The following is a 114,644-nucleotide window of genomic DNA, read 5'->3' on the forward strand; positions in this document are numbered from 1 at the left end:
TCTTCGTCTTATCCATCGGCAACGGTTGCATGGCGGGGGTAAAAGCGAGAGAATGAAACTGTCTTCAGGAAGACACTTCGCCTCTCCCCCGGACTTTCGCGAAGCAGCCTCTGAAGCACATTCCGAATGGTGGGGCCGGGTCCGGCGGAACACCACCTCATGCAAAACACAAGGGAGAGCATTTATGCAAATTCCCGTCCAAGTTTCGTTCCATGGCGTTGACCATTCGGACGCCGTCGTTCAGCGCGTGCATGAAAAGATTGCTAAACTGGAACAGTTTTGCGCTGACATCATCAGCTGCCGCGTTGCTGTCGAAAAGCAGCACAAAAACAATGCGGTCAATACCCTGAAAGGCGAGCCGTTCCACGTCACGATTGACGTGTCGGTGCCCGGCGATACCCTGATCGTCAAGCGTGACCCGAAGAACGGGGAACACCATGATGACATCGGCGTTGCCCTGCGTGATGCCTTTGATGCCATGGAGCGTCAGGTCAAGACTTACGTCGAGCGTCACCGCTAAGGGGTCTCTCCCGGCCACCCGGGCCTAAGCCCCGGCGTTGCCCGAATCCCTGATGGAGCTTATTCCGATCCGGCCGGAAACACCGGCCACCCGGACCGATCCTCCCACAAGCCCCGCCCCCACCGGCGGGGCTTGTTGCATTTCCGCCCACAGCACCCCCTTGACGGATTTCCCTGACACCCTATTGTTAAGGACGCTAACCATTAATCGGATCCCCTGTGCCAACACCCGCCCTCGCTGACGCTCTGGAAACCCTGCACCGGCTGCTGAACCGCCAATGGCAGGATGCACCCGCCGGAGCGCTGTCCTATAGCGAATTTGAGTATCTCCGTGCCCTGCACCGCATGGCAGGCTGCGGTGTACAGGTGTTTGAAGAAGGGCCGGACGCCCCCGATCACGGGCTGCACCTGCAGGATCTGGCAGCGGCCCTGTCCGTCAGCAAAGCATCGGTCAGTATTGCCATCGCCCGTCTGGAAGAGCGGGGGCTGGTGCGCCGCACGCCCTGCTTCCGCGATGCCCGCGCCCAGCATCTGTTCCTGACCCCCGCCGGACAAACCGCGATGCTCGAGGCTGCCCGGCGATATGACAGCCTCGCGCGGACCCTGTCAGCACAGGCCCCTGATCTTGACGGCTCGGCCCTGCTGAAAGCGGTCGAAACCCTCCTCACCCATCGCTAATCCCTCCAAACCCTACGACACCCACCGCTCCTTCATTTAATTAGTTAGTCTAACTTTATAAACTGGAGACACCCCATGGATATCACCCTGCCCCTGACCGGCCTTGCCCTCTATATCCTCATCTGGGAAAAGCTTCCCGAATGGGGAACATGGTTTACCCGGGGCCTGACGGCGCTCCCTGCCCCCCTTCAGACCCTGTATCAGCAATGGACCTGCCCCTATTGCTCCGGATTCTGGATTGGGCTGGCCTTGCACGGAATCACAGGGCTGTGGACCCTGCCCAGACTGGCCGACTCCCCCCTGACCGCATTCGGCCCCGCCGGGCTGGCCGCAGCCTGGTTTCTGGATGCCCTGACCACGGGCCTGCTGATGGCCTGCGGGAAAGTCACCCTGACCGCACTGCAGGGCCCGGCCATGACTGCCATGGTCCGCCGCCCCGCTCTGATGGCTGAAATTGCCGCCCAGCGCGCAGCCAAAGCCCCCTGACAGAGCCATCCCGTAAAAGACTGACGGCCCGGAGAAACTCCGGGCCGTTCAGCCGTAAAGACAGACCTGTCAGCAGAGATCAGTGGATCGTTTCGCCATGCTCGGCCAGATCCAGACCTTCTGTTTCCTGCTCGGGAGAAACCCGGATCCCCATGATCATGTCGAGGACCTTCAGGATGATGAAGGTGGCAACCGCACACCACACCACGGTGGCGACCACACCATAGACCTGAGTGACAACCTGCCCGGCATTACCTTCCAGCAGACCGGTCTTGCCACCGATGGCTTCGGCAGCGAACACACCGGTCAGCACCGCACCGACCAGACCGCCGATGCCATGAACACCGAAGGCATCAAGGGAGTCATCGTAGCCCAGCTTGTGCTTCAGCCACACCGCACCCCAGAAGCAGGCCACGCCAGCCAGCAGACCGATGATCAGGGCTCCGGTCGGGGTCACGAACCCGGCAGCCGGAGTAATGGCGACCAGACCGCCGACAGCGCCGGAGATGATCCCAAGCACGCTCGGCTTACCACGGAAGATCCATTCAACCAGCGTCCACGACACCGCAGCGGCCGAGGCGGCGATATGGGTCACCAGCAGGGCCATCGCAGCCAGACCACCAGCGGTCAGGGCAGACCCGGCATTGAACCCGAACCAGCCAACCCACAGCAGGGCAGCACCGACGACCGACAGGGTCAGGTTGTGCGGGGCCATGTTTTCAGTGCCGTAGCCCTTACGCTTGCCAAGAACAATGGCGGCAACCAGACCGGCGACACCGGCGTTGATATGCACCACGGTCCCCCCGGCGAAGTCGAGCACGCCTTCATTCATCAGGAAGCCGCCGCCCCACACCCAGTGCGCCACCGGGATGTAAACGACCAGAACCCAGACCAGAGAGAAGATCAGCATCGCCGAAAACTTCATGCGGTCCGCAAAGGCCCCGGTGATCAGCGCCGGAGTGATCACGGCGAAGGTCATCTGGAAAGACAGGAACAACACTTCCGGGATGGTGCCGGACAGGGCGTTGATGCCAATGCCGGACAGGAAGGCCTTGGAGAAGTCACCGATAAAAGCGTTGCCGGTCCCGAAGGTCAGTGAATACCCGACGATCATCCACAGCACCGACACAAAGCAGCAGATGGCAAAGCTCTGCGCCATGATCGCCAGCACGTTCTTTTTACGGACCATACCGCCGTAGAACAGGGCCAGACCGGGAATGGTCATCATCAGCACAAACGCGGTGGCGACAATCATCCACGCGGTGTCGCCGGAATTGAGGGTCGGGGCCGCAGCATCTTCGGCGAAGGCAGGCACCGCCGCCAGCAGGCCAGCCGCCGCACCACCGGCAACGGTGGACAGACGCGGCAGAGAAGACATCAGGCGCTTGGAAATGGACATCATTGTAACAGTCTCCTTCCGTCCGCGATTACAGGGCGTCGCCATCGGTTTCGCCGGTCCGGATGCGCACCGCCTTGGTGACATCGAACACGAAGACCTTGCCATCACCGATCTTCTCGGTGCGGGCAGCGGTGCAGATGGTTTCCACCACCTGATCGGCCAGATCGCTTTTCACTGCGACCTCAATCTTCACCTTCGGCAGGAAGCTGACCTGATATTCAGCGCCGCGGTAAATTTCGGTCTGTCCCTTCTGGCGGCCAAATCCCTTGACCTCCGAGACGGTCAGGCCCTGCACGCCAATGGCGGCGAGCGCTTCGCGCACGTCCTCCAGCTTGAAGGGCTTGATGATAGCCATGACAAGTTTCATGCGATCACCTCTGTGTTCCGCTGTCCGGTTCGCCGGGCTCACCCCGGAAGATCTCCGGCGTGACAGCCTCATTTTTAAGCGAACTCATTTCTGTTCCCGGAAACATCCTTTTCAAGAGGCGTGCCAGTTTACCTATTCCATTGTTTTATAAAAATAAAAACTCGAACAAACGCCCCTGAAAGCCATCTGCCTAAAAAATATGCATAAAAAACAGGCGCTCTCTCTGCCCGAATCTTTTGCACTGCACAGTGCTTTCTCCTGTGACTGCCGCCGTCAACGGAAGAATCAAGCAGGCATGAAAAAAGGGCCCGTTCCCGGACCCCTCTTTTCAACCACAGGCGTTCAAAATGGCCTCAGCGGAAAACCACCGTCTTAGTGCCATTCAGGATCAGACGGCCTTCGATATGCCAGCGCACAGCACGCGACAGCACCACGGTCTCGATATCCCGACCCGTACGGACCAGTTTATCGACCGTAAAGGTATGATCGACCCGCTCCACGCCCTGCTCAATGATCGGGCCTTCGTCAAGATCCCGGGTCACATAGTGGGCGGTCGCCCCGATAATCTTAACCCCCCGGGCATGCGCCTGCTGATAGGGCTTGGCCCCCTTGAAGCTGGGCAGGAAGGAATGGTGAATGTTGATCGCCCGGCCGGACAGCGCCTCGCACATGTCCGTGGACAGAATTTGCATGTAACGGGCCAGCACCAGCAGATCAGCCCCACTGTCACGGAACAGGGACAGGATCTGCCCTTCCTGCTCGGCCTTGGTGGCTTTGGTCACCGGCAGATAATGGAACGGAATACCGTGCCATTCGACCAGATCCCGGAAATCCTCATGGTTGGAGATCACCGCCGGAATATCGATCGGCAGCTGACCGCTGCGCCAGCTGTGCAGCAGATCATTCAGGCAGTGCCCGAACTTCGAGACCGCGATCATCACCTTCGGGCGGACACTCATGTCCTTCATCACCCAGTCCATGCCAAAGCGGTCGCCGATCAGGGCAAACCCGGCCTTCAGCTTCTCAATCTGCGGAAACCGCGCCCCGCCGGAACGGAACGTGGTCCGCATGAAGAACAGGCCGGTGTCGGCATCACTGAAATGTGAGCTTTCGGTGATGAAGGCTTCGTTCTCGGCCAGAAAACCGGACACCGCAGCCACGATACCCATGGCATCAGGGCATTTGATGGTCAGAAGATATTGGGGGGTTTCAGCCGGAAGAGCAGACATTGCTTTAAGTCCATCACGCAGGAACTAGGGACAGTCAGCCATCCGCCCCGGCAGGATTCACCGGAATCGCAAAGGACAGCCGTTTCAAATCAAGGTGTTGACGGGATCCGCGCAGGCACGGCCCCGACAACCGCCGCATCGTAGCCCCTTCCCCGGCAACGTCAAGAGACGGCACACGGAAAGCGCATACCCTCATGCCGGAAAGCAAAGGCTGATCTGTTTCTGTCAGGGAAGGTGGAACCAGCACCGGATCTGGAAATTGGTGGGGGTGGAGGGACTCGAACCCACACTCCTTGCGGAACACGATTTTGAGTCGCGCGCGTCTACCAATTCCGCCACACCCCCATACGTCAGATCCGGTGCTGGCAGGGCGATAGTCATAATGACATTCGCCGCCGCAGCCAAGCGGAATTTACACCATCGGGCGGCAAGTGGGAGCAGACAGGCGTTTCAGCATATTTTCCGATGGAGGTCAGGTCTCCTCTTGCAAAGCAGGGGCTTTTTCCCAACTGTCAGGGCACAGAACATCATCCCTCTCTGCCCTATCCCGGATCAGGATTCCCCCGGACCATGCTGTCTGCCTTTCTTGCGCCCCGCCGCCCTTTTTTCCTGCTGGTCTCCCTGATCTGCCTGTCGGCTCTGTCCGCCGCCCTGATCGGCCAGTACGGCTTTGACCTGCACCCGTGCATCCTCTGCCTGTATGAACGGATCCCCTATGTCACCGCCGGACTGACCGGACTGGCCATGGCCCTGCTGCCGACCTCCCCCCGGCTGCGCCGGCTGGGCCTGCTGCTGATCGGGCTCAGCTTTGCCGCCAACACCGCACTGGGGTTCTATCACGTCGGGGTCGAACAGCACTGGTGGACCAACCCCGGCTGCACCGGCGGCCCGCTGAATGCCATGAGCCTTGCCGACCTGCAGTCGTCGATCCAGAAAGCGGTCCGCCCGGCCTGTGATGATGTACAATGGAGTCTGTTCGGCATTACGCTGGCAGGCTATAACCTGCTGCTGTCGCTGGCGATGACTGCCCTGACGGTTCTCGCCGGGCGGAAAGCCGCCTGACCTTACGCTGACTGCATTTTCCCTGTCCGTGCTTTCGCAGGAGTCCGCCATGACCACCCTGTCCGCATCCTCCCCCCTGCCCATGACACCGGCGGAGCCCACCGCCCGGCCAAAGATGACCGCAGAAAACCGGATCCCCGGTGACATGACCCGTGACCAGCTGCTGGACCGGATCATGCGCGTCAATCACGCCGGGGAATATGGTGCCGTACGGATCTATCAGGGTCAGATGGCCGTGATCGGCAAGGGACAGCATGGCGATACCCTGAAGCACATGCTGGAACAGGAAGTGGTTCATAAGGAATACTTCCAGAAAGCGATCGGCGAACGGCAGGGCCGCCCGACAGTCCTTCAGCCGGTGTGGCACGTCGCAGGCTGGATGCTGGGTGCCGGAACCGCCCTGCTGGGGGAACGCGCCGCCATGGCCTGCACCGTGGCTGTCGAAGAGGCCATCGACGACCATTACCGCGAACAGGCGGAACTGCTGGGCGACGATGAAGCCGAACTGCGCGATACCATCGAACGCTTCCGGGCAGAAGAGCTGGAACACCGCGATATCGGTTATGAAAACGGGGCAGAACAGGCCCCGGCCTACCCGCTGCTGCATGCGGCCGTCAAATCCGGCACCCGGCTTGCCATCTGGCTGTCTGAGCGGATCTGACCCCTGACGGCCCCCGTACCGGACCGCAGACCAATAACCGCCGGAGCCCAGCGCCCGGCGGTTTTTTTTCATTCAGGAAAACGCATCAGACAGACAGCCCCACCAGCTCAGACACTTAAGAGTCTGCGTATATGCAGGTTTGCCACAATGTTTTCTGCCCGGCCATGTGACCGGCGGGACATTTGCTGACGAACCGTTTTCGCGGGATGCTGATCCTGTCAGCGCACCGATGATCCCCGCCCCCCCGGGATGAGAGCATCGGCAGACGGGCACTGACCCCTCCGGCTCAGTCTCTCCCTGAGGAGACCTCGGGCAGCCTAGAGGGACGTCACGCGTACAGATTTCCCCCACCGGGAGTGGCCTGGCCCGTAAGGGTCGCCACGGTACGGCAAATCCATCCCCCCCTGCGCATCTGCCGTGCCGATCCTCCCGAAACTGCCCCCGGCCTGTCCGGGGGTTCTTTTTTTGCCTGCCACTCCTTTACCGGTCACTCCGTCCGGCGCGGCAGACGCAGATGCAGGGTCGTCCCTTCCCCCCGTACGGACACCACCTCCAGATCCCCCCCCAGCAGACGGGCCAGACGGCGCACCCCGGCCAGCGGCAGGACCGATGCCTTCAGGGATCCCGCCGTCCCGAACGGGTCTTCAATCACCGCCTGCTCCTCATCGGTCAGGCCGATACCGGTGTCGGCAACAGTCAGCAGGACAACGCCCGGCCCTTCCTCAGGGTCGGTCTGGGCTGCCAGCGTCACCTGTCCCTCAGCCGGGGTAAAGTACAGGGCTGTCAGCATCATCGTCTGCACCGCCCGCTCAACGGCCTCAGACGCGGCGGCAGCCCGGCCGATCTGCGGATCGCAGTCAAAGTGCAGGGTCACCCCCTTCTGACGGAACGGCTCCCGGCATTCCGACAGCACCCGGGCCAGCAGCGGCTGGATCTCCGCCTCGTCAGCAGGCAGGGCCGCCACATCCTGCTCCAGCGTCAGCAGGTCTGCCGCCGCCCCGGTCATCTGCCCGGCCAGCCGCGCCGCATCGGCAATGCCCGCCACATAATCGGACTGACGGCTGTTCAGGATGCCATAGTATCCCGCCGACAGGATTTCTGAGAACCCAAGGATGGTTGTCAGCGGGGCCCGCAGCTCTTCAGCCAGCCCGGTCAGGAAGGCCGACAGCCCCAGCACGGTCGGTTCCGCTGCCGGAAGCCGCGACATCGCCTGAAGCTGGATCACCAGCACCGCCCCGTCGGGCAGCGGCACCCCGGTGACATCCAGCCAACGCCCGGCACCACCGCTCAGGCGGCCCTGACGCAGGGTCCGCCCGGACGGGGGGGCCGTCACCAGTGCCCGCACATCCTGCCAGGCAGCGGCCTCGCGGTATTCTTCCGGCAGAGCCGCCGTCAGATCTGCCAGCAGCGGCGCGGTTTCCGCCAGATCCGGCGACACGGCCCACAGGGCCCGGAACGCCGGGTTGGACAGGCGCAGCCGCCCGTTGGCCCCGAACACCGCCACCGCTTCCTGCAGATGGTCGATGGTCTCACGCTGAACCGCCACCAGCTCCTTCAGGCTGGCTTCCAGCGCCAGACGGTCGGTAACATCCTCATAGGTTGCCAGCAGCCCCCCCAGCGGATGCGGGGCCACCACCCGGCGCAGGGTCTTGCCATCCGGGCGGTGCATCAGATCCTCAAACGGTTCCAGCAGAGACTTAAAGCGCGACAGCTCCTGTTCCTTAAACGCCGGGAAGTCCGCGACTTCCGGCAGTTTGCGGCGCTGACGCAGGGCGTCGAGAACATCGGAATAGGTCGGTTCTTCCGTATCGAGCCAGCTGTCATCCACCCCCCACAGGCGGGCAAAGGCAGTGTTATGGAACCGCAGCCGGGTATCCGGCCCGAAAATCACGATGGCGGTGCCCAGACGTTCCAGCACCGCCGCATGGCTGGCGGCTTCCTGTTCGAGCGTCAGGCGCAGGGTCTCCGCCCGCGTCTGATCCAGCGCCAGCCCGACAGTCACCGTCCCGGCATCGCCGCTGGCGCAGGGAATTTCCCGGACATCCATCAGACGCCGCGCCCCGTTGAGCACGACATGGAACGGAGCGGCCCGGGCCTCGCCCGCCGCCCGGGCGGCAGAGGCCAGCGCGCGCAGTTCCCGCGCTTCTGATCCGGTGACCAGCTCCCGTTCCGTCTGCTGAAGACTCTCTGCCCCGCTGACCTCCACCGCCTGCAAAAAGGCCCGGTTGCCCGAAACCACCCGCAGATCGGCATCGCGCCGCCATACAGGCAGCGGCAGCGCATTCAAGACATCCTGCACCTGCTGGGCCTGCTGCCGCCAATGACTGGCATCGTCCTCCGCCAGACGGGCCGCCGTTTCCTCCTCCGTCACATCGCGGACCCACAGCACATCGCCACGGACTGCCCCTTCCCCGTCATACAGCCGCAGACCGCGCACCTGCACCCACCGGCGCAGATCCCCCGCATCCTGCTGGCGGGTCAGCAGGGTCAGACGGAACCCCTCTCCTTCCCGCCGCAACACCAGCAGGGCAGCCCGCAGGCGGGCAGCCTCTTCGCCGTCAAGGGCATCCAGACAATCCTGTATGGTTGAGGTCTGACCGGCATAGAGAGACAGAATCACCGCCAGCCGCCGGGAACATTCGCCACCGGCAAGCAAAAGGGCATCTTCCTCACCGTCCGCTGTGGCTGTCACCGGGTCCGGGCGCGGCCACAGGAACCATCCATCCGTCGCACTGTCGAGGGCACGGTCCGCCAGAACAGCCCGGTCATGCAGGCGGGCGGCGGTTTCGTCAGAGCGACGGCGGCGGAACCACTGCCACCACAGCACCAGCAGCAGCGGCGGCAGCAGAACGGTCAGACCGGTCACAGCCGTCACCATGCCTTCGCCGCTGACCGCAGGCATCACCGCCGCCAGAAGCCGCATCCATATCCCCCCCGGGAGACCGTCCTGAAAGTCCAGACTGCTGTCCATCCGAAAATCCGATGCTCCTGCAACCGCCTGCTGCCGGTTAAAACCACAGGCAGAAAACCACAAGCGGCGAATCGGGTACAGCAGCTTTCCCGCCCCCCGCCTGCTTATCCACCGGCGATCTCATCCTCCAGCGCCTCGGGACTTTCCGCATCAATCACCCGCCGGGCCGTATCGTGACCAAACCCCTGGCGGGCCAGAGCCGCCATATCCCGCTCCCGCCGTTCGGCGCGGGCTCCGGCATCCCGCCAAGGACCAAGACGACGGCGGCGGGCATAGGCCGCCGCCGCCTGCAGGTCGCGCAGACGCGGATCATCGACCCCGGTTTCCTCTGCCACCCGCTCCAGCGCCTGATCGATCACCTCGGTGGCAATGCCTTTGCGGCCCAGCGCCATACGGATTCCCCGCTGTGACGTCCCCCGCCCGGTCAGGCTGCGCACCCGCCCCTCGGCAAAGGTCTGGTCATTCAGCAGCCCCAGCCGCTCCAGATCGTTCAGCAGGGCCTCAATCCAGCCTTCAACCTCTGCCGGGTCCCCGCCATGATGGTCGAGAGAACGGCGGGCCTTGCGCCGCAACACCTGCCCCACCGAGGACCGGCTGGCGGAAAACCGCTGCAGATAATACAGCGCCGCATTGCGCAGCGAGGCCGGGGAGACCTTGCGTGGCACTTTAGCCTCCCGCCTGCGGGCGGGGACATCCGGCTTGCCCCCATCGTCATTTCTCTGCACTGTCTCTGCCACCTGCTGTTCTGCCGCCCCGGAGAGATGATCCGGCTCTGCGGTCCCTTTTCCTCTGGCGATCCGGGCGGCCCCCGCCCTATATGCTGCCCCTGACCCCGGATCCGAAATCGAGAGCTGCGACCATGTCCGCCAACACCGTGCCGCCGGAAACCCGGCTGACCGCCCTTGCCACCGAGCCCCTGTGCCAGCCCCGCCGTCTGGGCGCGGTCAACTGGCTGGGCCTGTGGGAACTGTATCTGAAGGAAGTGCGACGCTTCATCAAGGTCTGGCTGCAGACCATTGCCGCACCGGTGGTCACCTCGCTGCTGTTTCTGGCAATCTTTGCGCTGGCGCTGGGCGGAGACGTCCGGATGGCCGGACCGGTCAGCTTTCTGGAATTCCTGGCCCCCGGCCTGATCATGATGACCATGGTCCAGAATGCCTTCGCCAACACCTCGTCCTCGGTGATCATCGCCAAGGTGCAGGGCAATATCGTTGACCTGCTGATGCCGCCACTGTCGCCGCTGGAAATCACCCTGGGCCTGTCCCTGGGCGGGGTCACCCGCGGACTGGTGGTCGGGCTGGTGGTCGGCGTATGCATGCTGCCGTTTGTCACCCTGCACATCCACCACTTCGGGTACATCCTGTTCCACGCCGTCGGGGCCAGCCTGATCCTCAGCCTGCTCGGCACGCTGGGCGGGGTCTGGTCAGAAAAATTTGACCACATGGCAGCGATCACCAACTTCATCATCACCCCGCTGTCGTTCCTGTCCGGGACGTTCTATTCCATCGACCGGCTACCGGAATCCTTCCGTTTTCTGGCCCATATCAACCCGTTCTTCTACATGATCGACGGCTTCCGCTATGGGTTCATCGGCCACGAGTCGGCCCTGCCGCTGACCGGGCTGGCCGTGGTCGCCGCCACCAATGCCGTGCTGCTGGCCGGCTGCTATCTGCTGGTGCGGTCCGGCTATAAGCTGAAGGCCTGAGTCCCATCGCGGGACTTGGTTAACGGCATCGCCCGAACTATGATGGTCTCAACCCTCCGGCGGGGCAGAACTCTCTGTCCCGTCCTGTTTTTCTTCAGGAGACCGCTTCCTTGACCCTTAAGCAGGACGCCCTGTCTGCCACCGCCTCCTCCCTGCGTGCGGTGATGAGCTATGTCTCGGCCAGCGACGAGCTGACCGCCCCCAACAGCGTCATCAATCAGGCCCGTGCCGATGAGCCGGTGTTCGTTCTGCGCGCCCGTGACATGGTGGCGACCGCCACCATTGAATGGTGGCTGTGGTGCGCCCGCAACCGGGGTGTCCCGGCTGAAAAGCTGGAACGGGCAGAACGCCAGCGCCGCGCCGCTGATCTGTGGATCGACAAGCGCCTGCCCACCGTCACCGGCACCGATGGCCGCACCGTGGTACGCACCGCGCGGCTGGAGCGGGACGACAAGGACTCAGTCCTCAATTCCTGCCATCCGGATGAGCCGGTGTTCGTCATCGTTGCCTCTGACGCCGTCTCGACCGAAGTGGTGGAGTTCTGGGCCTTCATGGCGGAACGTCACGGCGCCCCGGCCCGCAAGGTTGAAGGGGCGATGGAAGTCGCCAAGGCGATGGCCCGCTGGCAGGAAAAGCGCATTGTCGGCACCGGCGCCCGCCGCACCGCAGAAGCGCAGCCAGCCCGGCCCGATGTGCCGCGCCCGCGCCATAAGACCGTGATGCATCTGGTCTGCGTTGACTGCGGTCACGATGAACGTCTGGGCGAGCCGCCGTTTGACGAAGAACTGCTGGCCACCGTGCGGGAAACCTGCGAGGGCCCCTGTCCGTCCTGCGGGGCGGAGCCGAAGACCGATGCGGTCAGCGGACAGATCCGCCGAGTGCTGACCACGACGATGACCACCGAGTAAGGCTGCCTTTCCCGCCCCGGCCCTGATCAGGCCGGGGCGGCTTTCCGGGCGGGAGGCCCTGCGTGCATATGCGGTCCCTTTATGCGTCCCTTTCCGCCCTGCTGCTGGCGGTTGGCCTGCTGACCCTGGGGCAGAACCTGCTCGGCACCCTACTGGCGGTGCGGATGTCGGTGGAAGGCTTTTCCGTCCTCGTCTCCGGTCTGGTCATGGCCGGGTACTTCACCGGCCTGCTGGCCGGGTCCCTGACCGTGCACGGCATCATCCGCGCGGTCGGACACATCCGGGTGCTGACCGCCCTGATCTCCGGTTTTTCCGCCGCCACACTGGTGCATGCCCTGACCATTGACCCGTGGAGCTGGACCGCCCTGCGCTTTGCCGAAGGCTATTGCATGGCGGGGATCTACATCTGCATCGAAAGCTGGCTGAACGCCCGGTCCACCAATACCACCCGGGGCATGGTGTTTGGCCTGTACATGGTCACCACCTATCTGTTCGGCGGGCTGGCGCAGTTTCTGCTGGTGACCGCCGATGTGTCGGGGTTCGAGCTGTTCTCGGTGGCCTCGCTGCTGCTGTCGGTGGCGCTGCTGCCGGTGGCCCTGACCCGGGCCCCGGCCCCGCCGATTCCCGGGCGGTCCTCCATCGGGTTGCGCCGCCTGTGGCAGATCTCCCCCCTGGGAACCATCGGCTGCACCGTCTCCGGTATTCTGCTGGGGGCATACTACGGGATGGCCCCCCGCTATGGCACCGCTGCGGGCATGGATGCCTGGGGCATTGCCACCTTCATGGGGGCCGGTATCTTCGGCGGGATGGCCCTGCAATCCCCGATCGGCTGGCTGTCTGACCGCTATGACCGCCGTCTGGTGCTGACCATCGTGGCCGGGGCGCTGGCCCTCAGCAGCCTTCTGGTCGCGGTTCTGACCAACCACAGCCTGACCGGCCAGCCGGTGACCGGCAGTGAAAGCCTGTCGCGGATTGATCTGCTGGCCGCAACGCTGGTGTTTGGCGGGCTGATGTTTGTGGTCTACCCGCTTGCGGTCTCCCACGTGAATGACCGCGCCGACCCCAGCGAATATGTCGGCGTCTCCGGCGGGATGATTCTGCTGTATTCCATCGGTGCGGTCTTCGGCCCGATTATCGCCTCCGCCAGCATGGAGGCCGTTGGCCCGGCCGGTCTGTTTCTGTCGATGGGGGCAGCGTCAGCCCTGCTGTGCGCCTATGCGGTGTGGCGGATGCGGATGACCGCCCGACCCGATGATGACAGCCGGGTCCGCTTCCGCCCTTCAGCCCGGGTGGCACAGGTGACGCCCGACCCACCGCCGCCGCCGACCGATGTGCGCTGACGGCCTTAATGCCATGCAGCTGGATCTTCTCAACCGCCCGGATGCCCGGACCGCCATTCTGATGCCCTCCGGCTTTGTGCTTGATCTGCTGAACCCTGATGCCACTGGCCTGCCGATAACTGATATTGCCCGATGTCTGGCATCCCAGCCCCGCTGGGGCGGTGCCGCCCGCCCGTGGTATTCGGTCGCCGAACACTGTGTGATGGCATCGCATCTGGTCCCGCCGGACCTGGCCTATGCCGCCCTGATGCATGACTGCGAAGAATTTCTGGGCGACTGGCCATCGCCGGTGAAGGTGGTTCTGGACCGGGACTACCTGAAGCAAAAACTGGGACCGGTGAAGGCTGCCCTAAGCCAATGGTTTGGATTTGAAGATAATCTCCCGGCGGTCAAGCATGCCGATCTGGTGTGCATGGCCACCGAACTGCGCGACCTGCTGCCCCCGGCATGGATGGACTGGGGGCACCTGCCGCCCCCGCACCCTGACCCAATCACCCCGGTCGGGCCTGACCGGGCCTATACCCTGTTCCTCGACCGCTACGAGCAGGTCCGACATCTGGCCCGGCCCTCGTCAAAGCGGGGCAAAAAGTAAGGCCCGCACCCTGAGGAGGCGGGCCCCTTACGCTCAGTCCTTCAGCCAGTCAACGCTGACAGTCTTCAGGTCGGCGCTGTGCGGGCCAATACCGATGATGAACTGTCCCGGCTCCCACGTCCGGTTCAGCGCCTGATCATGAAACTCCAGATCCGCCGTGGTCAGAGTAAAGCTGACAGTCTGCGTCTGACCCGGCTCCAGCCGGACCTTGCGGAAGCCCCGGAGTTGCCGCCCCGGACGGACGACGCTGGCCACCGGATCCGTCAGATACAGCTGCACGGTCTCTACCCCCGTCCGCGTCCCGGCATTGGTGACCTCAACCGTCACGGTCAGCGGCACATCACCCCGCAGCACCGGGGCATCCACCTGCGGCACCCCATAGGCGAACACCGTGGTGCTGAGACCGAACCCGAAGGGAAACAGCGGTTCTGATGGTCCGTCAAGGTAACAGCGGGTGCTGTACTTCCCCGGATCATTGGCCGGATTGCCGGGGCGGCCGGTGGTGGCCCGGTCATAGGGCAGCGGCACCTGCCCGACATGGCGCGGCCAGCTGGTGGTCAGACGCCCCGATGGCACCCGGTCGCCAAACAGCAGATCCGCCACCGCGTGCCCGGCCTCGCACCCGCCAAACCACGACACCAGAATGGCGGGCAGGGTTTCCGCCTCCCACGGTAACGTCAGCGGACGGCCATTCATCGTCACCAGCACCACCGGCGTCCCGGTCTGATGCAGGGCCTTCAGCAGATCACGTTGGTTCTCCGGTATCCCGATATCCATGCGGGACGCCGATTCGCCGGACATTTCCGCCGCCTCGCCAACCACCGCAATCACCACATCGGCCCGCCGGGCCACCTCCACGGCCTCAGCCTGCATCTCTTCCGGGGTACGCGGATCGAGATCGACCTTTGGACCGGCAAAGTTCAGCAGATCGAGCATCCGGCGATCTTCGGTGATATTCGCCCCCCGGGCATGCAGCACCGTCGCGCCATCACCAACCACAGCGCGGATCCCGGCCAGCACCGAGACCGCCGTCGCCGGATCCCCCTGAAACGCCCATGGTCCAAGGACATTTTTGGTGTCATCGGCCAACGGCCCGACCACCGCGATGGTTCCGGTTTTCGCCAGCGGCAGCAGATCACCGTCATTTTTCAGCAGAACGCAGGAGTCCGCCGCCACAGTCCGGGCGGCCTGCCGGTGCTGCGGGGCCAGAATGACCTGCGCGGCCCGCGCCGGATCAAACCGGGCAAACGGATCCGCAAACAGGCCCAGTTTTTCTTTCGCCTCCAGCACCGCCCGACAGGCAGAGTCAATCTGGGCCATCGTCACCCGCCCGGCAGCAAGAGCTGCCTCCAGACGGGTGATGAAGCCTTTGCCCATCATGTCCATCTGCACCCCAGCCCGCAGGGCCCGTTCCGACAGGGTCTGCAACGGGTCATCCGCCACAATCTGTCCGGCCTCATCGCCCAGACCGTGGGCAATCATCTCCGGGATACCATCAAAGTCCGAGACCTTCAGCACGCCCGGCAGGATCTTGCTCAGCAGGTCGGTATCCGCATGTGACGGCATGCCATTGACCGCCGAGAACGCCATCATCACCGACCCGGCCTCGGCGGCAACAGCCGCCTGAAACGGCGGCAGATAAACATCCCACAGCCGGGCCGGGCTCATGTCGGCATTGTTATAATCCCGTCCGCCTTCCGGTGCCCCGTAGCCGACGAAGTGTTTGACGCAGGCCATCACACTGTCCGGGCTGGACAGATCATCCCCCTGCAGCCCGTGGATCATTGCCCCGGCGATCTGTGCCCCCAGATAGGGGTCTTCCCCCGATCCCTCGGCGATCCGGCCCCAACGCGGATCGCGCCCGATATCCACCATCGGCGAAAACACCCAGTTGAGACCGCTGGCGCTGGCCTCCCGCGCTGCAGTGCGGGCCGTGACCTCAACATGGTCCAGATCCCACGTGCAGGACACCGCCAGCGGTATCGGAAACACCGTCTGATGACCATGAATCACGTCATAGGCCAGCAGCAGCGGAATCCCCAGCCGGGACTCCCGCACCGCAGCCTCCTGCACCGCCCGCAGGCCCTCCGGCCCGTTGACGCCGAAGGTGCAGGGGAACAGCCCCCCCAGCATTCCGCCAACCCGCCCGGCCCGGATTTCCGCCAGCTTGTCGTCTTCCACCGGAATATTGGTGGTGATCAGATTCAGCTGTCCCAGCTTTTCCGGCAGGGTCATCCGGGCCATCAGGTCATCAAGAAAGGCGACCCGGTCCGGCGGGAGAGCAGTCTGCGGGGTGGTGGTCATCGCGGTCTTCCAATCAGCACAACGGCGGGAACAGGATGCCTCCCATTACCCGCCGCCGGAAGAAAAGTGTCAATCCTTTCAGCAGAGTGACCTTAAAAATCACACACTGTAACACATGCGGAACGCCCCCCAGTGCCGCCCGCCCAGCGTCAGCGGCACCGCAACCTCCTTCAGCATCATAAAAGCCCCGCCGCCCATATCGCGGCGATAGGTCTTGAGGGTAAAGGGGGCCGTATTCCGGGCCGAATGCAAACCGACCGGATCATTGAAAATCCGGCGGTTGCGGCAGTGGGCCGCATTCCACACCGGATCAGGCCCCTGCGGATGCGAATATTTACGGTTATGGGTCGGCAGATAGCCATTCCGGTCCACCACAGCGCAGAACGCCATCCGCGGATCACTGTCGAGCAGCGTTTCCTGAATCGGCGGCAGCACCTCATCCATGAAGGCGGTGAACCGGGTCGTCACCTGCGGCGGATTGCTGCCGGGGATCGGCTGATACTGGTCATCAAACAGATCCTGCAGGCTGATCCGGCGACCGGCCAGCCCTTCTTCAATGGCGGTGGTGATGGCGGCAGCCGTCCGCTGCATGGTCTGCACCACCTGCGTTTCCGCCACATCAATGCCCCGGGCGACGATATCGGTGATCATCTGCTGCGCCAGATCCATCACCCCGGTGGTCTGCTCCGCCGCCTTGCTCAGGTGCGCGGCATCATTGCCAAGGCCATCCGCCAGCAGGGTCACCGCGTCAGAAACCGCCCGGCATTCCTCCAGATTGCGGGAACTGTCCCCGGCAATTGAGGTCACCGCCTGCTCAACCCCCGAGAACTCCTCGGTCAGACCGGCCAGCACCGCCGACAGCGATGAGGTCGCCTGATCGGCCTGCTCAGCGTTGCTCAGATTGGCGGCACTTTCCGTCATCAGGTCAGACACCAGCCCGGTCAGGGCGGTCACGGTGCTATTAATCTGGGCCGTGGCATCACTGGTTTGCTGCGCCAGCGCCTTTACCTCTCCGGCCACCACCGCAAACCCTTTTCCGGCCTCTCCGGCACGGGCCGCCTCAATGGTGGCATTCAGGGCCAGAAGGCGGGTCTGGCTGGCAATAGTGCCGATAGCGCGGGAAACCTCACTGATCTGACCCAGCGTCCGTTCCAGATGCAGCAGGCGGGTTTCCATCTCCTGTACCGACCGGCACAGGGTTCCGATCCGGCCCGACGCAGACGCCATCGCCTGCTGGGCAGCCTGCGTCTGCCGGGCTGCGGACCGGGCCCGGTCCGCACTGGACATCGCTGCGGTATGAATGGCGGCATTGCTGGCGGTCATGCCCTCCGCCGCCGCCTGAAGGCTGCGGCAGTCGCCGGAACGGGCACCGACATGGCCGGTGACCACCCCGACCTCGGCTGTGATCACGGCCAGCCGGTCCCACAGATCCCCGACCATCCGGCCAAGGTCACGGGCCAGAACCTGATCATCCGTCATCTGGCCTGACGGGGGCGCTGCGGGCATAGGGGCGGCAGTGTGATCCAGCATCGTTTACTCCCTGCATTGGCCCGTATTTCCGCCGGGCCAACCGAATCCGCCGGTCTGCCAGAGAAGCCCGGCAGACGAACTGGTTACAGTTGTAACCACGGTGTCGCGACACAGCCCACCCGTCAAGAGAGGGCTGTGCCGGCAGGTCTTAACACAGCGGGGTCACTGACCCAGCCGGGCTTCCAGCGCCGCGCAGTAGGTTTCCAGCACCTTGACCCGGGCATGCTTTTTGGAGTTGGCCTCGACCAGTGTCCATGGAGTCTTACGGGTCGAGGTGCGCTCGATCATATCGTTCACGGCCTGCTCGTAAGCATCCCATTTGTCGCGGTTGCGCCAGTCCTCTTCCGTCAGCTTCCAGGCTTTCCACGGGATCGACTGGCGCTCCTGAAAGCGGGCCATCTGCTCTTCCTTGGTGATGTGGAGCCAGAACTTGCACAGCACACGCCCGGAATCGACCAGCTGCTCCTCGAAGTCATTGATCTCCCCATAGGCGCGCATCCATTCCTCGGTGGAGGCATAGCCCTCGATCCGCTCCACCAGCACGCGGCCATACCACGACCGGTCATAGATGGTGGCCCGCCCGGCCCGGCTGATGTGCCGCCAGAACCGCCACAGATAATGCTGGGCCTTTTCTTCATCGGTCGGGGCGGCGATGGGGATCACCTTGTAGTCGCGGGCATCGAGCCCGGCGGTCAGACGACGGATCGCCCCACCCTTTCCGGCAGCATCCCACCCTTCAAACACCAGTGCGCTTGACACCCCACGCTCCCGGGCCAGACGGCTGAGGTGATGCAGGCGGGCCCGCGTCACCTTCAGGCGTTCCGCATACTCCTCGTCGCTGTAATCCAGCGTCATATCAAGCGCGTTCAGAATGGTCGGCTGCTGCGGCAGGGTCGCCATCACCAGTGACGAGCCATGCACCGCCCCGGCCCCGGCAACGCCCAGAGCCGTCTTTTCCCCGGCGTCAGCCTTATGGCTTTCCGCCTCATCCTTCAGCCGCCGCTGCTCTTCCCGGCGCATGGTCTCCGCCACCCGGCGCTTCAGGTCCATCGCCTCCAGATGGCGGGTGACGGCATCGCGCAGGGTGACCAATAGGGTCAGGGAGCGGTAGCGGTCATCCTGCCCTTCAATCACCGTCCACGGGGCATGACCGGCACTGGTGACCTGGATGGTCCGTTCCGCCGCCGTGGTGAACTGGTCATACATCTCCCAGTTCTTCCAGTCCTGCTTGGTGACCCGCCACGACTCGGTGGGGTCTTTCTCAAGCTTCTTCAGGCGCTTCTTCTGGGCATCGCGGCCCAGATGCATCCAGAACTTCAGGATGAGGGCACCATCATCGGCCAGCATCTTCTCAAAGCGGGTGATGTGCGACAGACGCTCATCCAGCTCCGCATCGGAAATGCGGCCATTGGCGTGATCCAGCACCGGGGCGGAATACCACGACCGCAGAAACAGCCCGATCCGCCCCCGCGCCGGGAGATCGCGCCAGTAGCGCCAGTAGTCCGGCCGCTCCCGCTCTTCATCCGACGACGGGCCATAGGCGTGGGTTTCCATCCACCGCGGGTCCATCCACTCATTCAGCAGGTTGATGCTTTCGCCCTTGCCCGCACCGTCAACCCCGGCAAAGACGAGGATCACCGGAAACTTCGCCGCCCGCAGCCGTTGCTGAAGCTGCGTCAGTTCCGTTCTCAGTTGCGGGGCAACCGCCTCAAACTCTTCCTTGCTGACCTTGCGCCCCAGCTCAGCGGTTCTGAACATCGTGACCCTCTCCCCGTCATGATATAAACGCCGGAAAGACTACTCTTTTGTTGCGGCTATCGGAAGAGCCGGAAACCCGTGGTGGCCCGCCACCGCACCCCGCCCCACCCGGAAGAGCAGGTTTTTAAGCACGATTTCTGGCCCGACCCTTGGAACTGTCTGGATTTATGCGGGCGTCCATGCCATAGATGCCGCAGCGCCCTGCGGGTTGCTGCCGGGGTTTCCTCCACCGGTTTCCCTGCCAGTTCCGACCCGTTCAGGATGGCGCGACGAGTTTCGCAGGCCGTCTTCAGACCTATCATCCCGGCGGCCTGTTTCTGCGGAGGAAAAAATGGCTGTTCGTGTTGCGATTAACGGTTTTGGCCGCATCGGTCGTCTGGTTCTGCGCGCCCTGGTCGAATCCGGCCGCACCGACGTGGAAGTGGTTGCCATCAACGACCTCGGCCCGGTCGAAACCAACGCCCACCTGCTGAAGTATGATTCCGTCCATGGCGTGCTGAAGAATGACGTGCAGGCCGTTGACGGCAACCTCGTCATCGACGGCAAGGTGATCAAGTGCCTCGCCCAGCGTGACCCGAAGGCCCTGCCGTGGGGCGACCTGAACGTTGATATCGTCGCCGAATGCACCGGCATCTTCACCGACCGCGACAAGGCCGTGGTGCATCTGGAAGCCGGCGCCAAGCGCGTGCTGGTCTCTGCCCCGTCCAAGGGTGCCGACATCACCGTGGTGTACGGCGTCAACCACGACAAGATCACCGCCGACCACAAGGTGATCTCCAACGCCTCCTGCACCACCAACTGCCTGGCGCCGGTCGCCCATGTGCTGAACACCGTGTTCGGCATCGAAAAGGGCTTCATGACCACCGTGCACGCCTACACCGGCGACCAGAACACTGTGGACACCCTGCATAAGGATCTGTACCGCGCCCGCGCTGCTGCCGTGTCGATGATCCCGACCACCACCGGGGCCGCCAAGGCCGTGGGTGAAGTGCTGCCGGAACTGAAGGGCAAGCTGGACGGCGTTTCCGTCCGTGTGCCGACCCCGAACGTCTCGCTGGTCGACCTGAAGGTTCTGCTGAAGAAGTCCACCACCGCCGAGGAAGTGAACGCCGCCATCGTCGCTGCCGCCAATGGCCCGCTGAAGGGCGTGCTGGGCTACACCGACAAGCCGCTGGTGTCGGTTGACTTCAACCACAACCCGGCTTCGTCCTCCTTCGCGCTGGACGGCACCAAGGTGATGGACGGCAACTTCGTCCGCGTGATGAGCTGGTACGACAACGAGTGGGGCTTCTCCAACCGTATGCTCGATACCGCTGCGCAGATCGCCAAGACCCTGTAATCAGGGAGTGCCGGAACGCCGCCCTTCCGACCGGACGGGCGGCGTTTTTTCTTGAGTCCGCAGCCCCGTTTCCACCCTGCGTGTAGGAAGCCAGCCATGCCCGCTTTCAAGACCATTTCCGATTTTGACGTCGCCGGTAAGCGCGTCCTCGTCCGTTCCGACCTGAATGTGCCGATGAGGGATGGCCGCGTCACCGATGCCACCCGCATCGAACGCTCCGCCGAAACCATCAAGGCGCTGGCCGCCAAGGGGGCCCGGGTTGTCGTGCTGTCCCACTTCGGCCGCCCGAAGGGGGAACGCGTGCCGGAGATGAGCCTGAAGCCGGTGGCCGAAGCCCTTGCCGCCACCCTCGGCCAGCCGGTGGCCTTTGCCGATGACTGCATCGGTGACACCGCCAAAGCCGTGGTGAACGCCCTCGCCCCCGGTCAGGTGGCAATGCTGGAAAACCTGCGCTACCACAAGCAGGAAGAAAAGAACGACGCTGATTTCGCCAAGGCGCTGGCCGCGCTGGGCGATATCTATGTCAACGATGCCTTTTCTGCTGCCCACCGCGCCCATGCCTCCACTGAAGGGCTGGCCCATCTGCTGCCGTCCGCTGCCGGGCTGCTGATGCAGGCGGAACTGGAAGCCCTGGGCAAGGCCCTGGAAAAGCCGGAACACCCGGTGGTCGCGATTGTCGGCGGCGCCAAGGTTTCCACCAAGCTGGATCTGCTGGGCAACCTTGTGAGCAAGGTTGATGTGCTGGTGATCGGCGGCGGCATGGCCAACACCTTCCTGTTCGCGCAGGGCATCGAAGTCGGCTCCTCGCTGTGCGAGAAGGATATGGCCGACACCGCCCGCGAGATTCTGGAAAAGGCCAAGGCTGCCAACTGCGAAATCATTCTGCCGTCCGACGTGGTGGTAGCCGGTGAATTCAAGGAACACGCGGCCAATGCCGTGGTGGCTGCCAACGCTGTTCCGGCGGACAAGATGATCCTCGACGCCGGTCCGGCCGCTGCCGAGGCGCTGGCCGCCAAGCTGGCATCCTGCAAGACGCTGGTCTGGAACGGCCCACTGGGTGCCTTCGAACTGAAGCCGTTTGACGCCGCCACCAACACCGTAGCGCAGGCCGCTGCCAAGCTGACCGCCGAAGGCAAGCTGCTGACCGTTGCCGGGGGCGGGGACACCGTCGGGGCGCTGGCTAATGCCGGGGTTGCTGACCAGTTCTCCTACATCTCCACCGCCGGGGGCGCGTTCCTTGAGTGGCTGGAAGGCAAGGAACTGCCGGGCGTCGTCGCGCTGGGCAAATAACAGCGTCTGCTCTTGACCGATACGGACCGCGCCACCCCTGTGGCGCGGTCTGTCTGTTTTCAGGACACCGGAACCGCCTGCCCCTGCGGGGTAAAGCCGCGCCAGCGGGTGCAGAACTCAAGAAGATCCATCTCCGGCATCGGCTTGCCGATCAAATACCCCTGCAGCCATGTGCAGCCCGACTCCGCAAGGACCGCCTGCTGGCCATCGGTCTCCACCCCCTCTCCCACGGTTTCCAGACCCAGATCCTCAGCGATGCGGATGATCGACCGCACCATGGCACAGTCTGTCGGCTCATCCGGCAATCCCCTGACAAAAGATTTGTCGAGCTTAAGAGTCGAGAACGGGAACTGCCGCAGATAGGTCAGAGACGAATAGCCGACGCCAAAGTCATCCAGACTGGTGTTAAAACCAATCTCCCGCAGCTGCCGGAGACGGCGGTTGGCTTCATCAAAAGCCCCCATCATCACGCTTTCGGTGATTTCCAGCTCCAGACGCCGGGGATCTACCTGTTCCTGCTCGACAATACGGGCCGCAGTCGCAACAAAGTCTGACTGCATCAACTGGACCACCGACACGTTGACGCTGAACACCATGTCAGGGATCCCCGCATCGGCACCACGTGCGGCATCAATGTCGCGGATCATCCGGCAGGTCTTCCGCAGCACCCATTCCCCGATCGGGATGATCTGACCGGTCTCTTCGCAGGCCGGAATAAACCGGTCCGGCGGAACCATTCCAAGCTCGGCATCCCGCCAGCGCAGCAGGGCCTCAGCCCCCCGGATCCGCCCGTCAGAGGCCCGGACCTGCGGCTGGTAATACACCGCAAAGGCCCCGTTGCTTTCCGCACTCCGCAACCGGTTATAAAGACGGACCCGGGCCGTGGTCTGTTCGCTCATGCTGGGGGCATACTTGACCATGCCACCTTTTCCGGCCGCCTTGGCCTGATACATGGCGATATCGGCATTCTGCAACAGATCTTCAAAGCTGCTGCCATCCTCAGGATAAACCACCAGCCCGGCGCTGCAGCCCATATAGAATGTCTGCCCATCAACATCAAACGGGGCCCGGAAGGCGTTGATCAGCCGGGTCCGCCGGACATCAAGGGCGGACATATCCTCCTGTGGCAGAACAATCACAAATTCATCACCGCCCAGCCGGGCAACCACCCGCCCCGTCCCAGCGGCCCGCTGTAGCCGGACCGCAGCCTGCACCAGAAGGCGATCGCCAATGGTGTGCCCCGCAGAGTCATTGATATATTTAAAGTTATCCATATCGATAAAAATCAGGCACAGCCGCTCCTCCGGGGCCTGACTGATACGATCCGTCACATGAAGACGCAGACTTTCCCGGTTGGCCAGCCCGGTCAGGGCATCATGGTAAGCCAGAAAGTCGATATGCTCCTGCCGCCGCTTCTCCTCGGTGATGTCGGTATAGGTCCCGACCAGAAGGTAGGGTACCCCCGCTTCATCACTCAGGCAGTTGGCGTTAGACTGTAACCAGATATAGTCACCGTCCGTCCGCCGGATCCGGTATTCGACGCGATACGATGACGCCCGCCCTGACAGATAATCATCCAGCAGACGGCGCACCCGGGCCTGATCCTGCGGATGGATCCGCGCAATCCAGTTGGGCAGGCTTTTGAGATATTCGGCATCCTCGCCCATCAGTTCCTGCACGCGCCCGGAGAAATGGCGCAGACCGGTCCGCAGATCCCATTCCCAGATCACATCCCGCGCCGCGCCGGATGCCAGACGATAGCGTTCTTCACTACGGGCCAGTTCGGTGCGGCTTTCTCGCAGGTCCTGTACTTTCCGTAACAGCGCCTGCTCAGCCACCCGGCGCTGCCGGATATTCAGCAGAAGAAAAACTGTCAGCATCAGCAGAGCAACAATGATCAGGACTGTACTGATCACCGCCACCGCATACTCTTCCAGCACCGATGCCGGACGGTTGATGACTTTCGTACCATCCGGCACGTCAGACAGCCGCAGACCATGACGCTCCGACGCAGTGAAATCCACGGTCAGTTCCGCAGTCTTCTGATTCCCGGCCGGAATCTGGCTGACAGGCACCCCTTGCAGAACATCCGTAATGATCCGGGCCTGCAGAGTTCCCGAGACGGTTCCTGACAGCAGGCTACCCCCGACAATGCCATGACCAAGCTGATAGCGGTAAAACCCATACACAGGAACCGGCGTCTCGGTGGTGAAGCGATGGACAAAACTGGACAGCGGCAGAATCATCCCCTGCCCGTCAGATGCATAGGACCCCAGAAGAACCACGGTTCCCGGTTGCAATGATCGCAGACGGGCCAGAACCTGACCAAAGGGCTGACCAGACAGACTCTCCATCGCGACAGGGGGATACAGATCTGCTGCAGCTTCGCGGAGTTCACGTTCAAAGGCAGCGCTGCTCTCAGTCTCATCCCTGACGAAAACCACCTTCTGATACGGCCCCAAAGACCGGGCCAGCATCAGGGTTCCCGCCGGATCCATACTCTGATTAATGCCGGTGACCAAGGGAGTCGTACCGATCAGACGCTGGGCATCTTCCTTCAAGACGCCGCCATAGATCACCGGGATTCCGGGAAACAACACCTCGCGGTGATCAAGGGCGAAGATCAGCGCTGCATCGTCAGTGACGGCAATCAGGTCCGGTTTTTCAGTCCGGTAACGGTCGCGGAGAGTTGCATAGGCATTGTCGTACGTCTGCGGCTCCGGATGGCGTTTCCAGTCGAGATAAAACACGTCCAGACTGGCTTCCGGGGCATACGTGCGGATTCCATCCTCTATCGCGTCAGACTGCTCATCGGTCCAGCGATAGCCTTTATGGTAAGAATTGATCAGCAGAATACGGGGAGGCCCTGCCAGAGCCAGCATCGGCATCAGCAGAATAAGAGCGACCAGACCACTCTTCAGGATGCTGCGAAAGGCCCGCATGGTTCCCCCCCAAGCCTTCTGACAGAAATCTGAGACTGTCAGGCAGGCAGGAGACCTCCGGGCCGGGGCCGAAAGGATCCGCCTGCCGTGCCACCCTTTCCGGGGTGGCTGCGCAGACTCAATATTTCATTTCTCTACTGTACTTTTGTTTGTGAAAACCGCCCAGACACCACCTTTGGAAATGGCTGTGTGGCCATAATCACCAGCTTTCTGATCCAGATGCGCAGAGAGACGCAGACAAAACAAAAGGGCCCCTCTTGTCAGAGGAGCCCTTTTGGCAGTCCGGTGCGGGACCGACGATCAGGCGATCGCCGCCAGCATCGCTTCCGCCACCTTCAGCTTGGAGGTGGCAGCGGCCTTCTCGCTGGCACTGTCGGCTTCCTGCAGCGCATCCTTGGCCGCCTGAATACGGGCGTCCACGGACTCGCGGGTCAGGGTCGACAGATCGTGGGCTTCTTCAGCCAGCACGGTGCAGCGGGTTTCAGTCACTTCGGCAAAACCGCCAGCAACAAAAATGCGCTTGGCGACCTGACCGTTCTTATAGACGTCGATGACGCCCGGACGAACGGTGGACAGCATCGGGGCGTGCTGCGGCAGCGCCCCGAAATTGCCTTCGGTGCCCGGCACGACGACCATGCTCACCGGCTCGGAGACGAGCAGCTTCGCCGGAGAGACGAGTTCGAAATCAAGGGTGTCAGCCATAGCCTTCAGGCTCCGCAACAAAGATTAAAAACCGGCGTTCACGGCATAAGGGATGGGGGCCGGACGGATCCGGCCCCGCACCAGATCCTTACGCGGCTTCAGCAGCCAGCTTCTTGCCCTTTTCGATGGCTTCTTCGATGGTGCCGACCATGTAGAAAGCCGCTTCCGGCAGGTGGTCGTAGTCGCCGTTAACAATACCCTTGAAGCCCTTAATGGTGTCTTCGAGGGAGACGAACACGCCCGGGGTGCCGGTGAACACTTCGGCGACGTGGAACGGCTGGGAGAGGAAACGCTGGATCTTACGGGCACGGGCCACGATCAGCTTATCTTCTTCAGACAGTTCGTCCATGCCGAGGATCGCGATGATGTCCTGCAGGGCCTTATAGGTCTGCAGCACTTCCTGCACGCGACGGGCAATGCCGTAGTGTTCTTCACCAACGATACGCGGATCGAGAGCGCGGGAGGTGGAGTCCAGCGGATCCACGGCCGGGAAGATCGCCTGTTCGGCAATCGCACGCGACAGCACGGTGGTGGCGTCAAGGTGGGCGAAGGAAGTGGCCGGAGCCGGGTCGGTCAAGTCATCGGCGGGCACGTAAATGGCCTGCACCGAGGTGATCGAACCCTTCTTGGTCGAGGTGATGCGTTCCTGCAGGGCACCCATGTCAGTCGACAGGGTCGGCTGATAGCCCACCGCCGACGTAATACGGCCCAGCAGCGCAGACACTTCGGAACCGGCCTGGGTGAAGCGGAAGATGTTGTCCACGAAGAACAGCACGTCCTGACCTTCTTCGTCGCGGAAGTATTCGGCCTGGGTCAGACCGGACAGGGCGACACGGGCACGGGCACCCGGCGGTTCGTTCATCTGGCCATAAACCAGCGCCACCTTGGAGTTCTTGCCTTCCAGGTCGATAATCCCGGATTCGATCATTTCGTGGTACAGATCGTTCCCTTCACGGGTACGTTCACCCACGCCGGCGAACACGGAGTAACCGCCGTGACCCTTGGCGACGTTGTTGATCAGTTCCATGATGGTCACGGTCTTGCCCACGCCGGCGCCGCCGAACAGGCCGATCTTACCACCCTTGGAATACGGGGCCAGCAGGTCAATGACCTTAATGCCGGTCACGAGGATCTCGGTCTCGGTGGACTGATCAACGAATTCCGGAGCCGAACGGTGGATCGGGGCAACGCGGGTGTTGCCGATCGGGCCACGCTCGTCCACCGGCTCGCCGATGACGTTCATGATACGGCCCAGCACTTCCGGGCCGACCGGCACGGAGATGGCCGAACCGGTGTCGCGCACTTCCTGACCGCGGACCAGACCTTCGGTCGAATCCATGGCGATCGCGCGGACGGTGTTTTCACCGAGGTGCTGAGCCACTTCAAGGACCAGGCGGTTGCCGTTGTTGTCAGTTTCCAGCGCCGAGAGAATGGCCGGAAGCTCGCCGTCGAACTTCACGTCCACGACGGCGCCCGTAACCTGAGTGATGCTACCGACGTTTTTGTTCGCCATGGAAGACGCTCCTAATAGCCCGGTCCGAGACCGGAAATCATCTGAGTCTATGACCGAGGCCCAAGGTAACGGCCGGTCGGTCCGGATCTTGAGGTGGCCTTACAGCGCTTCAGCGCCGGAGATGATTTCGATCAGTTCCTTCGTAATCATCGCCTGACGGGTGCGGTTGTAGACCAGGGTCAGCTTCTTGATCATGTCACCGGCGTTGCGGGTGGCATTGTCCATCGCGCTCATACGGGCACCCTGTTCGGACGCGTCGTTTTCGAGCATGGAGGAGTACACCTGCATCGCAACATTCTTCGGCAGCAGATCGGTCAGAATGCCTTCTTCGCTCGGCTCATATTCGTACAGCGCCTTCGGGGCGGCATTCGCCTCGGCAGTCACGGCAGGAACCGGGAACGGAACAATCTGCTGACGGGTGGTGATCTGAGCAATCGCCGACTGGAACTTGTTGTAGACCAGCGTGCAGACGTCAAAAGCACCGGCGTCAAAATCCGCCAGAATCTTCTGGGCGACCATGTCAGCGTTACCGAAATCCGCACCCTTGCGGGCCAGACCTTCGTAAGACTGCACGATCTTATCAGCGTGATCCCGCTTCAGCTGGTCACGGCCCTTGCGGCCGACACACAGCAGCTTCACGGTCTTGCCTTCGGCTTCCAGCTCGCGGATGAGCTGACGGGCGGAACGCACGACGTTGGTGTTGAAGCCACCGCACAGACCACGGTCAGCGGTCATGACGACGATCAGATGGACGTCAGACTTGCCGGTACCGGCCAGCAGCTTCGGCGCGCCGGCAGTGCCAACGACCGAGGAGGCCAGGTTGCCCAGCATCCGCTCCATACGCACGGCATAGGGACGGCCCGCTTCGGCCGCTTCCTGCGCCCGGCGCAGCTTGGATGCCGCCACCATTTTCATGGCGCTCGTGATCTTCCGGGTGTTTTTCACCGAGTTGATACGAACGCGGAGATCCTTGAGGCTAGCCATCGGCTGTCAGGCCTTCCTGTTTAGCCTGCCCAGTTTCCGGCGCGGGCCGGGCGGGGCGGGCTGGATCTGAAACAAACCGGACGACCGGCAAAGCGGCGCCCGGGGGACGAAGATCCACCCCGCAGCGGGCGCCGCGGGGTGGATCAGTTCGGTCTTACGCCGCGAACGACTTGGCGAAGCCTTCAAGGAACGCCAGAAGCTTGGCTTCGGTGTCCTTGGAGATCGCCTTTTCGGTGCGGATGGCGTTGACGATGTCAGCGCCCTTTTCCTTCACCTCGGCCAGCATTTCGCGCTCGTACCGGTTGACGGCATTCAGCGGCAGCTTGTCGAGGAAGCCACGGGTACCGGCGAAGATGGAGATGACCTGCTCTTCGACCGGCATCGGGCTGAACTGAGCCTGCTTCAGCAGCTCGGTCAGACGGGCACCACGGGCCAGCAGCTTCTGGGTCGCCGGATCGAGGTCAGACGCGAACTGAGCGAACGCAGCCATTTCACGATACTGGGCGAGGTCCATCTTAATGGTACCGGCAACCTGCTTCATCGCCTTGATCTGGGCAGCGGAGCCGACGCGCGACACCGACAGACCCACGTTCACGGCCGGGCGGATACCCTTGAAGAACAGGTCGGTTTCCAGGAAGATCTGACCGTCGGTGATGGAAATCACGTTGGTCGGAATGTAGGCGGACACGTCGTTCGCCTGGGTTTCGATCACCGGCAGAGCGGTCAGCGAGCCATTGCCCGACTTGTCACCCAGCTTCGCGGCGCGTTCCAGCAGACGGCTGTGCAGATAGAACACGTCACCCGGATAGGCTTCACGCCCCGGCGGACGACGGAGCAGCAGGGACATCTGGCGGTACGCGACGGCCTGCTTGGACAGATCGTCATAGAAGATCACGGCATGCATGCCGTTATCGCGGAAGTACTCGCCCATGGTGCAGCCGGTGTACGGTGCCAGGAACTGCATCGGGGCCGGATCGGACGCGGTGGCCGCGACGATGATGGTGTAGTCCAGAGCGCCACGGTCAGCCAGGGTCTTGACGACCTGAGCAACGGTGGAGCGCTTCTGACCGACGGCGACGTAAATGCAGAACAGCTTCTCGCTGTCATTCTTCGCGGCGTCGTTGATCTTCTTCTGGTTCAGAATGGTGTCGATGATGACGGCGGTCTTGCCGGTCTGACGGTCACCGATGACCAGTTCGCGCTGACCGCGGCCGATCGGAATCAGAGAGTCGATCGCCTTCAGGCCGGTCTGCATCGGCTCGTGCACCGACTTACGCGGAATGATGCCCGGGGCCTTGACGTCGGCCATGCGGCGTTCGACATCAACCAGATCACCCTTGCCGTCGATCACGTTGCCGAGACCGTCAACAACACGGCCCAGCAGGCCCTTGCCGACCGGAACGTCCACGATGGTGGCGGTGCGCTTGACGACATCGCCTTCCTTAATGGTGCGGTCATCACCGAAGATCACGACGCCGACGTTGTCGTTTTCCAGGTTCAGGGCCATGCCCTTAATGCCACCCGGGAACTCGACCATTTCGCCAGCCTGGACGCTGTCCAGACCATAAACGCGGGCGATACCGTCACCGACGGACAGAACAGTACCAACCTCGGCGGATTCGGCGTCCGTGCCGAAGTTCGCGATCTGATCCTTCAGGATAGCGGAGATTTCCGCGGCGCGGATTTCCATCACCCAACCCCTTTCATGGCGAGCTGTAGACGTTGCAGCTTCGTGCGAATTGAACTATCGACCATCCGGGACCCGACCTTAACGACCAGGCCACCCAGGAGGGACGGATCTACTTTGGCTTCGACGGCAACTTTCTTGCCGACGGCCTGATTGAGCGCGGCTGCAAGAGCAGCAGCCTGCGCTTCGGTCAGCGCCTGTGCCGAAACGACCTCAGCGGTCACCTCACCCCGGGCCTGAGCCAGACGGGCAAGGAACGCGCTCACGATGCCCTTGAGGGCAAACAGACGGCGGTTCACGGCGAGAAGACCGAGGAAATTACGGGTCAGCTCGTTCAGCCCGGCCTTATCGGCCAGAGCGAGCACCCCTTTCTTCAGGTCTTCACGGGACATGACGGGAGAGGCGATGAAGCGTCGGAAGTCGACACTTTCGCCCAACATGGTCTGAAGCGACCGCAGATCACCGGCTACCTGATCGAGCAGCTTACGGTCTTCGGCGAGCTCATAGAGCGCCGAAGCGTAACGGTCCGCGAGGCCCTTCGTTCCTGCAATTTCGGATGACACGTTCTGCTTGCCCCGGAAATCGAGAGGAAAAGGTGGTGTGGATTATTTAACGAACTGTTTTTCAATGTGTTTTTGACGCCGAACAGAGGACACCCCTGTCAGCGCGGTTGGTTGTTAACATAACCCGTCAGGCGTTGCAAGCGAATGACGCCCAAAACGGCGTCCCCTCCGGCGTTCCGGGCTAATTTCCCGCTTTTGTCACGGGTCTTGCCACATGGCTTGCCCTGCCCGTCCGGGCAGGGAGAAACCCGCCTGCCTCCCTGCCCGTCCATTCCGGTAAATTCAATCGGAAAAAGCACTACAAAAAGCTGTAAGGATCGACATCAACCTGAATTCGTACCGCAGAGGGGCAGGGCACCCCCCCAAGCCAGTGCCGCACCACGGCCTGCACCCGTCCCTGACGCGGTGCTTTCAGCAAAAGGCGCCAGCGGTGCCGCCCCCGCAGCAGGGCCAGCGGGGCCGGGGCGGGCCCAAGAACCTCGAGTCCCTCGCCCTGCGGTGCCTTCCGCGCCAGCGCTCGCGCCACCGATTCGACGGCGTCCGCCGACTCACCGGAAACAATCACCGCCACCAGCCGCCCGAACGGTGGCATCCGCAGGAGTCGCCGCCCCTCGGACTCTGCGTCCCGGAACGCCCGCATATCACCGGTCGCCATCGCCTGCAGCACCGGATGATCCGGCTGGAATGTCTGCACCATGACCCGCCCCGGCCGCTCGCCGCGCCCGGCCCGGCCTGCTACCTGCGACAAAACCTGAAAGGTCCGCTCCGCCGCCCGCAGATCACCGCCGGACAGCCCCAGATCCGCATCGACAATCCCCACCAGTGTCAGCATCGGAAAATGCAGCCCCTTGGCGAGGACCTGTGTCCCGATCAACAGATCAACCTCTTTCCGCTCAATCCGCTCCAGAAGACCGGCAATCCCCTGCGGACCGGCCAGCGTGTCAGAAGCGACAAGCTCCACCCGCGCCTGAGGAAACCGGCGGACGGCTTCTTCGGCCACCCGTTCTACCCCCGGGCCGCAGGCAACCAGCGCATCCTCCGCCCCGCAGGACGGGCAGACGGTCGGCAAGGGCTGCTGATGGCCGCAATGGTGACACTGTAATTTCCGCAAACGGCGGTGTTCGACCAGCCAGGCCGTACAATGCGGACACTGGACGCGGTGGCCGCAGGTCCGGCACAGGGTCAACGGAGCATAGCCACGGCGGTTCAGGAACAGCATCCCCTGCTCCCCCGCTTCCAGCGTCTGTTCCAGCGCGGTCACCAGCGGCGGTGACAGCCATGACTGGCCCCAGTCGCCTTTTTCCGGGGGGAACCGGCGGACATCGATCAGATCAATGGTCGGCAGGGTCGCCCCGGCGTGACGCACCGGCAGATCGACTTTGATGTAACGCCCGGCCTCAACATTGACCACCGTCTCAAGCGACGGGGTGGCAGACGCCAGAACCACCGGGATATCCCCCAGATGCGCCCGGACCACCGCCATGTCGCGGGCATGGTACATCACCCCTTCTTCCTGCTTGAAAGCCGCCTCGTGTTCTTCATCGACCACGATCAGCCCCAACGCCTTATAGGGCAGGAACAGGGCAGACCGCGCCCCCACCACCACCCGGGCCCGGCCATCGGCAATCGCCCGCCATGTCCGGCGGCGACGGGCCGGTGTCAGGTCGGAGTGCCAGACCGCAGGATCGGCCCCGAAACGACGACGGAAGCGGCCAAGCCATTGGGTCGTCAGGGTGATTTCCGGCACCAGAACCAGCACCTGCATCCCCTGCCGCAGCGCGGCGGCGATCGCCTCGAAATAAACCTCGGTCTTGCCCGATCCGGTCACCCCTTCCAGCAGGGTTGCCGAATAGCCCTGCCCAAGGGCCAGAACCAGCTCTTTCGCCGCATCAGCCTGAACCGGGCTGAGAGTGGGGCCGGGATGGTCCCCATCCGGCTCGGGCGGATCGGGATCAACCGTAAACGGAACCTCAGCCAGAACCCCGGCTTCGGCCAGCCCCTTAACCACCGATGGGCTGACCGCCGCCTCCCGCGCCAGATCAGCCGTGGTCATCGGCACACCGGCCCGCAGAGTCTGCAAGACCCGCTCACGCGCCGGTGTCGGGCGCACTCCCGGCACCTCGGCCCCGGACAGTCGCCACGCCACCTGTGAGGCCGGGGGATCCAGCGCCTCGGGCACCGGTATCACCATTTTCAACACTGCCCCCGGCGGCGACAGGGTGTAGGCGGCAACCCAATCGACAAAACGGCGGCTGACATCAGGCAAGGGGGCGGCATGATCCAGCACCGCCTGAATCGGGCGGATCTTCGCCGGGTCAAGCGACGATCGGCCAGCGCCCCAGACAATCCCGGTTTCCTGCCGTCGCCCCAAAGGCACCCGCACCGGCTGGCCGTCACAGACCGTACACCCGGCCGGCACCTTATAATCGTAAGCCCCGGCCAGCGGCAGCGGCAGCAATACAGCGACCTGCGCCCCCGCGGGGTGCGGCAGGGCAGCCATGTCTGCGGAAGGACTGGGCTTGACAGGGGGCATCGGCTACACTCGCGGCTCGGTTCTGGGTAGGAGATAGAGCTTTTTGCCGGGCAGGGAAACACCCCTGTCAGCAAAGGTCCCCCGCCCGCCGTACCTCTCTCTGGTTCTGAACTCTGGGTTTTGTGACGCATCATGAAGTTTTTCATCGACACCGCCGATCTCGACGATATCCGCGACCTGGCCGAAACCGGACTGGTTGACGGCGTCACCACCAATCCGACACTGGCGGCCAAAACCGGCCGGACCTTTGTTGAACTGATCCGCGACATCGCCGCTGCTGTGCCCGGCCCGGTCAGTGCCGAGGTCACCGCACTCGACTTCCCGACGATGATGAAGGAAGCAGAGGTGCTGCGGGCCATCGCCAGCAATGTCACCATTAAGGTGCCAATGACCCCCGATGGCCTGAAAGCCTGCCGGGCCATCACCCGCGATGGCGGCATGGTCAACGTCACGCTGGTGTTTTCAGCCGGGCAGGCCCTGCTGGCCGCCAAGGCCGGGGCAACCTTTGTCTCCCCCTTCGTCGGCCGTCTGGATGACCTGTCGCAGGACGGCATGGAGCTGATCGCCGATATCGTCCATATCTACGATCAGTATCCGGGTATTGAGACACAGGTGCTGGTGGCATCGGTCCGCCACCCGCTGCATGTGGTGCAGGCCGCCAAGCTGGGGGCCCATGTCGCCACCCTGCCGCCGAAAGTGCTGCGCCAGATGTATCAGCATCCGCTGACCGACAAGGGCCTTGACGGCTTCATGAAGGACTGGGCCGCCAGCGGCCAGACCATCCTTGTACCGGGGGCCTGAGCGGTGACGCTGCATACCCCGTCGATCCCGGCATCGGACCTGCCCAGCGAAGAGCAGGTCCTTGCCTTTCTGCAGGCGCACCCCGACTTTCTTCCCGCACAGGAAGGGGTGATTGCCCGCCTGCTTGCCGACCATATGCCGGACCGGGATCTTGGGACCGGTGTGGTTGATTTTCAGGGCCATGCCCTGCGCGCCCTGCGGACGGAAATCACCGAACTGCGGCAGGAAGCGCAGGAGCTGATTCGGACCGCCCGCGATAATATGAGCCTGCAGCACCGCGTTCATGGCGCGGCTCTGGCCCTGATGGCAGCCGAAACCGTTGAAGACGGGGCCAAAGCCCTGGGCGAGGACCTGCCCCTGCTGCTGGAAGTCGATCTGGTTCTGCTCTGTCTGGAACCGGGAGCCCCCGAGGGGCTGGCCCGCATCAGCCAGCACTTGCCGGAAGGCACGGTGGATACCCTGCTGGGCGGGTCCGACACCCGCCTGCGGGCCCATCTGCACGACGAAACCATGCTGTATGGCGAAGGGGCCGGGCTGATCGAGTCCGACGCGCTGGTCCGCCTGCCTGCCACCGACAGCCACCCGGTCGGACTGCTGGCCTTCGGCAGCCGCCGGGCCCGTACCTTTGAACCCGGTCAGGGGACGGAGCTGATGAGCTTCCTGTCCGCCGTGCTGCATCACAGCCTCCGCCACTGGAAGGAGTAACCCGGTGGCGGTTCCGATCCCCCTGCCTGTCGTGTTCCCCCCACTGGGACCGGATCTGACCGCAGCCGTCATCGACTGGCAGAACTGGCTGTCGGCGGAACGGCGGGCCAGCCCGCATACCGTCGCCGCCTATGGCCGGGATCTGGCGGCCTTCTTCACGTTTCTGACCCCTTATCGCGGCGGCATTCCGGCCCTGCCGGATCTCGCCGACCTGCAGCCTGCCGATTTCCGCGCCTGGCTGGCCCAGCGCACACAGGATGGTCTGTCGCGCCCGTCGATTGCCCGGGCCCTGTCAACCCTGCGCGGCTTTTTCAAATTTCTGGAACGCACCGGGCGGGTCGAGAATGCCGCCCTGAAAACCCTGCGCAGCCCGCGCCTGCCGAAACAGGTACCCCGCCCGCTGACAGAAAGCGATGCGGTGGCAACCCTGTCGACAGCAGCGGAACTGCAGGAAGAACCATGGCTGGCCGCCCGCGACGTCGCCTTGTTTTCGCTGCTGTACGGCTGCGGGCTGCGTCTGGGGGAAGCCTTGTCGCTGCGGGTTGCCGACCGGCCGCACGGCGACACGTTGCGGGTTATGGGCAAGGGCTCAAAGGAGCGGATCGTGCCGGTCCTGCCGCTGGTCCGCGATGCCATAACCGCCTATCTCGCCCAGCGCCCGGATGGCAGCCCGGATGACAGCGCCCTGTTCATCGGGGCCCGTGGCGGCGACCTGAACCCCGGGGTGGTACAGCGGCAGATGCGGCGGCTGCGGGCCCTGCTGGGGCTGGGAGAACGGGCAACCCCCCATGCCCTGCGCCACAGCTTCGCCACCCATCTGCTGTCCAACGGCGGTGACCTGCGCACCATTCAGGAACTTCTGGGCCATACCACGCTGGCGACCACCCAGCGCTATACGCAGGTGGACACCGGGCAGCTGACCCGGGTCTATCAGTCAGCCCACCCCCGGGCCGGAAAGCCACAGGGGGGCTGACCGCCTGCCTCAGCGCAGGCAGACGCGGTTTCGTCCCGACTCTTTGGCGTCATACATCGCATCATCCGCCCGGCGCAGCGTGTTGCCGATCGCATCCTCTGCCGGGTCCAGCTCTGACACCCCAAGGCTGACGGTCACCGCTACGGCGATACCATCAGCGATCATCGGCTGGGCCGCAATCGCCTGCCGCAGCCGTTCTGCCACCTGACCGGCCAGATCCCGGGGGGTTTCAGGCAGCAGAATGGCAAATTCCTCTCCGCCATAACGGCCAAGAATATCACTGTCCCGCAGCACCTGACGGCTGCGGGACACCACCGTCCGCAGCACATCATCCCCGGCCAGATGGCCATACGTGTCATTCAGCGACTTAAAATGGTCGAGGTCGAACATCACCACCGACAGCGGGCGCTGATACCGGCGGGCCCGCTCAACTTCCCGGGTTGCCCCTTCCATAAAGCTGCGGCGGTTGAGTGTCCCGGTCAGGGGATCGGTATAGGCCAGCTCCTCAAGGCGGCGGTTGGCCTCCTCCAGTTCCCGGGTCCGGGCGGCCACACGCTGCTCCAGCCGCTCATTGGCGGCCTGAAGATCCTCGTACAGACGGATGTTGGCAAAGCCGATCGCCATTTTAGAGGTAAACACCTCCAGCAGGCGGCGGTCATCTTCGGTCAGGGCCCGGTGGGAATGGATATAGGCTGCCAGCTCCGGGCCTTCCGGCACCGGAATATACAGCACCGTATATTCCGGGGAGTATTGGCTCGCCCGCTTTTCAAAAACGGTATCAATCACCGCGCTGATGGCCGGATCAACCCCGCTGGTCGTCAGAGTCCGCGTTACCGCCTCGGCATATCGCCCAACCCCGGCCAACACACAGACCTCGGTCTCCCGCCCCGTGGCGAGGCAGCCGGGAACAGTCCTCTGCACACAGAGGATCCCGTTCGGCCCGGCATGCACAAAGGCCGCCAGCTGCAGCAGAACCCCACGGGAGAACTGACGCAGAGAATGGAGGCGGAACAGGGAGTCGGTACAGTCAATGATCTGCTGCAACCCCAGCCGGTTACTCTCCAGCGCCCGGATATCCTCAAACCCGCGCAGGGCCGCCACCACGGTGGTGAACAGCTTCTGGGCGGTCAGCTCCGTCTTGGATTTATAATCATTGATGTCATAGCTGACGATCACATCCTCTTCCGGGGCCTGACCGGGCTGGCCGGTCCGCAGGATGATCCGGACCGCCCGGTTTTGCATGTCTTCGCGGATCGCGCGCACCAGCCGCAGACCGGCATCATCGGTTTCCATCACCACATCAAGCAGAATAACGGCGATCTCGGGCTCCGCCTCGAGCAAGGCGCGGCCCTCAGCCGCCGAAAACGCCGACCGGAATGCGACCCCGCGCCCTTTGAAGACCAACTTCCCCAAGGTCAGCCGGGTAACGCTATGCACCTCGGGATCATCATCGACAATCAGGATCAGCCACGGGCCAACCGCAGGTACCGCAGACGCCGGGCGGTTCTCGGCCTCTGCCCCGTCAAACAAAAAGCCGTCGGATTTCATCCGGGCGTCCCCTTCCCCACCTCTGCCGTCCGTCGCGGCACCCGGATCAGAAAGCACACCCCATTCCCGGGGCTGCTTTGCAGATCCACTGTGCCACCCAAAGTCCGGACGACAATATTATACACAATATTCAGACCAAGACCGCTGCCACCAGCCCCGCGCCGGGTGGTGAAGAACGGATCAAACACCCGGGGCAGAACCTCAGGCCGGATCCCGATCCCATTATCCTTATACAACATTTCGATACTGTCGGCAGGGCTGTCTGCCCTGTCGGCAGCCCCCCCTACAGCCTTCACGGCAATAGTGATATCACCGTCTTCCCGACCGGCGAAACCATGTATCAGAGAGTTGATCAGCAGATTGGTCAGAACCTGCGACAGGGCCCCGGGATAACTGTCCATCTCCAGATCCGGCGGGCAGTCCACCAACACCCGGTGACGGGTTTTCTTGAACTTCGGCCGCAGGCTGAGCAGCACCTCGTCAATGTATTCCGCCAGCCGGAAGACCCGGCGATGACCACTGGTCTGGTCCACCGCCACCTGCTTGAAACTGTGGATCAGATCCGCCGCCCGCTGGTTGCTGGACACCAGCAGCGCCGTTGCCTCCTTCGCCGTATCCAGAAAGGCCTGCAGATCCGTCATTGTCAGGCTGCGCTCATCAAGGCGGTGCTGCAGGGCCGCAACCTCTTTCTCCAGATGGCTGGCCCCGGTCAGGCTGACCCCGACCGGGGTGTTCACCTCATGGGCAATCCCGGCCACCAGACTGCCGAGAGACGCCAGTTTCTCCGACCGGATCAGACTGGTCTGGGCCTCCTGCAAGGTCAGCAGCGCCTGCTCTGCCCGATCCCGCTCGGCCTGCAGCGACAGCTCCATCGTCCGTCGCTCAGAGATATCTACCGCCGTCCCGATCACCGCCGCCACCGTTCCATCCGGGGCCCGCAACGGAACCTTGGTGATCATCATGTGATGTTCATCCCCCATCACATCATGAGAGGTAAATTCATACTGGACCGGTGCCCCGGTGCGGATGACATCCTGATCGGTCTGCAGGGCCTTCAGCCCGTCCTCGCCCGGCTGAAGGTCCAGCACATGACGCCCGACCACATCCTCCACCGGGCTGCCGTCACGGAATGCACGGTTGCAGCGCAGATACGTGCCGTTGGTATCGCGGATGAACATCTGTACCGGCATGGTATCCAGCACGGTCTGCCCCAGATGATGCTCCCGCTCCAGCGCCTGACGGCTGCGGTCCAGCTCAGCACTGCCTTTCAGGCGCAAAATCTGTGCCCGCAGGGTCCAGGCCACGGCCAGAATGATCAAAAGGGCCGACAACGCCGTAAACCCGACCGCATAGGTCAGGCCGCGGTACCAGCTTTCCAGCACCACCGCCACTGGCAGAGAGGCACTGACCACCAGCGGAAACCGCTCCACCTTACGGTAAGTAATGACCCGTTCCCCCGCCGATAACGGTTCCAGCGGATCCCGGAAGGCCCCCTCCGTCCGCTCAGTCTTGCGGGTATCAGGATACAGCGGATTGGGCATCGTCCGCCGGGTCAGGTCAAGCCCGCCGGGCAAGCGGGCCAGAATCACGCCCTGCGGATCAGTAACTGTCAGAATTTCGCTGTCATCCTGCTGCAGCAGGGCCAGACGACGGCGTACCAGCTGCAGATCAATGGAGACCATCAGCACACCGAGGAACTGCCCGTCAGGATCGGACAGCCGCAGACTCATCGGAAAAAACCATTCCCCCAGATAGGCACGGGATACCATCCCTGCCCCTAGATAGAGACCGTGATCCGGCTGGTTGCGGTGAACCAGAAAATACTCCCGGTCAGCAACCGGCGGCGGTTCGCCCGGCCCGGTCCACAGGCCGACCGTCCCGTCGGGACGGATCAACAGGAAATCCATCATCATGGAGTCCGCCGCCTTGAACCGGCTGAGCAGTGCAGCGATCTGCACCTCTGTCAGCGGCGTGCTGGACTCGCTGGTGCCCGGATCAGCAACCGTCAGCCGCAGGCCCTGTAACAGGACCTCGACATGGGTCAGCAAGGTGGTCAGGCTGACAGCATAAGACCGCGCGGCCCCCTGCGTCCGTTCCCGGGCAGCCGCCAGACCCCGGCTGTGCTCCTGCGCCAGAATGATCCCCATCACCAGCGCGGTCAGCATAAAGGCCAGAACACCGATACCGACGGTCCGTCGGACCGCAATGCGGATCTGCTGCCGTAACGCCGGGTCTGAGGATACAGCCTCCGGCGCTGCGGGCGGCATCGCTGATGGAAGCAAACCGGAGCCGGACAGGAAGGCGACTTCAGGCCTTGCAACCTGTGACGCCTCCCCGGAACCGGGAAGACCACCCTGAGGGTTGATGTCTGCCATCACTGAGCCCCCTTGACGGCCCGGCCATCCCCGCAGGGGCAAGGACAGCCATACGGAAAGCCGGGGGCATCACCCCCCCCCGCTGCCTCAGACGTTATAATAAGCGCGGTACCAGCGGACGAACTCGACCACCCCGACCTCAACCGGAACCGAAGGCACATACCCGATATCGGTCTGCAGGGCCGTGGTATCGGCATAGGTCGCCGCCACATCCCCGGCCTGCATCGGCATCATGTTCAGTTCTGCGGTCAGGCCGAGCTCCTGCTCCGCCACCCGGATGAAGTCCATCAAATCAACAGGGGCACCACGGCCGATGTTATAGATGCGGTACGGGGCAATTGCACTGCGGTCCGGATCCGGGTGCGACTCCATCGCCGACCAGTTGGGATCGGCCTGCGCCGGCTTATCCAGCACCCCAACAATACCGCCGACGATGTCCTTCACATACGTGAAGTCGCGCTTCATGTTGCCGTGATTGTAAACGTCAATCGGCTTACCGGCCAGCATCGCCTTGACGAACTTGAACAACGCCATGTCCGGGCGGCCCCACGGACCATAGACCGTAAAGAAGCGCAGACCGGTGGTCGGCAGGGAGAACAGATGGCTGTAGGAATGGGCCATCAGCTCGTTGGCGCGCTTGGTGGCGGCATACAGGCTCATCGGATGGCCGACGCCGTTCCGTTCACTGAACGGCATATTGGCATTCGCCCCGTAGACCGAGCTGGTCGAGGCATACACCAGATGGTCAACGCCGGTATGGCGGCAGTTTTCCAGAATATGCAAATACCCGATCAGGTTGCTGCCGCCATAGACCATCGGGTTTTCGACGCTGTAGCGCACCCCGGCCTGAGCCGCCAGATTGATCACCCGCTGCGGCTGATGGCGGCGGAAGACACCGGAAACAGCCTCGCCATCTTCCAGACTGATCCGCTCAAACCGGAAGGCCGGGAACTGGCGCAAAATCTCCAGCCGGGCTTCTTTCAGGCTCGGGTCGTAGTAATCGTTGACATTATCAAGCCCGATCACTTCATCGCCGCGTTCCAGCAGCGCCAGAGACGTATGGAATCCAATGAAGCCGGCTGCCCCGGTGACAAGAACGCGCATGATCCGTCCGAACCGTTAAGACTAGAGAAGAAAAAGAAAGCACCACATCCGCAGAAAGGCCGCCCCCTGTCAGGCGCAGCGCTTTTCCACCTGCTCACACAGATAATGATACAGGGCGATATGCACTTCCTGAATACGCGGGGTGTCCTTGCTGGGCACCGCCAGCAGGGCATCAGACAGGGCCGCCATCTTACCGCCCCCGGCGCCGGTCAGCGCCACCACCGACAGGCCTAGGGCCCGGGCCTTTTCCGCCGCCGCCACGACATTGGGGGAATTGCCGCTGGTGGTGATGGCGATCAGTACGCCGCCCGGCCGCCCGAAGGCCTCCACCTCACGGGCGTAGGCCGACAGGTAGTCATAATCATTGCTCCACGCCGTCAGGGCCGCCGCATTGGTGCCCAGCGCGATCACCGGCAGGCCCGGCCGTTCCAGCCGGAACCGGGCGACCAGCTCCCCGGCGATATGCTGGGCATCAGCCATTGATCCGCCATTGCCACAGACCAGCACCGGCAGCCTGTTGCGCAGCGCCGTGACCAGCAGGTCAAGCGCCTGATTCATTGCCCCGTCCAGGGCGGCCTCCGCCGACCGGCGGTGCAGGTCGGACGCCTCGAGAAGATACTGGGACAGAGAGAGCTGCAGGGTCATCGGGACAGGTCCACACTGCGGAAAAACTGACGGGAAACTGAGGGCATCTGATGCCCGCACCGGCTGCCCGGTGCTAAAATCGGGGCCACCCTAGCGCATTTTCCGCATGGGAGGAAACAGCTTGATCACGGAATGAGGTCTACAGGAAAGACCCGCCCGTGTTGCCGCAGCCTTCCGGCTCTGTTAGATCCTTTCCTGCCGTCTCATCCGCATGATCCCGAGGGAGTCTCTCTGCTGATGCCAGCATCCGCTGCCTCTGCCGCCCTGTGGCTGCTGTCTGCCTTTATCCTGTCCCTGGCCCTGACCCGTCTGGTGCTCGGCTGGCTGCGGGACAGGGCCATGATGGATATCCCCAATGAACGGTCAAGTCACAGTGTGCCAACACCGCGCGGGGGCGGTCTGGCCGTAACCGCCGTTCTACTGATCGGCTGGGCAATCGCCGGCCTGACCGCAACGGTGCCGGTGGCCTTCTGGGCAGTGCTGGCCGGGGCTTTTAGCCTCTCTGTGGTCTCATGGCTTGATGACCGGCTGAACCTGTCCCGCCGTCTGCGGTTCGGGCTGCACTTTGCCACCGCCCTGCTCGGTACCCTGCTTCTGCCGGAAACGGTACAGGTGTTTCAGGGATGGCTGCCGCTGTGGGCCGACCGGGCGCTGACCGTGCTGGGCTGGGTCTGGTTTATCAACCTCTATAACTTCATGGACGGCATTGACGGTATCACCGGCATCGAAACCGCCAGCATCGGGTCGGGGCTGGTGCTGATCGGCGCTCTGATCCCGGCGGCCAGCCTGCCCTATACCCCGCTGGGCCTGACCGCTGCCGGGGCCGCTCTCGGCTTTCTGGTGTTCAACTGGCATCCGGCAAAACTGTTCCTTGGGGATGTCGGATCGGTCCCGCTGGGATATCTGCTGGGCTTTGCGCTGATCCTGCTCGCTGCCGATGGCGCACTGGCCGCCGCCCTGCTGCTGCCGGCCTATTATCTGCTGGATGCCACCGTGACCCTGCTGAAGCGCCTGTTTCAGGGCAAAGCTATCGGGCAGGCGCACCGGGAACACTTTTATCAGCAGGCCGTCCATACCGGCGGCATGCGGCACAGCCGGGTTTCCATACTGGTTCTGGCCGCCAACCTTTCCCTGACCGGTGCGGCGGTTCTGTCCGTGACCGGCCGGGGCCTTCCCGCTCTGGCGCTGGCCACGGTGTCCCTGACCGTTATAGTGGTTCTCTTCCGCCGTCGCCCGCGCTAAAACAGCGTCTTTGATTTCCCGCTACCCGGAGCCTGTGCCCGTATGCTGTCGCGTCGTACGATCGCTGTTGCGCATGATATCATCATGGCGGCAGCCAGTTTTCTGCTGGCGCTCGCACTCCGCCTGGGGGGCAGCCTTCTGGATTTCATTCCGCTGAATGACCTGCTGATCGGTCTGCTCCTGTTTACGGTCACCGCTGCCGTCATGTTCCGGGTCGGCGGAATGTATAAAGGCATCTGGCGCTACGCCTCGGTGCGGGATCTGGTGGCAATCACCCGGGCCGTCAGCCTGACGGTGCTGATCTTCACCCTGCTGATGTTCATGCTGACCCGACTGGAAACGCTGCCAAGGTCCCTGCCGCTGATTAACTGGCTGGTTCTTTCCGCTCTGCTGGGGGGGCCCCGCTTTGCTTACCGGATGTGGAAAGATGGCGGACGGCGGGGAAGCAACCCGACAGACACCCCGCGCATCCCGGTGCTGCTGGCCGGAACCAATGATGCGGCGGATCTGTTCATCCGCGCCATGGAGCGCGGGGATGGTGACTACAGCGTCGTCGGCCTGCTAACCGAGCGGGCCGACCGGATCGGAATGCACATCCACGGTATCCCGGTGCTTGGCAGCTTCACCGCGCTGGCCGAGGTGCAGGCCCGCCTGAAGCAGGACGGCAAAGCCCCCCACAAACTGATTCTCTGCCGCGACGATGTCGAGGCCAGTTCGGTCCGCCGCCTGTTCGATCAGGCCCAGACCCTTGGCCTGCCGATGGCCCGTCTGCCGAGGATGAGCGACCTGCGGGAAGGCCTGACCGACCGCCTGACCCTGCGCCCGATCGCGATCGAAGATCTTCTGGGCCGCCCGCAGGTGACCCTGAACCGTGACGCCGTACGGAACCTGATCAGCGGGAAACGGGTGCTGATCACCGGTGCCGGTGGCTCAATCGGCAGCGAAATCGTCCGGCAGGTGGCAGATCTGTCCCCCGCCCGGCTGGTGCTGGCCGACAGTTCAGAATTCGCGCTCTACACCATTGATCTGGAACTGTCTGAACGCTGGCCGCAGGTCCGGCGGGATGCGCGGATCGTCGACGTGCGGGATGCCGGACGCCTTGAAGCGGTGTTCGCCGACCTGAAGCCGGAACTGGTACTGCATGCCGCCGCGCTGAAGCATGTGCCGCTGGTCGAGGCCAATCCGCTGGAAGGGATCCGTACCAACAGCCTTGGCACCGCGCAGGTGGCAGACGCCTGCCGCCGCCACGATGTCGGCCTGATGGTGATGATTTCCACCGACAAAGCGGTCAATCCCACCAATGTCATGGGCACCACCAAGCGGCTGGCGGAACTGTATTGCCAGTCCCGCGATCTGGAAGGGCGGGCCAGCGGATCAACCCGCTTTGTCACCGTGCGCTTCGGCAACGTGCTTGGGTCCACCGGGTCAGTGGTGCCACTGTTCCGCCGTCAGCTGGAACGCGGCGGCCCGCTGACCGTTACGCACCCAGACATGACCCGGTATTTCATGACCATCCGGGAAGCCGTCGAACTGGTGCTGGAAGCAGCCGCCATCGGCAGCCGGGATGACAGTTTCGGCGGTAAAATCGTCGTTCTGGACATGGGCGAGCCGGTAAAAATCGTTGATCTGGCACGGCAGATGATCCGGCTGGCCGGGTTGCGACCGGACGAAGATGTGAAAATCACCTTCACCGGCCCCCGCCCCGGCGAAAAACTGTTCGAGGAAATCTTCCACGGCGCGGAACCCCCGGTTCCGACCGACCATGCCGGGCTGCTGATTGCCACCCCCCGGCGGCCTGATCCCGACGTTCTGGCAGAACAGTTCGCCCGCCTGAAAGCCGCCTGCGACACCGGGGACACGACCCTGATGCACGATGTGTTCCGGATCCTGGTGCCGGAATATGTGGAAACCCCGCATGCCTGACCGCAGCGGGGCCCCCTGACGGGTCTGTCCGGCTGTTTGCTTACCCCAGCTGTTTGTTTACCAGAGAGTCGCCCGCGCCCGCTCCGGCCAGGTGCGGTCATAGGCCTCGCCGTCGATCTCCGGCTGCGCAGCCATCCGGCTGGCCGTCGCCAGAATCTGCCCCGGAGTCGGCAGGGTTTCTGCGGGAACCCGGCTTCCCTCTTCCCACAGGGCCGCCCGCACCACCGCCCGGGCACACTGGAAGAACACCGTTTCAATGCGGATCACCAGCACTGACCGGGGGGCCTTGCCCTCCACGGCAAAGCGCGACAGCAGGGCCGGGTCAATGCTCACCGCCCCCTGCCCGTTGACCCGCAGGGTTGTGCCACTGCCCGGTATCAGGAACAGCAGACCAACCGCCGGGTTGTGGATGACATTGCGCAGCGAGTCGATGCGGTTATTTCCCCGGCGGTCCGGCAACAGCAGGGTCCGGTCATCCTCGATAAACACCACCTGCCCGGCATCCCCACGGGGGGAGCAGTCCAGACCGCCCGGACCGCTGGTGGCCAAGGCAACAAACGGCGATGCTTCGATCAGACGCCGGTATTCCGGTATCAGGCGGTCCATTTCCTTCACGGTCGACGCCTGCGCCGGTATTCCGTAAAGATCCTGAAGAGCGGCCTCAGAGGTGACGAGGCTCTCCGGAGCAAACAACGGGTCTGTCATCATAGGTTCCTTCAGGGCGGGTTTGACCGACACGGTCAGGAGGACAGGACCGGCACTGGTCCCGAAGCTTTTTTTCAATACCTGTCCCTATCACATCCACGCTTCCGCCGCGCCTGTCCGGCAGGACAATGGACCCATGCATAAAAATTATCTCTCTCCGGGACGGTTCAGGGGTTGACCGGCGGATCCCGGCGGGACTACAGTCCTGTCCATGAACACGCGCATCACTCTCTTTTTGGCCTCCACGCTGGCCCTATCGCTACGGACCTAACGGTCCGGCGACCTGACCCCTGAGGCAGGATCGCCGGGACGACCGCTCTGCTGCACGCGCAGCACCGGATCTCCCCGCTTCCTTCTCCCTCTCCGGGTCTTTATGTGATGATCGCCTTTGGCACCTTTCCCATCTGCATGCTTACCCCTGTTGCCCGCTTCTGGCGTCCGGCACAGGTGTTCGTCTGGCGTCAGTCGCGACTACCGCCGTGTCTGCCTGTTTTGCCTGCCGACACTGCCATCTGATTTTCCGCGCCTCTGCGCCGACTGAACTGGACACCCGATCATGACCACCGCCACCGCCGCTATCGCCCATCCCGTAGACTGCACCGTAAAGTACCGCCCGTTCCCGCCGGTCGGCCTGACCGACCGCACCTGGCCGAATGCAACCATCACCACGGCCCCGATGTGGTGCAGCGTTGACCTGCGCGACGGCAATCAGGCTCTGGTGGAGCCGATGGGCTGGGAGCGGAAGCTCCGTCTGTGGGACATGCTGATCGCGATGGGCTTCAAGGAAATCGAGGTCGGCTTTCCTGCCGCATCGCAGACCGACTTTGACTTTGTCCGCATGCTGATCGAAGAGAACCGCATCCCCGATGGCGTCGCCATTCAGGTGCTGACCCAGTCACGTGACGCGCTGATTGCCCGCACCTTTGAAGCCGTGCGCGGTGCCAAGCATGCCATCGTCCACCTCTACAACTCGACCTCCACCCTTCAGCGCAAGGTGGTGTTCGGGCTGGAGAAAGACGGGATTATCGATATCGCCGTCAAAGGGGCCCGACTGATCCGGTCGCTGGCCGACAGCATGCCGGAAACCAAGATCACCTGTCAGTACAGCCCGGAAAGCTTTACCGGGACCGAGCTGGACTTTGCCGTGCAGATCACCGAAGCGGTGATGGACGTATGGCAGCCGACCACCGACCACAAGATGATCGTCAACCTGCCCGCCACTGTCGAAATGGCCGGGCCGCATATCTACGCCGATCAGATTGAATGGTTTGCCCGCAACGTGAAAAACCGGGACACCCTGATCCTGTCGGTACACCCGCATAACGACCGCGGCACCGCTGTTGCAGCGGCGGAACTGGGGGTGATGGCCGGGGCGGACCGTGTCGAAGGCACACTGTTCGGCAACGGCGAGCGCACCGGCAACGTCGATGTGGTGACACTGGCCCTCAACCTGTTCACGCAGGGGGTCGACCCGCAGCTCAACTGCTCCAACATTGCTGAAATCGTCGAAACTGCCGAGTATTGCACCCGCCTGCCGGTGCATCCGCGCCACCCCTACGCCGGGGAACTGGTCTATACCGCCTTCTCCGGCTCGCATCAGGATGCAATTTCCAAAGGCCTGAACGCCCTGCGGAAATCCAACGAGCCGGTGTGGGAGGTCCCGTACCTGCCGATTGATCCGGCGGACGTCGGCCGGGGTTACGAGGCGGTGATCCGCATCAACAGTCAGTCCGGCAAGGGGGGCGTCGCTTATATCCTCGAGCGCGACCACGGCCTGCAGACCCCGCGCCGTCTGCGGATTGAATTCTCGGAAACCGTACAGGCGATCACCGACACCGAAGAGCGGGAACTCAGCCCCGACGAAATCTGGAACACGTTCGAGACAGACTATCTGTCGCGCGATACCGCCGACAATCCGTGGTCAATCAGCGAATACACCACCATTCCGCTCGGTCGCGAAGCGGACAGCCCGCGCTCTCTGAAGGCGATCGTTCATCACAACGGCACCGCAACCGCCATTGAAGGCACCGGCAACGGCCCGATCGACGCCTTCGTCAACGCCCTGAATGCCGCATTCCCGCTGGATATTCAGGTCCTTGACTACCATGAGCATTCTGTCGGATCCGGGGCTGACGCACAGGCGATCTGCTATCTGGAAACCACGGTCGGCGGGAAAGGCCCGCTGTTCGGGGTCGGCCGTCACACCAATATCGTGATGGCCTCGCTGGAAGCGGTGATCAGTGCCGTCAACCGCTCCGGCCGCGCCCGCTATCAGGGGTAAACCCGTCAGCATCCGTTCCAGCCCCCCGCCGGTTTCTGACCGGCGGGGGGTTTTCACATCAGGCCAGAGCCTGCCCGGCAAAGGTGGCCCCCGGGTCGAAAGGGGCGACGTTGGCCAGAAACTGATCGACGCTGGCCGTCCAGTCGTTCTGCTCGGCAAAGGCACGGCAGCGGTCGCGGGGAATGCCCAGCGCCGCCAGAGCGGCCTGACGCAGATCGGTATCGAGAACCCCGACCGGCTGCTGAGGGTCCTGCTGCCCCAGCACATCTTTCGGGCCGGCGACAGGATAAGCGGCCACCGGCACCCCGCAGGCCAGCGCCTCCAGCGTCACCAGCCCAAAGGTGTCGGTCAGACTGGGGAAGACGAACACATCGGCGGCGGCAAAATGGCGAGCAAGCTCCACCCCGGTTTTTGCCCCGGTATACACCGCCTGCGGAAACCGCCGCTTCAGGGTCGCCAGATGCGGCCCATCCCCGACAATCACCTTACTGCCCGGCAGATCCAGCGCCAGAAAAGCCTCCAGATTCTTTTCCACCGCCACCCGCCCGACATTCAGGAAAATCGGACGCGGCAGATCCGGAAACAGACCGGTATCCCCCGGCGTGAACAGCGCGGTGTCCACCCCCCGGGTCCAGCGGCGGATGGCGTGAAATCCCCATGCCGTCAATTCATCCTCAATCCCCTGCGTCGCCACCATGACCGCCTGTGACGGGGCATGGAACCGACGCAGCAGCGCATAACTCCAGCGGGCAGGAAGCCCGAACCGGGCCTGCACATAATCCGGGAATTTGGTATGAAACGCCGTGGTGAAGGGAATATTCCGGGCCAGACATTCCGCCCGAGCGGCCACCCCCAGCGGCCCTTCGGTGGCAAGATGCACCACGCAGGGGCGGAAGGCCTCCAGCATCCGGCGGATCTGACGGCGGGGAAAAACCGCAAGACGGATTTCGGAATACGAAGGACAGGGAATGGTGCGGAACAGATCCGGGGTGATATACAGCACCTCGTGCCCCCGCTGCTCCAGATGGGTTTTCAATGTCGCCAGCGTGCGCACCACACCGTTGATCTGGGGAAACCACGCATCCGTCACCAACAGTATCCGCATTACCGGTCTCCGGAAGTATGAGGGGGGAACCGTCAGGCCGGAACCGGGGGAATGACCGTGTCATCCTCTTCCGGCGCGGCAGTCCGGCTGTTGGCGGCGGTCCATGCCTCCAGCGGCGAATAGGCGCGCTCCCGCGTCCAGTCGATAATTTCCAGACGGCCGTCCGCATGCTCCACCAGTGCGGTACAGCTTTCGACCCAGTCACCGTCGTTGCAGTACAGGATGCCGTCGACCTCCCGCAGTTCTGCGTGATGGATGTGGCCGCAGACCACACCGTCGAATTTCCGGCGGCGGGCTTCATCCACCATGGCCGTCTCGTAATTGGTGATGAACGACACCGCGTTCTTGACCCGGTTTTTCAAAAACCCGGACAGCGACCAGTACGGCAGGTTTAATTTCCGCCGTACCACGTTGAACCAGTGGTTCAGGGTCAGCGCCAGCGTATAGGCATGGTCGCCCAGCAGGGCCAGCCATTTGGCGTACAGCACCACCCCATCAAAGGCATCCCCGTGCGTCACCAGCAGGCGACGGCCATCCGCAGTGACATGCTCAGCCTCGGCCGTCAGCTCGATACTGCCGAAATCGTTGCCAAGGTAAGAGCGGGCAAATTCATCGTGATTGCCCGGCACGTAAACCACCCGGCAGCCTTTGCGGGCCTTGCGCAGCAGCTTCTGCACCACGTCATTATGGGCCTGCGGCCAGTACCAGCCCTTCCGCAGCCGCCAGCCATCAATAATATCGCCGACCAGATACAGGGTGTCAGACTCGGTATGGCGCAGAAAATCGAGGAGGAAATCCGCTTTGCATCCCCGGGTGCCCAGATGGACGTCGGACACAAAAATTGTGCGGTAGCGGCGTGGGGCGGGATCCGCCACCGGGGCGGAAGCAGGGGGGGACTGGGGCACGGTCATGCGGACCTCGGGCTCCGTCGCAGTGTCTGTCCGCCTGCATTCCTAGTGCAGAGCCTTGGCTTTCACTAGCGCTTTTCCTGACATTCTTTAAATATTCACCAACCCGACACTGTAATGTCATGCCATTCCGCCACACTCTCGCCGGAAAAAAACCCTCTATTTTATTTAAATGAGACGCAGGATATTGCCCATGACGCGCCCAAAACGCCTGACGGTCATTTTCAACCCGACCGCCGGGGGCAATAAACGCCGACGGTTACAGGCCGTTCTGGCGCACCTGCGCCGCCATGGGTGCGATCTTGACCTGCGGGAGACCACGCGGTCCGGCGATGCAGAGCGGTTCGCCGCCGCCCTGACACCGGGAGAGACCGACCTGATTGTTGCCGCCGGGGGAGATGGCACCATCAACGAAGTGGTCAACGGCCTGCTGGCCCTGCCTGCCGGGATGGCACCGCCGTTAGGCATCATTCCGCTTGGGACCGCCAATGTGCTGGCACTGGAAATGAAACAGGGCCTGTCCGCCGCCGCCATCGCCCGGACCCTGACCGGGGGCACCCCGCGCCCGCTGTGTGTGGTTGCCACCGACCAGCCTTCACCGGTGGACCCCGCCCGCCGCCGCCATTTTCTGCTGATGGCCGGGGCCGGATTTGATGCCCATGTGGTCGCCAACGTCCGGTTGGGCCTGAAACGCCATACCGGCAAGATGGCCTATGTGGTGGAAACCCTGTGGCAGGCCCTGCGCTATGATTTCCCGACCATCCGGCTGGAAGTGGACGGGCACGCCTACGACGCCGCCACCGCCGTCGCCTGTAACGGGCGGCTGTACGGAGGGCCCTTTGTGGTCGTTCCTGACGGGGATCTGGCGAAACCGACCCTGCGCATTGCCGTCCTGACCCGTAAGGGGTACCGCAATGTCTTCCGCTACGCGCTGGCCCTCGCCCTCGGCCGCCTGCCAGCTCTGAAGGATGTCGAGGTGCTGGAAACCACCCGGGTACGCCTGCTGGCACCGGAAGGGGCACCGCTGCAGGCCGACGGCGACAGTTTCGGCAGCCTGCCGCTGGAGCTGTGGCTTGCCGACCGGCGGATTGAGGTCACCTTCCCGCCACAAGAACCCGCCTGATCCGCAAGAACCGTCTTTTATGCGGCGGCGTTCACTGCTACACGTAGCGCCGTCCCCGGAATTATGACGAGTTCGCGATCTGCCATGACCGCTGCCGCCCCCGCTCCGACCACGGCCCCGCTGCCGCCCCTGACCATTGCCCTTGCCGGCCCGCGCGGTTTCTGCGCCGGGGTTGACCGGGCCATTCAGATTGTCGAACGGGCCCTGCAGAAGTTCGGTGCCCCGGTCTATGTCCGTCATGAGATCGTCCACAACAAGTTTGTGGTCGACAGCCTGCGCGCCAAAGGCGCCGTCTTCGTCGATGATCTGGCCCAGTGCCCTGCAGACCGCCCGGTGATCTTTTCGGCCCATGGGGTGCCGAAAAGCGTTCCCGCCGCCGCCGAAGCCCGGCAGATGACCTGGGTGGATGCCACCTGCCCGCTGGTCAGCAAAGTGCATATGGAAGCCGAGCGTCACGCCGACGACCACCGCCAGCTGATTCTGATCGGCCATGCCGGACACCCCGAGGTGATCGGCACCATGGGGCAGGTCCCCGACGGGGCGATGCTGCTGGTGGAAACCGTGGCCGATGCCGAGACCGTGCAGCCGCACGACCCCGCTGCACTGGCCTATGTCACCCAGACGACCCTGTCCGTCGACGAAACCGCCGATATCGTTGCCGTACTGCGCCGCCGCTTCCCGCAGATTCAGGGGCCGCGCAAGGAAGACATCTGTTACGCCACCACCAACCGGCAGGCCGCCGTCAAGGCAATGGTTGAAGGCTGTGATGCGGTGCTGGTGATCGGTGCCCCCAACTCCTCCAATTCCAAACGGCTGGTGGAAGTCGCCCGCAATGCCGGGTGCTCCCGTTCTCTGCTGGTGCAGCGGGCCGCCGATATCGACTGGTCCCAGATGGACGGTGTGCGCCGTCTGGGCCTGACCGCCGGGGCCTCCGCCCCCGAAGTGCTGGTGGAAGAAGTGATTGATGCCTGCCGGGAACGCTTTGCGGTGACGCTGGAGCATGTCTCCGTCACCGAAGAGAACGTCGTGTTCAAACTGCCCGCCATTCTGGCGGATGCCCCGGCGGCGGAGTAAACAAGCATGGCCGTCTATACCGAAGTCAGCGACGACGATCTCGATGCCTTTATCGCCCAGTACGACATCGGCACGCTGGAAAGCTGCAAGGGAATTGCCGAAGGGGTGGAAAACAGCAACTTTCTGCTGACCACGGACCGCGGCCCCTACATCCTGACCCTCTATGAAAAGCGGGTGAACCCGGATGACCTGCCGTTTTTTCTCGGCCTGACCGAACACCTGTCGGCCAACGGCTTCCCCTGCCCGCTGCCGGTCAAGGCCCGCGACGGCGTCGCCCTGCGGGAACTCTGCGGTCGCCCGGCGGCGATCATCAGCTTTCTGAAAGGGATGTGGCCGCGCAAAATCTCGCTGTCGCACTGTGCCCAGCTTGGCACTGCGCTGGCGAAGATGCATCAGGCGGGGGACGGGTTCAGCCTGACCCGGGCCAATGCCCTGTCGGTCTCCGGCTGGCGCCCGCTGTTCGACCTCGCCCGCGACCGCGCCGACGAGGTGCTGCCGGGTCTGGCCGATGAAATCGCCGCCGAACTGGATTATCTGGAAGCCCACTGGCCGACCGATCTGCCGCGCGGGGTCATTCATGCCGACGTGTTCCCCGACAACGTGTTCTTCCTTCACGACACCCTGTCGGGCGTGATCGACTTCTACTTCGCCTGTAACGACCTGCTGGCCTACGATCTGGCGATCTGCCTGAACGCGTGGTGCTTTGAAGGCGACAAAACCTTCAACGCCACCAAGGCCCGGCTGATGATCAGCGGCTACCTCAAGCAGCGCCCGATGAGCGAGGCCGAGCTGAACGCCCTGCCGCTGCTGTGCCGGGGGTCGGCGATGCGCTTTCTTCTGACCCGCCTGTATGACTGGCTGAACACCCCGCCGACGGCGATGGTCACCCGCAAGGATCCGCTGGAATACCTGCACAAGCTGCGCTTCCACCGGGCCACGCCCGGCCCCGGGGCCTATGGTCTGGGCTGAGCGGCATGACTGACACCGCGCCCGCCACAGATACCGTCGAGATTTACGCTGACGGGGCCTGCTCCGGCAACCCCGGCCCCGGCGGCTGGGGGGCGGTGCTGCGCTGGCGCGGCCATGAAAAAGAGCTGAACGGCGGCGAACCGGACACCACCAACAACCGTATGGAACTGATGGCGGTGATCGAGTCGCTGAAGGTGCTGAAACGCCCGATGACCATCGACGTCTATACCGACAGCACCTATGTGCAGAAGGGTATGACGGAGTGGATCTGGGGCTGGCGCCGGAACAACTGGCGCACCGCCGATAAAAAGCCGGTGAAAAACGCCGACCTGTGGCAGATGCTGGATGCTGAGGCCCGCCGCCATACGGTGCGCTGGCATTGGGTCAAAGGCCACGCCGGGCACCCGGAGAATGAACGGGCCGATGCGCTGGCCCGTGCCGGGGTACCGGGCCGGTCCTGAACCACCCCGGAGGCACCCCTTCTGTCGTTTTTCTTTCTGTGGAGTTTCCGGCCCGATGCGGGTGGACGCCTTTGATTTTGACCTGCCGAAAGAGCTGATCGCCGACCGCCCGGTGACACCGCGGGATGCTGCCCGTCTGCTGGATGTGACGGCTGACGGCTGCCTTGACCGGGGCGTGCGCGACCTGCCTGCCCTGCTGCAGCCGGGCGACGTGATGGTGTTCAACGACACCCGCGTCATTCCCGCCCGGCTGTTCGGACAGCGGGGTCCGCGCCAGCCCGGTGGCCTGCCGGCACAGGTGGAAGTGACCCTGCATCAGGCCCTGGGGCTGGACTGCTGGGCCGCGTTCGCCAAGGGGGCCAAGCGTCTGTCAGAAGGCGACGTGGTGACCTTTGCCGCTGACTTTGCCGCCACCATCACCGAAAAGCATGATGGCGGGGAAGTGATCCTGCGGTTCAACCGGGCCGGGCCGGAGCTGATGCAGGCGCTGGAAACCCACGGCCACCTGCCGCTGCCGCCCTATATGGGCCGCGAGGATGACGCCCGCGACCGGCAGGATTACCAGACGGTCTATGCCCGCCACGACGGGGCGGTGGCCGCCCCCACCGCCGGGCTGCACTTTACCCCGGCCCTGCTGGACGCGCTGGACGCCCGCGGCGTGAAACGGGTGCATGTGACGCTGCATGTCGGGGCCGGGACCTTCCTGCCGGTCAAGGTCGATGACACCCGCGACCACCGGATGCACAGCGAAAACGGTCTGATCTCGGCGGAAACCGCTGACACGATCAACGCAGCCCGGGCAGCGGGGGGGCGGCTGGTCTGCGTCGGCACCACCTCGATGCGGCTGATTGAAAGCGCGGCGCGGGACGATGGCACCATTCCGGCCTGGAGTGGCTCGACCGACATTTTCATCACCCCCGGCTACCGCTTCAAAGCGGTTGATCTGCTGATGACCAATTTCCATCTGCCCCGCTCCACCCTGTTCATGCTGGTCTCAGCCTTTGCCGGAATGGAGCGGATGCGGGCCGCCTACGACCACGCCATCCAGACCGGCTACCGTTTCTATTCCTATGGTGACAGCTCGCTGCTGCGCCGCGAGGAGATCCTGTGATGACCGCTTTTTCCTTCGAGGTTCTCGCCACCGACGGCGCAGCCCGGCTGGGCAAGATCCAGACCGCCCATGGCGAGATCGACACCCCGGTGTTCATGCCGGTGGGCACCGTCGGCACCGTCAAAGGCATGATGCCGGAAAATGTCGCCGCCACCGGGGCCCAGATCATCCTCGGCAATACCTATCACCTGATGCTGCGCCCCGGTGCCGACCGGGTACAGCGGCTGGGTGGCCTGCACACCATGATGAACTGGCCCGGCCCGATCCTGACCGACTCCGGCGGATTTCAGGTGATGAGTCTGGCCAAACTGCGCAAGATGACTGAAGAAGGCGTGACCTTCCGCAGCCACATCGACGGCAGCCGCCACACCCTGACCCCGGAAAATTCCACGGATATCCAGTACAAGCTGGACGCCACCATCACCATGGCGTTTGACGAATGCACCCCCTATCCGGTGGAAAAAAAGGGGGCCGCCGAATCGATGCGCCTGTCGATGCGGTGGGCCAAACGGTCACGGGATGCCTTTGTGCCACGGGATGGCTACGGCCAGTTTGGCATTGTGCAGGGCAGCGTCTTCCCCGATCTGCGGGAAGAGAGCATCAGCAAGCTGCGGGAGCTGGACTTTGAAGGCTATGCCGTCGGCGGTCTGGCAGTCGGTGAAGGACAGGAGATGATGTTCCGTGTCCTCGACAGCACCATGCCGAAGATGCCGACCGCCAAACCGCGTTACCTGATGGGCGTCGGCAAGCCGTCGGATATCGTCGGCGCGGTGGTCCGCGGCATTGACATGTTCGACTGCGTGATGCCGACCCGGTCAGGGCGGACCGCACAGGCGTTCACCCGGCGCGGTACCGTCAACCTGCGCAATGCCCGGCATCTGGACGACACCCGCCCGCTGGACGAAAGCTGTTCCTGCCCGGCCTGCCGCAACTATTCCCGTGCCTATCTGCACCATCTGATCCGGGCGGAAGAGATGCTCGGCCCCATGCTGCTGACCTGGCACAACATCCAGCATTATCAGGACCTGATGCGCGACCTGCGGGCCGCCATCAAGGCCGGAACCCTGACGCAGTTTGTGCAGGCGTTCGAGGCGCAGCAGGCCCTTGGCGATATCGACCCGCTTTAACACCAGAGAGTTCCTGTCATGACCAACAGCGACGCCTCCGGGCTGACCCAGCTCGGCACCAAGACCGATCTGCCGAACGACCCCAACGATGCCGTGCTGGAACGGGTCCCCAACCCGCACCCCGGCACCCTGTATGTCACCCGCTTTGTCGCCCCGGAATTCACCAGCCTGTGCCCGGTGACCGGCCAGCCGGATTTCGCCCATCTGGTGATCGACTATGTGCCCGGTGAGTGGCTGGTGGAATCGAAAAGCCTGAAGCTGTTCCTCGGCTCTTTCCGTAACCACGGCGCTTTTCATGAAGACTGCACCGTCTATATCGGCAAGCGTCTGGCGGAAGAGCTGAAGCCGGTGTGGCTGCGCATCGGTGGCTACTGGTATCCGCGCGGCGGCATCCCGATTGACGTATTCTATGCCACCGGCCCGGCACCGGATGGCCTGTGGCTGCCCGATCAGGGCGTTCCGCCGTACCGTGGCCGTGGCTGATCTGCCGCGCCATGCGTAAAAAACCGCCGCCGGTGCCCGATACCCCGGAAGGTCAGCGCGCCCTGATCCGGGCCGAGGCGCTGGCGGCGGGCTTTGACACTGTTGCCTTTGCCCGCGCCACCATCAGCGATGCTGACCGCGCCAATCTGGCCGCCTATGTCGCCGACGGGCGCCACGGCACCATGGCGTGGATGGAAGAGACGCTGGAACGCCGCTCCTCCCCCACCGCGATGTGGCCGGAGGCGGTCACCGCCATCACACTGGGCGTCAATTACCGCACCCTGACTGCGCCGCTGACGCTTCTGGAGCAGCCTGACCGCGGTTATATCAGTGTCTACGCCCGGCACCGCGACTATCACGACCTGATCAAAAAACGCCTGAAACAGGTGGCTGGCTGGCTGCATCAGACCTTCGGCGCCGATGTGAAGGTCTTCGTCGACACCGCCCCACTGCTGGAAAAATCTCTGGCGGTGGAAAGTGGCCTCGGCTGGCGCGGCAAACACACCAACATCGTCACCCGGGACTTTGGCAGCTGGCTGTTTCTGGGCGAGATCCTGACCACCCTGCCGCTGCCTGCCGACAGCCCGCAGGACGATCACTGCGGATCCTGCACCCGCTGTCTGGATATCTGCCCGACCGGGGCCTTTGACGGCCCCCGCCGCATTGATGCCCGCAAATGCATCTCTTACTTAACCATCGAGCATAAAGAGCCGATTCCCCGCGCGCTGCGTCCCCTGATGGGCAACCGCATTTATGGCTGCGATGACTGTACCGCCATCTGCCCGTGGAACCGCTTTGCCCCGCCGACGCCCCACAGCGACTTTCTGCCCCGGATTGAGCTGACCGCACCGCGACTGGCCGATCTGGCCCAGCTTGACGATGACGGCTTCCGCAGCCTGTTCACCGCCAGCCCGGTCAAACGGATCGGCCGGGACCGTTTTTTACGCAATGTTCTGATTGCCCTTGGGAACTGCGGCGATCCGGCACAGGCCGCCGCTGCCCGCCCCCTGCTGTCGGACCCGTCGCCACTGGTACGGGGGGCTGCGGTCTGGGCGCTGTCGCGGTTGCTCTCCGGGGCTGATTTCGCCATGCTGCGGAACCACTACGCCCCTGCCGAAACCGACCCGGAGGTTCAGGACGAATGGCGCTGCGCCGCTTCCTGCTGATCGCCCTGCTGGGCAGCCTGCTGCCTCAGCCCGGCGTTGCTGCCCCAGACTGCGCGACCTGCCCGGACATGATGCAGATCCCCGGCGGCACCCTGACCCGGGCCGATGGCAGCGAGACGGAGATCGCCCCCTTTCTGATGGGAGCCACCGAGGTCACCTTCGACCAGTTCCAGCAGTGCGTTGATGCCGGGGCCTGCCGGGCTGATGTCGGAGACCGCGACTGGGGGCGCGGCACCCGGCCGGTCATCAACGTCACCCATGCCGATGCGGAAACCTATGTTCGGTGGCTGCGGGACACCACCGGCCTGCCATACCGGCTGCCAACCGAAGACGAATGGGAATGGGCCGCCCGGGGTGGCACCAGAACCCGCTTCTGGTGGGGGGAGGAGGCGGGACAGATGCATGCCAACTGCCGGTACTGCGGGCCGGATGATGGCGGCAGACGCTCTATGCCCGTTGCCTCATTTCCGCCCAACGCCTACGGCTTGTATGACACCGCAGGCAATGTAATGGAGTGGGTGGAAGACTGCTGGGCTGACCGCCGCGACACGCCCCCGCCAAAGCGGGACTGCGCCTTCCGTGTTGCCAAAGGCGGGGCCTGGTATTACGTGCCGGAGCAGGCCCGCCCGGATAACCGGGTACGTCAGCGGGCCGACCTGTGGAGCTATACGGTCGGCTTCCGGATTGCCCGCTGACACAGCATCGCGGCCCCATCAGGCCGCTGACGGTAAGGCCAGAATGAAGAGGCTGCCGCCGCCGTCCGCAGGAACGTAGTCCAACGTTCCGCCCATCAGCTCAGTCAGACGCCGGGACAGAGCCAACCCCAGCCCGGAGCCTTCAATCGAACTGGCTTCACGCCCGAGGCGGTTAAAGGCCTCAAACAGACGGTCACGCTGCATCGGGGGAATACCGACACCGCTGTCTTCAATCTCAATCCGGATCATGTCTCCGTCGGGGGCAATCCGCAGCATCACGACCCCGCCTTCACGGTTATACTTCACCGCATTGCCCAGCAGATTGAACAGAATCTGCCGCAGACGGCGCGGATCAGCCAAAACCCGACCAGGATAAAAGCCATCGCCGTCAGGAAGCTGAATCGCGGCCCGCTGCGCCTGTGGCTGTAAAGCGGTCAGGCAGTCAGGCAGCACATCCTGCAGCAACACCGGCTGACAGTTCACCGGCATATCCCCCTGCAGACAACTGGAATAATCCAGAATATCCGTCACCAGTGCGTGCAGGTGCCGCCCGCTCTGGCGCACGGACTCAAGAGCGCGGGATTGCCGGTCGGTCAACGGGTCGGGCCAGATATCGACCACCAGATCAACAAAACCGATCACTGCATTCAACGGCGTCCGCAGTTCGTGACTGACACTGGACAGGAAACGGTCCTTCGCGGCCGCAGCCCGCAGACTGGCATCATGAGCCGCCTGCAGGGCTTCGGCATTGCGCTGACGCTCGGCGATTTCCTGCTGAAGACGCGACTGCTCCGCCGTCAGGTCAGCCAGCAGCGCAGCGTTGCGCAGCTGAAGCGTCAGCCTCTGTTTCATCAGGGTATTGAAACGGAAGGTGTAATACAGCAGGAACAGACAGAAAGGCACGGTGAACACCAGCACCGGCGCCAGATAATGCCGCAGAAACGGCTGATCCAGCCCGGCCAGCATCACCCCCAACAGAGAAATCATCTGTATCGCCGCCACCTGACGGCTGGCATGGGCAGAAAATGCGGCCCCCGCCGCTGTACCAATGATCACCGCCAGTACAATCAGCACGTCTTCCGGCAGAGCGTCCACCGGCAGAGCAAACAGCAGCCCCCCCCCACAGCCCACCGGACAACAGGGCGGCAGCGGTCTGCACCCATTCCCATCCGGCCGGACTCAGTCGCTGGCTCTGGGTACGATACGCCAGAAACAGGCCAAGCCGCGCCACCAGCACCAACGCCAGAACCACCCCCCATTGCGGCAGCAGAGACGGCGCACTGTCGCGCAGCAGAAAGCCGAGCAGCAGCCCCAGATTGGCCAGTGCAATCAGAATCCCGACCCCATTGGAGTCCATCAGGACCCGGATCCGCTCCTGCTCTACATGATGGGATATCATTTCTGTCCGACAACCCCCGTAGCCGTCTGCTTCCCCCGAAGCAGGCGGTATTAATGCCCCGCCGGGCAGTGCTAACGGGAAAGAGCGGCGCGGGCAACCCTCTATTGGGCCCCGGCTTCAGACAGGGTCGGCTCAGGTCACTCCACGGCCTGTCGCAGGGCCGAGGCTGCGGCCCAGGGGCACAGGGCCAGTGCCGACAGCAGCATTGCCGACAGAACCAGCAGCTGGGCCCGGACTTCAAAGCCCATCACCGCCGCGTCAACCGCCGACACCCCGAACACCAGCACCGGGATATACAGCGGCAGCACCAGCAGAGACAGAAGAACACCGCCCCGCCGCGCCCCCAGCACCAGCGCCGCCCCTACGGCCCCGATCAGCGACAGGGTCGGCGTCCCCAGCAGCATTGCCACGATCAGGATCAGAAAACCGTCCTGATTAAGATGCAGCAGCACGGCCAGCACCGGGGCCGCCAGCAGCAGCGGCAGACCGGTGGTCAGCCAGTGCGCCGCCACCTTGCCCATCACCAGCAGCGACAGCGGCACCGGCGACAGCGTGATCAGATCCAGAGAGCCGTCCTCATAATCCGCCTGAAACAGCCGGTCGAGGGACAGCATGGACGCCAGCAGCGCGGTCACCCACAGCACGCCGGCGGCAATCCGCTCCAGCACCCCGGTTTCCGGCCCGACCCCGAAGGGAAACAGCACAACGGTGAGCACAAAGAACATCACCACCATCAGGCTGTCAGAACCCTGACGCAGGGCCAGCCGCAGATCCCGGCGGATAATCGCAAGAAAGGCGGCCATGATCAGTCCTCCGCCCCGTCAGTCTCGTCATCCCAGTCATAACGGTTCCGGGGGGCGAAACGGTCCATATGGAACTCCTGCGCCCCCGGCAGGGCGACATCAATATGTGTCGACAGCACCACCATGCCCCCGGCGGCCCGGTGCGCGGCAATCGCCTGCTCCAGCACCGCGACCGAGGCCCGGTCCAGCGCCGTTGTCGGCTCGTCCAGCAGCCACAGCGGGGCCGGGGCGGCAAACAGGCGGGACAGATTGGTGCGGCGCTTCTGCCCGGCAGACAGCATCTTGCCCGGCACATCCAGCAGGCGGGCCATCTCAAAGCGGGCCACCGCCGCCTCGACCTGCGCATCAGCCTGCGCCGCGCTGCGCTCCGGCTGCCATTGCCGGACCCAGAAAGCGATATTCTCCCGCACGGTCAGCACCGGCTTGATCGCATCCTGATGGCCGATGTACCGGGCCCGGGCGCCATGCCCTTCGCGGTCAGAGAAAATACTCTCGTCATCCCACAGTACGTCGCCGCGCGCCGGATGCAGCAGCCCGGCCATCAGCCGCAGCAGACTGGATTTGCCGGATCCGTTCGGCCCCAGCAGCAGCAGGGCCTGACCGGGGGCCAGCGAAAAAGACAGGTCGGTGAACACCACCCGGTCGCCACGGATACAGGTCAGGCCACGCCCTTCAAACAGCGGGGCAGCGGCGGCAGGCGGTACGGCGGGGGGGATCAATGTGTCAGTCATGGCGCAAGACAATAGAATCTGTCTGCCCGCAGGGGAAGCCGGAACTGGCTGAAACCGGCGGCAGATCAGAGCTATTCCAGACAAACGCGCCTGAGGCGGCGACTGCGGGGAGGGGGGAGATCGGCGGCAGCCGGTGCCTTTTACGGGTTCGAGGGGGACAGGGTAGGAAGGACGAACCCAAGGACACCGGCGCCGTGTGTGGATGATGATTGCGGCAGCAACAGGGAAGGGATCTGCCGTAATCGCGGCCCCTCAGAGCGGTTGAGGGTGTCGGCTTCAGGGGGATTAAAGCCGGACTGTGCCGTCCACGTTGAAGAAGATGGCGGACAACTGTGGCGAAAATAGGGTGAGGCCGGGGTATCTTTGTGATCGCGGCGTTTTGTCTGCCTGCCCCCTGCCCACCTGCTGCGCGCTGCTGAAAAGAAAACGGGCGGGGAATACACCCCGCCCGCCTGCTGTTTCTGTCGCCGCAGCGCTTACTTCGGCTCACCCATACGCAGGGCTTCGATGAAGGCGTTCTGCGGGATTTCGACCTTGCCGAACTGCCGCATCCGCTTTTTGCCTTCCTTCTGCTTTTCGAGCAGCTTTTTCTTACGGCTGATATCACCGCCATAACACTTGGCGGTCACATCCTTACGCATGGCGCTGATGGTTTCGCGGGCAATCACCCGACCGCCGATCGCCGCCTGAATCGGGATCTTGAACAGGTGCTTCGGAATCAGGTCCTTCAGACGTTCGCAGATCTGACGGCCCCGGTATTCGGCCTGACTGCGGTGCGCCATGAAGGCCAGCGCATCCACCGGCTCGGCATTAACCAGAATGCCGACTTTCACCAGTTCGCCTTCCAGATACTCGTCCACTTCGTAATCGAAGCTGGCATAACCCTTGGAGATCGACTTCAGACGGTCATAGAAATCGAACACGATTTCGTTCAGCGGTAGACGATACACCGCCATCGCGCGGTTGCCGACATAAGTCAGATCGACCTGTACCCCACGACGTTCGCTGCACAGGGTCAGGACCGAGCCGAGATATTCATCGGGGACCATGATGGTCGCCTTCACCCACGGCTCCTCAATCCGGTCGATCTTGACCGGATCAGGGAAGTCTGCCGGGTTGTGCAGCTCTTTCACCTCGCCATCGGTCATGTGCATCCGGTACACCACCGACGGCGCGGTGGTGATCAGATCCAGATCGAATTCACGGTCCAGACGTTCCTGAATGATTTCCATATGCAGCAGGCCGAGGAAGCCGCAGCGGAAGCCGAACCCCAGCGCGGCGGAATTTTCCGGCTGGAAGTCGAAGCTGGAGTCATTCAGCCGCAGCTTGGCAAGGCTGTCGCGCAGGTGTTCATACTGCGAGGAGTCAACCGGGAACAGGCCGCACCACACCACCGGGATCGACGGCTTGAAGCCCGGCAGCGGCGCGGCGGCAGGCTTCTGGTCATCGGTGATGGTATCCCCGACCTGGGTATCGGCGACGGTTTTGATCCCGGCCATGATGAAACCGACCTGACCGGCGGTCAGTTCCGGCAGATCGGTCAGCTTGGGGCTGAATACGCCGACGCGGTCGATGGTATGGGTGGCCCCGGTCTGCATCATGCGGACCTTCATGCCCTTCTTCAGGCGGCCTTCCGTGACACGGACCAGAATGATGACGCCGAGGTAGGAGTCATACCAGCTGTCGACCAGCAGAGCCTGCAGCGGCTTGGTGACATCACCCTGCGGCGGCGGCAGGCGGGTGACCACCGCTTCCAGCACCGCGCCGATATTCAGGCCGGTCTTGGCAGAAATCTCGACCGCCTCGGAGGCATCGATGCCGATCACGTCCTCAATCTGCTGGCGCACCCGCTCCGGCTCAGCGGCGGGCAGGTCAATCTTGTTCAGAACCGGGACGATCTCGTGATTGGCGTCAATGGCCTGATAAACGTTGGCCAGCGTCTGCGCCTCCACCCCCTGCGAGGCATCGACGACCAGCAGCGAGCCTTCACAGGCTGCCAGCGACCGGCTGACCTCATAGGCGAAGTCGACGTGGCCCGGGGTGTCCATCAGGTTCAGCTGATAGGTCAGCCCATCGGCTGCCTTATACAGCAGGCGGACGGTCTGCGCCTTGATGGTGATGCCGCGTTCGCGCTCGATATCCATCGAATCGAGCACCTGCTCCTTCATTTCGCGGTCGGTCAGGGCCCCGCAATGCTGGATCAGGCGGTCAGCCAGCGTGGACTTACCGTGGTCGATGTGGGCAATGATGGAGAAGTTGCGAATAAGGCTGAGATCGGTCATGGCCGTGTTCAATAGACTCTGGGATTGGGGACCATAGGGCCAAAGCGCCCTGCGGGCAACGGCTGTATGCAGGGGGCAGCGCCCTGACCGGCTGTTTTCACGTTCCCCTTGCGGCAACTTCGCGGTGGCGCCCCGGTTTGCGCTGCCGTAAGGTGGCCCCTTCTCTCCCCCCGGCCCGCCGGACCACCCCCTTTTCCCGCCGGTCCGCAGTGCCCCAGATCTCGAAGACGGATGTCAGGAATGCTGGTCGAAATCACCGCCGAAGGCTTCGGTGTCGATCTTGATATCGCTTACGCGACCACCAACAACTTCACCGGGGCCCCGGTCTACCGCCGCCATGCAGCTTTCCTGCTGCCGGAAGCGGCTGATAATCTGCGCAAAGCCTGCGGCATGGCCCGGGCCCTGGGCCTGCACTTTAAGATCTTTGACGCCTACCGCCCGTCAGAAGCCCAGTGGCTGCTTTGGGATCATACCCCCGACCCGGAATTCCTCGCGGATCCTCACCGTGGTTCGCCGCATTCGATGGGGGCAGCGGTGGATCTGACGCTGGTTGACAGCGCCACCGGTCAGGAGCTGGACATGGGCACCGCCTTTGATGCCTTCACCCCGCTGTCACACCACGCCGTCACCGAGGGTATTTCTGCCGACGCCCAGCGGAACCGCCTGCTGCTGCTGGGCATCATGACCGCCGCCGGATTTGATTTTTATTCCTCAGAATGGTGGCACTATCAGCTGTTCAATGCCCGCGCCCGCTATCCGGTGCTGACCGATGCGGCCTCCGGGGCACGGATGATGGAGCCCTGATGCGCATTCTGGCCTTCGATACCGCCGGAAACGGCTGTTCCGCCTGCGTCTGGCAGGACGGAACCATCCTCGCGCAGGCCCGGCTGGGGATGGAGCGCGGACAGGCTGAGGCACTGGTGCCGCTGCTCTCCGGCCTTCTGGAACAGGCCGGGCTGGACTGGCCCCAGCTTGACCGTCTGGCTGTCACCGTCGGCCCCGGCTCGTTCACCGGAGTCCGGGTCGGGCTGGCCACCGCCCGGGCACTGGCGCTGGCAACCGGCCTGCCGGTGACCGGCGTGACCACGCTGGACCTGTTCGCCACAGCCGCGCAGACCATGATGACAGACCCGCAGGGTGTGCTGCTGGCCCTGATTGATGCCCGGCGGGATGATCTGTACTGTCAGGCCTTCGATGCCGCCACCCTTGCGCCGCTGACCGGGCCCGACAGCCTGCGCCCGGACGACATCGCCCCGCTGCTGGCCCGCCTTGGGCAGCCTGCCGTTGCCTGCGGCGACGCCCGCCCGCTGGTGGAAACCCTGCTGACAGACGGCACACTGGGTCTGTGGCTGGGAGAAACACTGGCTGACCCGGTGATTCTGGCAGACATTGCCAGCCAACGCCCTGTTGAGAGCACGGTCCCGGCACCGCTGTATATCCGGCCGCCCGATGCAGCCCTGCCAGTCAATGGCGGGCAACTCCGCCCGTGACCGCCCCGATGCCCGCACCGGTGCCCGACCTGATTGCCGCGACCCCGCTGCATGCCGACGTGCTGGCCGCCGTGCATGAAACCGCATTTGCCTACCCGTGGTCTGCGGATGACTTTGCTACCCTTCTGGCTGACCCGTCTGTCTTCGGGCTTATCGCCGCCGACGGCGGCAGCCCGTGCGGGATGGTGCTGTTCCGCACCGTTCTTGATGAGGCAGAGGTCCTGACCATCGGCATTCCGCCGGAGCGGCGTCGGCAGGGGCTGGCCGCCCGCCTGATGGCCGACGCCATGACCGTTGCGGCCACCCGGGGAGCAGAGAAGGTTTTTCTGGAAGTTGCCGACAGTAATGCGGCAGCACAGGCACTGTATCTGCGCCTTGGCTTTGCTGTCGCCGGACGGCGTAAGCAGTACTACCGCACCCCGGACGGACCCCCGGAGGATGCAGTGGTCATGGTCAGGCCTTTGCCCTGACCGGCCCCGCACCGGAAGGGCATCAGCCGCCCTTGCGGATCAGCATCCGCATCACCCCGTCTCCGGCAGCCGGTGTCAGCGAAAGAACCGTGTGCCCTTCCTCCCGCACCGATGCGGGAACATTGCGCAGGGGCTCCGCCCCCCGCAGGTCTACAGCCAGTGTTTGTCCGGAGGACATTTTTTCCAGCATCAACTTTGTCTTAACAAAGGTAAAGGGGCAGATCTCTGCGGTGATATCGAGAAAATAATCCGGTGAAATTTCCACAGAAATCGTCCTAATCTATTTTACCGTTGCTAAGCATGGTGTGGCATCATATATAGCGTGCAAACGTGCATCAATATCCGTAAACGCTTCCATACCCAAAATAAGGACCGCCTGAATGAGCGACCAGTACATCGACAAGGATCTTCTTGCGCTGACCGCCGATATCGTTGCCGCTCATGTCAGCAACAACAGCGTTGCGATGTCTGATCTGCCGCAGCTGATTTCTGATGTGCACCGCGCCCTCACCAATCTGGGCTCCGCCCCGGTGCAGGTCGAGCGGCCGCAGCCTGCCGTTCCGGTGAAGAAGTCGGTGACCCCCGAATACATCATCTGCCTTGAAGACGGTAAGAAGCTGAAGATGCTGAAGCGGCACCTGAAGACCGCTTACAACATGACCCCGGAAGAATACCGTGAACGTTGGGGCCTGCCGGCCGATTACCCGATGGTCGCCCCCAACTATGCCATCCACCGTTCGGATCTGGCCAAGAAGATCGGCCTTGGCACCAAGGCCCGCCGCCGGACCCGCTGATCCGGTCACCGGCCTGCTGTTAACCCCCGCCGACCACCCGGTCCGGCGGGGGTTTCTTTATGGTGTGGCAAATATCTGTTCGAGAACCGCACGAAGACTGTCTGCCGTCACCGGACCGGTCAGGCGGTAAACACCGGCATCCCTGCGGTCGATCTCACCCGCATCGGGCAGTAAGATCAGCGGCACCCGGGCCGTTTCACTGCCTGCGCGCAGCACGGCGATTGCCCCCGGCCCTGCCTCAGACAGATCCCCGGCAGTCCCGCCCCCCAGAATGATCACGTCCGGCAGCTCCGCATGGGCTGCAAACAGTCCCTCGGTCATGGATGGAATACTGGCCAGACTGACACCGGGCAAACCTGCCGTCGCTGTCTGCAGGGCGGAAACGACCTCCAGCCGGGGATCAATCACCAGCAGGCGCCGGTGCGCCGGGGCCTGCTGGTGATCCGCACTGTCACCGACGGTCAACGCTGCCGGTGCTGTCAGCGATGATACCGGGGCCAGCGGCAGATCAACCCAGAAGGTCGCCCCCTGCCCTTCCGCGCTTTCAAAACCGATCCGTCCGCCCATCATCTGCACAAGATCACGGGTCACTTTCAGCCCGATCCCGGTCCCCTCAATCCCGGAGGCTTCAGCCCCAAGCCGGTTGAAAGGCTGGAACAAGGCCCCCTGACGGTCCAGCGGAATCCCACGACCGGTATCGGAGACCCGGATCCGGACCCAGTCATCCTGTTCCGCCGTATTCAGGCCAGAGGACTGATACTGCCCGGCACTGATCAGAACCTGCCCCTCCGGGACATTGTATTTGATGGCATTGCTGAGCAGATTTAACAGCACCTGCTTCAGCCGGACATAATCAGCCTGAACTTTCGGGGCGCGGATCAGCGACGGGGCCACATCAAGGCGAATCCCCTGCGGCATCGCCAGCGGTTGGGCAATCGCCAGACAGTCCTGTACCAGAGAGGCAACCGTCAGCGCCTCCGGGGTCAGGCTCAGGGTGCCGGACTCAATACGGGCCAGATCCAGCACCTCGTTGATCAGGGTCAGCAGGTGATTGCCGCTCCGGCGGATGTGGTCAACATGCTCCATCTGTTTCGGGGTCAGCGGATCCCGGCGACTGACCGCCAACAGCTGCGCAAAGCCCAGAACGGCATTCAGCGGGGTCCGCAGCTCATGACTCATCGCCGACAGAAATTCAGATTTGGCACGGCTGGCTGCCTCTGCCTCGTCCTTGGCCGATTGCAAGGCGGCCTGCAGGGCCACGGTATCGGTGATATCGGTATGCAGGCCGATCCGCCCGCCGTCAGGGGTCCGGTATTCCACCACCCGCACCCATTTTCCGGTCGCCGTATACATCTCAAAGGGGGCACCGTCGGCCCGGCGGTGGCACTCCAGCCGGTCGCGCACCAGCATCGACAGGCTGCGCCCGGGCGGTGCCCGGTACAGCCCACGTTCGAGACTGATCCGGACAATATCCTCAAACCGGATCCCATAGGTCAGGACATCGGCTGTATCCGGGTACATCTGCCGATAACGGACGTTACACAAAATCAGCCGGTCCTGCCCGTCAAACAGGGTAAACCCTTCGGAAATACCGCTGAGGGCCGCCATCAGCTTGGCTTCCGTCGCCTCCAGACGTTCCCGGGTCCGCTCCTGCATGCTGATATCGGTAGCAGTACCACGATACCCCAGAAACTGACCACTGCCGCTGAACACAGGCTTACCGCTCAGGCTGATCACCCGCCCGCCGCCTTCAGGATCGGTAAAGCGGAACAGAAGATCCCGGAATGAGTCATGCCCTGACAGCAGGGTATCAAACTCATTACAGGCATCATTGGCGGAATACGGCTGCAAAGCCCGCAGCGAGCCGACCTGCATCAGAGCATCACGCAGCCATGTCTGCGGCCCGATCACCTGTGTCAGGGTAAACGTGTCGTCCACCTCCCACAGCCAGTCGGAAGACGACTCCGCATAATCGCGGAACCGCTGGCGGCTGAGATCCAGCTCTTCCCGCGCCCGGACCGACGCGGTGATATCGCGCAGCAGCAGCGTATGGCGGTACCCGGTGATGGCTGGCAGCTCGCCGCGCTTGACCAGCAAAACGGTCTCGGTGGTCCCCTGCGGCAGACGCACCACATGCCCGAACTCATCTTCAGCCACCGTGGAGTCCTGCAACACGGTCCGGGGCAGAAGATCCGGCAGTGCCCGCCCGATCAGGGTATCCGGCGGGCAGCCCAGCAGCAGACTGGCGCTGGCATTGGCATCCATGATCCGCAGATCGTCACCGAACGTCAGCAGCCCTTCCCCCACCGCATCCAGCAGGTCACGGATCTGTCCTGCCGCCTGTGCCCGCAGCGGATCAGGCCGGGCCTCCGGCTGCTGGTCCGGCCCGGTGGTGGCAGGTGCCCCGATGGCGCGGTAACTGGCATCCACCAGTCTGAGAAGGGTCTGGAGGTCAGGGGTGCCGTCCGGCGTCCCGGCGGACGCCTCAGCAATCTGACTGGCGAGCAATGGATGCATCCGCCATCCTGTTACAAATACTGCGTATGACCTGCCACCCCGCACCCCACAGTGACGGAAGGGAAAGGGCCGGACAGACTGGCTGAACTCAGCAGCCTGCATTCAGCCTGCCATGAGGCCACGGGCGGGGGAAGCGGAATATCCGGCCGCCCCCGCGCGGCATCACCCTGCCAGCAGGGCGCGGAAACCATCCGCATCCGGCAACCCGGACTGCGGACCCAATGCGGTGACGGTCGGGGCACTGTTCAGCATCAGGGCCGCCGCTTCCAGCACTTTGGCAGCATCGACCGCCTCGACCTGTGCCACCAGCTCTTCCGTCGACAGAATCCGCCCGTAGGACAGGATATGACGGGCCAGCTGCTCACAGCGGTTTGACGGGCTTTCCAGCCCCATCAGCAGACCGGCCTTGATCTGGGCCCGGGCCCGCGCCAGTTCCGCCGGGCTGATGCCATCCAGCACCCGCCGCAGTTCGGTACACAGAACCGGCACCAGTTCCGCCGCCTCATCCTCGCCGGTCCCGGCGTAAACACCAAACAGGCCGCCATCGGTGTACGAGCTGGTGTAGGTATAGACCGAATAGGCCAGACCCCGCTTTTCGCGGATTTCCTGAAACAGCCGTGACGACATGCCACCGCCCAGAAGGGTCGACAGCACGGCAGAGGCATAGAACAGCGGGTGTTCATACGACACGCCGTCAAAGCCGACCAGCAGGTGCAGCTGCTCAAGATCCTTCTCGACCCGCAAGTCACCACCGGTATAGCGGGCAACTTCCGGCTGGACCGGGGCGGTCTGCGGCAGGGCGGTAAACTGGTTTTCGACCAGACGCACAAAGGTGTCATGATCAATGTTCCCGGCAGCCGCTAGCACCATCGACCGGGTCGAATAGGTATCACGCATAAACCGGCTCAGGGTATCGCGGGTAATGCCGCGCACCCGCTCCGGGGTGCCCAGAACGGCACGGCCCATCGCCTGATCCGGATAGGCGGTGGCCTGAAAATGATCGTAGACGATGTCGTCCGGGGTATCTTCGGCCTGATTGATTTCCTGCACCACCACCGACTGTTCCCGCGCCAGCTCTTCGGCGTCAAACACCGAATGCTGGAGGATGTCGGCGATCAGGTCCACCGCCAGCGCCGAGTCCTCTTTCAGGACCTTTGCGTAATAGGCGGTGTTCTCCCGCGAGGTGTAGGCATTGAGATGGCCGCCGACATTCTCGATTTCCTCGGCGATGGCGGCGGCGCTGCGGCGCTGGGTCCCCTTGAAGGCCATGTGTTCGAGCAGGTGAGAGATCCCGTTGATCTCCACCGGCTCATGGCGGGTCCCCACATCCACCCAGGCCCCCAGCGACACGGTCTCAACCGTTGTCATACGGTCGGTCATGACCCGCAGGCCATTAGGAAGGGTGGTGACGGTAATGCTCATCGTGACTCCACTTGCTCGGCGACGAACCGTTCAATCGCCGCCACATCATTGGGGATGACCGTCATCCGTTCCGGACGGTCAAACAGATCGGACAGACGCGCCGGAAGCTGCGGATAGACACCGGAGGCCTCCTGCACCGCCTGCGGGAACTTGGCCGGGTGGGCCGTGGCCAGACAGACCACCGGGGTGCCGGGCTCGACGCCGGTCAGGCGACGTCCGGCCTCGACACCGATGGCGCTGTGCGGGTCCAGCAGCTCACCCGTGCCGGCATAAATCTCACGGATCACCGCCTGCGTCTCGGCATCCGACAGCCGCAGACCGGAGAACCGGGACCGGGCGGCAGACAGGGCGGTTTCTTCCAGAGCATAGCTGCCGGACTGACGGAACTGCAGCATCATCCGTTCCACCGCAGCCCCATCCCGGCCGCACAGGTCAAACAGCAGACGCTCGAAGTTCGACGAGACCTGAATATCCATCGACGGACTGATGGTCGGCACCACACCGGCCATGGTCATCGCCCCGGTTTCAAAGAACCGGGTCAGGATATCATTGCTGTTGGACCCGATCGCGAAACGCGCCACCGGCAGCCCCATCTTCTCAGCAACAAACCCGGCGAAGACATTGCCGAAGTTGCCGGTCGGCACCGAGAAGGCCACCGGACGCTCCGGCGCCCCCAGACGCAGACCGGCCCAGAAATAATAGACCACCTGCGCCATGATACGGGCCCAGTTGATCGAGTTGACCGCCGACAGATTGTGGCGGTCACGGAAGGCGGTGTGATTAAACATCGCCTTCACCGCATCCTGACAGTCGTCAAAGGTGCCATCCAGCGCCAGACACCGGACATTGGCCGACGGTACGGTGGTCATCTGCCGCCGCTGTACGTCGGACACCCGGCCATTGGGGAACAGGATGAAGATATCAATCGCCTCGCGGTCACGGCAGGCTTCAATTGCCGCCGAACCGGTATCGCCGGAGGTGGCACCGACAATCGTCACCTTCTCCCCGCGCTTTTTCAGCACATGGTCAAAGGCCTGCCCAAGAAACTGCAGGGCATAATCCTTGAACGCCAGCGTCGGGCCGGAAAACAGCTCCATCAGCCACAGATTGGTGTCCAGCTGCTTCAGCGGAGCAATGGCGGTATGACTGAACGGTGCATAGGCGCGGGCGACCAGACCGGCCAGCTCATCGCGGCTCAGGCAGTCAGACACAAAGGGGGCCATAACCTCCACCGCCAGATCGGTGTAAGACAGGCCACGCAGGCGTTTCATCTCGGTCACAGAGAAGGTCGGCCAGCTTTCCGGAACATACAGGCCGCCATCACGGGCCAGCCCGCTGAGCAGAACATCATCGAATCCCAGAACCGGGGCCTTTCCCCGTGTGCTGACGTACTTCACCGCACCACACTCCGTCGCCATCATCGAAAAGGCGCACAGACTATAGCCAGTCCGCCCCTTCGGCAACGCGGAAGCGCCGGAAAATCCGCCGGACCGCGTTTAACGAAAGAATAAAGGTCTGCGGGCTATGGTCCGCATCCCCCTATTTTGCCCCACGCCGCCCTTGCCCCGTGTGAAAACGGCCACCATTTACCCGGAGTCCGGGTGCTTTGGCCCAGGTGCTTTGTGACAGTCATCACAGAATACCCCCGGAAAGGCGCTATCCTGTTTTAAGGCATTCTGTCTGATCTGTGGGAGACCCCATCAGGCCGCATGAACGCCGGAGTCCCAGCCCATGAACGCCATCCCGATGCCCCAGACGCTGCCGACACCCCGCCCCCGGTCCCACCACCGGATGTCTGCCCATAAGGCAGCCGCAGCCGTGCGCGCGACTCTGCGCGGGGAGGCGGTGGTAACCCTGCAGAAGCTGGTACCGGCTCTGGGGGTTCTGCCACGGGATCAGGTTTATGAGCGGATTCTGGATAACCCCGAGCTGCTTGACGGCTGCTTTCAGGTTTTCCGGTCCAACCCGGAAGCGTTCAGCCCCCTGCTGGTCCGGTCGGATAAAAGCCCGATCATCACCGAAGCCGACCCCCTGCGCTGTGGCCGCAGCCTGTCGCAGGTGATTGCCATGGTGGTGCGCTCCTGCGCCCGCCGCTACTTCCGCCGGGCCCTGAAGGAACCGGCGGTGCGCCGCCCGCCGCCCGCAAAACCGACTCTGCTGGAGTGGCTGGGTCTGGTCAAACAGGCACCGAAGAAAAAGCCCCTGACCAAAGCCGACCGCCTGTACCGGGCCATCAGCGATCATCTGCTGTACGAATGGCAGGCCCGGCTGATCCCATATTACGCACCGCTGCCGGAACAACTGGTCCGGGCCCTCGGGCCGCGTATTCTGGCGATCCGGGAACCGGCGGAACTGATCGAGATTGCCCAGTCCGGCCGGATTCCGGCGACACTGGCCCCAGCGCCGGAGCCGACCCTGCCACAGCCGCTGGTCACCGGCACCGGATCAGCCACGCACGGCCCGGCGGGTGCCGCAGCATCCCCGCACGGCACCGCCGCCCGGGGCGCTGCCCGCCCGGTGGCGTCGCGGATGCTGGAAGAAGAACTCTGGGCTGCCTGCGAAAAAGGCAGTCTGGGCCGCCACATGAATCAGCCGGACAAAGCCCAGCTGCGGCGCATGGTCGCTGTCGCCGCCGGGGCCAACGTCTCGGTATTTTCCACCCTGCGGACCGACCTCAACCTGACTCCGCTGCAAACGGTCGCCCTGCTGTGCGCGGTTGTCTCGGCCATCACCCCCGGTAAATACCTGCGCCTGTTCGGTGTTCCGGGTGAGAAACTGGCGCTCGACATTCTGGTGATGGTGGTCCGGCGGGAGCAGTTCGGACTGATGAGCTCGCCGGAGGAAATCGGACGGCAGGCGCAGGAGGTCGGCGTTTCTGTCCTGCGTGCCCTGCGCAACAGCACGCTGGACCTGTAATCCCTTCCCCCAAGCAGACAAAAGCTGGGCAAACAAAAGCCGGGCAGAGAAAATCTGCCCGGCTCTGTTATCTCTCTACGGATGGACAATCAGATCAGAACATCGAGATAGGTGCCCCGTGGGGCGCTCCGGTCAAGCTGACGGCCATCAATCATCACAAACTGGCGGTCTCGGTGTTCCCGCGGACGGCGGACAGCGGCATCCTCGGACAAAGTGGCCGGAACAGCCGACCGCTGCCGTGCCCGCGGGTCACCCGCCCCGGTGCTGACCGGACGAAATCCGGCTGAGTCGAGTCTTTTGCCACCAATCCCGGAAGGTCCGCTCATCGTCCTGTTACGCCTGTCCCTGTCGCAGGCCCCGGGGAGGAGGCCTTAAACTGAAAGATCGACCTGGGTCGCTTTGCCGGGGCCGGGCGCTGCCTGCATCTGCTGCGTGCTGTCTGTCAGCATCTGCACCATCTGCTGCTGCGCCTGCGCCTGCTGCGCCACCATGCCAATTTCCGCTGCCTGCCGCGTCAGGGCCACCTGCGCTGCCGAAAGGGATGAAGCCAGTGCCACCGAATCCATCGGATCCTCCTGTTTTCTGAAGGCGCCCGGCGGATCTGTCGCAGATCACGGGCCGGAGCAGCCCTTCTGGGCCATATCCCGAAGATAAGCCGTCACAGCAGCAACCGCAACCGCAGCGGCAACATCCGGGCAGCCCCAAACCAGAAAACAGTAAAACCAGCGCCATCCCCCCTCAAGAGTCCCTGTCCGGGCCCCCTCACTGGGAAATGTTTGCCTAGTGTGCCAGCCGATGCTTTAAGATTTGCTAAGGCCGCAACTGTCTCTGCGGTTTTTCCGCCGTCTGTGCCCGCCCCAGAGTCGCCATGCCCATGCCTGCCCTGACCACCCGCCTGCTTCCGTCCGGCCATGCCATCGGTATCGGCGGCCTGACCCTTGTCGGGCTGGCACTGGCGTTTGCCGCTCACGGTCCGCTCGCCCTGCTTCCTGCCGGAGTCGGTCTTCTGCCCACGGCCCTCTATCTGCGGACACTGTGGCGCATGGCCCGCAACCGGCCCCTGACCCTGCGCGTTGACTGTGACAGCGACAGCCTGACCGTCAGCCTGTGGAGTGGATCCCGCCAACAGCGGAGCGTCCGTTATTCTCTGTCGACCCTGACAGACTGCGGCCTGACCCCGGTTGACAGCGGCTTTTCCAGCCTGTGGCACCCCTATGTCGGCACCGGGACGCCCCCGCAACGGCACCCGCTGCCAACAGGCTGCCTGCAGGATCTGCGCCGCCTGCCCGCCGATCAGTACACTGCCCTGCTGGGTGAGGTGATCACGCTGTTGGAGCAACATCGCCCGCAGGCCCTGCAACGCCTGCGGCAGTCCGGCGCAGCCTACGGATAAAGCAGCCCTTGTGGCCGACCATACAAAAACGCCCGGACCATAGAGTCCGGGCGCATCTGTCAACCGTCAGCGGCGAGGCCTGTGTCTCAGGCTGCCGTCCCATGGCAGTGCTTATATTTCTTACCGGACCCACAGGGGCACGACTCATTCCGCGACACCCGGCCCCAGGTCGACGGATCTGCCGGATCCCGGGCAGCGGCCCCGCCTACCGGAGCCCCGAAGGCCGACTGCGGTTCCGCATGCTGTTCCTGCATCGGGACACCGTCATGCGGGCGCAGGTCGTCTTCTGACGGTTCAGTCCGCAACTCAATCATCGCCAGCGTCTGCGTCACCTTTTCACGCAGATGGTCCAGCATCTTCTGGAACATCTCGAAGGCTTCGCTCTTATACTCGTTCAGCGGGTCACGCTGGGCATAGGCCCGCAGCGAAATCCCCTGACGCAGATGATCAAGCTGCAGCAGATGATCTTTCCAGGTCGCATCCAGAATCTGCAGCAGCAGGCTCTTTTCCACCATCCGCCAGATATCGGCCCCGTAGTTGGCAACCTTGGCTGCCATCTTCTGGTCGATCGCCGTCATCACGCGGTGTTCGATCTCTTCCTCGCCGATGCCTTCTTCCCGCGCCCATTCCTTGACCGGCAGATCAAGATTGAACAGACGCAGGCATTCTTCGTGCAGGGTGGCGATGTTCCACTGCTCCGGCATCGCCTTTTCAGGAATGCAACGGGTCACCAGATCCCGGACCACTTCCTCGCGCATTTCCTTAACGTCCTGCGCGACGTCCTCAACCCGCATCAGTTCGCGGCGCTGTTCATAAATGACCTTGCGCTGGTCATTCATCACGTCGTCAAACTTCAGCAGGTTCTTACGGATATCAAAGTTCCGTGCCTCAACCTTCTGCTGGGCCTTTTCCAGCGCTTTGTTGATCCACGGGTGGATGATGGCTTCGCCTTCCTTCAGGCCCAGCTTCTGGAGCATGCCATCCATCCGCTCCGACCCGAAGATGCGCATCAGGTCATCTTCCAGCGACAGGAAAAAGCGGGATGCCCCCGGGTCGCCCTGACGGCCGGAACGGCCACGCAGCTGGTTGTCGATACGGCGGCTTTCGTGACGCTCCGTACCGATCACGAACAGACCGCCTGCCGCCAGCGCCTGCTCTTTCTTGGCAGCGATATCGGCTTTGATCTCTTCGGTCCGGCGGGCGCGCTCTGCCTCGTCGGTAACGTCGTGCAGCTCAACCGCCACCCGCATTTCAAGGTTGCCGCCCAGCTGGATATCGGTGCCGCGGCCAGCCATGTTGGTGGCGATGGTCACCGCCCCCGGCACCCCGGCCTGCGAGACGATATAGGCTTCCTGCTCATGATAACGGGCGTTCAGAACACGGGGTTCGATCTTCTTATCCTTACGGAGCAGATCGGCCAGATATTCCGACTTTTCGATCGAGGTGGTGCCAACCAGACAGGGCTGACCGCGCTTGTAGCATTCCTCAACCAGATCAGCGATGGCGGCATACTTCTCGCGGGCGGTGCGGTAGACCTCATCGTCCTGATCATCACGGGCAAAGACCCGGTTGGTGGGCATCTCCACCACTTCAAGGCTGTAGATCTCGGCAAATTCACCGGCTTCGGTCATTGCCGTACCGGTCATGCCCGCCAGCTTCGGATACAGGCGGAAATAGTTCTGGAAGGTGATCGAGGCCAGCGTCTGGTTCTCGTTCTGGATCGCCACCCGCTCCTTGGCTTCCAGCGCCTGATGCAGGCCTTCGGAATAGCGGCGGCCTTCCATCATGCGGCCGGTGAACTCATCGATGATGATCACCTTGCCGTCCTTCACGATGTAATCGACATCGCGGGTGAACAGCACATGGGCCCGCAGCGCCTGCTGGGCATGGTGGACCAGCGAGACGTTGGCGATGTCATACAGGCCACCGTCCAGCAGAAGCCCCGCATCGCGGAACTGCTGCTCCATGAATTCCGTCCCGTCTTCGGTGAAGGTGACGGCCTTGGCCTTTTCATCCTTCTCGTAGTGGGCGGGCTCGACATTGCGGATCAGGATATCGACGGCAAGATACAGATCAGTGGAGGATTCAGACGGACCGGAAATGATCAGCGGGGTCCGGGCTTCATCGACCAGAATCGAGTCAACTTCGTCAACGATGGCGTAATTGAAAGGCCGCTGGACCATTTCTTCCAGACGGAACTTCATATTGTCGCGCAGATAATCGAAGCCGAGTTCGTTGTTGGTGCCGTAGGTGATGTCACAGGCATAGGCCTGCTGACGCTGCATATCGCTGAGGTCGTGGGTGATACAGCCGACGGTCAGGCCGAGGAAACGGTACAGACGCCCCATCCAGTCGCAGTCGCGGCTGGCGAGATAGTCATTGACCGTCACCACGTGCACACCCTTGCCGGTCAGGGCGTTGAGGTAGGTCGGCAGGGTCGCCACCAGGGTCTTACCTTCCCCGGTCTTCATTTCAGCAATCCGGCCCTGATGCAGCACGATGCCGCCCAGCATCTGGACATCAAAATGACGCATCCCCATGACCCGGCGGGAGGCCTCGCGCACGGTGGCGAAGGCTTCGACCAGCAGATCATCAAGGGTTTCACCCTTTTCCAACCGTTCGCGGAACAGCACCGTGCGGTGGCGCAGATCCTCATCCGACAGCGCCTGCAGGCTCGGCTCCAGCGCGTTGATGTCATCCACGATCTTGCGGATGGACTTGACGAAACGGTCGTTCGCGGTTCCAAAGAGCCGCCGGGCAATGGCGCCGAACATGCATACCTCTTGCTGTCGTCTTCCGGCGTGGCTCCGTTTCCGGGCTGTCGGGCAGGCTGGGCGGGCCGCCGGGACGTGTTCCCCAAAACCCCTTTTCAGGGACGTTCCCACACATAGAGCGCCAGCCGGAACGTGTCAATCGACGGTGGGGCAACAGAGACGGAAAAGCCCGATAAAACCGTCGCTGGCCAGTGGCGGGGCACAGCCACACCCATCCCGGTGACAACCGGTGCAGACGATCATTCACCAAAGGTTCATCGGCGGGGATGGATGCTGTGCCCCGCGAAGCACTTGCACCCGGCTGACAGCTGTGGTCAGGTAGCCGCCGGGCGACGCGCCCCCGGCCGGGATCGGTCCCGGCGGAGCCGCGCCGCCGTCATGTCACGACATCTCCCGGTGAGGCTTTATGTCCATGTCGTTTTCCGCCCTGCGCGGCGTTACCCTTGGGGCTGCCATTGCCCTGTCCGTCGGTTTCACTGCCCCGGCCTTTGCCGCCGGCGCTGCCGACGCCACGGTCGTCGCCACCGTTGACGGTGAAAAGATCACCCGCGCCGACCTTGAGGCGCTGAAGCTGCAGATGGCCGCCCAGTACCCGCAGCTGGGTCAGGTGCCGCTGGATGCCGTCTACAAGGGCCTGCTTGACCGCGCCATCGACCAGCGTCTGATGGAAAAAGAAGCCCGCAAGGCGAAGATGCAGAATGATGCCGACGTCAAGGCCCAGCTGAAGGACATGGAATCCGAGCTGATCCGCCGCGCCTGGCTTGGCAAGACCGTGGAAAAGCGCGTCACCGACGACAAGGTGAAGGCCGCCTATGATCAGCTGATCAAGACCACCCCGGATGAGGAAGAAGTCCGCGCCCGTCACATTCTGGTGGAGAGCGAAGACAAGGCGAAAGACCTGATCGGCAAGCTGAACGGCGGCGCCAAGTTTGAAGACCTCGCCAAGTCTGACAGCAAGGATCCGGGTGCGGCCAACGGCGGCGACCTCGGCTTCTTCCGCAAGGGCGACATGGTGCCGGAATTCTCCGAAGCCGCTTTCGGCATGAAGGCGGGCGAGCTGTCCAAGGCCCCGGTCAAGACCCAGTTCGGCTGGCACATCATCAAGGTGGAAGAGCGCCGCAAGGTGCAGCCGCCGAAGTTTGAGGAAATCGCCCCGCAGCTGCGTGGCGAAGTGGCTCAGGCCGAGGCCGCTGCGGTGATCAAGGATCTGCGCGTCAAATCGAAGGTGGAAACCTTCAATCTGGATGGCACCAAGGCCGCCCAGTAAGACCGTTACTCCGGCCCCTGCCACCGGGTGGGGGCCGGTTTTACTGCCCTGCCCTTAATATCCCCCTCTCTGTCCCGGTTTTCCTTTCTGGCTTCTTTCAAGGACCCGCCCGTCATGGCTGACAAGGTTTCCCCGCTGGCGCCTGCCGCGTTTCCGTCCCTGCCGGTGCTCGCCGGTGTGCGCTTTGCCGCCCACGCCTGCGGCATCCGTTACAAGGACCGCACCGACCTTCTGGTGCTGGAACTGCCCGCCGGAACCGCCGCCGCCGGGGTCCTGACCACCTCCAAGACCCGCTCCGCCCCGGTGGACTGGTGCGCCCATGCCCTGAAGAAAGGCCGTGGCCGCGTGGTGGTGGTCAATGCGGGTAACGCCAACGCCTTCACCGGCGAAAAGGGCGTGGCCTCGGTCCGCCGCACTGTAGAAGCCGCTGCTGCCGTGTTCGGCTGCAAGGAAACCGAGGTCTATGTGTCCTCGACCGGGACCATCGGCGAGTTCCTGCCCGACGAAAAAATCACCCGCGCCCTGCCGGACGTTGCCCGCCACCTGAAGGGGGAAGACTGGGAACGTGCCGCCCGCGCCATCATGACCACGGACACCTTCCCCAAGGCGGCCACCCGCACCGCCATGATCGGCAAGACCAAGGTCACCATCAACGGCATCGCCAAGGGCTCGGGCATGATCGCCCCGGACATGGCAACCATGCTGGCCTATGTGGTGACCGATGCCGCAATCCCGGCAGAGGTCCTGCAATCCCTGCTGAAGAAGGGGGCTGACCGCTCCTTCAACAGCATCACCGTTGACGGTGACACCTCCACCTCCGATACCCTGCTGCTGTTCGCCACCGGCACCGCCGGGAACAAGCAGCCGGAAAAGGCCGGTGATAAGCTGCTGAAAGATTTTAAGGAAAAGCTGTTCGACCTGCTGACCGACCTGTCGCATCAGGTGGTGAAAGACGGCGAAGGCGCCTCTAAGTTCGTTGAGATCCGGGTCACCGGTGCCGAATCGTCGAAAGCGGCCCGCATCATTGGCCTCGCCATCGCCAACAGCCCGCTGGTCAAGACCGCCATCTCCGGCGAGGACGCCAACTGGGGCCGCGTGGTGATGGCCGTCGGCAAGTCCGGCCAGAAAGCCAACCGCGACAAGCTGTGCATCCGCATCGGTGGCACCGAAGTTGCCCGGAACGGTCTGGCCGTGCCGGGGTATGACGAAACCCCGGTGGTCGCCCACATGAAGGGCCAGAACATCGTGATCGAAGCTGACGTCGGCATTGCTGACGGCAAGGCCGTGGTCTGGACCTGCGATCTGACCCACGACTACATCGATATCAACGGCTCCTACCGCAGCTGATCCGGCGGAAAACACCGTGATTGATCTGACGATGGATCTGGGGGAAGACGGCTGCTCAGCCGTCTTTCCGCTTCAGACAGCCCGCCTGCGGATTGCCCCGCCGACTCCGGCGGACCGCAGCGCCTTTGCCGCTACCGGGCTGGGAGACCTGATCCCCGGTTTTGCCGACGGTGAAGACGGCCAGAGCCTTCCGCTGTGCCTGCACCGGACCGGGGATGACCGACTCGCGGGCCTGATGTCGCTGTCCGCCGAGGACGGGGTCTACAGTCTCTCTGCCGTGATTGCCGAAGATCTGCGCGGACAGGGCTATGGAACCGAAGCCCTGCGGGCCATTCTGGAATACGCCCTGCTGACGCTGCATATCCCGGCTCTGACCGTGACGGCACCGGCCCGCGCCGAAACACTGCTGCAACGGCTGGGCTTTACCGGCGCAGTCACGCAGGCCACCATCACAGCCGACGCGGTCCGCCGTCTGACTGCCCGGAAAATGGTGCTGGTCAGCGCTGTCGTACTGGTTGACGCCGATAACCGGATTCTGCTGCAACAGCGCCCGCCCGGCAAACAGCTGGCGGGACTATGGGAATTCCCCGGCGGAAAGGTCGATCCCGGCGAAACCCCGGAGCAGGCGCTGGTGCGCGAGCTACAGGAAGAACTGGGCATCGACACCCGCAACAGCTGCCTTGCCCCGCTGACCTTCGCCAGTCACAGCTATGATGACTTTCATCTGCTGATGCCGGTCTATGTCTGCCGGAACTGGCAGGGACAGGTGCGGGGGCAGGAAGGACAGGCGCTGGCCTGGGTCCCGGTGCGGAAGCTGCGGGAGTATCCGATGCCCCCGGCGGATATCCCGCTGATCCCGATTCTCGAAATGTGGCTCTGATCCGTGCGGCGCGTCAGCGCCAGCGGACCAGAAGGGTGAAATCAAGACGGTGGCGGTCCTCGATCAGGGTGACGTCACCGCCGAGCTCATCCCGGCAAAAAGCCACGTACGGGGCCGGATCAGCATAATAAAGCGTTGGGCGACGGTCCCGACCCCGGGCATCGAGCATGTTAAAGGCCATACCCCGACGGCTGCGTGCCGCCATCGCGGTCAGCATCCCCCGGCACCAGCGCTCCCAGCGGTCCCCCGGCACATCCAGCCGCAGACCGAACAGACCGGACGCCAGATAATAATCGGCATCCTCCTGCGGTTCGGCAGTCAGCACGAACCGGGCCCGGCGATCCCGGCCATACCGCTGCTGGGCGGTGGCAATCATCCGCGGGCTGAGGTCATAGCCGGTATAGGTCCCCCGCCACAGGCAGGGCCGCCAGCGCAGCCAGCCGAACAGCGCGCCATAGCCACACCCCATATCGGCAATACTGACCGGACCGGCACCGGCCAGCGGCCCCAGACGGTCCCGCCCCAGCAGCCCCAGCAGACGCCCGAAGCGCAGCGTCTGGGCCCGGCGGCTGCGCCACAGCACCGCCGCCGGAGATGCCCCGGCCCGATCAAGGGTGAAATCATAGCTTCCCGCGATCCGGGTCAGCAGACTGCCATCAAGCCCGCCCTCTGTCTCCGGCAGGCGGGACGGATACAGGATATCGCCCAGTGTATCGGCAAAGGCTGGCGGCTCATTCTGCTCTGTCACACTCACCTCCATCCCTCCTGTTCCCCGCGTCGCAATACGGGCCCCCTGTCGCCGCCTCTTGACGCACCCGGCAGACAGACCGACATTACCACAGGCAATGCCATGTCAGGATTGCCCCGGCAAGCAAGAGTGCCGCCCCTACCCCGACGCCGGTGCCGGACATCCGGGCCGCTGCGGAGCGGGGATCGAGAAACAGAGATGACAACCGAGACGCTCAGGGAGGTTTCCGGTGACCCGACTTTCCGTTTTCAACAGCCCGCTGCTGCTGGGCTTTGACCATGTCGAGCGCGTGCTGGACCGCGTGTCCAAAAGCTCTGCGGAAGGCTATCCGCCCTATAATATCGAACAGATCGGCGAACATCGCCTGCGCATCACGCTGGCCGTCGCCGGGTTCTGCGATGAGGATCTGAGCGTCACCACCGAAGACAACCAGCTGGTCATCCGCGGGCGACAGCGCCCGGACGATCAGGAACGGGTCTACCTGCACCGGGGGATCGCGTCCCGCCAGTTCCAGCGCAGCTTCGTGCTGGCCGAAGGGATTGAGGTCTGCGGGGCCCATCTGGATAATGGCCTGCTGCATATTGATCTGGCCCGCCCGATCCCCGAGCCGGTTGTCCGGCAGATCAAGATCGAGCGCAGCGGCAGACCCGGACCGGCCGGTGCCGCCCCCACCCCGCCGGAACAATCCCCGATGATTGATCTGGCACCGCTGGGCCGTCCGACAGGGCGGTAATCACAGACGCCGCCAAACAGAAAAAGGGCTGCCCGGATCAGGCAGCCCTTTTCTCTATCGGTCACACCGCCATCTCAAAGATCAGGCGACGTCCCCGGCCACCGACTGCAGATAGTTCGGCAGCCCCATGCTGTCGATCAGGCTTTCCTGCGTCTCCAGCCAGTCGATCCACTCTTCGGTTTCTTCCAGGATTTCAGCCACTTCGTGACGGGTAACGAAATCCTGCTTTTCCTCAGCCAACGCAACGGCGGCAACCAGCGCATCGCGCTTGACCAGTGCCGACTTCAGCTCATGGGCAACGATTTCCGGCACCGTCTCGCCGATCATCAGCTTCCCGAGATCCTGCAGGTTCGGCAGACCTTCAAGAAACAGCACCCGCTCGATGATTTCATCGGCGTCTTTCATTTCCTGAATCGAGGCCTTGTAGATGGCCTTGCCCAGCTTCTCCAGTCCCCAGTTCCGCAGCATGCGGGCATGCAGGAACGTCTGGTTGATCAGTGTCAGCTGGATCTTCAGCACCCCGTTCAGGGATGCAACAATCGCCTTATCGCCCTTCATGACGGCTTCCCCTTCAGGATACGGAAACGGACTGGATGTAGTTCTGCAGGCCCATCTTTTCGATCAGGCCGAGCTGCTTTTCCAGCCAGTACGCATGATCGATTTCGGTATCGGTCAGCATCTTCACCAGAATGCGGCGGGTTTCATAATCCTGCATCCGTTCGCACAGGGCGATTGCCGCCTTCAGGGCCGCAGTCACCTCGTATTCCACATCCAGATCGTTCTTCAGCATTTCCGGCACGGTGGCACCGACACGCAGCGGGTCGCGGCGTGACAGGTCCGGGCGGCCCCCGAGAAACAGGATGCGCTTGATCAGGTCATCGGCGTGTTCCAGCTCGTCCTGATGCTCATGGCCGATCCGGTCAGACAGCTGCTTCATACCCCAGTCGTCATACATCCGGGAGTGAATGAAATACTGGTCGGCGGCGGTCAGCTCCCCGGCCAGAAGATCGTTCAGAACGGCAATGACCTCATCGTGACCCTTCATGGCCCTCTCCTCAAAATAGCGGACTTTTGCAGTCGGACATCTCCTATTCAGAAAACCATTTCGCCAATAAAAAATCAAGAAAAACAATACGTTAATAATGTATCTCAAAGTCAATTGAAAGTATCACCTTCATCTTTCTCACCTTTTTCAAGCTCCCCAAAACGCGGCCCCCCGCCGGACAGCACCGGGATACCGTAATCAGCGCCCCACGCACGGCCGCCCCGCAAAAGAATCGGGTTTACAGAACGGCAGGGCAGGAGTACCCGTTTGCAAGAATGCAATTCAGTCGCACTTCCTGCACGCGACCTCTGCCGTGCGCCGCGACATGCCGAAAGGTCCGTTCCATGCGTCTGCTGACCGCCACCGTTCTCGCCTCCACCCTGCTGACCGTCACCCCGGCCCTCGCTGACGAGCCGACTTACACCCTGACCATCAAAGACCATGTTTTTGAGCCGTCACGTCTGGAAGTGCCCGCCAACCAAAAGGTGACCCTGCTGGTCAAAAACCTCGACACCACCCCCGAGGAATTTGAAAGCAAGTCGCTGCGCCGGGAAAAAGTGATCATGGGCCGGAAGGAACTGGCAATCTCCGTCGGACCGCTGAAGCCGGGTGAATACTCCTTCATGGGGGAATACAACGCCGATACCGCCCAGGGCGTTCTGGTCGCGAAGTGAGGCTGTCATGCTGGCCGCAGGACTGATTGTTTTCCGCGAGATGCTGGAAGCCGCACTGGTGATCAGCATCGTTCTGGCCGCAACCCGGGGCGTCACCGGATCCCGCCTGTTCATCACCGGCGGGGCCATCACCGGGCTGGCCGGGGCCTTTCTGCTGGCCCTGTTCGCCGAGAGCCTGTCTGACGCCATGAACGGCATGGGGCAGGAGGTGTTCAACGCCGGCGTTCTGGCGGTGGCGGTGCTGATGCTGGGCTGGCACACCGTCTGGATGAGCCGTCATGGCCGTGAGATGGCCGCCGAAATGCGGGCTGTCGGGTCAGCGGTCTCCGCCGGATCGCGCCCCCTGTCAGTCCTTAGCGTGGTGGTCGGCGTTGCTGTCCTGCGCGAGGGGGCAGAGACTGTCCTGTTCCTGTACGGCATTCTTGCCTCTGACGGGGACAGCCTGCTGGCCACCGTTACCGGGGCCGGTCTGGGTCTGGTGGCCGGGGCCGCGGTCGGCGCCCTGCTCTATGCCGGTCTTCTGGCGATCCCGACCCGGCTGCTGTTTGGGGTCACCAGTTGGATGGTGATGCTGCTGGCGGCCGGAATGGCCGCGCAGTCTGTCACCTTCCTGTCGGCTGCCGGGGTGATTGACGTCAATATGGATCCGGTGTGGGACAGTTCTGCCGTGCTGTCAGAAGACAGCCTGCCCGGCAGACTGCTGCATACGCTGATCGGCTATATTGACCATCCGGCATGGCCGCAGATCATCGCCTATGCCCTGACTCTGGCCGTGATCGCCGGGGCCGCCCGGCTGGTCAGCCGGCAGCCCGCCCGCCCGGCGGCCTGAACGCAGGACCGATCATAGACTAAAGGGGGCGACAGCCCCCTTTTCTATATCTACGCCTTCCCCACCTGCCCGAAGGCAGATGCCGTCAGCGGCTGGGCCTGACCCGCACAAACACATCCACATCCGTGACCTGATACCCGGGCGGACTGGTGACGGTCGGCAGGGCAGCCCCACCGGGCAGAGCAATATCCTCCAGCGAGCCTGACACCTCGTTGAACACATGCAGGCGACGCGCCGGATCAAGGCTGAACCAGTGGCGGTCCTGATACACCAGACGCCGCAGCAATCCGGCTTCTGTCAGCTGATTCAGGGTATTGTAAACCGTGCCGACAGACAGACCGTGACCGGCGCCGGTCAGTTCACGGTGGAAGGCTTCAGGGGTGATGTGGCTGCCAGTGGTTTCCTGCAACGCCTTCAGGATTGTCAGGCGCTGCCGCGACGGCTTGATGCTGTGGCTGCGGAGGAAAACGGCTATCGGCTGCCCGGGGGGCAGGGCGGGAAGAGGCATATTCTGCAATCGCAAATAATTTGCATTAGTAAAATCATCATAGCGGTTCGCGTCGCCGGTGCAACCGGTTATGATGGCTGACCGGGTGTTTTCACACACCGCCACCGCCGGGGATCCAGCAATGACTCTGCCTGCCGCCATGCCTTTTGCCGTCACCCGCGACCCGGCACAGGCCGACAGCTTTGTCGCGCCGCCGGAGAAACTTCTGACCGGATCAGGAGAGCAGACGGTCTGGAATGCCTTCTCGGACCCCAGCGGACAGTTCCATGTCGGGCACTGGCAAGGGGCCTGCGGTCGCCTGAAGGTCCGGTATACCGAGCAGGAATTCTGCGTGCTGCTGTCCGGGAAGATCCGGCTGGAACAGGACGGGACAAGCGACAGCGTCACTTTCTCCGCCGGGGACGCCTTCGTGATTCCCGCCGGTTTCACCGGAGTCTGGGAGACTCTAGAACCCTGCCTGAAGCTGTACGCGATTTTTGAAGCGCAGACGGGCTGACACCGCCCGTTCTGTCCCCGGTCAGGGCCGGTTCAGGGCGGCCAGATACCCTTGCAGACGACGATCGGTGATCCCCTGCCGGTCAAGGCACGCCACTGTGTTGCGCAGGTACTCTGCCGAAGTGCCATTGCAACCGACCCCCTGCCGGAGAAGAACCAGCTTCTCCTCGCGGCTGAGGTGGCCAAGGTACTGGCCGTGGGTGGGGTCAACCACATAGCCATAGGCTTCAACCCGGCGGCCATCCTGCAGATGACAGGACAGAAAGCGGGGATGATACAGCCGGGTGATCAGTTCCCGCTCATCCAGCGCCGCCGCCACCGCCTGCCGCTCTGCTGCGGCAACCCGCAGAGCCATCCCCTGACAGGATCCCCCCTGCCGCAGCCCCAGAACGATCCCCAGACACTCCGGCGTGCCACGATACCGGACCGATGCCACACACAGATCCCGGTGGTAGCCATGAACCCGTGCCGGAACAGTTTCCTGCGGGTCAAAGCCCGGGTTCCACATCAGGGAGCCATAGGCGAACACCCACAGATCCCCGGTCCCGAACCGGGCCCGCCGTTCTGCCTCGCTCTGTGGCTCCGGAGCGGTGGAAAGTACGGGTGTCAGCGGCGGCATGGTCATCTTCCGGGCAGCGTCAGGGGGCAGGACAGCAGCAGAGACAGCCCGCCTGACTTGAGAAGGGCGGACAGAATGCACAAGATGGGATAAGACACCATGCCTGCCGTTCACAGCAAGAGGACTTCTGATGGCCCGGTCACGCCAGACACCGCCACGGGGCTCCGCCCCCCGCCCTTCAGGATCCGCCGGGACCCGCCCGGAGTCCGGCCTGCGGGCTGAAACCGGCGACCGCGCCTCCCCTCCGCCGACGGAAGGCCGGGGCTTCAACGCATTCCGGATGATCATTCTGCCTTCGGTCGGTCTGGTGGTGCTGCTGCTGTTCACGCAGGGCTGGTTCATGCTGGCCGACAGCGTGACGGAAGGCTGGGGCCGCTGGGCGGCAGCGCAGAAGAAGAACGGCTGGACCATCACCACCGGGGCTCCGCAGCGGCGGGGCTACCCGGCAAAAGTCGAGATCGGCCTGCCGATGCTGCGGATCACCGGCGCTACCGGGGGGCTGGAGGCCGAATCCGCCTCGCTGACGTTCAATGGCTGGGCCCCCGGCACACCGATCTTCCGCATCAGCGGGCCGGTGACCCTGACGCTGGCCGACGGGCAGAAACTGACCGGCACGGTTGACGAAGCCAAAGGCATCCTGAAGCAGGCCTCCGGAGGCACATCTCTGGCCGTAACCCTCTCCGGCTTCCGGGGACGGCAGGTCACCACCGGGGTGCCGGTCACACTGGACAGCCTGACCCTGAGTGTTGATCCGCTGGCACCGGGTGCCGGGGCCTCTGACCGCACCCCGGTTTACCGGCTGGCGGCAACGCTGAAAAACCTGATCCTGCCCCAGACGGTTACCGGCCAGTTCGGCACCAACATGCCTGAAGCGGTGCTTCAGGCAGAAATCCGGGGTCCCTTCGTCCTGCCGGGCAGCGGGTCTGCCAAGGCCCCCGGGACTCTGACGCAGGCCCTGCAAACCTGGCGCGACGGCGGCGGCACGCTGGAACTGCAACGCCTGTATCTGGACTGGGCCCCGCTGAAAATCGGTATCGCCGGCACCATGGCGCTGGATGAAGGGCTACAGCCGGAAGGGGCCTTCAGCACCAGCATCAACGGCCTGATGCCGATGCTCGACCGCCTTGAGCGGCAGGGCATCATCCGGGGGCGTGATGCCTCGGTCGGCCGGGTTCTGCTGGGGGCGATGGGGCAACGGGCCACCGATGGCACCGTAACCCACACCCTGCCACTGAGCATTCAGAACCAGAAGCTGACTGTCGGCCCGGTGCCGTTGATGGCAATGCCGCCGATCCGCTGGGGCGACGATATGCAAACCCCCGGCACCCCCACCCCCGCCGTCACACCGCAGGGCGTGACGGACTGACCGCCGGTCTTGCCGGAGGAAATCTGAGCGGAGGGGGTCAGACCGTGGTTGTGGCCTCTTCGCTGTCAGCAGTGGCCTCAGAAGACGCATCTTCAGCGGGGACAGACAGTGTCGCCCGCTCCGGCTCCCCCAGTGCCAGGGCGTCACAGGTCTGGTAATAATCCTCCCACCGGTCAGCAAACTCCTCTGCCGCCTGTAACAGCACAGCGGCAAGGGGCTTATCGCCCCGCTGTGCCAGCCCCTGAAGGCGACCCAGAAGGTCGGCAGGCAACAGCAGGGATAAAGGAGTACCACTCATGACGTTTCTCGCTGGCTGCGACGGCCCGCCTCCCTGCCCGGTGACATGCCGCCTTTGTTTTACCATGAACCCGTGGTACCCCTGCCCTTCCGCGATACCCCAGTCAGACCATGCCCAATAACACCGACCTCCCCCGACAGGAACCCTCCTTTGGCACCAGACGCCGCCCGGAAACCCGGAGCGGCCTGACCGCCGGTGAGCCCATCAATCCCCGCGCCGGAGCCGCTGCGGCACCGGATCAGCACCCATCCCGGCCGAGGGATGGCGTGACCGGGCCCCGACTGCGGGAGGACCCGGTATTCACCCCCCAGAAAACCAGAACCGGCCCGCAAGGGCAAGGGGATGCCGGGGCCAGACGGACCCAACCGCTTGAAAACAGACGGGAACCCCGCCGCTCTTCTGATCTCGCCATCCTGAAGGGCACCCTGACCCGGCTGGTCCGCCACCTGTGGCAGGACCGCAGCAAATCCCGTACCGCAGCCCCCCGCGCTGCCAAGGCCAACGGCACACCACCACCCCAGAAACCCCCGGTGGCACGCAAGCCTTCCGGCGGTGGCGGGCGCGGCGGTAAAGGCGGCTGGGGGCGTCGGCTGCTGCGCTGGGGCCTGACCGCGATGGTCTGGGGCATCATTGCCGTCACCGTTGTGGTGGCATGGTTTGCTGCCGATCTGCCCCGCATTGATCTGGCAGCGGCCATGACCCGCCGCCCCTCCGTCACCTTCGAGGCGGCGGATGGGTCCATTATCGCCACCTATGGCGAGAACTACGGTGACGTTCTGGATGTCAGCGACCTGCCCCCCTACCTGCCGGGGGCGGTGATGGCGATTGAAGACCGCAAATTCTACTACCACTTCGGGATTGACCCGATCGGTCTGGCCCGGGCGATGATCGTCAACGCCCGCGCCGGACGGACGGTGCAGGGTGGATCGACCATCACCCAGCAGACCGCCAAAAACCTGTTTCTGTCACCGGACCGGACCGCGAAGCGAAAAATTCAGGAGGTCCTGCTGGCCTTCTGGCTGGAATGGACCTTCACCAAGGATCAAATTCTCAGCCTGTACCTCAACCGGGTCTATCTGGGGGCCGGGACCTATGGCGTTGATGCCGCCGCCCACCGTTACTTCGGGGTTTCCGCCCGCGATGTGACGCCTTATCAGGCAGCAGTGCTGGCCGGGTTGCTGAAGGCCCCGTCAACCTATAATCCGGAAGCCAATCCGCAGGCCTCGTTCAACCGGGCCAAAGTGGTGCTGGGGGCAATGGCCGAAACCGGCACCATCACTGCGGAACAGGCCAGACAGGCCTCGGTGATGCCGCCCCCGCGCCCGGCAACCCCCGGCGGACGGACCGGGCGGTACTTTGCCGACTGGGTCGGTGACCGGCTGGATGATTTCCTCGGGCAGGTTAACGCCGACCTGATCGTCCGCACCACGCTGGACCCCAAAATTCAGGCCGCCGCCGAAAAAACCCTGCGGGAAACCCTTGCCGCCAAGGGCCCGGCGATGGCGGCATCACAGGGGGCGGTGGTGGTCATGCGCCCGGATGGGGCAGTGCTGGCGATGGTCGGCGGGGTTGACTATGCCACCAGCCAGTATAACCGGGCCACGCAGGCCCAGCGCCAGCCCGGCTCGGCCTTCAAGCCGGTCGTCTATCTGACCGCCACCGAAAAGGGGTATCGCCCGGACGATATGGTGCTGGATGCCCCGATCACCTTCAAAAACTGGTCGCCGGAAAACTTTGACCGCAAATATCTGGGCGAGATCCCGCTGCGGACCGCCGTCGCCCGGTCAATCAACACCGTGGCAGTGCGGGTGTCAGAGGATGTGGGCCGAACCAATGTCATCAACACCGCCCGGCAACTGGGCCTGACCGTCTCTTCCGACGCCCAGCCCTCTCTGGCGCTGGGAACCGAGGAAACCACCCTGCTGAGCCTGACCAACGCCTATGCTGCGCTGGCCAACACCGGGCGCTTTACACCGGCATGGGGCATCAGTGACGTGATGACCCGGTCCGGCGAAGTGCTGTACCTGCACGAGAATGACGTGGTGCGTACCGTCGCCAGCCCGGATGCGGTCGGGGCCCTGAATGACATGCTGACCGGCGTTCTGACCGAAGGCACCGGCAAAGGGGCCGCCTTCGGTCGCCCGGCGGCTGGCAAAAGCGGTACCACCCAGAATTACCGCGATGCCTGGTTTATGGGATATACCCCCGACATCGTCACCGGGGTATGGATCGGCAACGATAACAACAGCCCGATGAAACGGGTCACCGGCGGCACTCTGCCCGCGATGGTCTGGAAAGGGGTGATGCAGGCCGCCCATAGCGGCATCCCGGTCCATGATCTGCCCCGGGACACCCGTACCGGAGTCGGCGGTTTCTTTGACCGTCTGTTCGGTGGCGGACAGAGCCACAGCCCTGCGGCCCCCGGCGGGAATCCGTCATGGCCGCCGGTCTCCGAGACCCCAAGCGGACCTTACGATTCCTCGAAGGAAGCAGAGCGGATCATGAACATGTCAGGCGACAAGTAATTTTTTTGCGGAAAAGGCGGTACCGAAAAGGCCCGCCTTTTCTTTTTTCGGTTAGACCCGCCGTTTGCAGCCTTGGTATAAGGCAGGCAGCGGGCCAGTCTGCCGTGGTGCCAAGATTGCTCAGGCCGTTTCCGGTGCCGCTGGCTGCGGGTAAGCGACGATGATGCCCCCCCCCTTTTTTTTTAAAAACCGCTCGACAAGACCAACCGCCAACAACAGACAGGAACGAGGCCGGACATGGGTGCGATTGCGAAAATTCTGCTTCTGGGGTCCGGGGAACTCGGCCGGGAATTTGTGATTTCCGCCAAGCGTCTGGGGGCGGAGGTGATTGCCTGCGACTCTTATGCCAATGCACCGGCCATGCAGGTGGCCGATGGCTTCGAGGTGTTTTCGATGCTCGACGGCGAGGCCCTCGGCGCAGCCATCGAAAAGCACAGACCGGACCTGATCGTCCCGGAAGTGGAAGCCATCCGCACCGAAGTGCTGAAGGATTATGAAGACCGCGGCTACACCGTGGTCCCGTCGGCACGCGCCACCATCATGACCATGAACCGCGACCGCATCCGCGAAGTGGCGGCGCAGGACCTTGGTCTGCGCACATCGACCTATCTCTATGCAGAAACCCGGGAGGAAATGCGGGCCGCGGTCGAGAAGGTCGGCCTGCCCTGCGTGGTCAAGCCGGTAATGTCATCTTCTGGCAAGGGGCAAAGCACCGTGCGCGCCGCCGATGCGGTCGATGCGGCGTGGGACTATGCCGTTGCCGGTATGCGCGGTGACCGTCAGCGGGTGATTGTCGAGGCCTTCATCCCCTTCGATTACGAAATCACTCTGCTGACCATCCGCACCCGTGACGGGGTCATCTTCTGTCCGCCGATCGGCCACCGGCAGGAGCGCGGCGACTATCAGGAAAGCTGGCAGCCCGCCGCCATGTCTGACAGCGCCATCGCCGCCGCGCAGGAAATGGCGAAAGCCGTGGTCGATAACCTTGGCGGCTACGGCCTGTTCGGGGTCGAGTTCTTTGTGGTCGGTGACACCGTGATCTTTTCCGAACTGTCGCCCCGCCCGCATGATACCGGGATGGTGACGCTGATTTCGCAGAACCTGACCGAATTTGACCTGCATGCCCGCGCCGTTCTCGGGCTGCCGATTCCCGGCATTACCCTGCACGGCCCCAGCGCCTCCGCAGTGGTGCTGGCCGACCGCGACTCGGCGGACTTTACCATCTCCGGCCTTGCCGACGCTCTGCGCCCGGATGCACCGGGCGTCGATCTGGATGTCCGGATCTTCAACAAGCCGACAACCCGCCCTTATCGTCGGATGGGGGTGGCGCTGGCCTTGGTGCGTGATGGCGATGTTGATGCCGCCCGCAAGGCAGCCCGTGACGCTGCCGCAAAAATCACCCTGACCTACGCGTAACCCTGACACAAGGATACCGGGCGATGACCGTGACGCTTTATGGCATCAAAAACTGCGACACCATGAAGAAAGCCTTCAGCTGGCTGGATAGTCACGGCATCGCCTACACCTTCCATGATTACCGCAAGGCCGGGATCCAGCAGGCCGATCTGCAACGCTGGTGTGCGGTCTGGGGATGGGAAAAGGTGATCAACCGCAGCGGCACCACGTTCCGTAAGCTGCCCGAGGAGGTCAAGGCCAGCCTGACCGCCGACAGCGCGATGGCCCTGATGCTGGAACAGCCGTCCATGATTCGCCGCCCGGTTCTGGAAACACCGGAACCGGCGGAGTTGGGCTTCAAGGCAGAGCGCTACGCCGAAATTTTTGGGATCTGATTCCTCCTGCCTGTCCCCGGCATCGTCTGCACCCTTGGGAAAGCGCCATGATCGACCTGACACCGCTGTATTTTATCCTCGCCATCCCGGCGCTGTTTGTTCCGGTGCTGATCGCGACCCTGTTCGCTGAGATGAATACCAAGCGGACCCCGATTGGTCGCTGGCTTTACGCCACACTGGTCGGAGTACTGCTGGTGATACAGCTGTTGCTGGGGCCGATCCCGGGCATTATCGGCAACCTGATTGCCGCAGGACTCTGCACTGCGGTCATCGCCTATATCAGCGTTGGCCGTCTGGCCAGCATGGGTATCCACAAGACCGTACTTGCCGTCTGCACCGGGATTCCGCTGATCGGCATTGGCTTCATGATCTATCTGGCCTGTGCCGCACCACAAAAGACAGAAACCGCCTGAAGCGTTTTCAGGCGGCTGAGGGGTGCCGTAAAAGATTCTCGATGAAATGTGGTGTTCCCGGCGGGATTCGAACCCACGGCCCCCGGATTAGGAATCCGGTGCTCTATCCTGCTGAGCTACGGGAACACTGCCGCCCTTATAACGGGGGTTCCGGCAGCTTTCCAGTCCTGAAATTATCCGATGTCAGCCCGCCTTACGGTGCCCGGCGGCAAAGTCTTGCAGGGCCTGCATCAAAGATACCCGGATTCCGGGCTCCAAGGCCGAATGCCCGGCATCCGGGACCATGACCAACTGGCTTTCAGGCCATGCTGTATGCAGATCCAGTGCGGTTTCCGGCGGGCAGATAACATCATACCGCCCCTGCACGATGGTGCAGGGCAGGTGCCGGATCCGCCCGATATCCCGCAGCAGCTGGCCTTCTTCAAGAAACCCGGCGTGAGCCATGTAATGCGCTTCCAGCCGGGCAATCGCCAGACCTTCGATCAGCCCGTCCGGGCCGGGCAGGCCGGTGAGTGGTGAGACCGACGGAAGCAGACGGGCACAGGAATCCTCAAACCCCGCCCAGCGCCGGGCCGCGGGCCCATGCACCGCCGGATCAGGATCCGTCAGCTGCCGGTAATAGGCCTGCAAAGGTGCCTGCTGCTCTGCAGGAGACAAGGCCCCAAAGAATTCCGCCGCCGCTTCGGGGAAGAAACGCCCCATGCCGTGGATGAACCAGTCCACTTCCCGCTGCCGGAACAGAAAAATCCCGCGCAGGATAAAACCAAGACTCCGCTGTGGATGGGCCTGCCCATAAGCGAGCGCCAGCGTACTGCCCCACGACCCGCCAAACAGCAGCCACTGATCAATCTGCAGAGACTGACGCAGCACTTCCATATCCGCCACCAGATGGGCAGTGGTATTCGCATGCCACGCCGCATAGGGACGGGACCGCCCTGCGCCGCGCTGATCAAACAGCACCACGCGATAAACCGCCGGATCAAAGAAGCTACGGTGAATCGGGGCGCATCCGGCACCCGGCCCGCCATGGACATACAGCACCGGAATACCATCCGGATTGCCGCATTCCTCCCAGTAGATCTGATGTCCATCACCGACATCCAACAGACCGGAGGCCCGGGGGGCCGTCACCGGAAAAGCGGTAACCGGGCGGCGTTGAGGGGTCTGGACTGTCATCGTATGGACTCTGAAACAGGGGGAAGAAACAGACAGGCCCAGGCGCAACACAGCCGTCAGGCGCCAGGGATCAAGCGTCAGGGATCAGACCGGCTTTGCGGCCCAGATTGACCGCTGCCACCCGGTTGGTGGTCCCCAGTTTTTCAAAGATATTCGCCACGTGGTTTTTCACCGTCGGCAGGGCGGTATCCAGCACGCGGGCAATTTCCTTATTGCTCATGCCTTTGGCAATCAGCGTCAGCACCTCAGTCTGGCGGGGGCTGAGTGCCACCCCTTCCAGTCCCGGCGGCAGGGTGTCTTCAGCAAGCACATCCGCCGGGAAGAACCGTTCACCGCCAAGTATCCGCTCCAGAATCGCCAAAATCTGGTTCACCGGGAAGGTCTTGGGAATAAAGCCCAGCGCCCCGGCGGCAATGGCGGCCCGCATATCTGTCCGCCGCTCAGACGCCGTCAGCACCACCACCGGCAGACCGGCACGAATCAGCCGCAGGCGCTTCAGCAGGGCCAGCTCTTCCATCCCCGGCATGTGCAGATCCAGCACCACCAGATCCAGATCGGTGTTGGCATCCAGCGCCGCCAGAGACGACTCGGCGTCAAAAGACTCCAGCACAATCGAGCAGAAGCCCCGCGCTTCCATCAACAGGCGCAGCCCTTCGCGGAAAACGGCGTGATCGTCAGCGATCAGAACCTTGGCACAGATCGTGCCGCCGGCCCCATCATCGTTTCCGCCGAACTGATTATGAACCTGATTAATGGTTCGTCCCCCTTTGTCGATCACCTGCAAGACGCTGCCCCCAAGACTCTGCCCCCAAGACTCTGCCCTATGTCCGCTGGCCGTGCCCGTTGTCCCGGTGACTGAAAGGGTCTGCAGTGTGCCGATCCCCGCCGGAACCCCCCTGCCCGACCTGCGAAGACTTGCGCGGCGAACAAGAGAATGCATAGTCCAAATGGATCATATTTTTCTAATCTCGGCAATGGCCCCACTGAAAAAACACCCCTCAAAATTCAGCCTCGTCCGGCGGCCCGCCCTGCCGGTAATGCCTGTCCTGCTGGTGATGCTGGCACCGGTGGAGGCCCATGCGCAGGAACAGGAGCAGGTGCGGATGCCCGAGCTGCCGATCCTGCAGACGGGCCGCGTCGCCCCCCTTCCGGCGGACGCGGCATCCCCACAGGCCTGGCTGCTGCTGGAAGACGGTACCCGGATACGGCCAGACCTGCTGCTTCCGCAGGATCTTGCCCCGCTGCTGAACAGCCTGACCGGTCAGACCATCAGCGCTCACGGCACGGATGGCACACCGGACCGCCACCGCCGCCTACCTTCCCAGATTACCCGTGGTGCCTCCCCCACGGACTGGTGGCAGGCCGATGTGGTCCGGCAGGGGCAGGCCCGGGTCTGGACGGATGGCGCGGCAACCCCGCTGCAAAAAACTCTGCTGGACCTTGAAGACGACGCCAGACACCGGCACCGGGGGCACTGGCAGACCGCAGACTGGCAGCCGGTCTGCGCCAGACACCCTGAACGTCTGCGCAGCGGTACGTTTGTGATCCTGCACGGAGACATCCGTCAGGCGACAGTCCGACAAGGCACCCTGTGGCTGGACTTTGGCGAGGACTGGCGCACCGATACCTCTGTCACCCTGCCTGCCGCTGTTTTGAAGGAAGGCGGTAAAAGCTGGCGGCAACCGGCATTCTGGACCGGAAAAACCATCGAGGCCCGGGGCTGGGTACAGGGGCGGGCCGGATCCGGCAGCGGCCCACGTCTTGACCTGAGCGGATCGGGACAGATCCGGTTCCTGCATCAGGATACAGGTGCATGCCGCCATGACCCGCAGGCAAACCGGGAAACAGGCCGGGAAGCCAGCCGGAAAGCCAGCCGGAAAGATTGAACATTCCCCCTGCCGCCCGTAGAGTCGCCCCTCACCGCCCTGCCCGCGCAGGCCGACAGATATCTTCAGAAAAAGGGACCCCCGCCATGCGCGCCGTGTTCGTGATGATCAAATGCGACCTTGGCAAAGCCTATCAGGTCGCTGACGAAGCTGTTGAGACGATTGAGGAAATCTCCGAGATCTATTCGACCTCCGGCCAATATGACCTGCTGGCAAAGTTCTATCTGGAAGAGGGGGTCGATACCGGCCGCTTCATCACGGAAAAGGTACAGACCCTGCCGGGCGTGAAAGACACCTTTACCCTGATCACCTTCAACGCCTTTGTCGGCGCGGCCCGCTGACAGCTGGGTGGGAAAAAGCAAAATGGGGGTTGTTTCAGGCTGCCCCCGGCAGTAGGTATGGCGGTTTCGTCCCTGCGGCGAACCCCATCCCCCTGTTTATGCCGAGTCTGACCGATCATGCTGGATCATGACGCCGCCCTTGTTCTGTTCTCCGGTGGACAGGATTCCGCCACCTGCCTGAGCTGGGCCCTGGACCGATATTCGCGCGTCGAAACCATCGGCTTTGACTATCGCCAGCGCCATGCGGTGGAACTGGAGGTCCGACAGGGCTTCCGGCAGCAGGTGGCCGCCCTGCAGGACCGCTGGTCCACCCGGCTGGGGCCGGACCATATGCTGGATGCCCGCGGGCTGGCCGATATCGGCGGCACGGCAATGATCGAAAGTGTCGCCATCGAAACCGGCGCGCACGGCCTGCCCACCACGTTCGTGCCCGGGCGCAACCTGCTGTTTCTGACCTATGCCGCCGCTGTTGCCTATCGCCGGGGCATCAAAACCATCGTCACCGGGGTTTGCGAAACCGACTTTTCCGGCTATCCGGACTGCCGCGACGACACCATCAAAGCCATGCAGGTTGCCCTGAACCTTGGCATGGAAACCCGCTTTGTCATAGAGACACCGCTGATGTGGATCGACAAAGCCGCCACATGGGCACTGGCTGACCGGCTGGGCGGCAAACCCCTGACGGACCTGATCACGGAACAGACCCACACCTGCTATCTCGGGGACCGTACCCACCGCCACGACTGGGGCTATGGCTGCGGCACCTGCCCGGCCTGTGACCTGCGGTCGGAAGGCTGGCGGAAGTGGCAGGAGCAGACCCGATGACCTACAGCGTCAAAGAACTGTTCTACACCCTGCAGGGGGAAGGCGCCCACAGCGGCCGGGCCGCCGTCTTCTGCCGGTTTACCGGCTGTAACCTGTGGAGTGGCCGCGAAGAGGACCGCGCCACCGCCCAGTGTCAGTTCTGCGATACCGATTTCGTCGGCACAGACGGGGAAGGCGGCGGCAAATTTGCCACGGCTGACGCCCTGGCCGCCGCTGTTGCCGCCTGCTGGAGCGCCAACGCGGCCCACGGCAGCGGTATCCCCTATGTCATCTGTACCGGCGGCGAACCGCTGCTGCAGGTTGATACCGCCCTGATCGAGGCCCTGCACCACAGGGGCTTTGAGATCGGCGTGGAAACCAACGGCACCCAGCCTGCCCCGCCGGGCTTAGACTGGGTCTGCGTCAGCCCCAAGGCCGGGACCGATCTGGTCCTGACCCACGGCGACGAGCTGAAGGTGGTCTGGCCACAGGCCGGGCATGACCTCGACACCCTTGGTCACCTTGATTTCAAACATTTCTTTCTGCAACCGATGGACGGACCGGACCGGGACAGCGCTCTGGCTACCTGCATCGCCACCTGCCACCGCACCCCGCGCTGGCGGCTCAGCCTGCAAACCCACAAGATGATCGGAATCCCGTGATGAGCGACCCGGCCCGGACCCATTACTTCGTCACCCGCCGCATCGGCATTGATGCCGGGCACCGCATCATGCTGCACGGATCCAAATGCCGTCACATCCACGGTCACCGCTATGAAGTGGAAGCCACCTGCCGCGCCCTGCGGGTGCATCAGGGCGGCGAACAGGACGGCATGGTGCTGGACTTTGGGTTTCTGAAGCAGGAGATGATGGACGTCATCGACGCCTGCTGTGACCACGGCTTCATCGCGCAGGCCGAAGACACCGCCCTGTTAGCTATGTTTGTCCCGGAGGGCAAGGATCTGGCCACATGGCTGGCACCGCTGGCCGCCGCCGTGAAGGCCGACGGTTTCGCCCTGACCACCGAGACCCGGCTCGGCACCAAGCTGTATCTGCTGCCGACCGCCCCGACGGCGGAAGAGCTGGCCCGCCATTGGTATCTGCGCCTGCGCCAGCGGGTGGAGGCCCGCAGCGACGGACTGGCAACGCTGGACCGGATCCGGGTCTGGGAAACCCCCAACTGCTGGGCCGAATACGGGGAGTAACGTCATCCGGGGTGACATTTCCGTCCAGCCCCCATGGCACCGGAGTCCAAGACCCGTTTTCAGAACAGATCTAAAAAGGAAGGATCACCTGTGACGTATGCCAGTGGTGACGGCCGCCAACAGGCCGCACCCGGGCAGGGAGGAGTTCACGATGATCCGTAGCCTTCACACTCTGGCCCTGTCTGCCGCCGTTGCCGCGGCCGTGACCATGGCCGCCACGGCGCAGGCCGCCCATCCGCTGGATGGCCTGAGCGCCGACGAATACCTGAAAATCAACGAAATCCTGCGGGCCAAGGGCATCGCCACCGACACCACGCTGTTTCCCTTGATCGAACTGGCGGAACCGGCGAAAGCCGACGTGCTGGCTTGGTCGCCCGGCAAGACACTGGACCGCCGGGCCAGCGTGCAGTTCACCAACGGCACAGGCTTTCAGGAAGCCGTGGTGAACATCTCCAAAGGCACCGTCGACAGCCAGAAGCCGATTCCCGGCCAGCCGATGGTGCTGTTTGACGAGTTCATGGGGGCGCAGCAGGCGGCAGTCACCCACCCGGATATGGTCGCAGGCCTTGCCAAACGCGGGCTGAAACCCGATCAGGTGTTCTGCCTGCCTCTGACAGTCGGCAGCTATTATTCCGGGCAGTACGGGGATGCCCGCCTGATGAAGGTGCCGTGCTACCTCAACCCTGAAGGATCCAACTTCTACGCCAAGCCGGTCGAAGGGCTGTATGCGCTGGTTGACCTGACCCGGAAAGAAGCGCTGAAGGTGATTGATACCGGCGTGGTGCCGGTTCCATCTGACCCTTGGGGCTACACGCAGGACGAAATCGCCGCCCGTGCCCCGCTGCGCCCGAAGATGAACCCCGCCACCGTGCAGCAGCCGGGCGGGCCGAACTTCAGGATCGACGGCAGCCATCTGGAATGGGATATCTGGCGCTTTAATTTCCGCATCGACAAACGGCCCGGTCTGGTGCTGTCAAACCTTGATGTGAAGGATGGCAACGACTGGCGGTCCGTGATCTACCAGACTCACCTGTCAGAAGTGTTTGTCCCCTACATGGACCCGAGCGAGGGCTGGTACTGGCGGACTTATATGGATTCGGGGGAATACGGTTTTGGTCTGTTCCTCAGCCCGCTGACCCCGGGAATCGATTGCCCGGCCCATGCCAGTTACCTGCCTGCCACCATTTCAGACGATGCCGGAAAGCCGCTGACCATCCCCAACGCCATCTGTGTGTTTGAACGCAACACCGGCGACCCGGCCTGGCGCCACTTTGAGGTGTTCGCCCAGACACCGGACAAGCCGGTTCCCGCAGAGGGGCGCCCGGCAACCGAACTGGTGATCCGCACCGCGTCGGAAGTCGGCAACTATGACTACCTGATTGATTACCGCCTGCAGCAGAACGGCCAGATCAACATCATGGTCGGGGCCACCGGACTGGATGCGGTGAAAGGCGTAGCATCAAAAACCATGCAGGACCCGACCGCTGCCGAAGATACCCGCTGGGGCACCCTGATCGCCCCCAATCTGGTGGCGGCCAATCATGACCACTACTTCAACTTCCGCATCGATTTTGACATTGACCAGCCGATCAATCACTTCGGCACCATGGATATCGTCCCCGCCAAGCTGGATGCCAAATCGCCGCGCAAATCAATGTGGACGGTGCAGCACACCATGCCGAAGGGGGAACTCGACGCCCGCTATAAACTCAGCGCCCTGCAGCCCCGGTTCTTTCACATCACCGACCCGCTGCGCAAAGGGCATCTCGGCCACGAGCCGGGCTGGATGATCCACCACGGCAACGTTGCTTACGGCCCGTTTGATTACGAGAAAGACTCACCGTTTAAGCGCAATGCCTACATCGAATATTCGGTGTGGAACACCGTCTATAACGCCGATCAGCGCTATGCCGGGGGCAAATACGCCCTGCAAAGCGACGGCACGGATACACTGGCCGAATGGGTTAAGGCCAACCGGCCGCTGATGCATCAGGATATCGTGACGTGGTTCACCGTCGGCTTCCATCACATCCCGTCGATGGAAAACTGGCCGGTGATGTCAACGGAATGGAAAACCGTCCATATCATGCCGCACAATTTCTTCGCCAATAATCCGGCCATGACCCTGCGGACAGACGACGGAAAATAAACCTTCTGTTTTGGAACAGATCCTTAAACCGTTGGGGTGCTGCCCGGGTCCGTCCTGCGGCAGCATCCCCTTTTTACTTTGGTGTTTTCCTCCGCCCGCCCTGCCTCTACGCTGAAAAGACCTGTCCCCACCGACAGGCCCAAAACGGGAGACCCGGAGCATACCGGGCACCAAGGGAGGTTTTGGAATGACGCAGACCCAGACTGCACCGGCACAGCCACACCTGTCATGGGTGCCCCTGTGTCCGTCGGCCTATGCGCCTTACGCCGTGGAAGACCTGAACGCGGATCTCGCGCGGATCTGTGGCACCTTCCGCATTGAGCCCCGCCCCGGTCAGGGCGGACAGATCCAGGGTGCCCTCAGCCGCCGTCATCTTGCCCGGTTTGACACCGCCGTCGTCTCTCTGGACGCTCACGCTGTGATCCGGGACCCGAAAATGATCCGCCGGGATCCCGGAAACTGCCTGTTTCTGCTGGTACAGGATGAAGGCACCAGCAGGATTGTGCAGGGGGACCGCATCACCGAACTGCGCCCGGGAGATCTGTATCTGGCCGACTCGACACTCCCCTCCGACTTTGTTTATACCTCGCGGCAGTCCCGGCAGATTTCTGTTCACCTGCCCCGCGATGAGACCGTACGACGGCTGGGGCGGCTGTGTACCGGCGGCATCGGCATCCACCGGGATGACCCCCTGTATCTGGCTCTGTATGGCGTGGTCGCCCGAGGTCTTTCCAGCACCCGATCCGGAGATGGCCCGCTGGGTGAGGCCCTGCTGAACATTCTCGGGGCCTATTTCCACGCCCTTGACCACCAGACCCCGCCCGGTGACCGGCGGGAAGACGGGGCCTATGCCGCCGCACTGCGGCATATCAGCCAGCATGCCACCGACCCGGATCTGGATATTGCCGCCATCGCCGTCGCCTGCGGCCTGTCACGCCGGACCCTGCAACGGCTGTTCGGGCGCAACGGGGACACCGTCAGCAGCCGGATTCTCACCACCCGGCTGGAAACCGCCTGGACCCGCCTGCACAGCACCGGCAGCGGCAGCGAAGAGTCCGTGGCCGCCATTGCCTTTGACTGTGGCTTCAATGATCTGTCGTATTTTTACCGGACTTTCCGGGCCCGGTATGGTCTGCCCCCCGGCGATCTCCGGCGTCGCCGCAGCCTGACACAATAATCCATCCCGGCTGGCACCGGACACCAAGACGGTCCCGCCCCGCCCCGTCACTCTCTTCCGTAACAGGGCCGGATATACCGGCCAATCCTAACGGGAGGGACCCCTGATGACCGACCTGATCATCGGTGGAGCATACCATGCCACCGCCAGCCGCTTTGACGTGCTCAACCCCGCCACCGGCACCCTTGCCGGGACCGCCCCCAACGCCAGCCGCGCTGACCTCGATGCTGCCGTCTCCGCTGCCAAAGCTGCCTTTGGGTCGTGGTCGCAACAGTCTGACGATCAGCTTCAGGCCGCCTGCCACGCGGCTGCGGATCACCTTGCCGCCCATACCGAGGAGCTCGCCCGGCTGGTGACACTGGAACAGGGAAAACCGCTGAATGGTCTGGGCTCCCGCTGGGAGCTGGGCGGGGCGGAGGCCTGGGCCCGGTACACCGCTGGCCTGTCCCTGCCGGTGCGGGTCTTGCAGGATGATGCCGCAGGCCGGATAGAGCTGCATCGCCGCCCACTGGGCGTTGTCGGCTCCATCACTCCCTGGAATTTTCCGGTGATGATAGCAGTGTGGCACATTCTGCCCGCCCTGCGGACCGGCAATACCGTGGTGATCAAGCCTTCCCCCTATACCCCTCTGGCAACGCTGCGGATGGTGGAACTCCTGAACCAGGTTCTGCCGCCGGGAGTGCTGAACATCATCACCGGCGATGACCGCAGCGAAAACCTTGGCGGCGCCATGGCGGCGCACCCGGATATCCGCAAGATTGTCTTCACCGGATCCTGTGGCACGGGGCAGAAGGTGATGCAGTCGGCGGCCACCACCCTGAAGCGCCTGACGCTGGAGCTGGGCGGCAATGATGCCGGGATTGTGCTACCCGATGCAGACCCGCAGCAGATCGCCGCCGGGCTGTTCTGGGGGGCCTTCCTGAACAACGGTCAGACCTGCGCCGCCATGAAACGCCTGTATGTGCATGACAGTGTGCACGATGCGGTGTGCGAGGCCCTGACGACCTACGCCCGCACCGTCAGGGTCGGTAATGGCCTGAACGAAGACAGCGCCCTCGGCCCGATCCAGAACGCCATGCAGTTTGATAAGGTGCGGCGGCTGGTCGAGGACGCAAAGACGCGGGGCACCGTGCTGTGCGGCGGTGAACCGGGGGACGGCCTGTTCTTTCCCCCGACCCTGATTGCCGGGCTGAAAAACGGCGATCCGCTGGTGGAGGAGGAACAGTTCGGCCCGGCCTTGCCGATTATCCGCTACAGCGATGTCAACGCCGCCATCCACGCCGCCAACGACAGCGCCAACGGCCTTGGCGGATCCGTCTGGTCAACAGACATCGACGCCGCCCGCGCTGTCGCCCAGCGGCTGGAATGCGGATCGGTGTGGATCAACAAACACGGGGCAATCCAGCCGAATGTTCCGTTCGGCGGTCGCAAAACCTCCGGCATCGGGGTGGAGTTCGGCGAAGACGGACTGGCCGAATATACCGATATACAGGCGATTTTCAGCTAACCGTGGCCTGCGCCATCAGTCGCAGGAACGCCTGTTGATGGAAAGCCTGCTGGACCGGGGAATAGCATTGCCCTTGCCCGACCGGACAGGCACGCCGGGCCAGACAGCCCGCCGCGACACAGCCACCCCGGTCCGGGCCCGTCAGTTCCGCCGCACAGCGGCCCGGCAGCGGCCCGGCGGGAGTGATGGCCTGCACCGGGCAGGCCGACAGACAGGGCCGGTCCCGGCAGCTCTCACAGGGTGAAGGCAGGACGACAGGAGAGGGGCCCGGCCACGGCATGGGCAGAATCAGCGCCGCCCGCACCGCATGCCACAGTCCGTAGACCGGATCCATCAGCAGGCCGGCCGGAGACGGATGCAGCCCCATCGCCCGCTGCAGCCACCTCTGAAACGGGTAAAACGGCGGTCCGCTGAACGGATAGAGCACCTGCGCCCCCCACTGTGCCGCCAGCGGATCCATCACCCGCTGCGTCCAGTCGTCCAAGGGATCCGCCACAGCCCTGAACTGCGACGGAGCCACCTGCCACAAGGCAGACCCGACCGACCCGACCAACACCAGACACCCGGTTCCCAGCCCGTCAGCCTCGGTCAACGTAAAGCCCCCGCGCAGGCACAGGCCGAGCGGTGCCACAGCCTGCCCCAGAAGCGCGAAGGGCCGCGCTCCGTCAGGAGGCAGCCCTTCCGTCACCATCAGGCGATCCGCCCTTACGCCGACTTGGCCGGGGTCGCCCACGGCTGGTCGCGGGTCAGCCCGTCTTCGAACGCGGCAATCTTATCAACCTTCTGCAGGGTCAGGCCGATATCGTCCAGACCGTTCAGCAGGCAATGCTTGCGGAAGGCATCGACCTCGAAGGAGATGCTGCCGCCATCCGGGCCGGTGATAACCTGATTTTCCAGATCAATGGTCACCACGGCATTGGCACCGCGGTTGGCATCATCCATCAGCTTATCAACATCCGCCTGCGGCAGACGGATCGGCAGGATGCCGTTCTTGAAGCAGTTGTTGAAGAAGATGTCAGCAAAGCTGGGAGCAATCACGCAGCGGATGCCAAAATCCAGCAGCGCCCACGGCGCATGCTCGCGGGAGGAACCGCAGCCGAAGTTCTCACCGGCAACCAGAATGCTGGCAGCACGGTACGCCGGTTTGTTCAGCACGAAATCCGGGTTTTCCGCCCCGGTGCCGTCATAGCGCATTTCGTCGAACAGGTTCTTGCCCAGCCCGGTGCGCTTGATGGTCTTCAGGAACTGCTTGGGGATGATCATGTCGGTATCGACGTTGATCATCGGCAGCGGCGCGGCCACACCCGTCAGCTTGGTGAACTTATCCATGGTGTCTGTACCCCTTGTATCAGCCCGCAGGCGGCTCAGCCTTTGTCAAACCGGCGATGACGCCACACCAGAACCGAGCCCAGATCGTCGTCTTCGGTTTCGGTCAGGACGTCTTCCTCAAAGAAGTCCCCGTCCTCGTCAAACAGGCGGTCGTCGGTGGAGAGAACCAGGGCCCGGGACAGCAGCTCGTCGGAAATCTGGATGTTGGACACCAGATCCCTGCCGCCGGTGTGGGCCGGATCAATCAGGACATAGGCCTGTGCGGTTTTATCAGCGGCCACCTGGGCCATATGCAGTCTCCCGGTCCGGTGAGAGCGGAGGCGGCTGGGCCGATCCGCCATCACCGTCCGTTTGCAGAAAAAGAGGGGACGGGCCGGATCCCCGGCCCGCCCACAACGGAGCGTCAGCCCGCCAGCAGCTTGCGCACGTCGGTCAGCTTGCCGGTGACGGCAGCGGCAGCCGCCATCGCCGGGCTGACCAGATGGGTCCGCCCGCCACGGCCCTGACGGCCTTCGAAGTTGCGGTTAGAGGTCGAGGCAGACCGCTGACCGGGCTCCAGCTTGTCGGCATTCATCGCCAGACACATGGAGCATCCCGGCTCACGCCACTCAAACCCGGCCGCCTTGAAGATCTCATCCAGACCTTCGGCTTCCGCCTGTTCCTTCACCAGACCTGAGCCCGGCACCACCAGCGCCTGCACACCTGCGGCAACCTGACGGCCTCTGGCGACGTCGGCGGCAGCCCGCAGATCCTCGATACGGCCATTGGTGCACGACCCGATGAAGACCACATCCACCGCGATATCGGTGATCGGGGTTCCGGCGGTCAGGCCCATGTATTCCAGCGAGCGGGCGGTGGCCTTGGCCTTGGCCTCGTCACGGGCATCAGCCGGGCTCGGCACCACGCCGGAAATGGCAATGGTATCTTCCGGGCTGGTGCCCCAGGTCACGGTCGGTTCGATCGACGGGGCATCAATTTCGATGACGGTATCGAAATGGGCACCTTCGTCGGTCTTCAGGGTCTTCCAATAGGCGACGGCAGCTTCGTAGGCAGCACCCTTCGGGGCCATCGGACGGCCCTTGATGTATTCGAAAGTCACTTCATCCGGGGCGATCAGACCGGCACGGGCCCCGGCTTCGATGGTCATGTTACAGACCGTCATCCGGCCTTCCATCGACAGCTTGCGGACCGCTTCACCGGCATATTCGATCACATAGCCGGTGCCACCGGCGGTACCGAGCACGCCACAGATGTGCAGGACCAGATCCTTGGCGGTGACACCCGGGCCGAGGTCGCCGTTGACCTGTACCAGCATGTTCTTCGCCGGGGCCTGAACCAGCGTCTGGGTGGCCAGAACATGTTCCACTTCCGAGGTGCCGATGCCGAAGGCAAGGCTGCCGAAAGCGCCATGGGTGGCGGTGTGCGAATCGCCGCAGACGATGGTCATGCCCGGCAGGGTGAACCCCTGTTCCGGCCCGACGATATGCACGACGCCCTGACGGATGTCAGACATCGGGAAGTACGGCACGCCGAATTCGGCGGCGTTCTTCTCCAGGGTCTCGACCTGAATCCGGCTTTCTTCGTTATCAATGCCTTTGGAGCGGTCGGTGGTCGGCACATTGTGGTCGGCAACCGCCAGAGTCTTCTCCGGGCGGGCAACCGGGCGGCCGGCCGTGCGTAGACCTTCAAAGGCCTGCGGGCTGGTCACTTCGTGCACCATGTGACGGTCGATGTAAATCAGGCAGGTCCCATCGGCCTGCACATCCACCAGATGGCTGTCCCAGATCTTGTCGAACAGGGTACGGGCCTTAGCCATGTCCGCTCTCTCCTCCAGCACTGTCCGGCGGGGCGACGGCAGCGGTGCCGTCGGGAAACCCTTGCCGGACATGAAAAAGCTCCGGAGGCGTTGCCACCCCCGGAGCACATGATGTGTCAGGGACCATCCTGTCGGAGTCGGTCCCGGACGGCAACGGGAACTTACGCCTTGGCAGCAGCGGCGGCGGCGGCAGCAGCTTCGCGGGCCTTGGCGTTGGCGGCCAGATCCTCGGCGATACGGGCAGAACGGCCGCGACGGTCACGCAGGTAGTACAGCTTCGCACGACGGACCTTACCGCGACGGACCAGCTCGATGCGGTCCACGGTCGGGGCGTACAGCGGGAACACACGTTCCACACCTTCACCGAAGGAGATCTTGCGGACGGTGAAGTTGGAGTTGATGCCAGCGTTCTTGCGGGCAATCACAACGCCTTCGTAAGCCTGCAGACGCTCACGGGTGCCTTCGACCACCTTCACGAACACGCGGACGGTATCGCCCGGGGTGAACACCGGAATGGTCTTGCCTTCGGTCAGACGAGCAATCTGCTCCTGATCGAGCTTTTCAATAATGTTCATGGAACTAACCCTCTTGCTCTTGCTTCTGCGCAACATACCGGTCCCACAGATCGGGCCGGCGTTGCCGGGTAATGTATTCCGACTGGCCGTGCCGCCATTCAGCGACCCGCGCATGGTGGCCCGAAAGCAAAACTTCCGGCACCATCCGGCCCTGCCAGTCAGCGGGCCGTGTATAGAGCGGATACTCAAGGAGTCCCCGCTCAAAACTCTCATCTTCCAGCGACTCGGTCTTACCGATAACACCGGGCAGCAGGCGGATCACCGCGTCCAGCATCACCTGCGCCGCGGTCTCGCCGCCGGTCAGAACGAAGTCTCCGACGGAAACTTCTTCCAGATCCCAGGCGTCGATCACCCGCTGGTCCACCCCTTCGTAGCGACCGCAAAGAATGGTCAGGGCAGGCTCGGCAGCCAGTTCCTTCACCAGATCCTGCGTCAGCACCCGTCCCCGGGGGGACAGATACAGCCTGCGTCCCTTGCCGGGCCACACTGCTGTCAGGGCAGCATCGATAACATCGGGCCGCATCACCATGCCAGCGCCGCCCCCGAAGGGGGTGTCATCAACAGAGCGGTGTTTATCGCGTGCAAAAGAGCGGATGTCCACTGTTTCCAGCGACCATTTTCCGTCGGTCAGCGCTTTTCCGATCAGGGAGTGCCCCAAGGCACCCGGAAACATCTCGGGGAACAGCGTCAGGACCCGGACAGCAAAAGGTTCCGCAGGGGAAACGCCGTCTTCCGCCCCGGAAACAGGAGATCCGGTCACTTCCAGTCCTCGTCCGGCCACTCTTCCGCCACCGGTTTGTCGGCAGCAGCCGACTCGGCAGCCTCGGCGTCCGCCTGCTTCCGGCCGGGGGACCGGCGGCGGGGGGCAGGATTGGGCTCAATCGGGCCTTCAAGCAGCCCCTCAATCGGCTCAACCACCACCTTACCACCGGCAACATCAATCACCGGAACGGCAGCCTTGGTGAACGGCACCATTGCCACACCGCCGATTTCACCCCGCAGTTCCAGCACATCTCCGGCGCCGAAATCAAACAGGGCCGTCACAACCCCCACCTTGGTCCCGTCAGGGAACACCGCCGACAGACCGATCAGGTCGGAGTGATAGAATTCGTCTTCGTCGTCCAGATCCGGCAGATCTTCACGACGGATATGCAGGCGCAGCCCTTTCAGGGCCTCGGCCTTATCGCGGTCGTCAACACCGTCGATCATGCACAGGACACTGCCCTTCTGCACGCCCAGAACCTCGAGTTCATACACCCGGGTGCCGGTATCGTCCGTCAGAGGGCCATAGGCGTCCAGCGCGTCGGGATCGGTGGTGAAGGGCTTCACCTTCACCACCCCCCGGACACCGTGGGCGCCGGCAACGACGCCCACACAGACGAGATCAGCCGGAGCAATCTCCGGAGAGGTCTTACCGCTGCTCATCGTCTGCAACAGTCTTATTCGCCAGCGGCTTCAGCAGCGGCGGCTTCGGCAGCGGCCTTGGCGCGCTCTTCAGCTTCGCGGATGCGCTCCTGGGCCTTCGCCTTCGGCAGGCTCTTCTTGGTCTGAGCCGGAACGGCCGGGGCAGCGGTGACACCGGCGATGCCCAGCAGACGGGCGACACGGTCGGTGGCAACAGCGCCGTTGGCGATCCAATGCTGGACGCGCTCGGTCTTCAGAACCAGACGCTCGGTGTGGTCAGACGGCAGAACCGGGTTGTAGACGCCCAGCTTTTCGATGAAACGGCCATCACGCGGGGAGCGGGAGTCAGCCACGACAACGCGGTAGAACGGACGCTTCTTGGCACCACCACGGGCGAGACGGATACGCAGGGACATTGCATTTACCTCAGGTTTTCAGAGTGAATGGAGAAAATCGAAAGAAACTTCAGATCTTACCGCTTTTTGCCGCCCCGGCGGCTGATCGCGGCGAGAACGTCGGGGGACAGGCCACCCGCACCGCCCAGACCGGGCAGCTTACCGGGGAACCCGGGCGGCAAGCCGCCCTTGGACAGCTGCGACAGGTCCGGCATCGGGCCGCCCAGTTCCGCCGGGTCCGGCATGCCGCCGCCCTTGCCGAACAGACCGCCGAGAGCCCCCATCAGGCCCTTCTTGCCGCCCATCTTTTTCATCTGCTTCATCATATCGGCCATCTGCTGATGCTGTTTCAGCAGGCGGTTGACGTCAGAGACATCGACCCCGGCACCGGCGGCGATACGGCGCTTGCGGCTGGCCTTCAGCAGATCCGGCTTGCGCCGTTCCTGCGGGGTCATCGACAGAATGATCGCTTCCTGACGGGCAATCACCTTGTTGTCGATGTTCGCCTCGTCGATCTGCTTCTTCATTTTGGAGATCCCCGGCATCATGCCAAGCAGCCCCTTGATATCGCCCATCTTCTTAATCTGACGGAACTGCGAGAGCATATCCTCCAGATCAAAGGAGCCTTCCATCAGCTTGGCGGCCATCTTGGCGGCGTCTTCCGCCTCGATGGTGGCGGCGGCTTTTTCCACCAGCGACACCACATCGCCCATGCCGAGAATCCGGCTGGCGATACGGTCCGGGTGGAAGCCTTCCAGCGCATCCAGCTTTTCGCCGACGCCCAGCAGCTTGATCGGCTTGCCGGTGACGGCACGCATCGACAGGGCGGCACCGCCACGGGCGTCACCGTCGATACGGGTCAGCACAATGCCGCTGATACCGATCTTTTCATTGAATTCGCGGGCCAGCGTCACCGCGTCCTGACCGATCATCGCATCGGTGACCAGCAGGGTCTCGGCCGGGGTGACGACATCGCGCACCGCCGCCACTTCATCCATCAGTTCCTGATCGATGTGCAGACGGCCGGCGGTATCAAGGATGACCACGTCATAGCCACCCTTGCGGGCAACATCCATGGCACGGGTGGCAATCGCCACCGGCATCTGACCGTCGACGATCGGCAGGGACTCAACGCCGATCTGCTCGCCGAGAATCGCCAGCTGCTTCTGTGCCGCCGGACGGTACACGTCGAGGGACGCCAGCAGGACCTTCTTCTTGTCGCGGTTTTTCAGCCGCAGGGCGATCTTGCCCGAGGTTGTGGTCTTGCCCGAGCCCTGCAGACCGACCATCAGCACCGGCACCGGCGGGGTGCGGTTGATGTTCAGCTCCGACTCGGTATCGCCGCCGCCCAGCATCTCGGTCAGGGCATCATTGACGATTTTGACCACCATCTGGCCGGGGGTGATCGAGCGGATCACATCCTGACCGACGGCACGTTCCTTGACGCGGTTGATGAAGTCTTTCACCACCGGCAGGGCAACGTCCGCCTCCAGAAGGGCGACCCGCACCTCCCGCATGGCGTCGTTGACATCGGATTCAGTCAGGGCGCCGCGACCGCGCAGCTTATCCAGAACCGACCCTAAGCGCTGTGACAGACCGTCAAACATACTCGCGTCCAATCCGTTGTTCACACCACCCTGCGGGCCAGCCCCGCCGGAAGTCGCAGCCTAATGGACAAACGCCATTGGCGCCAGTGCGCGTACTGTCGCGGACTGACGGACCCCCTCGGGAGCAAAATGCCCGAAGTAGCATGAATCCGGCCTTTGCCGGAGGGTGCCTTCTACGCCTCCCCCCGTGCCAAGTCAAGACAAAGCACGGCGGGAAGCGGTTTTGCGGCGAAAACCGGGCCTGCCTCTCAGCCCTTGGTGCCAAACAGACGGTCCCCGGCATCGCCGAGGCCCGGCAGAATGTAAGCCTGCTCATTCAGATGGGAGTCGAGGCTGGCAACATAGACTTTCACGTCCGGGTGCTTCGCGTTGAACACCCGCATCCCTTCCGGGGCGGCCACCAGCGCCAGAAACGTAATGTTCTCATCCGGCACGCCGTGGCGGTTCAGCACATCCACCGCATGCACCGCCGAATTGCCGGTCGCCAGCATCGGATCGACCAGAATAAACTGGCGCCCCTCGGCATCCGGCAGCTTGACCAGATATTCCTTCGGCATATGGGTGTCATGGTCACGGGCCAGCCCGACATGGCCGACGCGGGCGCCCGGCACCAGCTCCAGCAGGCCGTCAGCCATGCCGTTTCCGGCCCGCAGAATCGGCACAATCGCCAGCTTGCGCCCGGCAATCACCGGTGCATCCATTTCCTGCATCGGGGTGTTGATGCGTTCCAGCGCCAGCGGCAGGTCGCGGGTGACCTCATAGCCCATCAGCAGGGCGATTTCCTTCAGCAGCAGCCGGAATGTCCGGGTCGAGGTGCGGACATCACGCATGTGGGTCAGCTTGTGCTGGATCAGCGGATGATCGCAGACGGACAGATTGGGAAACTCGGCAACGTGCTTCATAAGGTCCTCGGAAAACAGAAAGGAGCGGTCCCTGCCGCTCCGCATTACAGGGCTTTATACCAGCCTTGTGAGAAAAAGAGGAGAGGGCCGAAAGGCCCCACCCCGTTAGCGCCGGGGGGATACGATCAGATCTGCCGCTGCCCGCCGGGGCGTCATGCGGTCAACCTTATCCAGCCTGCCCAGACGGAACAGCATCTGCACCTCCTGCCCCGGCCCGGCCAGCAGGGTCTGCACATCATGCCGCGCCGCCTGCGCCTCGGCAAAGTCGGCAAGCGTCCCGGAGAGCGGCTGAATGCCGACACCAAGAGCCGCAGCCTGCAGGTCAAGGCGCATATAGGCCCGGCCAACCCGGACCTGATCCTCCCGCCCGTTCTCTGCCGTCACCATCCAGGCAAAGGCCGACGCGGTTTCAGGCTGCCCGGCCACCCGGGCCATGGTGGTGCGCAGCAGATACGACTCGGGGTCGGTGAAGGCATAGCTGCCATACAGCAGGCGGATCGGCACCCCCATGGCATACGACAGCGGCACCCGGCCATCGCGGTGGCGGGCCACTTCATCGGGAGTCAGGCGGATAAACCGTGCCAGTTCCTGCGCGACTGACCCGGTTGCGGTTTCCAGCCGCAGACCTTCGAGCGCCAGCGCCCGCAACCTCTCAAACGCCGGGCCGCGGTCAAGATACCCGACCCCGACCCCGGATACAGACCGGGCCTCTGTCAACAGCGCCGTCCGCTCTGCCGAGGCCAGCGCCCGAGGGGAAAACGGCTGCAGGCTGGTGCGCCGGTTGCGGACCGATGCGAACAGCCCCGGCGGCAACACCGCCGCGTCCCGCTCCAGCACCACGGTTGCCACCGGGTGGGTGGCCATCTCCCGCGCGGTCTGGTACGGCCCATCGGGAAACAGGGTAATCGTCGCCTTATATCCTTCCGCTGCCGCCGCCATCGACAGCAGCTCGAGAAACGTGCCCTGACTGATCGTGGTCTGCCGGAAGGCCGGATCCGTGACCGGATGAAGGCGGTCAGCATCCACCAGAAGGTGCAGGGTATCGTCCCCCTCCAGCATCACCTTCCACGGCTGCAGATTGCAGGAGCTGGGGGCCAGACTGGCCCAACCGACCAGCCGCAGACGGATATCGCGGTCATAGACGGGCCCCTGCCACGGCCCATAGGCCCCATCATCGTCACCGATACACCCTGACAGCAGGGCCGGCGCGGAAGAGGCCGCCAACAAGCCGGTCAGAAAGGCCCGGCGGGTCACCGGGGGCAAGGAAGCCTTGGAAGGATGCAGGTGTCGTCTCATAGCGCGCAGGATGAGGAAGCCAGACCGGACAGGCAAGAGAAAAGGGCTGCCCCCGTCAGCCGGAGGCAGCCCTTTTTCTCAACAGACTCAATCCGTCAGTGCCCTGACGATCAGCCGTTCAGCTTGCTCAGCTCAGCCAGAATGGCGTCGCCCATGCCATCGGTGCCAACCTGGGTGCAGCCCGCCGCCATGATGTCACCGGTGCGGATACCGGCGTTAAGCACGTTCTGGGCCGCCTGATCGAGCAGGTCAGCCTCCTTCAGCAGGCCGAAGGAATACCGCAGCATCATCGAGTACGACAGAATGCAGGCCAGCGGATTGGCCTTGTTCTGCCCGGCGATGTCCGGGGCGGAGCCGTGGACCGGCTCGTACAGGGCGCGGCGCTTGCCACCGCCGAGATCACCGCCCAGCGAGGCCGACGGCAGCATGCCCAGCGACCCGGTCAGCATGGCGGCGCAATCGGACAGCAGATCGCCGAACAGGTTGTCGGTGACGATCACGTCAAACTGACGCGGGGTGCGGACCAGCTGCATGGCGCAGTTGTCGGCGTACATATGCTCCAGATGCACATCCTGATACTTGGCGTCGCGCAGCTTCTGCACTTCTTCCCGCCACAGCAGGCCGGATTCCATCACGTTGGCCTTTTCCACGCTGTGGACCCGACTGCCACGCTTGCGGGCGAGGTCAAAGGCCACTTCGGCAACGCGGATGATTTCGCTGGTGGTGTAGACCTGAGTGTTGATGCCACGGCGCTCACCGTTCGGCAGGGTCTCGATCCCGCGCGGCTGGCCGAAGTACACACCGCCGGTCAGTTCGCGGACAATCATGATGTCCAGCCCCTTGACCAGCTCCAGCTTCAGCGAAGACGCTTCGGCCAGCGCATCAAACACCAGCGCCGGGCGCAGGTTGGCGAACAGCTCCATATCCTTGCGCAGACGCAGCAGGCCACGTTCCGGCTTGACGGAGAAATCGAGGTTATCCCACTGCGGGCCACCGACAGCGCCCAGCAGCACCGCATCGGCATCCATGGCGCGCTGCATGGTTTCATCGGTCAGCGGGGTGCCATGCGCGTCGTAGGAGCAGCCGCCCACCAGACCTTCGGACACCGCGAAGTTGGTCAGACCCTTGCCGTTCATCCAGTCGATGATACGCTTCACCTGGGTCATCACTTCCGGGCCGATGCCGTCACCGGCGAGGATCAGGATATTCTTGGCGGTCATGGAACGGCGTCCTTAGCTGTCGGTCAGATAAAGAAAATTGCAGAAACCTGCAAAAAAGGCGGGCGGATGATACGAACCCGCCGCCTTTCCTGCAACAAAATATCCCAATCGCCTGAACAGGCAGGATCAGCCTTTCAGGGCCTGCCGGAAGTCAGCGATCAGATCGTTGGCGTCCTCCAGACCGACTGACACCCGCAGCAGTCCTTCGGTGATGCCCTGTGCCACCTTGTCATCCGGCGTAAGGCGCTGATGGGTGGTGGTGTAGGGGTGGCAGGCCAGCGTCTTGGAATCACCGAGGTTGTTGGAGATATGGGCCAACTTCAGGCGGTTGAGCAGAGAGAAGGCCCCCGCCTTGCCGCCCTTGACCTCCACCGCCAGCATGGTGCCACCGGCCTTCATCTGCGCCTGCGCCAGCGCTTTCTGCGGATGGCTGTCGAGCAGCGGATAGGCAACCCGGGCCACACCGGCCTCCGCTTCCAGTGCCTGCGCCAGGGCAAAGGCGGTCCGGCTGGCTTTTTCCACCCGCAGGTCAAGGGTTTCCAGCCCCTTCAGCAGCACCCAGGCGTTGAACGGGCTGAGGCTCGGGCCGGTATGGCGCAGGAACACGCCGAGAATATTCTCAATATACTCTTTGCTGCCCAGTACCGCGCCGCCCAGACAACGGCCCTGCCCGTCAATATGCTTGGTGGCCGAATACACCACGATATCGGCGCCCAGCTGCAGCGGGCTTTGCAGAATCGGGGTGGCGAAGACGTTATCGACAATCACCAGCGCCCCGGCCTGATGGGCCAGCGCCGACACTTTCGGCAGGTCGATCAGCTGTAAACCGGGGTTGGACGGGGTTTCCAGCAGCACAGCCTTCGTCGGCTGCGACAGCGCACGTTCCCAGCCTTCCAGATCGTCGGGATCGACGAACTCGGTGGTGACACCCCAGTGCGGCAGAATATCGGTCAGGATGTAAGTGCACGACCCGAACAGGGCGCGGCTGCCGACCACCCGGTCCCCCGCCTTCACCAGACAGGCCAGCGACGCAAAAATGGCCGCCATCCCGGTGGCGGTGGAGCGGCAGGCCTCCGCGCCTTCCAGCAGGGCCAGACGGTCTTCAAACATCTGCACGGTCGGATTACGGAAGCGGGAATAGACAAAGCGTTCCCGGGTGCCGTCGAAGGATTCCTCAGCCTCTTCCGCCGAGGCATAGACATAGCCGGAGTTCAGAAACAGCGCCTCTGCCGTTTCATCAAAACCGGACCGCAGGACACCGCCGTGCACCAGCCGGGTCGACGGCGCACAGGTGGCCAGAAACGCCGGATCCTTCACCACAGAGGACGGGCGGGTATCAACGGGAAGCTTCAGGGGGGTCTTATCGGAAGACATGGGTCAGGCCCTTCGTCAGAGTGAGTCCTGACCGGCGGGCCTGGGCAGACGTATCAGGGACTCTACCCGGACCTTTTAGCGAATTTTTTTACCGTGGCCGCAAGCCGGTCGCAAATCACCACGGGTACCGCAGGCAACAGGGCTGCATCGGGTACACCGTTTTCATAGCGCCGCTTGACGCAGCGTGCAAGCGTTTCTCAGCCGGAACATGCCGCCCCGCCCAGCACACAGAATTTGGCACAGTGCGGATGATTGAGCGGAACATCCGCTGCCGCATCAATCAGACTCGACCCCAGATCAAAACGCAGGTCATAGGGTAGCAGCGTACAGGCAATGACCGACAGATGCCCGGCCCCCCGCCGCCGCAC

The 114,644-nt window shown here is 63.4% G+C and carries 107 protein-coding genes, 2 tRNA genes, 1 pseudogene and 1 riboswitch (1 of these 111 cut by a window edge); of the genes and pseudogenes, 53 read left to right on the top strand and 57 right to left on the bottom strand.

Annotated elements, in window-relative coordinates; translation table 11 throughout:
* Positions 1-184 precede the first annotated feature (184 nt).
* The 3 genes from G365_RS0111540 (at position 185) to G365_RS0111555 (ending at position 1,683) form a co-directional block, all read left to right on the top strand.
* Entirely contained in the window at positions 185-520 is a 336-nt protein-coding gene (locus tag G365_RS0111540; protein ID WP_019645687.1) for an HPF/RaiA family ribosome-associated protein, read from the top strand.
* A 218-nt stretch (positions 521-738) separates the two neighbouring features.
* A complete protein-coding gene (locus G365_RS21250) occupies positions 739-1,197 on the top strand; it encodes a MarR family winged helix-turn-helix transcriptional regulator (RefSeq protein ID WP_019645689.1) in 459 nt (152 codons plus the stop codon).
* Between the two features lie 75 nt (positions 1,198-1,272).
* Positions 1,273-1,683 carry a hypothetical protein gene (locus G365_RS0111555; RefSeq protein WP_019645690.1) on the top strand — a complete coding sequence of 137 codons (411 nt, stop codon included), beginning with the start codon at positions 1,273-1,275 and terminating at the stop codon, positions 1,681-1,683.
* A 79-nt stretch (positions 1,684-1,762) separates the two neighbouring features.
* On the opposite strand, the gene G365_RS0111560 is transcribed toward G365_RS0111555, so the two are convergent.
* The 4 genes from G365_RS0111560 to G365_RS0111575 all read right to left on the bottom strand — a co-directional run bounded on the left by G365_RS0111560 (position 1,763) and on the right by G365_RS0111575 (position 5,023).
* Positions 1,763-3,085, bottom strand: coding sequence for an ammonium transporter (locus tag G365_RS0111560; RefSeq protein WP_019645691.1), 1,323 nt, complete (start codon positions 3,083-3,085; stop codon positions 1,763-1,765).
* Between the two features lie 25 nt (positions 3,086-3,110).
* The gene (locus tag G365_RS0111565) at positions 3,111-3,449 is read right to left on the bottom strand and encodes a P-II family nitrogen regulator (RefSeq protein ID WP_019645692.1); all 339 of its coding nucleotides are present in this window, start codon (positions 3,447-3,449) and stop codon (positions 3,111-3,113) included.
* A gap of 353 nt (positions 3,450-3,802) precedes the next feature.
* Positions 3,803-4,678 (bottom strand): formyltetrahydrofolate deformylase, encoded by an 876-nt coding sequence (purU, locus tag G365_RS0111570; RefSeq protein WP_019645693.1) that lies wholly within the window; start codon positions 4,676-4,678, stop codon positions 3,803-3,805.
* A 260-nt stretch (positions 4,679-4,938) separates the two neighbouring features.
* A tRNA-Leu gene (locus G365_RS0111575) sits at positions 4,939-5,023 on the bottom strand.
* 225 nt (positions 5,024-5,248) lie between these two features.
* On the opposite strand from G365_RS0111575, the gene G365_RS0111580 reads away from it, so the two are divergent.
* Together G365_RS0111580 and G365_RS0111585 are read left to right on the top strand one after the other, a co-directional pair.
* Positions 5,249-5,740 carry a disulfide bond formation protein B gene (locus G365_RS0111580; RefSeq protein WP_019645694.1) on the top strand — a complete coding sequence of 164 codons (492 nt, stop codon included), beginning with the start codon at positions 5,249-5,251 and terminating at the stop codon, positions 5,738-5,740.
* 49 nt (positions 5,741-5,789) lie between these two features.
* The gene (locus G365_RS0111585; protein WP_019645695.1) at positions 5,790-6,401 is read left to right on the top strand and encodes a demethoxyubiquinone hydroxylase family protein; all 612 of its coding nucleotides are present in this window, start codon (positions 5,790-5,792) and stop codon (positions 6,399-6,401) included.
* 487 nt (positions 6,402-6,888) lie between these two features.
* On the opposite strand, the gene G365_RS21255 is transcribed toward G365_RS0111585, so the two are convergent.
* Together G365_RS21255 and G365_RS21260 are read right to left on the bottom strand one after the other, a co-directional pair.
* Positions 6,889-9,324, bottom strand: coding sequence for a PAS domain-containing sensor histidine kinase (locus G365_RS21255; protein WP_169545125.1), 2,436 nt, complete (start codon positions 9,322-9,324; stop codon positions 6,889-6,891).
* 152 nt (positions 9,325-9,476) lie between these two features.
* A complete protein-coding gene (locus tag G365_RS21260; protein ID WP_019645697.1) occupies positions 9,477-10,037 on the bottom strand; it encodes a regulatory protein RecX in 561 nt (186 codons plus the stop codon).
* A 194-nt stretch (positions 10,038-10,231) separates the two neighbouring features.
* Here G365_RS21260 and G365_RS0111600 point away from each other — a divergent pair, with 194 nt between their 5' ends.
* The 4 genes from G365_RS0111600 to G365_RS0111615 all read left to right on the top strand — a co-directional run bounded on the left by G365_RS0111600 (position 10,232) and on the right by G365_RS0111615 (position 13,917).
* Positions 10,232-11,077: an ABC transporter permease gene (locus G365_RS0111600; protein ID WP_051089887.1), complete on the top strand. Its 846-nt coding sequence runs from the start codon at positions 10,232-10,234 to the stop codon at positions 11,075-11,077.
* Between the two features lie 110 nt (positions 11,078-11,187).
* Positions 11,188-11,985: a hypothetical protein gene (locus tag G365_RS0111605; RefSeq protein ID WP_019645699.1), complete on the top strand. Its 798-nt coding sequence runs from the start codon at positions 11,188-11,190 to the stop codon at positions 11,983-11,985.
* A gap of 68 nt (positions 11,986-12,053) precedes the next feature.
* Positions 12,054-13,325, top strand: coding sequence for an MFS transporter (locus G365_RS0111610; protein WP_019645700.1), 1,272 nt, complete (start codon positions 12,054-12,056; stop codon positions 13,323-13,325).
* Between the two features lie 13 nt (positions 13,326-13,338).
* On the top strand, positions 13,339-13,917 hold the full coding sequence (locus G365_RS0111615; RefSeq protein ID WP_043742287.1) for a hydrolase: 579 nt from the start codon (positions 13,339-13,341) through the stop codon (positions 13,915-13,917).
* Positions 13,918-13,950: 33 nt separating this feature from the next.
* Here G365_RS0111615 and bglX read toward each other — a convergent pair whose 3' ends face one another.
* The 3 genes from bglX to G365_RS0111630 form a co-directional block, all read right to left on the bottom strand.
* Positions 13,951-16,221 (bottom strand): beta-glucosidase BglX, encoded by a 2,271-nt coding sequence (bglX, locus tag G365_RS0111620; RefSeq protein ID WP_019645702.1) that lies wholly within the window; start codon positions 16,219-16,221, stop codon positions 13,951-13,953.
* 99 nt (positions 16,222-16,320) lie between these two features.
* Positions 16,321-17,751, bottom strand: coding sequence for a methyl-accepting chemotaxis protein (locus G365_RS21265; protein WP_019645703.1), 1,431 nt, complete (start codon positions 17,749-17,751; stop codon positions 16,321-16,323).
* A gap of 162 nt (positions 17,752-17,913) precedes the next feature.
* On the bottom strand, positions 17,914-19,509 hold the full coding sequence (locus G365_RS0111630) for a hypothetical protein (RefSeq protein WP_019645704.1): 1,596 nt from the start codon (positions 19,507-19,509) through the stop codon (positions 17,914-17,916).
* Between the two features lie 331 nt (positions 19,510-19,840).
* On the opposite strand from G365_RS0111630, the gene gap reads away from it, so the two are divergent.
* Together gap and G365_RS0111640 are read left to right on the top strand one after the other, a co-directional pair.
* Entirely contained in the window at positions 19,841-20,848 is a 1,008-nt protein-coding gene (gene gap, locus G365_RS0111635) for a type I glyceraldehyde-3-phosphate dehydrogenase (protein WP_019645705.1), read from the top strand.
* Between the two features lie 96 nt (positions 20,849-20,944).
* A complete protein-coding gene (locus G365_RS0111640) occupies positions 20,945-22,138 on the top strand; it encodes a phosphoglycerate kinase (protein ID WP_019645706.1) in 1,194 nt (397 codons plus the stop codon).
* A 59-nt stretch (positions 22,139-22,197) separates the two neighbouring features.
* Here the strand turns inward: G365_RS0111640 and G365_RS21270 are convergent, their stop codons facing one another.
* From G365_RS21270 to G365_RS0111675, 7 genes are all read right to left on the bottom strand, one after another.
* On the bottom strand, positions 22,198-25,080 hold the full coding sequence (locus tag G365_RS21270; RefSeq protein ID WP_019645707.1) for an EAL domain-containing protein: 2,883 nt from the start codon (positions 25,078-25,080) through the stop codon (positions 22,198-22,200).
* A 300-nt stretch (positions 25,081-25,380) separates the two neighbouring features.
* Positions 25,381-25,782, bottom strand: a complete 402-nt coding sequence (locus tag G365_RS0111650; protein ID WP_019645708.1) for a F0F1 ATP synthase subunit epsilon — start codon at positions 25,780-25,782, stop codon at positions 25,381-25,383.
* An 88-nt stretch (positions 25,783-25,870) separates the two neighbouring features.
* Complete coding sequence (gene atpD, locus G365_RS0111655) at positions 25,871-27,295, bottom strand: F0F1 ATP synthase subunit beta (RefSeq protein ID WP_019645709.1); 1,425 nt, start codon at positions 27,293-27,295, stop codon at positions 25,871-25,873.
* Between the two features lie 99 nt (positions 27,296-27,394).
* Positions 27,395-28,279: a F0F1 ATP synthase subunit gamma gene (locus G365_RS0111660; RefSeq protein WP_019645710.1), complete on the bottom strand. Its 885-nt coding sequence runs from the start codon at positions 28,277-28,279 to the stop codon at positions 27,395-27,397.
* Between the two features lie 154 nt (positions 28,280-28,433).
* Positions 28,434-29,969 carry a F0F1 ATP synthase subunit alpha gene (gene atpA, locus G365_RS0111665; RefSeq protein WP_019645711.1) on the bottom strand — a complete coding sequence of 512 codons (1,536 nt, stop codon included), beginning with the start codon at positions 29,967-29,969 and terminating at the stop codon, positions 28,434-28,436.
* Positions 29,969-30,529, bottom strand: a complete 561-nt coding sequence (locus G365_RS0111670) for a F0F1 ATP synthase subunit delta (protein WP_019645712.1) — start codon at positions 30,527-30,529, stop codon at positions 29,969-29,971. The genes atpA and G365_RS0111670 overlap by 1 nt, the downstream gene beginning before the upstream one ends.
* Positions 30,530-30,827: 298 nt before the next feature.
* The gene (locus G365_RS0111675; RefSeq protein WP_155976238.1) at positions 30,828-33,062 is read right to left on the bottom strand and encodes a primosomal protein N'; all 2,235 of its coding nucleotides are present in this window, start codon (positions 33,060-33,062) and stop codon (positions 30,828-30,830) included.
* Between the two features lie 132 nt (positions 33,063-33,194).
* Between G365_RS0111675 and fsa the strand changes: the two genes are divergently transcribed.
* From fsa to G365_RS0111690, 3 genes are read left to right on the top strand one after another with little or no spacing between them, the layout of a single operon-like run.
* Positions 33,195-33,863 (top strand): fructose-6-phosphate aldolase, encoded by a 669-nt coding sequence (gene fsa, locus G365_RS0111680; protein ID WP_019645714.1) that lies wholly within the window; start codon positions 33,195-33,197, stop codon positions 33,861-33,863.
* Positions 33,864-33,866: 3 nt separating this feature from the next.
* The gene (locus G365_RS0111685; RefSeq protein WP_019645715.1) at positions 33,867-34,568 is read left to right on the top strand and encodes a DUF484 family protein; all 702 of its coding nucleotides are present in this window, start codon (positions 33,867-33,869) and stop codon (positions 34,566-34,568) included.
* Positions 34,569-34,572: 4 nt separating this feature from the next.
* The gene (locus G365_RS0111690) at positions 34,573-35,541 is read left to right on the top strand and encodes a tyrosine recombinase XerC (RefSeq protein ID WP_019645716.1); all 969 of its coding nucleotides are present in this window, start codon (positions 34,573-34,575) and stop codon (positions 35,539-35,541) included.
* 9 nt (positions 35,542-35,550) lie between these two features.
* Here G365_RS0111690 and G365_RS0111695 read toward each other — a convergent pair whose 3' ends face one another.
* From G365_RS0111695 to G365_RS0111710, 4 genes are all read right to left on the bottom strand, one after another.
* Entirely contained in the window at positions 35,551-37,089 is a 1,539-nt protein-coding gene (locus G365_RS0111695) for a diguanylate cyclase (protein WP_019645717.1), read from the bottom strand.
* The gene (locus G365_RS22975; protein ID WP_081628527.1) at positions 37,086-39,464 is read right to left on the bottom strand and encodes an ATP-binding protein; all 2,379 of its coding nucleotides are present in this window, start codon (positions 39,462-39,464) and stop codon (positions 37,086-37,088) included. The genes G365_RS0111695 and G365_RS22975 overlap by 4 nt, the downstream gene beginning before the upstream one ends.
* Positions 39,465-39,551: 87 nt before the next feature.
* Positions 39,552-40,568 carry an NAD-dependent epimerase gene (locus tag G365_RS0111705; RefSeq protein WP_019645719.1) on the bottom strand — a complete coding sequence of 339 codons (1,017 nt, stop codon included), beginning with the start codon at positions 40,566-40,568 and terminating at the stop codon, positions 39,552-39,554.
* Between the two features lie 69 nt (positions 40,569-40,637).
* Positions 40,638-41,213: a D-sedoheptulose-7-phosphate isomerase gene (locus G365_RS0111710; protein ID WP_019645720.1), complete on the bottom strand. Its 576-nt coding sequence runs from the start codon at positions 41,211-41,213 to the stop codon at positions 40,638-40,640.
* A gap of 237 nt (positions 41,214-41,450) precedes the next feature.
* Here G365_RS0111710 and G365_RS0111715 point away from each other — a divergent pair, with 237 nt between their 5' ends.
* Entirely contained in the window at positions 41,451-42,455 is a 1,005-nt protein-coding gene (locus G365_RS0111715) for an MraY family glycosyltransferase (RefSeq protein WP_019645721.1), read from the top strand.
* A 42-nt stretch (positions 42,456-42,497) separates the two neighbouring features.
* Positions 42,498-44,378 carry a polysaccharide biosynthesis protein gene (locus G365_RS21280; protein WP_019645722.1) on the top strand — a complete coding sequence of 627 codons (1,881 nt, stop codon included), beginning with the start codon at positions 42,498-42,500 and terminating at the stop codon, positions 44,376-44,378.
* Between the two features lie 57 nt (positions 44,379-44,435).
* On the opposite strand, the gene G365_RS0111725 is transcribed toward G365_RS21280, so the two are convergent.
* Entirely contained in the window at positions 44,436-45,086 is a 651-nt protein-coding gene (locus tag G365_RS0111725) for a pyridoxamine 5'-phosphate oxidase family protein (protein ID WP_026345302.1), read from the bottom strand.
* Between the two features lie 553 nt (positions 45,087-45,639).
* Here G365_RS0111725 and leuA point away from each other — a divergent pair.
* Positions 45,640-47,364, top strand: a complete 1,725-nt coding sequence (leuA, locus tag G365_RS0111730; protein WP_019645724.1) for a 2-isopropylmalate synthase — start codon at positions 45,640-45,642, stop codon at positions 47,362-47,364.
* A gap of 58 nt (positions 47,365-47,422) precedes the next feature.
* Here leuA and G365_RS0111735 read toward each other — a convergent pair whose 3' ends face one another.
* Positions 47,423-48,469 carry a glycosyltransferase family 4 protein gene (locus G365_RS0111735; RefSeq protein ID WP_019645725.1) on the bottom strand — a complete coding sequence of 349 codons (1,047 nt, stop codon included), beginning with the start codon at positions 48,467-48,469 and terminating at the stop codon, positions 47,423-47,425.
* A gap of 32 nt (positions 48,470-48,501) precedes the next feature.
* Positions 48,502-49,380: a UDP-2,3-diacylglucosamine diphosphatase gene (locus G365_RS0111740; protein WP_019645726.1), complete on the bottom strand. Its 879-nt coding sequence runs from the start codon at positions 49,378-49,380 to the stop codon at positions 48,502-48,504.
* Between the two features lie 190 nt (positions 49,381-49,570).
* Here G365_RS0111740 and G365_RS21285 point away from each other — a divergent pair, with 190 nt between their 5' ends.
* The 9 genes from G365_RS21285 to G365_RS21290 all read left to right on the top strand — a co-directional run bounded on the left by G365_RS21285 (position 49,571) and on the right by G365_RS21290 (position 57,586).
* On the top strand, positions 49,571-50,500 hold the full coding sequence (locus tag G365_RS21285) for a diacylglycerol/lipid kinase family protein (RefSeq protein ID WP_019645727.1): 930 nt from the start codon (positions 49,571-49,573) through the stop codon (positions 50,498-50,500).
* Between the two features lie 84 nt (positions 50,501-50,584).
* On the top strand, positions 50,585-51,574 hold the full coding sequence (gene ispH / locus G365_RS0111750; RefSeq protein WP_019645728.1) for a 4-hydroxy-3-methylbut-2-enyl diphosphate reductase: 990 nt from the start codon (positions 50,585-50,587) through the stop codon (positions 51,572-51,574).
* 6 nt (positions 51,575-51,580) lie between these two features.
* A complete protein-coding gene (locus tag G365_RS0111755; protein ID WP_019645729.1) occupies positions 51,581-52,543 on the top strand; it encodes a homoserine kinase in 963 nt (320 codons plus the stop codon).
* Positions 52,544-52,548: 5 nt separating this feature from the next.
* Positions 52,549-53,004 (top strand): ribonuclease HI, encoded by a 456-nt coding sequence (gene rnhA / locus G365_RS0111760; protein WP_019645730.1) that lies wholly within the window; start codon positions 52,549-52,551, stop codon positions 53,002-53,004.
* Positions 53,005-53,059: 55 nt separating this feature from the next.
* Positions 53,060-54,115 (top strand): tRNA preQ1(34) S-adenosylmethionine ribosyltransferase-isomerase QueA, encoded by a 1,056-nt coding sequence (gene queA, locus G365_RS0111765; protein ID WP_019645731.1) that lies wholly within the window; start codon positions 53,060-53,062, stop codon positions 54,113-54,115.
* Complete coding sequence (gene tgt / locus G365_RS0111770; RefSeq protein WP_019645732.1) at positions 54,115-55,242, top strand: tRNA guanosine(34) transglycosylase Tgt; 1,128 nt, start codon at positions 54,115-54,117, stop codon at positions 55,240-55,242. The genes queA and tgt overlap by 1 nt, the downstream gene beginning before the upstream one ends.
* 18 nt (positions 55,243-55,260) lie before the next feature.
* Entirely contained in the window at positions 55,261-55,725 is a 465-nt protein-coding gene (gene queF, locus G365_RS0111775; RefSeq protein ID WP_019645733.1) for a preQ(1) synthase, read from the top strand.
* 11 nt (positions 55,726-55,736) lie between these two features.
* Positions 55,737-56,891, top strand: a complete 1,155-nt coding sequence (gene queG / locus G365_RS0111780) for a tRNA epoxyqueuosine(34) reductase QueG (RefSeq protein WP_019645734.1) — start codon at positions 55,737-55,739, stop codon at positions 56,889-56,891.
* On the top strand, positions 56,867-57,586 hold the full coding sequence (locus tag G365_RS21290; protein WP_081628528.1) for a formylglycine-generating enzyme family protein: 720 nt from the start codon (positions 56,867-56,869) through the stop codon (positions 57,584-57,586). The genes queG and G365_RS21290 overlap by 25 nt, the downstream gene beginning before the upstream one ends.
* Before the next feature lie 18 nt (positions 57,587-57,604).
* Here G365_RS21290 and G365_RS0111790 read toward each other — a convergent pair whose 3' ends face one another.
* The 4 genes from G365_RS0111790 to lepA form a co-directional block, all read right to left on the bottom strand.
* Complete coding sequence (locus G365_RS0111790; RefSeq protein ID WP_155976239.1) at positions 57,605-58,681, bottom strand: sensor histidine kinase; 1,077 nt, start codon at positions 58,679-58,681, stop codon at positions 57,605-57,607.
* Positions 58,682-59,122: 441 nt separating this feature from the next.
* Positions 59,123-59,788 carry a heme exporter protein CcmB gene (ccmB, locus tag G365_RS0111795; protein ID WP_019645736.1) on the bottom strand — a complete coding sequence of 222 codons (666 nt, stop codon included), beginning with the start codon at positions 59,786-59,788 and terminating at the stop codon, positions 59,123-59,125.
* A gap of 2 nt (positions 59,789-59,790) precedes the next feature.
* Positions 59,791-60,519, bottom strand: a complete 729-nt coding sequence (ccmA, locus tag G365_RS0111800) for a heme ABC exporter ATP-binding protein CcmA (RefSeq protein ID WP_019645737.1) — start codon at positions 60,517-60,519, stop codon at positions 59,791-59,793.
* 476 nt (positions 60,520-60,995) lie between these two features.
* A complete protein-coding gene (gene lepA, locus G365_RS0111805; protein WP_019645738.1) occupies positions 60,996-62,801 on the bottom strand; it encodes a translation elongation factor 4 in 1,806 nt (601 codons plus the stop codon).
* Positions 62,802-63,041: 240 nt separating this feature from the next.
* Here lepA and ddpX point away from each other — a divergent pair, with 240 nt between their 5' ends.
* Genes ddpX through rimI form a run of 3 tightly spaced genes read left to right on the top strand, consistent with a single transcriptional unit; the run spans position 63,042 to position 64,761 of the window.
* Complete coding sequence (gene ddpX, locus G365_RS0111810) at positions 63,042-63,605, top strand: D-alanyl-D-alanine dipeptidase (protein ID WP_019645739.1); 564 nt, start codon at positions 63,042-63,044, stop codon at positions 63,603-63,605.
* The gene (gene tsaB, locus G365_RS0111815) at positions 63,605-64,291 is read left to right on the top strand and encodes a tRNA (adenosine(37)-N6)-threonylcarbamoyltransferase complex dimerization subunit type 1 TsaB (protein WP_019645740.1); all 687 of its coding nucleotides are present in this window, start codon (positions 63,605-63,607) and stop codon (positions 64,289-64,291) included. Before ddpX ends, tsaB begins: the two co-directional genes overlap by 1 nt.
* A complete protein-coding gene (gene rimI / locus G365_RS0111820) occupies positions 64,288-64,761 on the top strand; it encodes a ribosomal protein S18-alanine N-acetyltransferase (protein WP_019645741.1) in 474 nt (157 codons plus the stop codon). Before tsaB ends, rimI begins: the two co-directional genes overlap by 4 nt.
* 22 nt (positions 64,762-64,783) lie before the next feature.
* Here rimI and G365_RS0111825 read toward each other — a convergent pair whose 3' ends face one another.
* Complete coding sequence (locus G365_RS0111825; RefSeq protein WP_019645742.1) at positions 64,784-65,026, bottom strand: sulfurtransferase TusA family protein; 243 nt, start codon at positions 65,024-65,026, stop codon at positions 64,784-64,786.
* Positions 65,027-65,141: 115 nt separating this feature from the next.
* On the opposite strand from G365_RS0111825, the gene G365_RS0111830 reads away from it, so the two are divergent.
* A complete protein-coding gene (locus G365_RS0111830) occupies positions 65,142-65,555 on the top strand; it encodes a MucR family transcriptional regulator (RefSeq protein ID WP_019645743.1) in 414 nt (137 codons plus the stop codon).
* A gap of 57 nt (positions 65,556-65,612) precedes the next feature.
* Here the strand turns inward: G365_RS0111830 and G365_RS22980 are convergent, their stop codons facing one another.
* The 3 genes from G365_RS22980 to thrC all read right to left on the bottom strand — a co-directional run bounded on the left by G365_RS22980 (position 65,613) and on the right by thrC (position 70,891).
* Complete coding sequence (locus G365_RS22980; protein ID WP_019645744.1) at positions 65,613-68,072, bottom strand: hybrid sensor histidine kinase/response regulator; 2,460 nt, start codon at positions 68,070-68,072, stop codon at positions 65,613-65,615.
* 162 nt (positions 68,073-68,234) lie between these two features.
* Positions 68,235-69,494 carry a M16 family metallopeptidase gene (locus tag G365_RS0111840; protein ID WP_019645745.1) on the bottom strand — a complete coding sequence of 420 codons (1,260 nt, stop codon included), beginning with the start codon at positions 69,492-69,494 and terminating at the stop codon, positions 68,235-68,237.
* On the bottom strand, positions 69,491-70,891 hold the full coding sequence (gene thrC / locus G365_RS0111845; RefSeq protein ID WP_026345307.1) for a threonine synthase: 1,401 nt from the start codon (positions 70,889-70,891) through the stop codon (positions 69,491-69,493). Before thrC ends, G365_RS0111840 begins: the two co-directional genes overlap by 4 nt.
* 334 nt (positions 70,892-71,225) lie before the next feature.
* On the opposite strand from thrC, the gene G365_RS22985 reads away from it, so the two are divergent.
* Complete coding sequence (locus G365_RS22985) at positions 71,226-72,410, top strand: hypothetical protein (RefSeq protein WP_019645747.1); 1,185 nt, start codon at positions 71,226-71,228, stop codon at positions 72,408-72,410.
* A gap of 89 nt (positions 72,411-72,499) precedes the next feature.
* On the opposite strand, the gene G365_RS0111855 is transcribed toward G365_RS22985, so the two are convergent.
* Both G365_RS0111855 and G365_RS0111860 read right to left on the bottom strand, forming a co-directional pair.
* Entirely contained in the window at positions 72,500-72,736 is a 237-nt protein-coding gene (locus G365_RS0111855; RefSeq protein WP_019645748.1) for a hypothetical protein, read from the bottom strand.
* Positions 72,737-72,781: 45 nt separating this feature from the next.
* Positions 72,782-72,976 (bottom strand): hypothetical protein, encoded by a 195-nt coding sequence (locus G365_RS0111860; RefSeq protein WP_019645749.1) that lies wholly within the window; start codon positions 72,974-72,976, stop codon positions 72,782-72,784.
* Positions 72,977-73,278: 302 nt separating this feature from the next.
* Between G365_RS0111860 and G365_RS0111865 the strand changes: the two genes are divergently transcribed.
* On the top strand, positions 73,279-73,803 hold the full coding sequence (locus G365_RS0111865) for a hypothetical protein (RefSeq protein WP_155976240.1): 525 nt from the start codon (positions 73,279-73,281) through the stop codon (positions 73,801-73,803).
* A gap of 86 nt (positions 73,804-73,889) precedes the next feature.
* Here the strand turns inward: G365_RS0111865 and secA are convergent, their stop codons facing one another.
* Entirely contained in the window at positions 73,890-76,577 is a 2,688-nt protein-coding gene (gene secA, locus G365_RS0111870) for a preprotein translocase subunit SecA (RefSeq protein WP_019645751.1), read from the bottom strand.
* A 406-nt stretch (positions 76,578-76,983) separates the two neighbouring features.
* Here secA and G365_RS0111875 point away from each other — a divergent pair, with 406 nt between their 5' ends.
* The 4 genes and pseudogenes from G365_RS0111875 to mutT all read left to right on the top strand — a co-directional run bounded on the left by G365_RS0111875 (position 76,984) and on the right by mutT (position 80,071).
* Positions 76,984-77,844, top strand: coding sequence for a peptidylprolyl isomerase (locus G365_RS0111875; RefSeq protein ID WP_081628531.1), 861 nt, complete (start codon positions 76,984-76,986; stop codon positions 77,842-77,844).
* Between the two features lie 114 nt (positions 77,845-77,958).
* Complete coding sequence (gene argJ, locus G365_RS0111880) at positions 77,959-79,191, top strand: bifunctional glutamate N-acetyltransferase/amino-acid acetyltransferase ArgJ (RefSeq protein WP_019645753.1); 1,233 nt, start codon at positions 77,959-77,961, stop codon at positions 79,189-79,191.
* A 31-nt stretch (positions 79,192-79,222) separates the two neighbouring features.
* Positions 79,223-79,606, top strand: a pseudogene (locus G365_RS24630) (GNAT family N-acetyltransferase); the annotation flags it as partial.
* A 72-nt stretch (positions 79,607-79,678) separates the two neighbouring features.
* Positions 79,679-80,071: an 8-oxo-dGTP diphosphatase MutT gene (mutT, locus tag G365_RS24635; RefSeq protein WP_026345308.1), complete on the top strand. Its 393-nt coding sequence runs from the start codon at positions 79,679-79,681 to the stop codon at positions 80,069-80,071.
* A 13-nt stretch (positions 80,072-80,084) separates the two neighbouring features.
* Here mutT and G365_RS22990 read toward each other — a convergent pair whose 3' ends face one another.
* Positions 80,085-80,825, bottom strand: coding sequence for a class I SAM-dependent methyltransferase (locus G365_RS22990; protein ID WP_169545128.1), 741 nt, complete (start codon positions 80,823-80,825; stop codon positions 80,085-80,087).
* A 223-nt stretch (positions 80,826-81,048) separates the two neighbouring features.
* Here G365_RS22990 and G365_RS21310 point away from each other — a divergent pair, with 223 nt between their 5' ends.
* A complete protein-coding gene (locus G365_RS21310; RefSeq protein ID WP_019645756.1) occupies positions 81,049-81,552 on the top strand; it encodes an Hsp20 family protein in 504 nt (167 codons plus the stop codon).
* A gap of 81 nt (positions 81,553-81,633) precedes the next feature.
* Here the strand turns inward: G365_RS21310 and bfr (G365_RS0111900) are convergent, their stop codons facing one another.
* Both bfr (G365_RS0111900) and bfr (G365_RS0111905) read right to left on the bottom strand, forming a co-directional pair.
* The gene (gene bfr, locus G365_RS0111900; protein WP_019645757.1) at positions 81,634-82,110 is read right to left on the bottom strand and encodes a bacterioferritin; all 477 of its coding nucleotides are present in this window, start codon (positions 82,108-82,110) and stop codon (positions 81,634-81,636) included.
* 13 nt (positions 82,111-82,123) lie between these two features.
* The gene (bfr, locus tag G365_RS0111905) at positions 82,124-82,597 is read right to left on the bottom strand and encodes a bacterioferritin (RefSeq protein ID WP_019645758.1); all 474 of its coding nucleotides are present in this window, start codon (positions 82,595-82,597) and stop codon (positions 82,124-82,126) included.
* A gap of 344 nt (positions 82,598-82,941) precedes the next feature.
* On the opposite strand from bfr (G365_RS0111905), the gene G365_RS0111910 reads away from it, so the two are divergent.
* Positions 82,942-83,271 (top strand): cupredoxin domain-containing protein, encoded by a 330-nt coding sequence (locus tag G365_RS0111910; protein ID WP_019645759.1) that lies wholly within the window; start codon positions 82,942-82,944, stop codon positions 83,269-83,271.
* Positions 83,272-83,278: 7 nt separating this feature from the next.
* A complete protein-coding gene (locus tag G365_RS0111915; RefSeq protein WP_019645760.1) occupies positions 83,279-84,100 on the top strand; it encodes an FTR1 family iron permease in 822 nt (273 codons plus the stop codon).
* A gap of 85 nt (positions 84,101-84,185) precedes the next feature.
* Here G365_RS0111915 and G365_RS0111920 read toward each other — a convergent pair whose 3' ends face one another.
* The gene (locus G365_RS0111920; RefSeq protein WP_019645761.1) at positions 84,186-84,608 is read right to left on the bottom strand and encodes a Fur family transcriptional regulator; all 423 of its coding nucleotides are present in this window, start codon (positions 84,606-84,608) and stop codon (positions 84,186-84,188) included.
* A gap of 121 nt (positions 84,609-84,729) precedes the next feature.
* Here G365_RS0111920 and G365_RS0111925 point away from each other — a divergent pair, with 121 nt between their 5' ends.
* Entirely contained in the window at positions 84,730-85,104 is a 375-nt protein-coding gene (locus G365_RS0111925) for a cupin domain-containing protein (protein WP_026345310.1), read from the top strand.
* Between the two features lie 21 nt (positions 85,105-85,125).
* Here the strand turns inward: G365_RS0111925 and G365_RS0111930 are convergent, their stop codons facing one another.
* Positions 85,126-85,722: a gamma-glutamylcyclotransferase gene (locus tag G365_RS0111930; protein ID WP_026345311.1), complete on the bottom strand. Its 597-nt coding sequence runs from the start codon at positions 85,720-85,722 to the stop codon at positions 85,126-85,128.
* Between the two features lie 130 nt (positions 85,723-85,852).
* On the opposite strand from G365_RS0111930, the gene G365_RS0111940 reads away from it, so the two are divergent.
* The gene (locus G365_RS0111940; RefSeq protein WP_019645765.1) at positions 85,853-87,088 is read left to right on the top strand and encodes a DUF2125 domain-containing protein; all 1,236 of its coding nucleotides are present in this window, start codon (positions 85,853-85,855) and stop codon (positions 87,086-87,088) included.
* Positions 87,089-87,125: 37 nt separating this feature from the next.
* Here the strand turns inward: G365_RS0111940 and G365_RS0111945 are convergent, their stop codons facing one another.
* Positions 87,126-87,386 carry a hypothetical protein gene (locus G365_RS0111945; RefSeq protein ID WP_019645766.1) on the bottom strand — a complete coding sequence of 87 codons (261 nt, stop codon included), beginning with the start codon at positions 87,384-87,386 and terminating at the stop codon, positions 87,126-87,128.
* Between the two features lie 266 nt (positions 87,387-87,652).
* On the opposite strand from G365_RS0111945, the gene G365_RS0111950 reads away from it, so the two are divergent.
* The 4 genes from G365_RS0111950 (at position 87,653) to G365_RS0111965 (ending at position 92,114) form a co-directional block, all read left to right on the top strand.
* A complete protein-coding gene (locus G365_RS0111950) occupies positions 87,653-89,911 on the top strand; it encodes a transglycosylase domain-containing protein (RefSeq protein WP_019645767.1) in 2,259 nt (752 codons plus the stop codon).
* Between the two features lie 237 nt (positions 89,912-90,148).
* Entirely contained in the window at positions 90,149-91,327 is a 1,179-nt protein-coding gene (gene purT / locus G365_RS0111955; protein ID WP_019645768.1) for a formate-dependent phosphoribosylglycinamide formyltransferase, read from the top strand.
* Positions 91,328-91,350: 23 nt separating this feature from the next.
* On the top strand, positions 91,351-91,701 hold the full coding sequence (locus G365_RS0111960; protein ID WP_019645769.1) for an ArsC family reductase: 351 nt from the start codon (positions 91,351-91,353) through the stop codon (positions 91,699-91,701).
* Between the two features lie 47 nt (positions 91,702-91,748).
* Positions 91,749-92,114: a hypothetical protein gene (locus G365_RS0111965; protein ID WP_019645770.1), complete on the top strand. Its 366-nt coding sequence runs from the start codon at positions 91,749-91,751 to the stop codon at positions 92,112-92,114.
* Positions 92,115-92,163: 49 nt separating this feature from the next.
* On the opposite strand, the gene G365_RS0111970 is transcribed toward G365_RS0111965, so the two are convergent.
* The 3 genes from G365_RS0111970 to G365_RS0111980 form a co-directional block, all read right to left on the bottom strand.
* A tRNA-Arg gene (locus G365_RS0111970) sits at positions 92,164-92,240 on the bottom strand.
* Between the two features lie 57 nt (positions 92,241-92,297).
* The gene (pip, locus tag G365_RS0111975) at positions 92,298-93,290 is read right to left on the bottom strand and encodes a prolyl aminopeptidase (RefSeq protein WP_019645771.1); all 993 of its coding nucleotides are present in this window, start codon (positions 93,288-93,290) and stop codon (positions 92,298-92,300) included.
* Positions 93,291-93,360: 70 nt separating this feature from the next.
* On the bottom strand, positions 93,361-94,068 hold the full coding sequence (locus tag G365_RS0111980; protein ID WP_245554749.1) for a response regulator transcription factor: 708 nt from the start codon (positions 94,066-94,068) through the stop codon (positions 93,361-93,363).
* Between the two features lie 169 nt (positions 94,069-94,237).
* On the opposite strand from G365_RS0111980, the gene G365_RS0111985 reads away from it, so the two are divergent.
* From G365_RS0111985 to G365_RS0112020, 8 genes are all read left to right on the top strand, one after another.
* Entirely contained in the window at positions 94,238-95,176 is a 939-nt protein-coding gene (locus tag G365_RS0111985) for a hypothetical protein (protein ID WP_019645773.1), read from the top strand.
* An 86-nt stretch (positions 95,177-95,262) separates the two neighbouring features.
* Positions 95,263-95,517, top strand: a complete 255-nt coding sequence (locus G365_RS0111990) for an Lrp/AsnC ligand binding domain-containing protein (protein WP_019645774.1) — start codon at positions 95,263-95,265, stop codon at positions 95,515-95,517.
* Between the two features lie 117 nt (positions 95,518-95,634).
* Entirely contained in the window at positions 95,635-96,342 is a 708-nt protein-coding gene (queC, locus tag G365_RS0111995) for a 7-cyano-7-deazaguanine synthase QueC (protein ID WP_019645775.1), read from the top strand.
* Complete coding sequence (gene queE / locus G365_RS0112000; protein WP_019645776.1) at positions 96,339-96,983, top strand: 7-carboxy-7-deazaguanine synthase; 645 nt, start codon at positions 96,339-96,341, stop codon at positions 96,981-96,983. Before queC ends, queE begins: the two co-directional genes overlap by 4 nt.
* Positions 96,983-97,525 carry a 6-carboxytetrahydropterin synthase gene (locus G365_RS0112005; protein ID WP_019645777.1) on the top strand — a complete coding sequence of 181 codons (543 nt, stop codon included), beginning with the start codon at positions 96,983-96,985 and terminating at the stop codon, positions 97,523-97,525. Before queE ends, G365_RS0112005 begins: the two co-directional genes overlap by 1 nt.
* Positions 97,526-97,676: 151 nt before the next feature.
* Positions 97,677-99,674: a copper amine oxidase gene (locus G365_RS0112010; protein WP_019645778.1), complete on the top strand. Its 1,998-nt coding sequence runs from the start codon at positions 97,677-97,679 to the stop codon at positions 99,672-99,674.
* A 187-nt stretch (positions 99,675-99,861) separates the two neighbouring features.
* Positions 99,862-100,851, top strand: coding sequence for a helix-turn-helix domain-containing protein (locus tag G365_RS0112015; RefSeq protein WP_019645779.1), 990 nt, complete (start codon positions 99,862-99,864; stop codon positions 100,849-100,851).
* A gap of 106 nt (positions 100,852-100,957) precedes the next feature.
* Positions 100,958-102,358 carry an aldehyde dehydrogenase family protein gene (locus G365_RS0112020; RefSeq protein WP_019645780.1) on the top strand — a complete coding sequence of 467 codons (1,401 nt, stop codon included), beginning with the start codon at positions 100,958-100,960 and terminating at the stop codon, positions 102,356-102,358.
* Here the strand turns inward: G365_RS0112020 and G365_RS0112025 are convergent.
* The 14 genes from G365_RS0112025 to G365_RS0112090 form a co-directional block, all read right to left on the bottom strand.
* Positions 102,351-103,049: a 4Fe-4S dicluster domain-containing protein gene (locus G365_RS0112025; protein ID WP_019645781.1), complete on the bottom strand. Its 699-nt coding sequence runs from the start codon at positions 103,047-103,049 to the stop codon at positions 102,351-102,353. The genes G365_RS0112020 and G365_RS0112025 overlap by 8 nt on opposite strands.
* 14 nt (positions 103,050-103,063) lie before the next feature.
* Positions 103,064-103,687, bottom strand: a complete 624-nt coding sequence (leuD, locus tag G365_RS0112030) for a 3-isopropylmalate dehydratase small subunit (RefSeq protein ID WP_019645782.1) — start codon at positions 103,685-103,687, stop codon at positions 103,064-103,066.
* 35 nt (positions 103,688-103,722) lie between these two features.
* On the bottom strand, positions 103,723-103,977 hold the full coding sequence (locus G365_RS0112035; protein ID WP_019645783.1) for a hypothetical protein: 255 nt from the start codon (positions 103,975-103,977) through the stop codon (positions 103,723-103,725).
* Positions 103,978-104,090: 113 nt separating this feature from the next.
* Positions 104,091-105,503 carry a 3-isopropylmalate dehydratase large subunit gene (gene leuC, locus G365_RS0112040; RefSeq protein ID WP_019645784.1) on the bottom strand — a complete coding sequence of 471 codons (1,413 nt, stop codon included), beginning with the start codon at positions 105,501-105,503 and terminating at the stop codon, positions 104,091-104,093.
* Between the two features lie 161 nt (positions 105,504-105,664).
* The gene (rplS, locus tag G365_RS0112045) at positions 105,665-106,078 is read right to left on the bottom strand and encodes a 50S ribosomal protein L19 (protein WP_019645785.1); all 414 of its coding nucleotides are present in this window, start codon (positions 106,076-106,078) and stop codon (positions 105,665-105,667) included.
* Positions 106,079-106,082: 4 nt separating this feature from the next.
* Positions 106,083-106,769 carry a tRNA (guanosine(37)-N1)-methyltransferase TrmD gene (trmD, locus tag G365_RS0112050; protein WP_026345317.1) on the bottom strand — a complete coding sequence of 229 codons (687 nt, stop codon included), beginning with the start codon at positions 106,767-106,769 and terminating at the stop codon, positions 106,083-106,085.
* Between the two features lie 65 nt (positions 106,770-106,834).
* The gene (rimM, locus tag G365_RS0112055) at positions 106,835-107,503 is read right to left on the bottom strand and encodes a ribosome maturation factor RimM (RefSeq protein WP_019645787.1); all 669 of its coding nucleotides are present in this window, start codon (positions 107,501-107,503) and stop codon (positions 106,835-106,837) included.
* 14 nt (positions 107,504-107,517) lie between these two features.
* Entirely contained in the window at positions 107,518-107,898 is a 381-nt protein-coding gene (rpsP, locus tag G365_RS0112060) for a 30S ribosomal protein S16 (RefSeq protein ID WP_019645788.1), read from the bottom strand.
* A 56-nt stretch (positions 107,899-107,954) separates the two neighbouring features.
* Entirely contained in the window at positions 107,955-109,484 is a 1,530-nt protein-coding gene (gene ffh, locus G365_RS0112065) for a signal recognition particle protein (protein WP_019645789.1), read from the bottom strand.
* Between the two features lie 248 nt (positions 109,485-109,732).
* Positions 109,733-110,386, bottom strand: a complete 654-nt coding sequence (upp, locus tag G365_RS0112070; protein ID WP_026345318.1) for a uracil phosphoribosyltransferase — start codon at positions 110,384-110,386, stop codon at positions 109,733-109,735.
* A gap of 105 nt (positions 110,387-110,491) precedes the next feature.
* The gene (locus tag G365_RS21315) at positions 110,492-111,610 is read right to left on the bottom strand and encodes an Acg family FMN-binding oxidoreductase (protein WP_155976242.1); all 1,119 of its coding nucleotides are present in this window, start codon (positions 111,608-111,610) and stop codon (positions 110,492-110,494) included.
* A gap of 182 nt (positions 111,611-111,792) precedes the next feature.
* Complete coding sequence (leuB, locus tag G365_RS0112080) at positions 111,793-112,902, bottom strand: 3-isopropylmalate dehydrogenase (protein WP_019645792.1); 1,110 nt, start codon at positions 112,900-112,902, stop codon at positions 111,793-111,795.
* Positions 112,903-113,028: 126 nt separating this feature from the next.
* Positions 113,029-114,276, bottom strand: coding sequence for an O-succinylhomoserine sulfhydrylase (gene metZ, locus G365_RS0112085; protein WP_019645793.1), 1,248 nt, complete (start codon positions 114,274-114,276; stop codon positions 113,029-113,031).
* Positions 114,277-114,331: 55 nt separating this feature from the next.
* Positions 114,332-114,408: riboswitch (SAM riboswitch) on the bottom strand.
* A gap of 65 nt (positions 114,409-114,473) precedes the next feature.
* Positions 114,474-114,644: the final stretch of a radical SAM protein gene (locus tag G365_RS0112090; RefSeq protein ID WP_019645794.1), read on the bottom strand. 756 nt of this gene lie beyond the right edge of the window; 171 of the gene's 927 nt are visible here — the last part of the coding sequence; its start codon lies beyond the right edge, outside the window; its stop codon occupies positions 114,474-114,476.

Origin of the sequence: Novispirillum itersonii subsp. itersonii ATCC 12639 (assembly GCF_000381985.1) — a bacterium.
In the GTDB taxonomy this organism is placed as follows: domain Bacteria; phylum Pseudomonadota; class Alphaproteobacteria; order Rhodospirillales; family Rhodospirillaceae; genus Novispirillum; species Novispirillum itersonii.

Bases quoted from the DNA above. Each gene is read 5' to 3' on its own strand.
- G365_RS21285 (WP_019645727.1), top strand. From the start codon at position 49,571: ATGACGCGCCCAAAACGCCTGACGGTCATTTTCAACCCGACCGCCGGG.
- G365_RS0111555 (WP_019645690.1), top strand. From the start codon at position 1,273: ATGGATATCACCCTGCCCCTGACCGGCCTTGCCCTCTATATCCTCATC.
- queC (WP_019645775.1), top strand. From the start codon at position 95,635: ATGCTGGATCATGACGCCGCCCTTGTTCTGTTCTCCGGTGGACAGGAT.
- G365_RS0111945 (WP_019645766.1), bottom strand. From the start codon at position 87,386: ATGAGTGGTACTCCTTTATCCCTGCTGTTGCCTGCCGACCTTCTGGGT.
- G365_RS21270 (WP_019645707.1), bottom strand. From the start codon at position 25,080: ATGCGGGCCTTTCGCAGCATCCTGAAGAGTGGTCTGGTCGCTCTTATT.
- pip (WP_019645771.1), bottom strand. From the start codon at position 93,290: ATGACAGTCCAGACCCCTCAACGCCGCCCGGTTACCGCTTTTCCGGTG.
- queG (WP_019645734.1), top strand. From the start codon at position 55,737: ATGCGTAAAAAACCGCCGCCGGTGCCCGATACCCCGGAAGGTCAGCGC.
- G365_RS0111735 (WP_019645725.1), bottom strand. From the start codon at position 48,469: ATGCGGATACTGTTGGTGACGGATGCGTGGTTTCCCCAGATCAACGGT.
- leuD (WP_019645782.1), bottom strand. From the start codon at position 103,687: ATGGATAAGTTCACCAAGCTGACGGGTGTGGCCGCGCCGCTGCCGATG.
- rpsP (WP_019645788.1), bottom strand. From the start codon at position 107,898: ATGTCCCTGCGTATCCGTCTCGCCCGTGGTGGTGCCAAGAAGCGTCCG.
- G365_RS0111705 (WP_019645719.1), bottom strand. From the start codon at position 40,568: ATGCGCGTTCTTGTCACCGGGGCAGCCGGCTTCATTGGATTCCATACG.
- atpD (WP_019645709.1), bottom strand. From the start codon at position 27,295: ATGGCGAACAAAAACGTCGGTAGCATCACTCAGGTTACGGGCGCCGTC.
- G365_RS0111985 (WP_019645773.1), top strand. From the start codon at position 94,238: ATGGATCATATTTTTCTAATCTCGGCAATGGCCCCACTGAAAAAACAC.
- G365_RS0111930 (WP_026345311.1), bottom strand. From the start codon at position 85,722: ATGCCGCCGCTGACACCCGTACTTTCCACCGCTCCGGAGCCACAGAGC.
- G365_RS0111630 (WP_019645704.1), bottom strand. From the start codon at position 19,509: ATGTTCAGAACCGCTGAGCTGGGGCGCAAGGTCAGCAAGGAAGAGTTT.
- G365_RS0111725 (WP_026345302.1), bottom strand. From the start codon at position 45,086: ATGATGACAGACCCGTTGTTTGCTCCGGAGAGCCTCGTCACCTCTGAG.
- queE (WP_019645776.1), top strand. From the start codon at position 96,339: ATGACCTACAGCGTCAAAGAACTGTTCTACACCCTGCAGGGGGAAGGC.
- rplS (WP_019645785.1), bottom strand. From the start codon at position 106,078: ATGAACATTATTGAAAAGCTCGATCAGGAGCAGATTGCTCGTCTGACC.
- ispH (WP_019645728.1), top strand. From the start codon at position 50,585: ATGACCGCTGCCGCCCCCGCTCCGACCACGGCCCCGCTGCCGCCCCTG.
- G365_RS0111640 (WP_019645706.1), top strand. From the start codon at position 20,945: ATGCCCGCTTTCAAGACCATTTCCGATTTTGACGTCGCCGGTAAGCGC.
- G365_RS0112025 (WP_019645781.1), bottom strand. From the start codon at position 103,049: ATGGTGACGGAAGGGCTGCCTCCTGACGGAGCGCGGCCCTTCGCGCTT.
- rnhA (WP_019645730.1), top strand. From the start codon at position 52,549: ATGACTGACACCGCGCCCGCCACAGATACCGTCGAGATTTACGCTGAC.
- tsaB (WP_019645740.1), top strand. From the start codon at position 63,605: ATGCGCATTCTGGCCTTCGATACCGCCGGAAACGGCTGTTCCGCCTGC.
- G365_RS0111715 (WP_019645721.1), top strand. From the start codon at position 41,451: ATGCCAGCATCCGCTGCCTCTGCCGCCCTGTGGCTGCTGTCTGCCTTT.
- lepA (WP_019645738.1), bottom strand. From the start codon at position 62,801: ATGACCGATCTCAGCCTTATTCGCAACTTCTCCATCATTGCCCACATC.
- G365_RS0111740 (WP_019645726.1), bottom strand. From the start codon at position 49,380: ATGACCGTGCCCCAGTCCCCCCCTGCTTCCGCCCCGGTGGCGGATCCC.
- mutT (WP_026345308.1), top strand. From the start codon at position 79,679: ATGGTGCTGGTCAGCGCTGTCGTACTGGTTGACGCCGATAACCGGATT.
- G365_RS0111650 (WP_019645708.1), bottom strand. From the start codon at position 25,782: ATGGCTGACACCCTTGATTTCGAACTCGTCTCTCCGGCGAAGCTGCTC.
- G365_RS0111660 (WP_019645710.1), bottom strand. From the start codon at position 28,279: ATGGCTAGCCTCAAGGATCTCCGCGTTCGTATCAACTCGGTGAAAAAC.
- G365_RS0111965 (WP_019645770.1), top strand. From the start codon at position 91,749: ATGATCGACCTGACACCGCTGTATTTTATCCTCGCCATCCCGGCGCTG.
- G365_RS0112035 (WP_019645783.1), bottom strand. From the start codon at position 103,977: ATGGCCCAGGTGGCCGCTGATAAAACCGCACAGGCCTATGTCCTGATT.
- fsa (WP_019645714.1), top strand. From the start codon at position 33,195: ATGAAGTTTTTCATCGACACCGCCGATCTCGACGATATCCGCGACCTG.
- tgt (WP_019645732.1), top strand. From the start codon at position 54,115: ATGACCGCTTTTTCCTTCGAGGTTCTCGCCACCGACGGCGCAGCCCGG.
- bglX (WP_019645702.1), bottom strand. From the start codon at position 16,221: ATGACCACCACCCCGCAGACTGCTCTCCCGCCGGACCGGGTCGCCTTT.
- queF (WP_019645733.1), top strand. From the start codon at position 55,261: ATGACCAACAGCGACGCCTCCGGGCTGACCCAGCTCGGCACCAAGACC.
- G365_RS21255 (WP_169545125.1), bottom strand. From the start codon at position 9,324: ATGCGGCTTCTGGCGGCGGTGATGCCTGCGGTCAGCGGCGAAGGCATG.
- G365_RS0112005 (WP_019645777.1), top strand. From the start codon at position 96,983: ATGAGCGACCCGGCCCGGACCCATTACTTCGTCACCCGCCGCATCGGC.
- leuC (WP_019645784.1), bottom strand. From the start codon at position 105,503: ATGGCTAAGGCCCGTACCCTGTTCGACAAGATCTGGGACAGCCATCTG.
- bfr (WP_019645757.1), bottom strand. From the start codon at position 82,110: ATGAAGGGCGATAAGGCGATTGTTGCATCCCTGAACGGGGTGCTGAAG.
- purU (WP_019645693.1), bottom strand. From the start codon at position 4,678: ATGTCTGCTCTTCCGGCTGAAACCCCCCAATATCTTCTGACCATCAAA.
- gap (WP_019645705.1), top strand. From the start codon at position 19,841: ATGGCTGTTCGTGTTGCGATTAACGGTTTTGGCCGCATCGGTCGTCTG.
- G365_RS21280 (WP_019645722.1), top strand. From the start codon at position 42,498: ATGCTGTCGCGTCGTACGATCGCTGTTGCGCATGATATCATCATGGCG.
- G365_RS0111695 (WP_019645717.1), bottom strand. From the start codon at position 37,089: ATGAAATCCGACGGCTTTTTGTTTGACGGGGCAGAGGCCGAGAACCGC.
- atpA (WP_019645711.1), bottom strand. From the start codon at position 29,969: ATGGAAATCCGCGCCGCGGAAATCTCCGCTATCCTGAAGGATCAGATC.
- ffh (WP_019645789.1), bottom strand. From the start codon at position 109,484: ATGTTTGACGGTCTGTCACAGCGCTTAGGGTCGGTTCTGGATAAGCTG.
- G365_RS0111560 (WP_019645691.1), bottom strand. From the start codon at position 3,085: ATGATGTCCATTTCCAAGCGCCTGATGTCTTCTCTGCCGCGTCTGTCC.
- metZ (WP_019645793.1), bottom strand. From the start codon at position 114,276: ATGTCTTCCGATAAGACCCCCCTGAAGCTTCCCGTTGATACCCGCCCG.
- G365_RS22980 (WP_019645744.1), bottom strand. From the start codon at position 68,072: ATGCATCCATTGCTCGCCAGTCAGATTGCTGAGGCGTCCGCCGGGACG.
- G365_RS0111675 (WP_155976238.1), bottom strand. From the start codon at position 33,062: ATGCCCCCTGTCAAGCCCAGTCCTTCCGCAGACATGGCTGCCCTGCCG.
- G365_RS0111860 (WP_019645749.1), bottom strand. From the start codon at position 72,976: ATGGATTCGGTGGCACTGGCTTCATCCCTTTCGGCAGCGCAGGTGGCC.
- G365_RS0111960 (WP_019645769.1), top strand. From the start codon at position 91,351: ATGACCGTGACGCTTTATGGCATCAAAAACTGCGACACCATGAAGAAA.
- G365_RS0111600 (WP_051089887.1), top strand. From the start codon at position 10,232: ATGTCCGCCAACACCGTGCCGCCGGAAACCCGGCTGACCGCCCTTGCC.
- G365_RS0111580 (WP_019645694.1), top strand. From the start codon at position 5,249: ATGCTGTCTGCCTTTCTTGCGCCCCGCCGCCCTTTTTTCCTGCTGGTC.
- secA (WP_019645751.1), bottom strand. From the start codon at position 76,577: ATGTTCGGCGCCATTGCCCGGCGGCTCTTTGGAACCGCGAACGACCGT.
- G365_RS0111610 (WP_019645700.1), top strand. From the start codon at position 12,054: ATGCGGTCCCTTTATGCGTCCCTTTCCGCCCTGCTGCTGGCGGTTGGC.
- G365_RS0112015 (WP_019645779.1), top strand. From the start codon at position 99,862: ATGACGCAGACCCAGACTGCACCGGCACAGCCACACCTGTCATGGGTG.
- G365_RS0111920 (WP_019645761.1), bottom strand. From the start codon at position 84,608: ATGCCTCTTCCCGCCCTGCCCCCCGGGCAGCCGATAGCCGTTTTCCTC.
- G365_RS0111910 (WP_019645759.1), top strand. From the start codon at position 82,942: ATGCGTCTGCTGACCGCCACCGTTCTCGCCTCCACCCTGCTGACCGTC.
- G365_RS0111840 (WP_019645745.1), bottom strand. From the start codon at position 69,494: ATGAGCATTACCGTCACCACCCTTCCTAATGGCCTGCGGGTCATGACC.
- ccmB (WP_019645736.1), bottom strand. From the start codon at position 59,788: ATGGCCGCCTTTCTTGCGATTATCCGCCGGGATCTGCGGCTGGCCCTG.
- G365_RS0111755 (WP_019645729.1), top strand. From the start codon at position 51,581: ATGGCCGTCTATACCGAAGTCAGCGACGACGATCTCGATGCCTTTATC.
- G365_RS0112010 (WP_019645778.1), top strand. From the start codon at position 97,677: ATGATCCGTAGCCTTCACACTCTGGCCCTGTCTGCCGCCGTTGCCGCG.
- G365_RS0111990 (WP_019645774.1), top strand. From the start codon at position 95,263: ATGCGCGCCGTGTTCGTGATGATCAAATGCGACCTTGGCAAAGCCTAT.
- ddpX (WP_019645739.1), top strand. From the start codon at position 63,042: ATGCTGGTCGAAATCACCGCCGAAGGCTTCGGTGTCGATCTTGATATC.
- rimM (WP_019645787.1), bottom strand. From the start codon at position 107,503: ATGAGCAGCGGTAAGACCTCTCCGGAGATTGCTCCGGCTGATCTCGTC.
- ccmA (WP_019645737.1), bottom strand. From the start codon at position 60,519: ATGACTGACACATTGATCCCCCCCGCCGTACCGCCTGCCGCCGCTGCC.
- G365_RS0111565 (WP_019645692.1), bottom strand. From the start codon at position 3,449: ATGAAACTTGTCATGGCTATCATCAAGCCCTTCAAGCTGGAGGACGTG.
- G365_RS0111855 (WP_019645748.1), bottom strand. From the start codon at position 72,736: ATGAGCGGACCTTCCGGGATTGGTGGCAAAAGACTCGACTCAGCCGGA.
- leuB (WP_019645792.1), bottom strand. From the start codon at position 112,902: ATGACCGCCAAGAATATCCTGATCCTCGCCGGTGACGGCATCGGCCCG.
- G365_RS0111710 (WP_019645720.1), bottom strand. From the start codon at position 41,213: ATGACCCTGCAGCTCTCTCTGTCCCAGTATCTTCTCGAGGCGTCCGAC.
- G365_RS21290 (WP_081628528.1), top strand. From the start codon at position 56,867: ATGGCGCTGCGCCGCTTCCTGCTGATCGCCCTGCTGGGCAGCCTGCTG.
- G365_RS0111585 (WP_019645695.1), top strand. From the start codon at position 5,790: ATGACCACCCTGTCCGCATCCTCCCCCCTGCCCATGACACCGGCGGAG.
- upp (WP_026345318.1), bottom strand. From the start codon at position 110,386: ATGAAGCACGTTGCCGAGTTTCCCAATCTGTCCGTCTGCGATCATCCG.
- G365_RS0111615 (WP_043742287.1), top strand. From the start codon at position 13,339: ATGCAGCTGGATCTTCTCAACCGCCCGGATGCCCGGACCGCCATTCTG.
- G365_RS0111940 (WP_019645765.1), top strand. From the start codon at position 85,853: ATGGCCCGGTCACGCCAGACACCGCCACGGGGCTCCGCCCCCCGCCCT.
- purT (WP_019645768.1), top strand. From the start codon at position 90,149: ATGGGTGCGATTGCGAAAATTCTGCTTCTGGGGTCCGGGGAACTCGGC.
- G365_RS0112020 (WP_019645780.1), top strand. From the start codon at position 100,958: ATGACCGACCTGATCATCGGTGGAGCATACCATGCCACCGCCAGCCGC.
- bfr (WP_019645758.1), bottom strand. From the start codon at position 82,597: ATGAAGGGTCACGATGAGGTCATTGCCGTTCTGAACGATCTTCTGGCC.
- G365_RS22975 (WP_081628527.1), bottom strand. From the start codon at position 39,464: ATGGCAGACATCAACCCTCAGGGTGGTCTTCCCGGTTCCGGGGAGGCG.
- queA (WP_019645731.1), top strand. From the start codon at position 53,060: ATGCGGGTGGACGCCTTTGATTTTGACCTGCCGAAAGAGCTGATCGCC.
- argJ (WP_019645753.1), top strand. From the start codon at position 77,959: ATGGCTGACAAGGTTTCCCCGCTGGCGCCTGCCGCGTTTCCGTCCCTG.
- G365_RS0111865 (WP_155976240.1), top strand. From the start codon at position 73,279: ATGCCCATGCCTGCCCTGACCACCCGCCTGCTTCCGTCCGGCCATGCC.
- leuA (WP_019645724.1), top strand. From the start codon at position 45,640: ATGACCACCGCCACCGCCGCTATCGCCCATCCCGTAGACTGCACCGTA.
- G365_RS0111915 (WP_019645760.1), top strand. From the start codon at position 83,279: ATGCTGGCCGCAGGACTGATTGTTTTCCGCGAGATGCTGGAAGCCGCA.
- G365_RS0111925 (WP_026345310.1), top strand. From the start codon at position 84,730: ATGACTCTGCCTGCCGCCATGCCTTTTGCCGTCACCCGCGACCCGGCA.
- G365_RS21265 (WP_019645703.1), bottom strand. From the start codon at position 17,751: ATGCTGGATCACACTGCCGCCCCTATGCCCGCAGCGCCCCCGTCAGGC.
- G365_RS0111875 (WP_081628531.1), top strand. From the start codon at position 76,984: ATGTCCATGTCGTTTTCCGCCCTGCGCGGCGTTACCCTTGGGGCTGCC.
- G365_RS0111830 (WP_019645743.1), top strand. From the start codon at position 65,142: ATGAGCGACCAGTACATCGACAAGGATCTTCTTGCGCTGACCGCCGAT.
- G365_RS22985 (WP_019645747.1), top strand. From the start codon at position 71,226: ATGAACGCCATCCCGATGCCCCAGACGCTGCCGACACCCCGCCCCCGG.
- G365_RS0111540 (WP_019645687.1), top strand. From the start codon at position 185: ATGCAAATTCCCGTCCAAGTTTCGTTCCATGGCGTTGACCATTCGGAC.